The following is a 115,343-nucleotide window of genomic DNA, read 5'->3' on the forward strand; positions in this document are numbered from 1 at the left end:
CACCGTGCTTTCCCCGTTTCGCGCATCTTTGTACAGTTGGGTGAACTTTTTTCCGACCGCCTCGGGACGGGCATTGTCACGTAATTTGACAAAAGTGGTAAAAGAGTAACTGCCCATGTCTACATCGATGGTTTTCCACTGGCCATTGCCCCCATCGGCGGTAAATCGCTGCGCATAATAGGCCATGGGTAACAGGGCGTCAAATGCCAGGGACGAATTATCCGGAAAGTCGTGCAGCAATCCGGTAACGGTGAGGTTATCTCCCCTGAATTGGAGTACCTTGCCGATAGGGTCATCGGCTCCGAAGAATTTTTTTGCTGTCGATTCAGTCAGGACAATGCTATGCGGGTTGGGGAATAGCTGCGCGGGCTTTCCGTCGAGCAGCTCGAAGTTGAATAGCGTTAAAAAAGTACTGTCTACATAGGCGGTGGTAAAACCATCGAGCACGGTACTCCGGTCTTCGGTAGCCAGTACCTGGCCATTCCACTCGTTTACACGGACAATGCCCTCGACCTCGGGCAGAGACTGGGCATAAACGGCTAGTGGTCCGGGTACCCCTTCCCAAACGGTATTGGCATCCAAATGGGCGGTAAACCGATGGATACGGGAATAGTCCGTATGGAAGCGATCGTAACTTCGCTCATGTTGCACCCAAAGGAGCAGCAAAATAGCCGTAGCCAAGCCAAACGCTAAGCCACTGACGTTAACGAAGGTATGGAACTTGTGTTCCTTCAGGTTCCGCCACGCGGTTTTGAAATAGTTCTTGATCATTTTGTCAGTTTTCAGCAGTTTATCAGCTATCAGCCATCAGTTATCTTATGTCCCCGTCTTAAACGTCTTTTATGTTTGTCCTTTTATCCTTGTTCCTTTACCCTATCCCCGAAATCCACTGGCCGTAGGCCTTACAGTTTTATCCGATAGTCGACTGCCGATAGCCGCCACTCACTCATCGCGCAGCGAGTCCACCGGATTCGCCACCGCTGCCTTAATCGCCTGCCAACTTACCGTCAGCAAGGCGATTACGGCGGCTAACACCCCCGTCAGCACGAACACCGACCATTCGATGTCGATTCGGTAAGTATAGGTGCCCAGCCATTTATCCATGGCATACCAAGCTATGGGCGAAGCGATAAGGAAAGACAGCATCACCAGCTTCAGGAAGTCTTTCGACAGCAAATGGGTGACACTCCACACGGATGCGCCAAGTACCTTTCGTACCCCGATTTCCTTGGTCCGGCTTTCCGCCATGTATGCCGCCAATCCGAATAGGCCCAAGCAGGATATCAGGATAGTGAGCAGTGCAAAAAGACCTGCCAGTTTGCCCGACCGCTCGGCACTCTTGAACTTTTGGGCATAGTTTTCATCGGCAAACACATATTCGAACGGGTATTGCGGATTGTATGTCTTGAATATTTTTTCCATCCGGGCGAGGTTTTCCGCCGTAGTATGAGCAGGATTCAGCTTCACATGTAGTATATTCGGTGAATAGCCCGCTGGTCCATTAACCATCATTGGGTTAATCGTCTGTTCAAAAGGTGACTCAAGGATAAAATCTTTAATCACTCCCACGACGTGGAAGTACTCAGTCGCCCCTATCCATTTGATACGCGTGCCGATGGGGTTCTTGAGGCGCATGGCCTTCACAGCAGCTTCGTTCAGCAATAGCGCCATGCTATCGGTGGGATATTTATACACGTCGATATCGCGGCCCTCAACCAATTCGATGCCAAAGGTCTTGGTGAAATCGGCATCCGTACCCAACCGTACAAAGTCAATTTTTTCATCCGCCTTTGTGCTCCCTTCCCAATGGAAGCCCCAGCTGTCGCTCCAACGTTGCGTGATGGGGTTGGCCGAAAGGGAGACCGATGTCGCTGAGCCGTTGTCGAGCAATTCATGTCTAACGGAAGCATAATGCTTGTCCATATCTCCCTGATAAAAGAGGTATACGAGGTTATTTCGATTGTATCCGGAATCCCGATTTAGCCCATATTGGATTTGGTGGTAAACAATGATGGTGGCAATGATCAGGATAATGGCAAAGGTAAACTGTATGGTAACCAGTATCTTCCTCGGGGCAACCAATGCATTTTGTTTTTTGAATGTCCCTTTTAATACCGCTACCGGATTGAATGACGACAGGTAAAAGGCGGGATAGCTGCCCGCCACCACGCCGGTAATCAGAATAAACCCAAGGGCAAATAGCCAAAAGGAGAGATTTCCATAAGGGACGAACAGTTCTTTCCCCACCAATTGGTTGAAGCCACTGAGGCTCACCTGCACGATCAGCAGTGCCACGAGGAAAGAAAAGGCACTCAGCAGGACACTTTCCACTAAAAATTGCGTAATCAATAGGCTTTTGCTTACGCCGACCACTTTGCGGATACCTACTTCCTTGGCACGCCGTTCGCTTCGTGCCGTGCTCAGGTTCATAAAATTGATGCAAGCGATCAGGAGGATGAATGCTGCGAGGACCATGAATAATCGCACAGTGGTGATGTTGCCGGCCACCAATTTGCCGTCTTCTGACTTGCCATAGAGGTAGTAGCGGCTCAGCGGCTGCGTAAATACCTCCGTTGTAGAGGCATTTTTCGTATCTTTGGTATGGTCGATGGTGATGGTTCTGACCTTTTGGTCGAACGCCTGCTGACTGGCTCCCGGCTTCAGTAGCGTATATGTCCTAACCGAGTTGTTGCCCCACTGGGTGTCGTTCCAGCCCAATCGGTCCATGTGGTCCCAAGGAAGAAGGTAGTCGAATGCTAATAACGTATTGTTCGGCAGATCTTTCAAGATGCCGGTTACCGTGACATTGCGGTTGCTATCAATGCGGATGGTTTTGCCCATAGCTTCGGCATTGCCGAACAGTGTTTTGGCAAATTTTTCGGTCAATACAATGCTGTGTCCGTCTTTCAACGCTGTCGTCTCATCGCCATAAACGAGCGGAAAGTTGAAGAGATTGAAAAATCCACTATCCGTAAACGCGCCTCGGGAGTTCAGTCTTTTATCACCTATGGTGAATAGAAAGGTAATATTGTTGAACCGCACAGCGTCTTCTACCTCGGGGTAGTCGGCCTTCAATGTCGGCGCGAGTATCTTGGGCGTGTTGTTCCATGCCCAGCGGTTTCCCTCAGGATCCGAATCGTGGTTATGCATCACGTAGATACGGTCTTCCTTTTCATGGAAACGATCCATACTGAGCTCATTCTGGATCCAGCCGATAATCAACATGGCCGCCGCCATGCCAATGGACAGGCCTGTAATGTTTATCAATGAGTAGGCTTTGTTCTTGGCGAAATTCCGGAGTAGCGTTCTAAGGTAGTTCGTGATCATCTTCTTATGTTGATTCGCTGATTCGTTTCTCCCGATATCGCTTCACTCATCGGGACGTCACTTTGTTCCGTTTGCCGATTCGTTTATTCGCTGATTTGTTTTTTCGCACATAAGCGCATTTGCGAATCAGCCAAACGGTTATCCCACCGTCTCCATCAGCACTTGTCCATCCAACATACGGATGACACGGTCGGCATAGCGGGCATCGTGTTCGCTGTGGGTCACCATCACGATAGTGGTACCCTGCTCGTTTAGTTCAGTAAGCAACTGCATCACTTCATTACCATTGTTGGAGTCGAGGTTACCAGTAGGCTCATCCGCGAGGATCAATTTAGGGTTGTTTACCACGGCACGGGCTACTGCCACACGCTGCTGCTGACCACCGGAAAGCTGCTGCGGGAAGTGATTGCGGCGGTGCATGATCTGCACCTTTTCCAATACCTCTTCGACACGTCTCTTGCGTTCAGCGGCGGGTACTTTGGTATAAATAAGCGGCAGTTCGACGTTTTCGAATACGGTAAGCTCATCGATGAGGTTGAAGCTCTGAAACACGAAGCCGATGTTGTGCTTACGCAAATCTGAGCGTTTGCGCTCATTATACTTGGCCACCTCAATGTTGTTGAAGAGGTAACTTCCTTCATCAAGGTCGTCCAACAGCCCAACAATGTTGAGTAGGGTGGATTTGCCACAGCCTGATGGACCCATCACGGCAACAAACTCGCCTCCCTTTACGTGGATACTCAAGTCATTGAGCGCTACCGTTTCCACTTCCTCGGTACGGTAAAATTTTTGAAGTTTTGAGATATTGATCATATTGTTAGCAGTTAGCTTTTAGCTATTGGCCGTCAGCCTTAGAAGGTTGATGCCATTAGCTATTGTGGTTCACTATTTGTTTTCTTTTATTTTTAGCCTACCGGCTTTTTATTTTAAATGTTATACGCTATACCCATGCCCTTACCCTACACATTATCGTTCCAAAATTTTAATTATCTGTTTATCAATAGCTTGTTTGTTGGTTGTATTTCGAAACTGTTCGATATCGAACACCTGTTGTTCGATTGCGGACAATGGAGGGTTAGCCATTTAGTGCATCATAAGGTTGCACGAAATAGAAACGGCGAAGCAACTGCTTTGGTTGTATGGGATAGGGAGCGTAGTCTGCTAATCTGCTGCAGGGAGGTGGATATGCTTGCTGTTGGAGACCAATGTGCCTCCGAATGACATGAATACAAAGAATACCCTGAACTGGGTCGTTCTTCATCTAGCGGAAAAATGCAATTCAGCCTACCATTAGTTGAAACTAATGCCATTTATGCTATTGCTTTATAAGAAGTTGCGTATATTCGGGAGTTAAGTGTAAATTAAAGAACGAACCTGAATGACGAAAAAGACCTTAATCTTGATAGCCTTTATTATGCTGAAATTCTTGTTACAGTATATCTTGATAAGCCCAGTATACGATTTGCAACGAGATGAATACCTTCATCTTGACCAGGCAAACCATTTGGCTTGGGGCTATTTATCTGTTCCCCCTGTTACCTCTTGGATTTCCTTCGTTATAAAACTACTGGGCAACACCGTATTTTGGGTTAAGTTCTTTCCAGCGCTCTTTGGTGCGTTGACAATTGCAGTTGTTTGGAAAATCATCGAAGAACTGGATGGAAATTTATTTGCACAAATATTGGGTGCTACCTGTATTTTGTTCTCCGTTCTTTTAAGGCTAAATACGCTTTATCAACCAAATTCATTGGATGTTTTGTGTTGGACAACTTTTTATCTCATCGTAATCAAATATCTCAAAACTGAGAAACCAAAATGGCTCTTTATTGGGGCGCTGGTATTTGCAATTGGCTTTCTCAACAAGTACAATATTGTTTTTCTACTTATTGGGCTATTCCCTGCCATTTTAATCACACAACAACGTAAGATATTTGCAAAAAAGCCCCTTTACATGGCTATTTTGTTTGGATCGTTACTTGTGCTCCCCAACTTGGTATGGCAATACCAAAACAACTTTCCCATCATACATCACCTTAAGGAATTGTCGGAAACTCAATTAGTAAACGTAGATAGATGGGGATTTTTGAAGACGCAATTGCTCTTTTTTACAGGCTCACTGACCGCCATTGTTTCAGGTTTATTTGCTTTATTGCGCTACGGCCGGTTTAAAAAGTACCAGCTTTTCTTTTGGGCATTTTTTCTCACCATGATTGTTTTCGTCTATTTTAAGGCTAAAGATTATTATGCTATTGGGTTGTATCCGGTTTATATCGCATTTGGTGCTGTTTATCTTGCTAATATTTTAGAATCACGTTGGAGCGTATATTTAAAACCGATATTCATTCTTATCCCCATTTCATTTTTCATTCCGATGTACAACGTTGCTTTTCCTAATAAACACCCCGAGTATATATTAAGAAATCAGGAAAAATACAAGGCTTTAGGCTTACTCCGATGGGAGGACGGCAAAGACCATCCATTACCCCAGGATTTCGCGGACATGTTGGGTTGGAAGGAATTGGCTTATAAAGTTGATAAAGTTTATTCGGAAATTCCCGCTCCGGAGAAGACGCTTGTATTGTGTGATAATTATGGACAGGCTGGAGCCATAAATCATTACACAAAAAAAGGGATAAGAGCGGTGTCTTTCAATGGGGATTATATTAATTGGTTTAATCTTGACCAACAATATACCAATCTCATTCGGGTAAAAAACTACTCGGAAAAGGAAAACGAATTGGGAGAAACAAGCCCTTATTTTCATTCTGCGTTGGCTGTAGATTCAATAACAAATCAATTTGCGCGGGAATATGGGACAACGATTTTCTCATTTGTCGGTGCCAAAGTGGATATTAATGAAAGGTTAAAAGATGAAATAAAAGAGAGGAGCATAGCCGTGCCTGCTTTCTTGTTTCTACGGTGATGATTGCGTATTCATGAAATAAAATGGACATGCTCTCGCTATATGTCCATTTTTTCGAAAAAAATGAACGCATTGTGGATTCATGTCCAACCTTTCATGTCCAACGCGGTGAAATATCTTCCTTAATCGCGTGCTTGTTCTTCCAACGAGGTAGCCCTGCCGGGGAGTTTAACCGCCACACTGGGTGAAAACGAAATGGACAAGGTGTTGACAAAATAACATATTGACCTTGGCTAAACTCGAAAAGACACGACACCTCGGTATGACCGCAAGGCGGCTCAGCTGGCGTGGAAGCGTACGGTGGATTTTTTTAGCAAAACCTGAAGTGATCTTTCTTTCGCTATCGTATTTTTTACTATAATTGGGAATGCTTAACTATACCCGTTTTTTCCTCGTTATATCCCTATTCCTATCCGTTGCATGGAATGGCCATGTACAAGGCAAGCCAGACACGCTACGGATACTAGCTATTGGCAATAGTTTTTCGCAAGATGCCGTGGAACAGTACCTGCACGAACTGGCCGAAGCAACTGGCAAGCCCATGATCATCGGCAACATGTACATCGGCGGTGCACCGCTATCGTTGCATTTGGAAAATGTGCAGGGTAATAAGGCTGTATACAGCTACCGCAAAATTGATGTGGACGGCACGAAAACGACCCAAAAGGAGATCAGTATCCTGACGGCGCTGAGGGATGAACCGTGGGACTATGTTTCATTGCAGCAGGTGAGCTCGTTGTCTGGCCGAATGGAAAGTTTTCTGGAACCACTGCCTATCGTGCACCGATATATCGACAGTGTAATGGCCGGAAATGCCAAATTTATCTGGCACCAAACGTGGGCCTATCAAGCCAACTCTACACACAAGCGATTTATAAACTACAACAAAGACCAGCAGACGATGTACCAAGCCATTGCGAGCGCCTCTTCGAAAGTGTCGGACGTGGTGCAGATTGATTTGCTCGTGCCCTGCGGTACGGCTATCCAGAATGCCCGCACGAGTTTCCTTGGCGACAACCTGACACGCGACGGCTTCCATCTTGATCTGCAGATTGGGCGGTTTATTGCCGCGTGTACCTGGTATGAGTCGTTGTTTGGCCGTGTGGCTCCGGTGGATCAATACCGTCCGGAGCAGGTGACCGAAGCACAGGCCGAAGTGGCCAGGCAAGCAGCGCATGCGGCTGTCGGGGCACCTTTTTCGGTAACGGAGATCGCCGTGGAAGAAGCTGAGGCAGTACCGAACTAAATAAGATTCGATTGAATATAGCCGACCATTGCTAATGGCCCCTGAATACCCCTGTTAAATTATTTAGCTGCTTTCTAGTCCGCAGAATACATTGGAGAAATCTCCTTTTGCAAGGTCGCTTTTGTGAATAACAAAGTAGATTTCACCGGCATCCCAAAAGGAGAAGCCAGTATTGTTGTCCGAGCTGACGCGCAGCAGCACCACGAAATCCTCCGGGTTGCCCTTCAATTTGTTGGCGGCCTCGATCTGGGGCGAGTCGTGCTGCTTGAAGACGTAGCCGTTGATGCCGTGGACAGGCCGTTGTCCGGAAGCCTGTTCGAATGCCGCACGCAGCTCCTCGGCCGCTTCATAATTTTCTTCCAGATCGGCCAGTTTCTCCGCCGCACCCGCATAAAAATGATCGTCATTGTAAAAGTGAGGGATGCAGGCGTATGGGGATGCTGCTGCCTTGTGAGGTTCATAGATGCCGAAATCGTCATGGATGTCTTCTTCTTTGATGCCGAGAGAAGTCCCTGGGACTAGTGTTTCGGCACCCCATGGGTGGTAAATGACCCTTGCACCCAAGTCTTCCTGGTCGGTGATGAAGAAATATAGCATTCCTTCGCGTGGCAGGTACGATTGATATGGCGCCAGTTCCTCACAATTGAGCTGGGCGATGAACTGGTAGCCTGACAAATCCCCCTTGTGGCTGGTAAAAGTGGGGTAGGCAATGCCTTTCGGTAGATCCGGGAGTCCGCCGAAGCGCGTGTTGCCCTTGGTATCGTAGTCATCGGGTCCGGTGGTCTCCAAGGCCACCGCCCATAACGCCACGGCATTCAAACCTTCCCGGTAATCGGCCCACTTGTCGTCGGCCAGCACCTTGTCCAGCATCTGGGCGAGTGCGGTATCGTTGCGGGCATAGAAGATCGAATCGTCGAAAGCCACCGAACCCTTGCCATCAGCACCCTTGTAGGCATAGTCCAGCAGTGCCTGTTTCTTCTCGATTTCAAGTTCAAGGTTTTCGATGCGTTCCAATCCCGGCGGAAGGGACTTCAACGGATTTTTATTGATATCCAGCCGGGTCAGGTTCGGTAGGGCCACCAGGGATTTGGGGAGTGTTTTCAGTTGGTTTCCTTCGAGGGCGAGAGATTTGATCGACGACGAAAAACGATCGGGCAGGGTGGTCAAGCGGTTGTTGGAGAGGACGCAGTATTCCAGGTTCGGGAGTGCTGCGACGCTTTCCGGCACCGAGGTGGCTTGGCTTCCGGTGATGTATAGGTTACGCAGCTCGTGCAGATCGCCAATCGTTTGGGGAATAACCGTTGCCCGCTGCATCCTGGTTAACGCCAGCTGCTTCAATTTAGTAAACCGGTTGATGGTCTGCGGGATTTCCCGCAATCCGTAACTGGCCGGTACACCGTAGTCATAATACAGCGTCAATGATTCAAGTTCGGTGTACACGTACAGTTCTTCGGGCAGGGTTTCTGCATCGATGTTGTCGAGTTGGATGTGGCGTGGCACATTTGCGGGCGCGGTGCGGAGTTCTTCGAGTGAAGTAAAGCGGTAATGCTGCCAGGCGAGTCCCTCTATCGGCAGCTGCTTAGCAAACTGCACGGCGTAGCGTTTGGTTCCCATCATGTTATGGAAGTAACCATCGAATCTGACCCAGCCATCGGCGAGTGTCAGCTCCTCAGAGAGCTCCAGGTCATACTTGAAGCCCCCTTTCCACATCACGTGGCCAGAGGTGTCGCGTTCTTTTTCATAGCGGATCCGACCGGTGGGTATGCCGTTGCGGTAGATCTGTTTCAACGAGAACGTGAAATAAACCTCGCCCTCCTCATAGTCATTGAGGATATGGGCGTGCAGCTTTTCGTTGTAGTTGTCTGCCCGTGCCTTCAGCGTCATAGAGAGGTCATTGCCGGTATCGCTAAAGGCCGGAATGAGGATTTCGGATGAATCGAGATAGGTAAACGGACGCCCGTCTACGCGGAAAAATTCCTCGCTATCGGTTGTCGGGGCGATGTGTGTCGTCATCATGGTGATTATGAGGTTTACGAATGTGATTAATAGCGTGACTAACATGGCATGAGATTAATAGGCGAGGCCATAGTTATGGCCGCCGGATGTTGACGATCCGTTGGTCGTCTAGCAATTCCTTCAGTTCGTCTTTTGCATAGAACCATACTTCGTCGCTAAAGTCGTCTCCATGATCCCGGCGGATGCTGCTCAACTGTGAAGAAAGGTCTACTTCGTAGTTATTTACGCGGAAGCCGAGGGAGTCGCCATGCAATTGCATCAACTGGAATAACGTATAGCGTCCGTTTTCCTGCTTGACCCCGTACACGTCGCCTACCTTGGGATCTTTCAGGTAGTTATGGGTTTCGTTCCGCTCATTGATGACAGCGGCGGCAATCAGCAGTGCGAAAAAGATACCGACGAAAATCCCGCTGAAGTATTTTAGAGGCGGTCTTGGTTTTTCAACCTTGGCCTCGGCAAGCAATTGGGGCGAGAGCTCGTTTCCCTCGCGTATCTGGCGGCAGTGCATGCATTGGCTGCCCGTGATGGTTCGGTAAGGGAACACGGGGATCCAGAAGATATGGAAATAGCGTACCTGATAATAGAAGCCAACGGAGGCCTGCTGGCCGCAGTAGCTGCAATCGTGCCGGGTAGGTGTCTGCCCGACGACTTTCCTTCCTGTTCCGAAAATAATCATGGCCTTCGCGCTTACAGGTTAAACTTGTTTTCCACGAGTTTGCCGATGACGGGCACGGGCCGCTGCGCCTCATTGGACGCGGTGACGATGCCCAGTAGCATCAGGACCACGGGGATGAACGAAATGATGTAAAACACGGTAGACAACGCCGGAATGATACTGACCGCTATCGCAGACGCGATACCGAGGACCACCGAAAGGAGGATGATGCCGAGGGATTGGCGGAGGTGATAGCGGACAAAAGTGTCTTTCGGTTCCGCTTTGCTGTACGAGAGGTAGGCGATGATCCATCCGATGATGGTGATGTAGCCGATGATGGCGGTGGTTTTGTGATTCATGATGTGTTTAATTAAGTATAACCATAATGTGTTGAAGCCTGTGCTTCACTGGGGACAAACATCGGGAGTATGTTCCAAACGGCCATGGTTTTGGGGACTACAACGCAACTACAGGCTTGCGGCTGAGGTGTCTACAAGGTGTCTACAAAAGTTTATTAACTGTTTGTTTGTTAGTATTTTGTGTTTTTTAATGTGTTTGGATGTTCCATTCTTTTTCCTATTTTTGGGTCGATGCAAACCAAGAACCGATACATCATTACGCTGTTGCTGCTGTGCGGTTATGTAGCATGCGTATGCGCGCAGGAGCGGTATGCCGACTCGCTGGAGCAGCGATTGCAGCACGGTGCCGTATCGGCCTACGAGCAGGTGATAATCCGATGTAAGCTGGCAAGGGCGTGTTTTGAGGCCGACCTGGATGAGGCGTTCCGGCATACGGAAAAGGCGTTGGCCGTGGCGCAGTCCCTGCGCGATGGGAGCGGAAAGGCATGGGTATACGCCACACAGATACACCTGTATGTGCAACGGAAAGACATGCCAGCCGCTTACGGGGCGCTGGATAGTGCACTGTTTTACCAGCACCGGTCGGCCGATTCCGTCGCCAGGGGGATGGTGTGGCTGCGCAATGGCTGGCTAGACGTGGTCGAGAACGAAAACGATCTGGCCGTACCGAAACTGCTGAAGGCTGTGGAGTGTTTCCGGGCTGGCGGCAATGAAGAATATGCATCCCTCGCTTACCATTACCTGGCCAGTATCTACAGCTATGGCACCGATGTGAAGCGGCAGGCAGACTATGCGCAGGAATGTTACGCACATGCGGTACGCAGCGGGGAGGTGGATGCCCTGAATACCGCATACTACACCATGGGCCAGCATTTTTACGATGAATATAAGGTAAATGATACACAACGCACGTTGTTGGACTTTGCCCTGCGCTACTACGCCAGGTCCGTCGCGTTGAGCGCGCGTGAAGGCGGACGGTTGCTGGTGCGGAGCAATACCGCAGCGGTGGCCCTGAATACGGCCAACATTTATTTCCAGCATTTCCCTTCGGCGTATCGCGACAGCGTAGACCGTTACCTCGGGATTGCCGAACGCATCGCCACCGACACCAAGCTTACCGAAATTCTGGTCAACTGCCATGGCATGCGCAGCGAATATGCCTTGCGTGCGGGAGACACGAAGGAGGCGGAGCGGCAGTTGCTGGAAGCGTTGGCGCGGGTGGGGGACAGTGTGGTGGAGATGCCCCTGACGGAAGCCCGAATCTACCAGGCACTGGCCCGGGTGGCCGAAGCACGGGGCGATAAGGAAGCGGCGCTCGGTTACCTCAAAAGTTTCGTGGCAAGTAACCAGAAAGCGTTCAACCAGGAGCGCATCGCCAGTGCCCAGCGGATCGATGCGCGGTACCGGGCCGCGCAGCAGGAGCAGAAGATCGCCCTGTTGGAGCAGGAGGCGGCTTTCCGCGAAAAACGTGCACTGCTGTATTTCGGCTTGGGGATTGTGGGTTTCGTTGCCTTGGTGCTCCTGTTGGTGTCGTATAACTACCGGTTGAAGGCATCGCTGCGGAAACAGGAGCTGGCCGATAAGGAAAAAGGAGAAGCCGAACTGACGGCTAGGCTGAAAGAGGCGGAAACCAATCAGCTTTTGGCCGAACAGGCCCTGCTGCAGGAGCGGCAGGAGCGCCTTGAAAAAGAACTGCTGGCCGAGCAGCTCCGCAAAGAGGAAAAAAGCCAGCTGATGGAATTGCTCGCCGGAAAGAGAAATGCAGCCAACAGCACGCTCATCGACGAGCAGGTCAGGCGCATGGCGCGGCAGCAACAGAAACTCGACCGCGATTACGAGGGACACAAGGCCGATTTTCTGGAAATAAACCAGGCGTTCTTTGAGCGCCTGCAACGGCGGGCCGGCGATTCGCTCACCCGCTTGGACTTGAAATACTGTTCGTATATCCTCATGGGGCTGCCGAATAAGGAAATCTCGGCTCGGCTCGGCATCGAGCCCAAGAGCATCCGCATGGCACGCTACCGCATCAAACAGAAACTTGGCCTTGGCAGGAATGAGGGGCTGGACCAGTTCATCTTATCCCAGGCTTAAAAATTTGATCAGTTCACTTCGTGGCTGCCTTCGAGATGCAGCGGCGGGTATACAATATGTTTGTGATGTCCTATCGGCTATATCAGAAAGGGAGGAGCTTCGACTGCGATACCCCCACACCGGAGAAACTCAGCACGATTGCCGCGGGTAACCCGAATACCGGCTAACAGGTCATTGAAGTGCTCGACTGATATCTTCTGCATAAATCTGCCAAGGCATTTCCACATAGGGATCCTGAGCATGGTATCCTTCGCCATTAAATAGCACTTTCGCTCTTTGGAGGCTTGCGTTGGCTTGCTCCTTTTTACCCAATCGGGCAAGTAGTAACCCTTTATAGTAATGTCCATCGGCCAGCTTTTCATAGTGGTTTATTTGCCGATCGAAATCGGCCAATGCGCCTTTGTAGTCTTTCAGCTCCAGTTTCAGGATACCCCGGTAGAGGTAATCGTAGTTTCCAACCCATTCCGGCCCAAGGGCCGCGACGGCTTCATCGATGGTTTTATCAAAATAGGCCATTGCGGCTACGGAGTCCTGCAATCCCAACTTGGCGAAGGCCATCCATGTGTAAATATTGAAATCGCCCACCATCTTGGGTGAACCGGCTATCAATGTATCGTAACGCTGGAGATCAGCCAAGCCCCCTTCGTAGTCATGGAGGAATTTGACCTTGCACCAGCCGCGAATATCCAAGTAGGTTTCGGGTTCCAGCTCAACCGCTTTGTTGAGGTGCTTCATCCAAGTGGCATAATCCCCTCGTTTGAGGTAGGGAACTCCCTTTTCCCGCCATCCCTTGGCAAAGGTAGGGCATAGGGCGATAGCGCTATCGAGGTAATGTTGGGAGCGGGCACTTCCCTGACTCCCCATTTCAGTGTACAGTCGCTCGGCCAATTCGCAGTCCAGTAGCAGCTCGGCCTCCTGCTGTGTTTGCTGCCCACATGTGCCAAATAGGAAGCTTAGGCTAAGGCAATAGATCAACCACTTTTCCATCGGTGAGCTTGAAAGTCAGGTATTGGTAATAATCATACGTATTCCCTTGATGTTGCCCCGGACGCCAATCGTCTAGCTCCTCGACGAAGGCGACAATATCTGCGACGAACGGCTGGGGGAATGATGTGGTTTCATAATTGCCATCCACCTGCAATACGCGGAAGCGGCCGGTTTGCCCGTCGCGGTTCACGATGAAGCGTACCGTAATGTATCCGTTTTTTGCCACAGTCAACGTTTGCCCGGATAGTGGATGGGTTTTCAGCAGCTGGATTAGGCGCTTACGCCCGCCCCGATAGCCGCCATCTACGGCATAATACTGCTGGACGACACCATTACAGCATTTGAAATCCGGACTGTCCAAGGCTGGGTCGTAAGGGATAGCCCCCACTTCATGCCCCTGCCGCGGCTGGAGATCGGTCAATGTTTGAGCAAAACTGGGGAAAGCCAGGGCAGTCAGATAGACCCAAAGCGTTATGATGGGATAATATGGCAGGTGAGTCAGTTCATTCATCTTTCAGGATATCAGCGGGATTCGTCTTTGCGGTACGTAAAGATTGGTACGTCACGGTCAATAATATAATAACTACCATACATACTCCGGTTACCGCAAACATCCACCATTGAATGTCGATACGGTAAGCAAATGTAGACAGCCATTGATTTATCAACAAGTAAGCCAGTGGGAAAGCAATCAAGCCCGCCAGTACAAACAACCGGAAAAATGGTCTGTTGAGCTGCAGAAATAACTGACTAATGGAGGCGCCCAGCACCTTACGGATGCTCATTTCCTTCTGTCGGATGCTGATGCTGTAGGCAGACATGCTGAATAACCCCATCATGGCTATAACGATGGAAAGAATCGTAAAGCCACCCAATGCGGATTGGAGCCGGTTTTGTTGGGCATGAAGTGCTGCGTATTGTTGATCCAGAAATTCATAGGAGAAAGGAATCCCCTCTGCCATTTTATTACGTTCCCATTCGCGCTTCAGAATCTCCAGCGCCCGCCGTGTCGTGCCTGGAACCGTCTTGACCATCACCGCATGCCGATAGCGAGCATCGCCACACTCATTTTGCTGGGTATATACTGTAGGGCGTACGATGCTCTCAAATCCATTTATTTTACTGTCCTTTACAACCCCGACAATGGTAAAGTCCACGCCACAGCCGCTTATTTTGCTTCCCAAAGGTTGGGTAAAGTCCAGTGCCTTCAACGCGCTTTCGTTGATTATCGCCAGGTTTGACGTATCCCGTGATGAAATAGCAGCGAATGCGTTTCCCTCCACGACGGCGATTCCCAATGTTTCAAAATACTCACCGTCCACGCCAATGTGTTGCATTTCCTTGGCGGCATCGCCATGCATGAATGTTTTCATCGGAGGGGGTGTTGGACTACCCGGAGGATCTGTTGTTGCGGCGACATATTGGATTTCAGGGAACTGCGTCAAACGAGCCCGCAAATCCCGAGTGGGTTCGTGAACAGACAAATACTGCCCCCATATTGGCGCGTTGATTACCTGTGCCGGTTCAAAACCTTTATCGGAAGTCTGTATGTAGTCTAGTTGCCTACTCAAGACCAACAGCGAGGTCAGGAAAATCACGGCAATGGTAAACTGGAAAGTAAGCAGGCCATTCCTGAGTCCCTGCATCCGATGGCTGGTTTGAAAGTTGCCCTTCAGCACCTGCACGGACCGGAATCCAGACAGTATAATCGCTGGGTAAGCTCCTGAAACTACAGTTGTCACCACGGTCGCCGCCAGCAACTGCCAAAGCATCAACCTATTGGAAATAGAATCACCTAGTTCATAGTCGAACCACTTCTGCAAGCCATTGTGAGCCAACACGACCAACCACCATGCGATAATCGCCGACAATAGGCACTGTATGAAAACTTCCGAGAAGAACTGTAGCGCCAGGCGTTTCCGGCTGACACCAAATATTTTTTTGATGCCCACTTCCTTCGCCCGCTTGTTCGCGAGTGCAACCATCAGGTTGGCGAAATTGAAAGCGGCCAAAGCGAGGATGACGGCTGATAATACACCGAGTATCCAAATAGCTAGGTAGCCAGCATTTGACCCATGTTTGGGACGTAAATGCAGGTTAGCCAGTGGATCCAAATAGATTTCGCCTGCGGCAAACGCGGAGGAGATGGTAAACTGGTGGGGCGCGACATCCCTTTTGTAAAGCTGGTTGATTTTTTCCGACACCTGTTGGACATCGGCTTGAGGGTGGAGTTGGATATAGGTTTGGTAAAGGCGGGGATTGTCCAATTCGGCGCCTTGCTCTTCCCCAACTTCACCCTCTACAAACATGAAGTCGGAATCCACCAACGATAATTTACGTTTCTTGGCCACACCGTGTATGGTCTCGTATTGACCGGCATGCGCTCCCATAATTGCCACATTCCGCGGCTCGAAAATCGTCCTGTCTTCATTTGGGAATAGAGTTTGGAATGTTTTGGCGTCTACCAAGCGGATGTTACCGAACGCCGTGTCTGCCATATCCAGGTTTGTTGCCTCAATGGCCATGATTCTTGCCAAACCCTTGTCCACGACCTTGCCGTTGTTGATGACGGCAACTTCGTCGCCGAATAGGGGCAGGGTGCCCCAGCCCCAGGTGCTCATGTTCAGCATCCTACCTGCATCCACCGCCTCTGGCAGTTGCACCTTGATCCGGTTGGCCAAAGAGGGGGGCGTTTGGTCGGTAAATTGCCCTTGGTAGGTCAGGCCCACCAAGTAGATGTGGTCGTAATTCGGATTCCATTTGTCATAACCGGTTTCCCGATTGATGTATTGGTAAGACAGGATGAATCCTGCGAAGCCAAGGGCCAGGCCTGTGATATTCAGTACCGTGAACACCTTTGAGCGCAGTAATCCGCGCCAGGCGATTTTGAAATGGTTCATTAGCATTTTTTTAGACGACAGTTAGACATGAGATAGGCCTATCCTTGCGCTTTGTTCCTTTCATCCTTGCTCTTTTTTATTTTACTATTCATCCCTCAAACTATCCACCGGATTGGCCCATGCTGCCTTGATGACTTGCAATCCTACTGTTGATAGCGCAATCGCTATCGCCAATTGGATAAATGCGAATGACAAGCATAAGGCCACTAAGGTGATGAGTATCGATTCGATCAAAAACTGAATAAACAACTGTTTTCCAGATTCGCCAAGTACTTTTCGTGTGCCTATTTCTACGCTACGGCGCGCTTGTTGTGCGATCGATAGGTTGATGTAATTGATGCTGGCAACCACCATGATGCACCCACCCACGATGGCCAAAACAACCAACAGTGATTTTTTGGCGGTGCCGCCGTAATTCATATCGAAGTGCACTTCTTCAAGTGGAAGCAGTTTGAAATTGTAGACATTTGTAACACTTGGATCCAGATTCTTGGCAGCCAGTTGCATCAATTTTTGCTCAACAGCCTCTTTTTGCAATGGATGCTGCAAGGAGACGAACACATTGTTTGACGAATTGATAAACCTCCAATAACTGAAAAACGCATCCATGATGTCCGGTTGCAATGACCGGATGGAGTTCAACGATAGATACAACTCAGCTTTTAAGCTGGTGTTGCTCCGAGAGTCGTCAATAACGCCCACGACCTTGAAGGGATGCTTGTTATCTACCAGAATGATTTGTCCCATGGGATCCGCATTGCCGAAATACGTTTCCGCCGACTTCGCGGTTAAGGCAATGGAATTCACCTCGTCTAAATCCTTGGGGTTGCCTTTCAACCAGTCAAAATCAAACAGCTCAAACCAATTGGAGGAGGCTAAGGCAGCTTGTTGTCCTGTTTTATAGAGCCTCTCCCCGATTTTCAGCGTAAATTCCTGATTGCCCAGTAAAAAGGTGGCGTCCTCCACTTCGGGCATTTCTGTTTGGGGGGCTTTGTACATCGCATAGGAAGCTCCCTTACTATACTCGGTTTTTTGCAGGTGCAGTTCACTGACCAGCCGGAATGTCCGATCCGCTTTGGGATGGAAACGATCAAAGCTATGGTGGAAGGCGATATAGGTATACAAGAAAAGACACGTTGCCAGCCCAAGGCCTAATCCCAAAATATGCAGTAGGGTATATAGCTTGTTTTTGATGATGTTACGCCAGGCGATTTTGATGATGTTTGTTATCACGGCTTTCAGATATCAGCTTTTGGCCATCAGCTTCAAGCGCAGTTTGCAAAGATTGTATACAGTTTCTGGCGTCTGAAAGTCAGCTGATTGTTGATAGCCAACTGCTGATAGCTTATAATTACTCATCCCGCAAACTCTTCGTCGGATTCGTCAATGCCGCTTTGATGGCCTGCGAGCTCACGGTAAACAAGGCGATGACCAATGCCCCAAGGCCAGCCAACGCAAACACCCACCAATGCAGGTTGGTGTGATATTGGTAGTTGCTCAGCCAGTCGCTCATGATCCACCATGCAATGGGAAAGGCAACGGCACAGGATACCAGTACAAGCACCACAAATTCGCGGTTGAGTAGGCCGACCAACGACGACACCGAGGCGCCCAGCACTTTCCGGATGCCCATTTCCTTGGTACGCCGCTCGGCGGTGAATGCCGCTAGGCCAAACAAACCGAGGCAGGAGATGATGATGGAGAGTACGGCAAACACACCTGCAAGTTGCTGAATAAGCATCTCAGACTGGAATTTTTCGTTAAACACGTCATCCAAAAACTGGTATTCAAACGGATAGTCTGGATTATTGGCTTTGATGACCTGTTCGATTTGGGCTACGGTTTTGGACAGGTCCACGCCAGCTTTTGTCTTGATGTTAAGTACGCCCGACGTCGATTCGAATGGGTAGAAAAAAACGGGGTCTGCCGGAGTATAAACGTTGTTGTATACGAAATCCTTCACCACGCCGACAACCGTGTAGGGCGCCTCTCCCCAGCGGACTGTCTGCCCGGCAACATTGCCTTCGGGCTTAATGAGTTTGGCAAAGGCCTCATTGATGACAATGCTGCTGCTGTCGCCCAACATATGGGGCCGAAAGTTACGGCCGTCTACCAGTTGCATGCCCATGGTAGGGATGAAGTCTGCATCGGTATGCAGGATGCCCACAAGCGCTTGTTTGTTGGGGTCTTTGCCTTCCCAATTCATGCCCCACGTATTCGAGCCGATGTTCAGCACACGCATGTTACTGATTCCTGCGTTTTCCCCTCCACCGGTTGCGATCAGTTGCTGTTTAATTACGTCGATATGTTCCAGCATTTTTCCGCGTAGCTGGGTGGTGAGTACCTGGCCGCGGTCGAAGCCCATGTCGCGGCCCTTTACATGCTGTATTTGCTGGAAAATGATGATGGTGCAAACAATAAGGGTGACGGAGGCCGCGTATTGCAGCACCACGAGCCCTCGACGGATGAATCCGGCAGCCCCAGCCTTTTGCCGGGCACCTTTCAGCGTGGTAATTGGATTGAAGGACGACAAATAGAAGGCCGGATAGCTACCTGAAATAACTCCGCAAACCATCACAATCGCTACAAGGAAGGCGATATGAAGCGGTTTAAAAATCTCCACGGACAGTTCTTTGCCGACCAAGCCATTAAAGGATCCAATGAATAGGAAGATAAGCCCGATGGCCAGTAAGGCAGATAGTGAAGCAAGGATAATCGATTCACCCAAAAACTGACGGATGAGGGATGTTTTGGTAGCACCTACTACCTTACGCATACCCACCTCCTTCGCACGCTTCTCCGAGCGGGCGGTGGCGAGGTTCATGAAATTGATGCAGGCGATGAGGAGCACCACCCAGGCGATGATGCTGAACAGCCGGACATATGTTATACGGCCTTCCTGTTCGTTGCCGTCCTTGTCAAAGCTGTTATATAAACGCCACCGCTCCATGGGATAAAGGAAGTTTTTGTAGAATAAATCGTTTCCGACTTTTTGTTCGGCAAAATCATAAAGCTTTTTGTTGACATCGGCGAGATTGGCCGAAGGCTCCAACTGTACATAGGTCAGGAGGCTGTTGTTGCCCCAACTCTCAAATCCTCCTTCATTCAACCGTTCGAGTTTCGCAAAGGGGATGATCCAATCAAATTGTAAACTGCTGTTCTTGGGAAAATCTTTTACCACGCCTGTTACGGTATAGCTTTCGTCATTATTGATACGTACCAGCTTACCCATTGCAAGTTCGTCGCCAAAGAGCCGTTTCGCCGCAGTCTGTGTGATCACCATATCATTGACGTTGTTCATGGCGGACGCCCGGTTGCCCTCCGTGAATTCAAGCGAGAAGATATCCATGAAATCCGGGTCGGCATAAAACCCGGTTTGATAGAGGTTGTCGTTTCCTATGTTGAACAGCAAGGGCATTGGCCAGTTTACTCGTGCTGCATATTTGATGCCCGGTAGTTCGGCTTTGATGGCGGGTGCCAATGGCCCCGGGTTGGCTTCAAACACAAACGTCCCGTTGTCATGGGGCTGCTTGGACTTGGAGATATAGATGTTTTCCTTGTTGGGGAAGTGCTCATTGTAGCTCACTTCGTCTTCCACCCACAGGAAGATCAGCGAAGCAGCAGTAATGCCTACTGCCAGTCCAAAAATATTCAGGGAACTATACCCTTTGGTCTTCCAGAGGTTGCGGAAGGTGGTTTTGAAATAGTTCTTTATCATGGCTATCGGATTTCAGCTATTGGCATTCAGCTTTGTTTCTCATATTTGTGTAAAGGGTGATTTTTTCGTTCTGAAAAGTTCCAGCGGATATCGCGCCATTTTTTTAAGGTTTTGTGGTTTAGTATGTTATGTGTGTGTTGGTTTGGGAAAGTGTTCGATATCGAACACTTTTTTGTACGATATCGGACAGTTGGTGGGCTGCGTTTGTTGTCGGAATTGGAATTTGGAATTTCATAATGCTTGTAGAAATTAGTACATTTGTAGTATGGCAAATCGGGTAAACATTGAGCAAGGTTTCATTGTCGATCGGCTCACGAACTCCATTTTGAACACAATTTCCGGAGATAGTTTTCCAACCGAGGTATCGCATGTGGGTAAAGATGACTTGACAGCCATAACAAAACGGAATGGATGGAATTTTGATTGGAAGATTGAGTTTAAGAACATAAAGAAGGAGGTATATAAACTGACCATTGTTAATAACTTTTCCATCATTCAGGGGCTGCTGAGTTTGACGATTGAAGGAGACCATGTATTCATGAATTTATTGGAAAGTGCACCATTCAACATTGGTAAGAATAAGTTGTACGAAGGGGTTGCGGGTAATCTGGTTGCATATGCCTGTAAGGTGTCGTTTCAAAAAGGGTTTGACGGATTTGTAGCGTTTACAGCTAAAACGCAATTAATAAAGCACTACGAAGAGACGCTTGGGGCATATCACTTTAAAAGCCAGCGGATGATAATCAATAGTGAACCAGCGAGATTTTTGGTTGAAAAATACTTCAAAACATAAGATCATGAGTTTGATAAAAGAGCCGAAAGGCGTGGATTTTATTATCCAAAGTAAGCCGCTAACGGATGTTGAGCGGAAGGAAATCAGTGCGTATATTCAGCAGCAAAAGCTAAAAAAAAAACGTACTGGTACGATGGCCAAAGTTGGAAAGAAAGCAAGCCAGCAACAGGTTTAATGCGTACGCACTATAGTACTACTCCGTCCGAATCGCCTTGATCGGATTCTCCTGCGCCGCCTTGAGCGACTTGCCACACACCGTGATGGCAGCAATGGCGAAAGCCGCGAGGCCAGCTATGGCGAATACCCACCACTCGATCGCTGTGCGGTACACATAATTCTCCAGCCACCTGCTCATCATCCACCAAGCGAGTGGGAAGGCTACCACAAAGGAGATACCTACTAATTTCAGAAAATCTTTTGATATCAGGACGATGATATTAGCCACACTAGCACCTAAGGTTTTGCGGATGCCGATTTCCTTTACTTTAGTTTCTGCCGTAAACGTGACGAGTCCAAACAGACCCAAGCAAGAAATCAGGATGGCAATGCCCGCAAATACATTAAATAGCTTTCCGGCCTGAATATCGCTTTTATAAAGTTTGTCAAACGACTCGTCCATGAATTGATATTCAAACTCAAATTCACTATTGTATTGCTGCCACTGCTTATTCACGGCCGCGATAGCTTGGGAGGCTTCATTGCCCGTGGTTTTCACATACATTCCGCCCAAGGGCATGCCGCTATCCGAAAACAATACACATGGGCCAATGGCGATTTTTAGGTTATTGAAGTGGAAATCTTTTACGACGCCGACAACGGTCCTGGGCTGATCACGGAAGGTGATGGGTTTGCCAACGATGGGTTCTTCCAGTCCCATTTGCTTCACGGCAGTCTCATTGAGGATGATATAGCTGGAGTCTGCGGGTGTATCCGTAAACCCACGGCCATCAGCTAGCTGCAATCCGATAACTTCTAAGAATTTGTGATCCACCGACATGAAGTTGACCATAAAGTTGGCCATACTAGCTGGTTTGCCTTCCCATGCTATGTCGCCTGTGCCGCTACCGATATTGCTGATATTGCCGCTGGCCGCTGTGACACCTGCAATACCTGGGTGGTTTTCCAGTTCGGCACGTACGGCATCAAACCGGCCTGAAAAATTTCGTTGATTGAAGAAAAAGACGTTTTCCTTGTTGTAGCCTAACTCCTTCTTGCGGATAAAATCCAGCTGACGGCTGATGATGATGGTAGCAATGATGAGTACCACCGAGCAACTGAACTGTATCACCACCAACGCCTTACGGAAGCCGTTGTTTCTGCCGATGCCCGGCAATATCCCTTTCAGGGCTTGGGCGGGCTTAAAGGTGGAAAGCAGCAGCGCGGGATATATACCGGCTAAGAGCACAACGGCGGCTAAACTACCCGCGAAGAGCATCCATATGCGAATATCGAGCAGGCTAAAGACCATCTCCTTGCCGGAAAGGCCGTTGTAGAGCGGCATCGCAGCGTAGGAAAGCCCGATGGCTAATAGCATGGCAATAACGAATATAACAACCGATTCGGTGATGAATTGCCAGAATAGATGGAAGCGGTTGGCGCCAATGACTTTCCGCACGCCGACTTCTTTGCTACGCCGTGTGGAGCGTGCGGTTACCAGATTGACGTAATTGATACAGGCAATCAGCAGGATGATACCGGCGACGAGCGCAAAAATCCGCACCTGTTGCATACCGTTGTCCTCACCCTTGGCATTGTAGAGGTGTACGTTTTCGAGCGGCTGCAGGAAGTAGACCAGGGTCTTGAAAATTTCCGCCTCATTATTTTTGCGATGCAGGTCGGCAAGCTGCTGGCCCACGTTGCTTGGGTTTACTCTTTCATTCAGTAGAAAGAACGTACGGTAACCGAAGTTGCCCCACTCCCCGTTGATGCCATCCCCATTTTCATTGAGCAAATCAAAGGGCAGGAGGAAATCTGCCTCAATGGATGAATTGGTGGGAAAATCTTCAAGTATCCCGGTCACGCGGAAGCTCCGTTTACCTTCAGTAGCCCCCTCATCCATGTTGATGAGTACCGTTTGCCCCATAGCATCTTCACTGCCAAAATATTTCTTGGCCAACGTCTTGGTGAGCACAATGGAGTTGTTGTCGATAAAGGGATTCCGCAAATCACCTTCCAATAATGTAAAATCAAAGATATCGAAGAACGATGGATCGACATATTGGCCGTTCTCGTCAAACTTACGATCACTATTGGCCATGGTGAGCACGGCATCGCTGTTACTTGATCGACATGCATCGGCTATGCCGGGTATTTCTGCTTTCCCGAATAATGCCAGGGGTGGAGGTCCTACCGGCCAGACGTTCTCCGATGTGACATCAAATGTCGTGGAGACCTGATAAATCCGGTCGCCTTTGCTGTGCATCCGGTCGAAGCTCAGTTCATCCCACACCCACAACAGGATGAGGATGGCCGCAGAAAGGCTCACTGCCAGCCCTGCGATGTTAATGGTGGAGTACGACCGGTTCTTGGTGAGCGTACGGAAGGCGGTTTTGATGTAGTTCTTAATCATGGCTTTTTGGCATTTAGCAGTTGGCTTTCGGCTATCAGCGGTCAGCAATCAGCTTTATTTACGTTTATACGTTTGTATTTTGTTTCGTATTCCTTCGTTTAGTTAAGAACCTTAAACTCATCGGTCCGAACCTATCCGATATCCGCCAGTTGGCGGACGAAAGCTAACAATCCTACTCCGTCCTTATTGCCTTAATCGGGTTTTCCCGTGCCGCCTTCAGTGATTTACCGCATACCGTAATGGCCGCGATGGCAAAGGCAGCGAGACCTGCTGCAGCGAATACCCACCACTCAACACCGGTATGGTATACGTAGTTTTCCAACCAGCTGTTCATCATCCACCAACCCAGCGGGAAAGCCACCACAAACGAGATAGCCACCAGCTTGAGGAAATCTTTTGAGATTAAAAGGATAATGTTGGATATACTGGCCCCCAAGGTCTTGCGGATACCGATTTCCTTCACCTTGGTTTCAGCGGTGTAGGTGACTAGTCCGAATAGCCCGAGACAGGAAAGCAGGATGGCGATACCGGCAAAAATATTGAACAGCATTCCTGTACGGATATCTTCACGATACTGCCGGTCAAACGTTTCATCCATGAATGTGTAGTCAAACTCGTAGTCGGCATTGTACTGCTTCCACAGTTTTTCTATAGCTTCGACTGCTTGCTTGGCATCCTTGGCGGTGGTACGTACATAGATGTTATCCCACCCCCAAGTGGTGAACAACACAACAGGGCCGATAGCATTTTTCATGTCTCGGAAATGAAAATCCTTGACAATGCCTACGATGGTACCCGGTTTTCCCTGGTGGGTAAGCGGTTTGCCAATTGGGTCTTCGATGCCGATTTGCTTTAAGGCGGTTTCATTGAGGATATAATGGGCACTGTCTGCCGGAGTACCGGTGAAGCCTTTACCCGTCACCAGTTCCATGCCCATGACATCGATGAAATCATGATCGACCGACAATTGGTTGATCGTATATTGATTCATACTGGCAGGTTTTCCCTCCCAATCGATGGACGTGGTGAAGCTTTGTGCATCATCCAACCGGAGTGATGAGGCAGTTACCCCTAAAATGCCGGGTTGATTTTTCAGTTCACTCTTGATGGTTTCGAGATTTCCGAAATTGTGTCGCTTAAACATCATCGTATTCTCCTTATCATAACCCAGATTCAATTGACGAATATAGGCGAGTTGTTTGCCGATGACGATGGTGGAGACAATGAGCACGACGGAGCAGGTAAACTGTACCACGACTAGTGCCTTGCGGAAGCCATTGTTTTTGCCTAAGCCAGGGATGATTCCTTTAAGGGCTAAAGCGGGTTTAAAGGTGGAAAGTATGAGTGCTGGATACACTCCCGCCATGAGGAGCACCACCAGCATGGAAGCACCAAATAGTATCCATACCTTGCTATCGAGTAAGGAAAACAGCATCTCCTTGCCTGATAGTTCATTGTATAACGGCATGGTTAGGTAAATAAGGCCAATAGCAATAACCATTGCTATCAAGAATACTACTACGGATTCGCTGATAAACTGCCAGAAAAGATGCGTCTTGTTGGCGCCCACTACCTTTCGGATACTTACTTCTTTGCTCCGGCGTGTGGAGCGGGCAGTCACTAGGTTGACATAGTTTATGCAAGCGATGAGTAGGATTACTAAAGCTACTATCATGAATATTCGCACTTGCTGATGGCGTTGCGAGTCTCCTTTTAAGTGAATGTCAAGAAATGGAAACAAGCCGTAACGGAATTCTTTGAGTATATCCGCATATTCCGAATTATTGTCCACATGGATTTTGGTCAATTGCTGGCTCACTGATAATGGGTCACTTTCTGGCTTCAACAGTAGATAGGTTTCGTAGTTAAAGTCGCTCCAATTGCTATTGAGGTCGCGTCTCCCATTTTCACCCAGTAGCTCGAAGGGGAACAAGATATCGTATTGGAGACTGGAATTGTTGGGCATATCTTCGATGACCGCTGATACCTCATAGCTTTCCGTTTTGCCGATTTGGATGATTTTGCCGACGGGGTCTGTGTCTCCGAAATATTTTTTTGCAATGCTTTTACTGATGACCACGGAATGCAGGTTTGCAAAGGGGTGTTCACGGTTGCCTGCGATAAAGGGGAAGTCGAAGATTTGGAAAAATTCAGGGTCTACATGTCGCACAGATTCTTGGAAATGTCTCCCTTGGTATTCTACCAACTTAGTGCTACCGTCGTTGATACGTGCAGCGGCTTCAATCGCAGGAATTTCGTTTTTTCCGAACACCGCTATGGTAGAGGGTGTATTGTACCATATATCCCCGCCGTTGGGATCCAGCGTGGCTGTCATGACATATGTGCGATCGCCCTTGTTATGCATACGATCGTAACTTAGCTCATCCCACACCCACAGGAGAATGAGGATGGCCGCCGAAAGGCTCAGGGCCAATCCGAAGATGTTAATGGCTGAGTACGACCTGTTTTTTGTCAACGTGCGGAAAGCGGTTTTTATGTAGTTCTTTATCATGGCTATTGAATCTCAGCTATCGGCCGTCGGTTTTATTTACGTTTATTCTGTCTGTATTTCATTTTGTATTCCTTAATTTATTAAAACCTAAAACTCCCTTGGGCGAAGGCCTTACGCAATCAGGCCGACAGCCGGTTGCTGATAGCCGACCGCTAGTTACTAATACTCAACTCCTGCACCCGATCGTACGTCTCATAACTCGATGTCACCACTTTATCTCCCGGTTCTAGTCCACTGATTACTTCATAATAATCGGGGTTTTGGCGACCAAGCTGCACATCCACCCGGTAAGCGGTCTTGCCGTCTTCTGTGAGCTTGAATACCCAGTTGCCTCCGGTTTGCTGATAGAAGCCACCTTTGGCCAGCAAAATAGCTTTGGTTTCATCGCTGAGTGCTAGGCGGATTTGCAGGGTCTGCCCACGGCGAATACCTTCAGGCACTTCGTTCACAAATACCATATCCACTTGGAAGCGGCCATTGGTTACCTGTGTATAGACTTTCTTGATCACCAACTTGTAAGCTTTGCCGGCGAAGGTGAATTCGCCTTCCAAATCGGGATAGATGCGCGAAATGTAATGCTCATCAATGTCAGCGCGGACCTTGAAGCCAGTGAGCACATCGATTTGACCGAGGCGCTCACCGGGGCTTTTGCTTTGGCCGATTTCCGCATCGAACGAAGTGAGCTGCCCGTCCACGGGTGAGCGAAGGATGAGGTCACCTACTTTTTGCCGCATCAATCCCAATGCAGACATGCCGCTGGAATACAGTTGCTTATTCTGTTCAAGTGATTGGACACTGCGGATGGAGTCCTGGACGATGTTTTCACGGGTCAGCTTTATCCGTTGCAGCTGGTAATCGTAGTTGTTTTTCGCCTGCTGGTATTCCTGGAGCCCTACGGCTTTCTGTTCATATAGGGTTTTGTTGAGGTCATAAAGCCGCTTCGCTTCCTTGAGTGCATTTTCCGCATCGGCCATCTGGTTGCGGTTGGCAATGGAAGTTTGCTGTGCATTGGTTTGTGCAATCTGCATTTGGGTCAGGTTGTTATATACCTGCGTCTCTTGGGTTACCAAGCTCAGTTCCAAATCCGTATTTGAAAGCCGCATGATGGGATCGCCCTTTTTGAGGTGTGCCCCGTCTTCTACAAACTTCTCTTCCACACGGCCACCTACGGAAGCATCGAGGAAAATACTGCTGATGGGTAAAACAGAGCCATTGACGGGGATAAATTCCCGGAAAGAGTCTTCTTTCACTTCGGATATGGTGATGCGTTCGGCGTTCACGTTGAGCCGTGAATTGCCGGAGGTAAAGTAGTAACTGGCAAAAATCAAGGCTAGTATGCCTACGATGCCCGCAACCATCGCGATGCGTTTACTGTTCCATCTCTTTTTCGGTAATGCTCTGTCCATTGTTTTTCGCTATCAGCTACCGGCTATCAGCCATCAGCTATCATTTTTTTGTTATTAACTGTTTGTTCGACTGCTCCTGCCTGGGGCAGGACCAACTGCTAATTAACTATACAAGGTCGTGCCAAAAATATAACTTATTTGAATACAGTATATTGTGGTTTTTAATAGAATAAAACTGTTCGATATCGAACACCTATTGTGCGGTAGCGGACAGCGGGTTTGATGGATGAGTGGAATGGTGAAAAATGAGCTGCGGCGCGAGATCATTACTATTTTGGTGCCAGCCTGAAGGACCTCGATCGCTTGTTGGATGCGTTACAGGCGATTTCAAGGTCGGCTTAATGATCGGAATATTATTTTACGTGTTCAAGCAACTTAAGCAACTCCTTGTCGCTTATAGATGATTGATTTGACTTATCGTAGATTGATAACAGGAAAACGGTGGAATCCTTAATCGTAACGTACGTGATTGCACGTGCTCCGCCTGATTTGCCTTTACCTTTGGAGGCGATGGCTATTCTTATCTTATAGCAATCGTTTCCTATAGGAGTGCCGGTTGTCGGATTATTTTTGAGTGTATCGACAAGTGATAAAAATTCAACTTTTAGAGAGGGGTACTTCTTGGTTAGGCGTTTAAATTGCTTATCGAAGTAAGCAATCGTATGAATATTAAACTTCATTCATCAAGTCTTCGATAGGTCGTGTTTTTAGTTTGCCCGCTTTTACCGAAGTAGCGTTTTTATAAGCAGTCTTGATTTCCTTTATTTCGTTGAATAATTCAATATCTGACTCAGAGAGTGCTTCTGCGTTCACAAATGAAAAGTCTTTCAACACTTCCATAAGTGCCGCAAATTTGTTGTCCTTAACTTCTAATAAGACCTTCATATTGAAATGATTTAATACAAACTTAGATAAAGTTGCTTTAATATGCAACTATAATTGCGTGAAATAAAAAGCAACTTTATTCGCAGTCGTCTACTTTCACCTGAGCTCATGAATGCTACACAGTTATCGGTCTACTCAGCTGCCATTGAGAACGGCGAAGCCCTCTTGAACACCTTTGAAATAAAATTACGTAAGTGAAAAAACAACTTTTATAGAGGAAAAATACTTAAATAATCGTATGTAACCAAGCGTTTTTTCCTTATCACCCCAATGAGGATTACAACACGTCTATCAGTTTCTCGAAAGCCATGCCCCGTGAAGCCTTGAGCAAGACCAATGCCCCTTCGATGGGGAACCGATCCAAGGCTTCCCTTGCCTCCTCGGTGGTTTCATAGCATTCAGCATCTGGGTGGCGGTGCTGCCGGAAAGCTTTGCCTACGAAGATGGTGCGGGCGGCGTGAAGCGCAGTAGCTTGCTGCATCACCTTGCCATGTTCTTCATGCGAGTCGTCGCCCATTTCAAACATATCGCCAAGGATGATGGCTTTCTTATCGGCCTCCAGCATGCGGAGGTTTTCCAAGGCCGCGGCCATACTGCTGGCATTGGCATTATAGTAGTCGCAAATGAGGGTATTGCGTGCCGTCTGCATAAGTTGTGAGCGGTTGTTGGCGGGTGTATAACCAGCAATGCCTTGGTTGATTTTTTGGGGTGCCAAGCCGAAGTGCCTGCCGATGCAAGCCGCGGCCAGGATATTTTCCGTATTGTATGAGCCCGTCAGCTGGGTGCGTACCGTATGACCGGTTTCGTTGCCTTTCTCTCGCCACCGCACTTCTAGCAAGGGATTGGCACCAATCAATTCGCCGATCAGGTCATTCTCACCGGAAAAGCCGTAGCGCACCACGTTACCGATAGGCCGCCCTTCGGCCATTTCGCGGAGCAAAGGATTGTCTTGCTGCAGAAATAACGTTCCATGGTTAGCGGCCAAATAATCGTATAATTCTCCCTTTGCCTTTTTGACGCCTTCAAAGCTGCCAAAACCTTCGAGATGAGCCTTGCCTACGTTGGTGATAAGTCCATGGGTGGGTTGTGCAATTCCGCAGAGGAATGCGATTTCACCGATATGGTTGGCTCCCATCTCCACAATAGCCAGTTGCGTTTCTTCCATGATGGATAGGACAGTCAGCGGTACGCCGATATGGTTGTTGAGGTTGCCCTTCGTAGCATACGTATTGAATTTTCGCGATAGCACAGCATGGATCAATTCTTTGGTCGTCGTTTTACCATTGGTACCTGTAATGCCAATAATAGGAATCCGTAGTTGCGCGCGGTGATGACGAGCCAATTCCTGCAAGGCGGTCAGCACATCTGCAACCAATAGAAACCGCTCGTCCTTTTGGTAAGGTGCTTCATCGATGATCGCATACCGTGCGCCTTTGTCAAGGGCCTCGACTGCAAAGGCATTCCCGTTGAAATTTGCTCCTTTAAGGGCGAAGAACAGGCTATCGGGCTGAATATTGCGGGTATCCGTACTGATAGCAGGGTATTTGAGGAAATAAGAGTACAATGCCGAAGGTTCCATGATGCAAGTTTAGTTAAAAGTCGGGAAGTCTGAAAGCCCGAAAGTCCGGTTTGCCATACGCATTGATGCAACATTTTTATTCATATACGCATAAACAAGCAAAATATTCCAGATTATTTCCTTATTCTTGCATAAGCGTACCTTTAACCAATTGGTAGCCTTCCAAGATTTAATTGCAGGGATGGGATAAGCCACTATTGGTTTGCTGTAAGATTTTATTTAAATGAATATGATTTTAAACTTAGATAACTTCACTTTTATATGCAAAATAATCGCGTTGCATATAAAGGTGAAGTTATCGGTCTCTCCTCTGCCATTGGGAAGCAACTATTATAGAGGAAATACCCCTAAATCTCTCTTCTTTGCCGTATTTATGGCTGTAACCATGGTGCTAAGTAGTTCCTTTGTATCCATGGGACAACAGCATCCGAGGCTGAAGATCGTATCCCCAGCAGCGGATAGCAGCATGATTGACACGTCCATAGCCTATTTCAGGGGAGTAGCCGACCCCTCCGGTATGTTGTTCCTCAATGGGACGGAAGTGAAGATATACCGTACAGGGGTGTTTGCGGCGCCTTTGTACCTACAAAACGGCATAAACGAATTGGAGATATGCCACGTCGTTGATACCGATACCTTGCGTAAGCGAATGGTGATGGTGCATGAAAAGCCCGCACCACCGCAGCCTACGGCTGGATTTGCCATTGAATATGCGCGGATATTACCTGGGGGCGAGTTGTGGTTGCAACCGGGCGACCACCTGCAAGTGGAGATGAAGGCCACGCCGGGCATGCAAGCTTATTTCTACAAGGATATTCCGCTATATGAAGTGGATGCATCTGAGGCGGGGGTTGCGGGTATTTACCGGGGTGAATATACCGTACAACCGTCAGACACATTGGCGAATAAACGCATCCCGTTTTATCTTCGCGATAACGCAACCAAAAAGAACGTGACGCTTGATAGCCGGGAGCAGGTTACCTTCCTCACCCAACACCACACACTGACCGGCCTCACCACGGGAGACCAGGCGCCGTTGTTCTATGGTTTAGGCACCGATCGACTGGGGGGTGCACGGATGGGGCACCTCGATAACGGGGTGAAGCTGGAGGTAACCGGAAAATGGCAAGACATGTACCGGGTAAGACTATCCGAGCAGATGCAGGCCTATATCCCCGCAAATAACCTGCGTTTGCAAAAAGGAGTGCACTTCCGTCCCCATTCCATTACCGGCAGTTGGGCTGTGTATACCGATACCGTGAATGACTATGTGGCGATAGGTCTCAACGAGCGATTACCGTATACATCCATCCAACAGCAAGATCCGACGCGTATCGTGGTGGATGTTTATGGAGCCGTATCCAATAGCAACTGGATTACCCAAAAAGACGGGCTTTTGGCCATTCAAAACGTTTGGTACGAACAGGTGAGCAAAGATATTTTCAGGATATATATCGAACTGAAAGAAAAACAATTGTGGGGGTATGAAATTGGTTATGAAGGCAGTAGATTGGTTATCCGTGTGAAACCGCAACCTCCTGTACTCGATCTGCGTCAACTCACCGTTGCTGTGGATGCCGGACATGGGGGTAGCAACCGAGGCGCCATGGGGATGACCGGCGTGCTGGAGAAAGACCTTAACCTATCCATGGCATTGAAGCTGAAGAAGGCATTGGACAGGGCTGGTGCCTCCGTAATCATGACTCGGGAGACCGACAAACCCTTCAATAATGGTGAACGGTTGAAATGGATCAAGCAGCAAAACCCGGATATCTTGGTAAGCATCCATTGTAACGCATCGGGCAACCCCATGGTGCAGGGGGCTTCTACCTATTATCGTCACCAACCTTACCGTCCGGTGTCGCAACATATCTATGCGGAGATGCGCAAATTGGGCCTGGCTGATTTCGGCAATGTAGGTGGCTTCAATTTCACGCTCAATTCGCCTACAGAATTTCCTTCGGTATTGGTGGAAGTAGCGTTTCTCTCCAATCCGGAAGACGAGGAACGGTTGCTGGATACGAAATTCCATGATGAGGTGGCTGGAAGTATTGTAGCCGGATTGCAGCGTTTTTTGAGGGAGGTGGATCAGTTGTCGGCTGTCAGCTATCGGAAATCAGCTATCGGAAATTAGCCGTTGAGAAATAGTATAAAAAATGATGAAACAAACTTTTCAAATACTGTTCGGATTGTATCTATTGGCGTCTTGCAGCTCCAAAAGACCTGTGATGATGGATCGTACCGCTATGCAACCTCCATCAGCCATGCGCGAGTTCCGGGCAGCATGGGTAGCCACCGTAGCAAACATCAACTGGCCGAGCAAACCCGGTCTGAGTACGGCCGAACAACAACTGGAGGCACTTGCCTTGCTCAACTTCCTGAAAGACCACCATTTTAATGCGGTTATCTTCCAAGTGCGGCCACAGGCGGATGCATTGTACCAAAGTAACTTGGAACCTTGGTCATATTACCTTACCGGGAAGCAGGGCATGGCGCCCAGTCCTTATTATGACCCCTTGGCCTTTTGGGTAGATGAGGCCCATAAGCGAGGGTTGGAATTGCATGTATGGCTCAACCCTTATCGGGCACATCACATAGAAGGGGGTGAGGTAGCCGCTGAATCCATTGTCAACAAAATGCCTGGATCGGTCGTGAGGCTCAAGGAGGGATATTGGTGGTTTGATCCGGCCAAGCAAAGCACGCAAGACCACTCCGCCGCCGTGGTGATGGACATCGTGAAACGGTACGATATCGATGGCGTGCACTTCGATGATTATTTCTACCCTTATGAATCCTACAATGGAGGTGCCGACTTCCCGGATGACGACAGTTGGGCGGCCTACCAACAACAGGGAGGGGCGCTTTCAAGAGCAGATTGGCGTAGGGGCCACGTCAACCGATTTATCGAACGTATTTACAGGGAAATCAAGGCAGAAAAGAAGGGCGTAAAATTTGGGCTAAGCCCTTTCGGTATTTGGCGTCCGGGCTATCCGGAGGGTATCGCGGGGATGGATCAGTACAACAGCTTGTATGCCGATGCCAAATTGTGGCTGAATGCGGGTTGGATAGATTACTTTGCACCACAACTGTACTGGCCCATTTCCCAAATGCCGCAGAGTTTCCCGGTATTGCTGGGCTGGTGGCAGCAGGAAAATATCCATGGGCGACACCTGTGGCCGGGTATGAACGTAGGCCGTGGAGGAGATGAAGCCAACTTGAAAGAAGTGACCAACCAAATCATGATTACACGGGGGATGCTACCTGCTAGCAAAGGGGCCATCCACTGGAGCATATCATCGCTCACCCGCCACCCCGCACTTGCCAAAGGGTTGTTAGATGGCCCTTACAAACAACAGGCTCTGGTGCCAGCTAGTCCTTGGTTAAGCAATGATGCCCCCGAGATTCCAACGGTGACCGTGGCGGATCTGGGTAGGGAAGTGGATGTAAGCTGGGAACACCCCGACGTTGGCGGTGTATTCAAGTGGGTGGTGTATTTCCGCTTCGGTGCCACGTGGGACTATGAAATTTTACAAGGCGATGCCACCTATCTGAAGTTGCCGCGCTATGCCGCTGACGAAGAGACGAAACTTGCGGAAGTGATCGTGACGGCTGTAGATTGCTTGGGGAATGAATCCGACATGAATAAAATAATCATTAAACCCACAGGGGAATGATTATTTTTATTCATCAAAGGTTCCATGAGACCTTTAAAGAACAGTTATGTACGAATGAATCCGACATGAATAAAATAATCATTAAGCAAACCGTGCAATGATTATTTTATTCATCAAAGGTTCCATGAGGCCTTTAAAGGACAATTATGTACGAATGAACGTGAAAAAATGACAAACGTAATACGATAAGCCATGAGATTTTTAATGATATTCCTATGTTTGGGATGCTCCGGCAGCTTCTCGCTAGCCCAGCAACCCACCATGGAACAATTTACGGCCTACCCCTTTCCATCAGAGCTGAGCACGGCAGCCACAGGAAGTCGAATGGCGGTGGCGATCAACGAACAGGGCCGCCGTAACCTGTATGTGGCTGAGGGGCCCGCTTTCGAACTGCGGAAACTGACTGCTTATGATGAAGACTTGGGCGATGAGATAACCGGTGTGCAGCTCTCGCCGGATGGGCAATGGATCGTGTATGTGAAGGGCGGCGACCATGGGGGGTCAAACGCAAGCACTCCCCGCAACCCAGCTTCGTTATCAATGGCTACGAAAGTACAAGTATGGAGCATCCCCTTTGCCGGCGGTAAACCCATCCTGTTGGGTGATGGTGATCAGCCCGAGATTTCGCCTGCAGGAAACCAAGTGGCATTCCTGCGGCAAGGGCAGGTTTGGACGTGCGCAATAGATGGGTCGGCCAAACCTGAGCAATTGTTCTATGCGCGTGGTGCTAACGGCTCGGTCCAATGGTCGCCCGACGGAAAGGCATTGGCATTTGTCTCCTCACGCGGGAGCCATTCGATGGTTGGTGTATTCCGTGATAAGGATACGCCCATCCAATGGATTGCTCCAGCTTATGCTCGGGATGCGTCGCCACGGTGGTCGCCAAACGGCAAGCGGATCGCCTTTGTGCGAAGGGACGCTTCAGGTGGTGCGCCAGACTCCCTATTGGCTCCTACAAAGAATCCATGGGCAATCTGGGTGGCCGATATCGAAGACAGCACCGAAAACCTTATTTGGCACTCCCCCAATACCCCTGAGGGCGCCATGCCTACTACCCATGGGGGGACCAACCTCCATTGGGTAGCCAAGAACCGCATCACGTTCCTGTCTTACCACGATAGCTGGCCCCATTTGTATTCGGTGCCAGATACCGGAGGGGAAGCATTGTTGCTTACTCCTGGCGATTTCATGGTGGAACATGTTAAACCCTCACCGGATGGCAATTGGCTGTTGGCCAGTGCCAATACTGGGTCGGATGCCGATGACATCGACCGGCGTCACCTGATTCGTGTGCCTGTGGATGCGCCCGATATGCAGGTCATTACCCCGGGTACGGGTATCGAAACGTTTCCAATGGTAACAGGGGATGGCAAGCAGGTGGTATTCCTGAGCGCTACGGCCACCCGCCCAGCGGTACCCGCCATACTTCCTTGGCCGGATTCCAAGGGACATATCCGCCTTATCGGCGAACACCTTATTCCAGCTGCTTTAGCGACGACTCCATTGGTTATGCCCAAGCGCGTGGAGTTCAAGGCACCTGATGGCATGACCGTCTACGGACAGCTCTTCGAGCCGGAAGGAGGCGCAGCTGAAAAACCAGCCATCGTGTTCATCCATGGCGGTCCACAGCGGCAGATGCTCCTAGGTTGGCATTATGGCGACTATTACGCCAATACATATGCCTTGAACCAATACCTTGCAAGCCGCGGGTTTATCGTGCTTTCGGTCAACTACCGTCTGGGCATCGGCTATGGCTATGCTTTCCATAAACCGCCTTTTGCCGGTCGATATGGAGCATCCGAATACCAAGATATCAAGGCGGCTGGGGAGTGGTTAGCCGCTTTGCCACAGGTCGATGCCACTCGGATTGGGGTATACGGAGGGTCGTACGGAGGCTACCTTACGGCGCTTGCATTGGGCAAGGATTCAGACCTGTTTGCCGTAGGGGTGGATATCCACGGGGTGCATAATTACATTGGCCGGATTCCACCGGTCAGTGCCGAGCCTGCTCCTGATGCCGCAAGGGCCATTGAACTGGCCAAAGAATCTTCTCCGGTATCGTATGTGGATACTTGGAAATCACCCGTGCTGCTCATCCATGGCGACGACGATGCGAATGTGGACTTCGACCAGACCACCGATCTCTTGCTGCGGCTTCAGCAAAAGGGAGTTCCCCATGAAGCCATCATGGTGCCCGATGAGACCCATCACTGGATGTTGTATAGAAACCAAGTACGGGTAGACCAGGCCGTGGCTGATTTTTTGATAAAGCATTTGAAGCCGTAGACGGGAGACATGAGATGTGAGATATTGAGATGTGAGACGATAGTTATTGGACGAAATACTAGATACTGAATATGAATAAATTGATAAAATGCGGATTGCTGTTGGTGATATGCTGCCTTTATTGGTTGCGGTCAGCTGTTGCCCAGCAGGCGGACCTCCCTCCAAATCTCGATGCCTACATCGAGCGCGTACTTGCCGAATTTGAAGTGCCCGGCGTAGGTGTGGGCATCGTGAAGGATGGCAAGGTGATCTTAGCCAAAGGATATGGGATAAAGCGTTTGGGACACCCCGAACGAGTGGACGAGCATACCTTGTTCAGTATCGCTTCCAATAGCAAGGCTTTCACCGCTACGGCCCTGGCCATACTGGTGGATGAAGGTAAGCTGAAATGGGAAGATCGGGTAACGGATTACCTGCCTTGGTTTGCATTATCCGATGATTACGTAACCATGCATCTTACCATACGCGATCTCTTGGTGCATCATAGTGGCTTGCCAGCCTACGTAAATGACATGCTCCTGTTTCCCCCGGCGAGCCTTAGCCGCAAGGAATTGCTCCTCAAGCTGAAAGATGTGCCATTGCAGCACGATTTTCGCTCGGTATATGCCTATGACAATGTCTTATATTTGGCTGCAGCCGAAGTGATTGCAGCGGTATCGGGCATGGAATGGGAAGATTTCGTCCAAAAGCGGATATTTGATAAAGTGGGCATGCCCAATACCATCAGCCAGTTTTCTACATTGCGGCAACAGCCTAATGTAGCTTACTCCCATGCCCGACGTGATGGGGAGGTGAAGGTGATCGCGCATTTCTTTGATTCCAACATTGGCGACCCAGGCAACCCAGCGGGAGGTATCGCTGCTTCCGCAGCGGATATGGCAAACTGGCTCATTACGCACCTGGATTCAGGACAAACACCCGAAAGGGGCCGTTTATTTAGCGCAAAAACCACGAAAGAACTATGGAACATTGTGCGCCCTATGCCCGTGAGTAAGGAACCCGAATGGCTCAAACCAGCCCAGAAACATTTTTATGGTTACGCCTTGGGTTTCCGCACCTATGATTACCGAGGGGAACAGGTGGTGGGACACGGAGGGGCGCTCACCGGCTTCGTATCGCAGCTAGCCATGGTGCCCGAGAAGCGACTCGGCGTGGTGGTACTTACCAATCAGTCGGTCTCGGGAGCCTATTGGGCCATCATCCATCACATCCTGGACCACTACTTAGGCGCCGAACCGTTCGACTGGATTGCCGGATATAAGAAAGGGCTCGATCGCTCATTGGCTAGGCAGGATTCCAGTAGGCAGCGGCTTAACCCCATTTTGCCCGATAGTACGCTAAAACGTTCACTACCACTGGAGGCCTATGCTGGTGTCTACCAGGACGAGTTCATCGGCCGGATGGTGGTACGCCTGGTAGGCGATACGGCACTGCGACTGGATTTCACTAAGTCACCCCAATTTAGCGGTCGGCTTTCCCATTTCCATGGTGATATGTTCCGCTTGGTGGCGGACAATCCGGAGCGGGATGGCGGCGTGTTGTTGACGTTTTTGCTCAATGCCGATAAAACCATCCGCGAGGGTCGGTTCATTCCCGCACGTCCATCCGGAGGATCCTCGCTGGAGCGCCTCGTACTTCGCCCCGATAAGCAGGCGATATTGGATACCACGGAGTTGAGGGCGCGCATCAAAAAGGAGCTGGATAAGCATCCCGAGGGGCGCTTTGCGTATGCTTTCCTCGACATCGGTACAGGTGAGCGGGTTCTTTTCAACGAAAGGGAAACGTTCCATGCGGCCAGTACGATGAAAACCCCCGTGATGATGGAGGCGTTCAGGCAGGCGGCCGATGGAAAAATGGCGCTGACGGACTCCATTACGGTGTATAACACGTTTAAAAGTATTGTAGACCGTAGTCGCTATTCCCTGTCGCCCGATGAGGATAGCGAGCAGGCGCTTTATGCGCAGGTAGGGGAGAACGTCACTTGGGAAGACCTGATTTACCGGATGATTACAGCGAGCAGCAATCTGGCTACCAACATCGTGATCGACCAAGTGGGTGCCAAGCAGGTCATGAAAACGATGAATCGTATCGGCGCCAATGATATTCAAGTGCTACGCGGTGTGGAAGACACCAAGGCCTACCAAAAAGGCCTCAACAATACCACGACAGCGTATGACCTCATGCTTATTTTTGAGGAGTTGGCCAAAGGCAAAGGTAGTGTGGTAAGCGGTGAAGCCCGTGAGCAAATGGTGAAGATCCTGATGGACCAGCACCATCGCGGTATCATTCCGGCCAAGCTGCCCGATGGAGTGAAGGTGGCTAACAAAACGGGCTGGATCAGTAGTGTACAGCATGATTCGGGCATTATATTCCTGCCAGATGGACGCCAGTATGTGCTGGTGTTGCTGTCGGGTAATGTGGATGGTCCGGCTGCGAAAGCGACACTTGCTACGGTTTCACGATTGTTTTATGATTATGTTGCTGGGAAATAAATGGACTATGCTCCTTTGCATGGTGACCGCATGGATACCCATCTCTCAGGCGCAGGATTCGTCAACAGGTCTCGCAGGAAAGGTGATTTGCCTCGATCCGGGACATGGTGGAACAGCCGATAGCGACCAATACCGAGTGGGTATAGGTGGTGAACGTGAAGAGTGGATAAACCTGCGGGTAGGATTATACCTGCGGGAGTTACTGGAAGATGCTGGGGCCACCGTGTTGATGACCCGTAAGGAAGATGTAGCCATACCCCTGCAAGATAGGGCACAGCTGGCGGTTGATCATGCGGCTGACCTGTTTCTTTCCATCCACCACAACGCCACGGCAGATACGGCGGTCAATTTTCCGGTTATCTATTTCCATGGCCACGTGACGGAAAATAAAGCCAGCATTGCGTTGGCAAAACACATGGCCAAGGCGTTGGTGGACGGGCTGTATCGCGATCGCCAATCGGAAACGCCGGTGGGCATTATGTCAGATCATACCATCTTTCCGCAAGCTGGGACTGCGGTACTGCGGCACAGCTATGGCATTCCGGCACTCATTGTGGAAGCCTCCTTCTTCACCAATCCCGCAGAAGAACAGCGATTGAAACATGAGGCATACAATCGGCGGGAAGCATTGGCATATTTGCGGGCTATTAAATGCTTTTTCGAACAGCCCGTAGATACCATTTATCCCAAAAACTCGCTTGTCGCACCCTTGCAGCCTTTTGCTGTATTGCAGGAAGCTGACCGGATGAGCGAAATGGCATTGGCTTGGCGTGATAATTATCGAGAAGCAAAAAGAATTTTCCATGATAAGGATACCGCACGGTATGAGGAAGCCTGTGCCTTATTGCTGCAATCTGTTATCGCTTTCCCGGATTCCCATTTGGCAGGTGATTGCTTGGATTTATATGCTGCCTTACTGCGGCGGATGGGTATGGAAGTCGAAGCCGATGAAATGCAACGGAGGCGCCATGAGCATTACTTGGAAAATTGACCGTATGGATTCAAGAATCCAGGTTAAAGGAAGGGCGTTTTCATTACGTTAACAAAAAAACACGCAAAAACACGCAAGTTTTAAAAAATAGTTTTTATACTTGTCTTGCGATTAATTATAAACCAAACCAAATTGGTGGAGTATATTTTAGGCAATTGCGCTTGAGATTCGTCTGCGCGCTTAAGCGCTTGCCTCAAGGGTAACCTCGCCAACTGGCAGGTTCTTGAACGTCACTGAAATAAAATAATTCCAATGAAAAGAACACTTCTCTTGCTATTTATGGGGCTGATGTGCCTTTCAACCTATGTATTGGCACAACAAAAGACAATAACCGGAACGGTAACTTCGGCGGCTGATGATGCCCCATTGGAGGGGGTATCCGTGCGTGTGAAAGGCACTGCCATGGAAACGTTGACGGACGAAAATGGCAATTTCACCATTTCAGGTAATGAAGGACAAACATTGACGTTTAGCTTCATCGGGATGGCTCCTGCGGAGGTCGTGATAGGCACCCAATCGAGCATTACCGTAATGCTCGATACTGAAGCAACCAGCTTGGAAGAAGTAGCCGTAACGGCATTTGGCATTCGGCAGCAAACCCGGTCATTGGGCTTTGCGACACAGAACGTGAAGGCACAGGAAATCACCGATTCCCGACAATCGAATGTGGTGAATGCGTTGCAAGGAAAGGTGGCCGGGGTACAGATTACCAACTCCGGCGGATCGCCAGGGGCTTCGTCCAGTATTTACCTGCGGGGCGGCACCTCGCTGAGCGGTAATAACCAGCCTTTGTTTGTGGTAGATGGTATCCCCATAGATAACACCACCCCCATCGCTCAGGGGGGGTTGAATCCGGCAGATGCACCCGCAACAAACCGCGGATTCGACATTAACCCTGAAGACATCGAGAGCATGACCGTTTTGAAAGGTCCGGCGGCAGCCGCGCTCTATGGTATCCGGGCTGCTTCGGGCGCCATTGTCATCACCACCAAGAAAGGTTCCGGTGGGGCGGCAAGGGTGCAATATGGCAACCTATTCTCGCTGGACCAGGTAAGCCAAACACCCACCTTGCAATCCGTTTACAAACAGGGGGAAAATGGGGTGTTCACCCCACAGACGCAATTGTCTTGGGGGCCAACATTTGATGCGGGTGAAACGGTATACGACAATTTTGGGGATTTTTTTACCACCGGTTTTTCCCATAACCATGACCTTACGGTGTCAGGTAGTAGTGAGCGCTCCTCCATCTACGCCTCGGCTTCGATATTCAATCAGGATGGCATTGTTAAAAATACTGATTTCGGGAAGAAATCATTCCGGTTAACAGCCGAAACCAAGGTGGGGGACAAGCTCAGCATTGGCGGCACGGCAAACTATGTGAACACCGACCGGACGTATTTTTCCCAAGGGGGAGGTGATGGTGTGATGGGAGCCATCACTTGGCCGCGCAACGACAACATGGAGGATTACCTCAATCCCGACGGTTCCCAGCGGGAATTGGATCCGAGCGGCACGGACAACCCCTATTGGACGATCAATAAAAAACCAATCAACAATGATGTGCACCGCATCATCGCTGCAGGGAACGTTTCCTATGACCCGTTGGAATGGCTTAACCTAACCTACCGTTTGGGAACCGACTATTACACGGAGAAGTTCCAAAGTATTTTTATGCCCGGCACCCTGGTGGAAAACCGTAGAGACGGATACATCACCGAGGCAACTACCGGAAACCAGCTCACAACCTCCACGTTTTTGGCTACCGCAAAGAAGAGCTTCGATGAGAAGTTTAACCTGAGCCTCACCGTTGGCCATAACCTGGAAAGCTCCTATCGGGAAACCGTAAATGCCAATGCCGTTGGATTCATAGATCCCGATTTTCCCAGTATCAATAATACCAATCCGATAAATAGGCAGACATCGAAACGGATCGATAGGCGTCGCATCGTTGGGGTATTCGGGGATTTAAATTTAGATTACAGGGGGATGGTATTTTTGAATTTCCGAGCAAGAAATGATTGGACTTCCACACTCATTAAAGATAATTCATTTTTCTACCCATCAATCAGCACGTCGATTATCGTAACCGACCTGCTGGAGGATTTCGGCGTAGCGCTGAATCCAGATGTTGTTTCGTTCGGGAAAATCCGTGCAGCATGGGCCCAAGTGGGTAAGGATGCCCTTCCTCATGTAACGGCGACGCGGCTTGGTACCTACATCAACGACTTTACCATAAATCCAAGGGGATTTATCACATTGGTTAACGAACATTACGGGAATCCGGATCTGGTGCCGGAGTTTACCAACTCCTATGAAATCGGTGCCGATGTCCGCTTTTGGCGGAATAGGCTCGGACTCGACGTCACGTGGTACTTAACGCGCTCGGACAACCAGATTTTGGGTACACGGGTTCCTCCATCGGCCGGAGCCTTTCTTGCTTACCTCAACGGTGGTGAGATACAGAACAAAGGGGTGGAGGCCATCTTGAATATCGAGGCTATCCGTAAACAGGATTTCTCATGGAATGCGGATATCAACTTCAGTGCGAACCGCGCCACGGTGCGCGACCTACCGGGTGATCTGGATCGTGTGGAACTTTCCGACTCATGGGCAGGCCTAGCGCAAGGGGCTGCATTCCTCGATGGCTCCTTGTTCGGTATCAATGGCCCTACTTGGCGGAGGAATGAAGCTGGGGAATTGTTGTTGGACAACAACGGTCGTCCGCAGGGGAACACTGTTTTAACGCAGATTGGCGACCGGAATCCCGACTGGATCGCGGGTATCACCAATACCTTCCGCTATAAGCAATTCGGCCTGTCCTTCATGTGGGATTTCCGCGTTGGCGGCGATATCTACAATTCCACAGCGAATGCATTGGTAGCCAGTGGGCTGAGTATGAAAACACTGGATAGGGGCTCCATGGTATTTGATGGCATCATCGAATCTACCGGTGAGCGTAACACGCAAGCGGTTGAACTCAATCAGAATTTCTACCAAACAGTATACGCGACCAATGGCCCCGAGTTCGTGGAAGATGGAAGTTGGGCCAGATTGCGGTATGTCACCTTGACGTATGACCTGCCAAGCGCGTTACTGAACCGGTGGGGTGTCCGCAACCTGCAGCTTACGGCGAGTGGACGCAACCTGCTGCTGTTTACAAGCTATTCCGGTGTAGACCCGGAAGTTTCCGGCAGCGGTGCGGGTGTAGGTGGTACAGGTTCTTTTGGATTTGATAACCTGGGAGTGCCGGCAACCAAAAGCGTTGATCTAGGGTTGAAATTTAGTTTCTAATTAGCGGCATCGTCTATAAACTCGGATATACACAGCTATAATGACAACACATAAAAGATTTTAGGGATGAAGAAAAACACGATAAAAACAGGGCTATTAGTCCTAATGGTGATGGTTGCCGTTTCTTGCTCCAACTACTTAGACATCAATGACGACCCCAATAACCCAACCAAGGTGTCAGCTGCCAACCGGATTGCGGGGGCTATCAGTACCTCCAACGGTGCTGCCCAATGGCGGGGTACACGGGAAATTGCAGGGGTGACCCAATATGGGCTTACGGCCATTACCGCGTCGGGCACAAACCGCAATGCGGAGACTTGGCGTTTTACAGCTTCCTACTTCCTATGGCAGAATGCGTACGTGAATACCATGCCCAATTGTGCGGACCTGATTGTGCTCGGCGAAGATGAGGGGAACATACACTTTGTGGGTGTAGGGAAAACCTTGCTAGCACTCAATTTTGGCTTGTTAACTGATCAATATGGGCCAATTGTGGTAGACGATTACTACGATGGACGTTCGCAACTGGTATTGACACCGTCGTTCCAAGATCAGCAGACCGTTTACCAGCGGATACAAGCATTACTGGATGAGGCTTTGGAAGCCTTCAACAGCACGCAAAATACGGTTGGCCTGAACGCAAAAGGCGGCGATATCCTGTACGCCGGGGATATCGATAAATGGAAGCGGTTTGCTTGGGCACTGAAGGCACGGTACATGAATCACCTGAGCAAGAAAAGCAGTTTGTATGACCCGCAAGCCACCATTGCTGCCTGTGCCAATGCCTTCAATGCTGATGGTATGGATGCCGAATTCGCCTATTTGGGAGATGGCATGATGGAAGATGAGAATCCCTGGTCGAGCTGGGGCGGTTTTGCTGAGGGGGCCAATCACCGGTACTTTACCTGGTCGCAGTTTTTTGTCAATATGCTCTCTTCGTTTCCCGTTACCAATAATTCGTATGTGGACCCCCGGATTGTCATCATCATGACACCCGCCGAAGATGGGGAATTCCGTGGTTTCAAACCCGGCGGTGGATTAGCGGGTGGGCAGGGTTTGCTGGCCAACGGTACGCCGGGTGATGCCAGCAAAACCGACTCAGCAGATTACGGGCGATTCAGCCAAAGCGGATTTTATACCAACACCGAATCGCCTTTCCCATTCATCACCTATTCAGAGGTGAAATTTATTGAGGCGGAAGCCCGGCTGAGGAATGGCGATGCGGCAGGAGCGTTGGCTGCATATGAAGAAGGAGTGAAAGCCCATATGCGCAAGCTAGGGGTTCCCGTGGCGGCCATCAATAGCTACTGGCAAGCGCAGCTAGCCGATGGGGTGGTGAGTAATTTCAATACACTTATGAGCGGACTGAGCCATATCATGCGTCAGAAATACATCGCCCTGTGCCTCAATCCCGAAACCTGGGTGGATATGCGGCGGATGGATTACAGTAAGGAAATTTATGGCCCCTCGTTGACGCGCCCCATTAACCTGAATGATGTGGTGTTTGACGTGGGCAATGAAAATCAATGGATACAGGCCATGTGCTACGAAACCAATGAGCAAAACCGCAATCCGGATGCCGTTGGTGACAATTCCGAACGAACTAGGTTACTAACCCCATTATGGTGGAATGTGGAAGATTAAAATGGTGAAGCGGTATAACCTGCACCAGTTTGTTTGGAAACTGGTTGTTTTTCTGGTCCCATGCCTTTGGATTTCCTGTGCGCGGCCTACATTCAGGATATTTGAGAAACCCGTGATCTTCGACGAACAGCGCAGGGCGCTTTCGCTATCATACTTGGAAGAACGGCATGGTATCGAGCAAGAGTCACCTGGTATTACGCCACGCATGGTGGTACTGCATTGGACGTCTGTACCCTCCGTGGAGAAGACCACGGATGTCTTCATGTCGCCAATACTGCCCCCGGCCCGGGCGGCCATTGCTGGTGCGAGCAACCTGAACGTCTCCGCCCAGTTCGTAGTAGATCGGGATGGTACGATTTTCCGGCTGCTTCCAGATACCGTATTCGCCCGGCATTGCATCGGCCTGAACCATTGTGCCATTGGCGTGGAGAATGTCGGAGGTGAATCCATGCCATTAACCAATGCGCAGGTTAAGGCCAATGTGGCACTGATCAGGTACCTGCATTCGAAATACCCCATTGAATATGTAATCGGCCATCATGAATATAAGGATTACATCGGTCACCCCTTATGGAAAGAGACAGACCCCCATTATTTGACGGAGAAGATTGATCCGGGGAAACGGTTTATGCGCAAAGTGAGAAGGCGGATTCAGGATTTGAGGTTGAAGGGGAGCGATTGAATTTACTCTTCGGGCTCGATTTATTTTTAACCTTGGTCTTATTCAAAAATCTTCAATGGCCAGCAATGTAGCTTCACTTTTGATTTTCAATGGGTTTACCTTTTGTTAACAGACCGGCTTTGGTTAGTTCAGTGATATGCTTGCGTTGGTGTGTTAGGATTTTAACTCAAAATGTTTCCAGAAAATCCCCGGCCTTTAGAATCGGTATGCCCCGCTAGGGGTGTAGAATAAGAAGGTCGAGGTCACCCGTAACTATTGCATGCGCCTTTGCAGAAACAGCTAATTCCAAAAACTTATTATCCTTCGGATCCCTGCAATCGGTAAGTGTATGGCGGGGAATAACATAATTCGCGAGCGCATCAAAGTTTTCCACGATTTCTAAACGGATGTCGAGCGGGAGGTAGCAGTAGATTTTGAAAGCATCAGACGACCTGTTTCCCGGGCCTTATCCAACGCTTGCCGAGCAACTGACTGCGGCAATAAAAATGCACTGACTAAGGTATTGGTATCAAACACAAAGCGCTTAGTCTTCTTCACTCAGCAATTGGTTGAGTTTACTCTCAGTCAAACCGTTCTTTTCGGCGATCTTTCCCGTCTTGTTCAAAAGGTTACTGAATTCAGCTTCCTTTAGCTCTAAAAGCATCTCCGAAATCTTACGTTCATATTTTGCTCTCAAAGAAGGAGTTACATTCCTCCAAACACGAGCAAGACCATTATCCACTTCCAATACGATCCTATCCATACCAATCTCATTTCGTTATTTAACCTTTATTTTTCTCACGTTTCCATCCGTTGCCGAAGCTTCGGCAACGGATGGAAACCAAGGGTACATACAAAAATACGAAATCTATTGGAAAGGTTTAGGTGGTATCGTTATTTCCTTTTGCCCGATAGCGATTTGGACGAAAATGGCAATTTCACCATTTCGGCTAATGAAGGACAAACATTAACGTTTAGCTTCATCGGGATGGCTCCTGTGGAGGCCGTGGTAGGCACCCAATCGAGCATTACGGTAATGCTCGACACTGAAAGCAACCAGCTTGGAAGAAGTAGCCGTCACGGCTTTCAGCGCGTGGAACACCGAAACTTCCGTGACCGCACGGTGTTCAGGCGGATATTCAACATCGCAGAGATTGCAAATTTCACGGAGGAAGAAATCATGGCATACAACGCAAGCATACAGGCAAACCGACCAAAGGGAGCTCATGAGCACAACTAAAAACAGACAAGTAGCGAATAACTGGGATCGGGAAAATGCGGTGGCATTGGCCGAGGAAAGAGCTGTAGAAAAAGCGCTCAAAAGAGAACGGGCTAAAGCAGAACAGCTACTCTCGAAGGAACGTCTCAAAGCCGAAGCTGAAAAATTGGACACAGCCCGTTCTATCAAAGAGATGGGCGTGCTGACTGACCAGCATATCGCTGAGAAGTTTAAACTTCCTTTGGAAGTGGTTGAGCGGCTTTAATATTAGAAATGACATTAACGTATCCATATCCATCCGGATATGGCTTTTTTGTGTCGTTTAATTCTTCTTCTTCGGTGCTTTCGGCCCCATTATCCGTAATCTGGGGTATCGCGAAAGGGACTACAGATTGGAGATTATGTCAAATAGAATGAACCCGCTGGAAGGTTATCCTTACCATGCCTTGTTCAGCTATCGATATGCCGGGCTTAATGAATCGGGCGACGCAATGGGTTCCCCAAGCGGATAACCAAGTACGAGGTTTATACGGGCACGAGAGAAGGGCGAGACATGTCTGGAAAAATCCGGTCGACGCCTTTATTCAAACAATTCGGTTTTGTCTAGTCCACGAATCGATTTTCTCCTTGCCAACCGGAACAGAATAAAATGGATCAATACAAATATCCCCCAGTACAGGGCAGTTAAATGTACGGTCTGTGCCGATTCAAGAGATGAATTCATTTTGGCCAGAAACCACAGTTCAGATATCACAATGTGCACGAGATAAGTCATCAGATGAAACCGGAAGCCCACGTCAAGAATAGGCAGGTGCCTGGCGTCATTCCTTCCAAAATACCATCCTACAGTAAAAAGGGCAACACCATACAGGGTAGCTGCAAAAATGATCACCTCGGCCGAATTATTTTCAATCCCGTAACTCAGAAAGTATCTGAAAGCAACCGTTGAAACCGCGGCTACAATAGAAAATCTTATTAAATAAGGCGTTAAATCTTTCATGATGCTAGTAATTTAAAAGGTTCTTAATTTCTTCATTATAAAAAAGATGTATGTTTCTTTTTACAAAACGCTCGAACAACTCCTGTCCAATTTCAGTCATATAGTAATATTTCCTATCCGGCCCTTTATTTCCTTTGCGTAATTCATAGGCCAGGATACCTACATGTTCAAATTTCCTGAAGACCCGATAAAGGCTTTGTTCCTCACAGGTCATCGTATTTTCCGATTTCTCTTCAACAAATCTTTTTATTTCATCGACATACTTTTTCCCTTCCCGGAGCGCTAGAAAAATCCATAAAGTGAGTTGTCCCTTTTTGTAGGTGTCTTCCCATGCTGTCAATAATTCCATCAATTTTTCTTTTTCAGTCATATATGTTAACTTGTATTAATCAAATTGAATAATACAAATATAGTAATATTTGCAGATTTTAATAATATTTTTTGATTTTTTGTTTGTTCGACCGACTTTCTCCGCTTCCTTTACCGGAACGCCGATGAGTTGTTTGACTTCTCCCGTGGAATCACCAGTATGGATAAGGAGCTGCTCGATATCATTTCGGACAGGGAGCGGAAAAAGGGTAAGTGTGTCGCAGATCTGCTGGTAAAGGTGTTTTTAAAAGATGGTACGGGGCGGTGGATCCTTATGCACACTGAAATCGACGGTGGCAATCAGGAAGATTTCGCTTATCGTTTATATCAATATCATTACCGATTGCTTGACCGTTATCGCATTCCGGTTGAGACCATTGCCGTTTTCACGGGTGAGAAAAAGCAACGTAGACCGTCAGAATATTGGTGTCAGGAAATCCGGACATCCGTTCATTTCCGTTACCTGACCTATCAGATTTTTGATCATGCGGAAGAGGAATTACTGGCTATGGAAAACGCCTTCGCCCTGATTGTACTCGCTTGCCAGAAAGCGCTATTGGAGGATAAGGTTCCGGATGAGGAATTGGGAGCCGACAGACTTACCATCGCCAAGGCGTTGCTCCGGCATAATTACGATGGGGACCGGATCATCAGTTTCTTTGTTTTCCTTAAAAATTTCCTATTCATTGATGATAAAGATATTAATCGTATGTTTCATCGAAGCTTCTGTTTTCATCGGCAGTGACAGCGTCAGCAGGTATAATATTGCATCGTCTAACGAAGTTACTTATCTGAGAAAGATGCTTTGATGTATTTGATGACCGGTATGCCCCCAGTAACAATTCTCCAAGTACCACACCACGTGTGGAATATCGATGATTTGCTGATTACCCAAGCGGGATAATATATTGGTATTACCCTTAAAAAGCTCAATGACAACATTGGTATCCAAAAGTATCTTATTTCCAGTCATCGGGGTTTCTGGTTTCGCAGGATTCAGCAATGGCTTTCTCGATTTCCGCTGCTTCTTCCTTACTCCATATACCGACAAACTCCTGAAACGGTGATTCCGAATGCACTTCTTTTTTTGATTTTTTCAGTGTCCGGCTAACAAAATCCTCGATAGCAGCTAATTTCTCTTCGCTTTTTATCTTTAACACCTGCTCAATAACGTGCAGTTTCCTTGCTTCGGTTACCATGATGTCTCCTTTCTGCTGTGAAATACAAATTTAAAAAATTATCCTCAACCATTCACCACTCCGCCGCGCTCGCTTTTCAATTATCCCTCACCTTTACCTTTGCTTGCAACTTGGCAGCCCGCGACTTGCTCTTGTCCAACTGCTCTTCCAGGTTTTTTATTTGGTCAGCAGAGGAACCTTGATACATAATATTGATGCCATTGTTCCCGTCGTAGTTGTCGAAGTGGTTCGTCAATATTTCCTTTCAAGTCACGGCGAAAACCTTAAGAAAATCAGCTGCACTTAGAATCGGGATATTTTCAAAGGGGTTCAATATCAGCAAATCCTTGTCCCCTGTGATGATACATGATGCACCAACTGAAACAGCTAATTCCAAGTATTGATTGTCCTTTGGGTCCCGGCATTCTTTTATTGTTAAATTGGGCGTCGGCAACTCAATAAGTTGGGCTTCAAGGAAGCCCAAGATGGAAACACGTTCATTCAAAGATGCATATTTATCGAATTTTTCACGGAGGAATACATCGCTCAATTCCCGTTTGATGCCATAAGTGCAAACGACTTTTCCAATCACCAATGCGTCACGGAAAGCGCGGTTGTTCGTGTGGCTGCCAATCAAAAACGCACTAACAAGCGTATTAACATCGAATAGAAATATGTTATTCTTCATCTAGGAGCTTTTCCAACTTTTCTTGGGTAAGCCCCCTCTTACCTGCTTTCTCCTGTACCTTATCAAGCAAGGCAAAGAAATGATCACGTTCCACAGCAGCTATTTCCTCGGCAATGCGTTTCTCCAGTTCCCTTTCAAGGGATTGCCTAACGGTGGCAGGAGCCTTTCGCCAAGATTTGGCCAATTCACTGTTTACTTCCAATACTATCCTATCCATATCGCTCTCCTTTCTTAATGTAATGTAGGTGTTTACAAGATATTCCTCATCCGTTCACCACTCCGCCGCGCTCGCTTTTCAATTATCCCTCACCTTTACCCTTGCTTGCAACTTGGCAGCCTGCGACTTGCTCTTGTCCAACTGCTCTTCCAGGTTTTTTATTTGGTCAGCATGGCAGCCTTGTTACCCATTCTTTGAATGCACGCTGGGTAAATTCTATTTCCATAGTTCGTCCAGTGTCATTTTCACTGTACGGCCCGCCTTGATATCCTCTTCACCCTCCTGCATTTTTGCAACAAAATCAGCATTATAGGCTGTTTTGCTTTCCTCAAAATCAACCTTCAGGGCTTTTAGTACGGCCTTGATTGCCGTTAGCTTTTCACTGCTGTCCGGATGTACGATTAAATATCCCATATCACAAAATTACTAAATATTTCTAAGGAAGGATTGTCCAAGGCAAAAAACACTTGTTTCAGTCTTCTGTGTAACACACATATGGACCCGAACCGCCTTGCTTGTATCGCTGTAGCTGATTTGTCTTTATATGCTTTGGACAATTTCTCGGCATCTTCATAGCCAGGTTCTATCATACCTGAGAAAATAGACTTATAGTGGTCTAATTCTATGCTTGCTTTTTATGGCAAGTATGGCTAAGTTTGCTGCCATGCCTAAGAAAAGAAACAAAACCAACAACAAACCGCCCAAGCAGAGTGACGAGTTTTTGAAAGGCGCCTTTGAGGAAAACTTTCCCGACTTTCTCCGCTTCCTTTACCCCAATGCCGATGAACTGTTCGATTTTGGCCGTGGATTGGAATTTATGGATAAGGAGTTGCTAGAAATCATTCCCGATAGGGAGCGAAAGCAGGGCAGGCGTGTGGCAGACCTGCTGGTGAAGGTATATTTAAAAGACGGCAGCGAAAAGTACATCTTGCTTAATACAGAGATAGAGGGCGGTAATGATGCCGAGTTTGCGGAGCGCATTTATGAGTATAACTATCGAATTTGGGACAGGTATCGCATTGCGGTAGCCACCATCGCAGTTTTCACGGGTGGGCATAGCCAGCCGAAACCTGATGAATACAGGAGGGAAGTGCTGGACACCACCATCAGTTTCCGCTACCGCACCTACCACATCTTCGACCACACCGAGGAAGAATTGTTGACGAAGGACAATGCATTTGCTCTCATTGTTTTGGCATGCCAAAAGGCATTATTGGAGGGCAAGGTGCCGGAAAGCGAACTTGGCGAAGGCCGTAGCACCATAGCGAGGGCATTGATAGCCAGTGGACAATACGACAAAGACCGCATTGTCAGTTTCTTGGTATTCCTGAAAAATTTTATTTATGTGGATAATGACGACCATCATGCGCTATTAATGAGCGCGTGATAGCTCTATCGCCTTTGAAAACAAATACGTTGATAGAAAATAAATCGTAACTTTGATAAGTTGATATCTGATGTTACAGGAGGTATTATTGATATGAGTGTAATAGAAGTACTGAAAAAACAAGAACGGCAACAAGGCTTGCAACAAGGCTTGCAACAAGGTGCTGAACAAAAAAGCTATGAGTTCGTTAAGAACTTAATCCAGGACACGAAATTTGACGATGCCAAGATTGCGTCACTGGCGGTTGTTTCGGTGCCCTTCGTCCGTAAGGTCCGCGCCGATTTGGCTAAGAAGAAGAAATAGGTTTTTATATCGAACTAAAACAGCAAAGCCACCTTTTGGTGGCTTTTTGCTTATGGCCAATACCTGCTGAATCAACAATAAATTCGCTTTGCTTTATTGGCTTTCTTACCTTCCTCTATCTGTTCTTTGCTCTATATTGCCTTTTGCCTGTGAGTGACTTTATCTCAATTTTTCTTTAGATTCTCAATTTCTTCATGTAGCTTGTTATTTTCTTTTAACAGGCGACCATATTCATCACGCCAAAAGTCACGGTCCTTTTTCATTCCCTCGAAGGTGTCAATCGGGAAATCAGTTTCAGGAAACTCGTTAAGCATCTCCGGGAGATCTTTAGCAAAATTATAGGGCATTTTATCGCCGTAAGCCTTTAAAATACTAAAATCAAGATTAGGTTGTTTGATGTGGTAATAATAGGTGGTTCTATCGAAACCGGCACTTTTGGCCAGCTTCGTTTTATTGAGATTCATCCTAATAACAACGGTAGGTAAAAACTCACCTCTATATGGACCAAGGTAGGCCGCAATTACCGGAATGCATCGTTACGGGATTTTATCGGGGACATGGCCGATGGTATGGCGTCCGCTTTAAAAACCTCCACTGTATACCGGAATCAAAGCGGGTGAGCGCATCCATCTGCTACCGGGCACCCCTGACCGATGTTTTGGCGGCGATCAACAAAGCGGGTGTTAGGGTGTACCAAAGCAACGGCGAATATAGCTTCTGTGAGCCGGATAGTAGACAACATACCCCTAAGGTGCTGGCGCACCATGGACGGGAAGCCTGTGATTACTGCGGTCAACCACATTAATGCAGCAGGGATTATCCGGTTATCAAGCACTGATTCTGTACGGACAACATACACATACAACACCAATAAAAATGTGGCTAATACGTGGCTAATACGTGGATAAGGGGTGGGTATACCGTGGCTTGAGGTGCTGTGAAGTTGCCCCATGAGGTGGAATGGGTTAAGCCGCTCTCCACATTTGCATTATAGATTCAAACTTGCATCGTTGTATACTAACCTCAACGTTGTTCGCGTAATAATGTATAATGATGCGTTTTCTTGAATGATTTATAATCATTTATGCTTGTTTTAACGCGTATAAAAGCTGTTTTGTTAAAAAAATTAAAAAATCATGCAAAAACATGCATATAATTAAAAATTTGTTTTTATACTTGTGGAGCCAATTAGTGTTGACCTGTTGCGAATTGATGTAGGATAGATTTTTGAGTTAAAAACTGCTTGGGAGCTGTTGTTACTTATCGATTTTATAGTTAATCTGCTTTTTACCTAAAACTAAACAATATGAAGCAATAAAACCTCTACGATCAATCAAAAATTGCAGACGGCAATTTAATCAATCACAAAATCATTAATTAAATCATTCAAACATGAATAGAATGTTACTTCTGTTATTCATGGGGCTAATGTGTATTTCCCCCTATGCAATGGCACAACAAAAGACGGTGACTGGTAGGGTGACCAGTGCTGAGAACAGGGATCCCTTGGCCAATGTGACGGTATTGGTAAAGGGCACAAACACGCAAACGCAAACCAATGCGCAGGGCGGCTATTCCATTCAAGCAAGTGAAGGGCAGACGCTGGTTTTCCGCTCTGTGGGATTCACCACCGTTGAGCGTGTGGTGGGGAGTGCCAGTACCATTAACCTATCGCTTGCGGAAAGCGCCTCGAGTTTGGATGAGGTTGTTGTAACCGCCGAATTCGGTATGAAGCGTATCGCGCGGGCAGTGGGTTCTTCGGTACAGCAGATCGATGGTTCTACGATCAGCGAGTCGGGCAGGGAGAACTTTATCTCGGCACTTGCCGGACGGGTTCCGGGTCTAAATGTCACATCGACAAGCGGAACCCCCGGAGCCTCCACTACGGTTGTACTACGGAATATTACGTCCATATCCGGCAATAACCAGCCGCTCTACGTGGTGGACGGTATTCCAATGAATAATTCCTCTTTTGATCCCTTGGGCGGTATGGCCGGTGGTGGTGGAGGTACCTACTCCGTGCGCAACCTGGATTTTTCTTCCCGGGGGAATGACTTCAACCCGGAGGATGTGGAGTCGATCACCGTACTAAAAGGTGCGGCAGCAGCAGCACTATATGGATCGGATGCCTCAAATGGCGCGATCATCATCACCACAAAAAAGGGTCGTGCTGGAAAAGGCAGGGTCAATTACAGCAATTATTTCAAATGGGACGAGGCATATGGCTATCCCGATATGCAAACCAAGTATGCGAATGGAGCCTATGGTACGACAAACTACTATTACACATCAAAGTTTGGCGGATTGTACCCCGAAGGAATGCAGCTTTATGATAACATCGCTGCAATACTTCAGACGGGCTATCAGCAACGGCATAATGCTTCTGTTGAAGCAGGCTCGGATAAAGCGACGATACGGGCTGGATTTTCTTCATTAGGCCAGAAGGGTGTGTTAAAGACTACAGATTATGATCGGACCAATTTAAGTTTGTCCGGGCAGGCCCAAGTAACGGATTGGCTGAAATTTGAGGGTTCCCTACAATATACCAAAACCGGAAACAACAAGGGATTGAGAGGTACGGATGGACCGCTGTATCGTGCGATGCTATGGCCAATGGTGGATAATATGGCGAATTATCTAGCCGCCGATGGCAGTCATATGAAAGTTCCGGATTATTACATTGACGAAGATCTTTTGAATCCGCTTTTTGCTATGAACAGGAATAAGTTCTATGACAAATCGGATCGGTTCCTCAGTAATGTGGCCCTTAACCTTATCCCGGTGAAAAATACATTTGTCCGAGCGCAAGTGGGCTGGGATGTGGGGATGCAGACATTCGAGACCTCTCACCACCCTTATTATGCGAACAGGAATGCGGGCGATGGCCAGTACAACCTGGTACAGTCCAATTTTTCTGATCCGACCATTAACATACTTGCCGGATATAATAATAAATTTCTTGATGACAAGTTCTCATTTTCCGGGCAAGTGGGCTATCACCAATTAGAAAACGCCATCACCAGATCGGCTTCCAACGGCACCCGGTTTATCGTGCCCGATTTCCAATCGATCAACAACACCGATCCAGCGAGCCAAACGGCTATTCAAAGAAATACCAAGAGAAGGATACAAGCACTTTCCGGTCAGTTTGAGTTTGGATACAACAACCTGGCTTTTATTACCCTGCGTGCGAGGAATGACTGGTCTTCTACGTTGCCAGTAAATAATAACAGGTATTTCTATCCGGCTATTGAAGGCTCGTTCATCTTATCCGATTTGAATTTTATGAAATCCATAAGTGCCATCAACTACGTCAAGCTACGTGGATCGCTGGCCCAGGTTGGTAAAGATGCTGGTCCGCTGCAAATTGACCCGCAATTGGGGGGTACTGATTTGACCGGCGGAGGGTTTAAGTATGGATTTACGGGACCGAATCCGAACCTTCGTCCGGAAATAACAACCGCGCACGAGGCTGGTCTCGATTTAAGAATGCTGAATAATAGGGTTAACGCGAGCTTTACCTATTTTGGAACAAGAAATGCCGATCAGATTGTGAGTGGTTTCCGGTTAAGTTATGCTACAGGATTCGTCTTGAATACCATGAATGTTGGTTCGTTCAAGACCTGGGGCTGGGAAGCGTATATCGATGGGGATATTATCAAAAATCCCAACGGGCTGACATGGAACCTCGGGGTGAACGCCTCTAGGGGACGTTCTGAAGTGCTGTATCTGCCGGAGAATGTGACGGAATATTACAATCCTTACACTTGGAGTGCAGGGAATATCCGCAACGGCATAATGGTTGGCCACCCGATCACTACATTGACAGGGCAAGCGTATTCGCGGAACGACAACGGGGAAATCCTGATCAGCCCGACAACGGGGTTGCCCATAACCGACGATGTCTGGTCGGTTATCGGCGACAGGGAGCCCAAGCTTCGTTTTGGCATCACGTCCAGCCTCACTTATAGAAACCTCCGTCTCTCGGGGCTATTTGCCGGCCGCTTCGGCGCTACCGTGGTCAACGGTACCAAGCGGGAAATGATGATCAGAGGGACAAGCTGGGAGTCGGTTGACCTGCGTGAAAGCGGTCCTTGGGTCTTTGAAGGTGTCCTGCGGGATGGAAATGAGAATACCGACAATCCAACCCGCAATACCATTGCGCTGGATTACCGGGCCGTTGGGGCCAGCATATTCACGGGGAGCAATGAAGATTGGCTGGAAAAAGACGTGAACTACTTGCGCTTGCAGGAAATGCGCCTGTCTTACCGTCTGCCCGCACAGTTATTTAGCCGGTATAAGCTAATTTCCGGGCTGGACGTGTACGTTGTAGGCAACGATTTATTTACTTGGACCAACTACTCCGGCATTGATGCAGTGGGTAACACGGTTTCCGCTGCGGCAGGCGGTACCGGTGGCGAGGGGATCGACGTTTGGTCCATCCCGAACCCCCGTGGTTTTTCGGTAGGGGTGAGCTTAACGTTGAATTAAGAAAACAGAAAGTCATGAAGAAACTAATATATATCCTGTTGCCCATATTTTTCATCTTGGGTAGCTGCGAAAAATACCTGGATGTAAACAAGAACATTGATGCCCCCGACTATGTGGATGGGTATTTGTATCTAGCAAATATTACCCAGCAATACCAAGGGATCTACTGGGACATTCGTGCGATTGGACCGCTCACACAAATGATGGGTACGACAGTAGACCACTTTTCGGCGTTTGCTAACCATTATTACGCTCCAGGCAGGGATGAGGGGGGCGAGATCTGGAGGATGGTGTATTGGAACCAGGGTATGAACCTCGAAAACTTAATCAATCAATCCATGGAAGCGGAAGATTGGACACTCGCCGGAATCGGCTATGCCATCAAGGCTTTTAGCTGGGATATGATGGCAAAAGTCCACGGAGAATTACCCATGAAGGATGCGTTTGTGCCGGGTCTGCTTTCCCATAATTACGATTATCAAAAAGACATTTACACACAAGTAAGGGAGTGGGCGTACACAGCTATTGAGTTACTCGAACGGCCTGATGACCACAACTACGGAAGTAAAATAAGTGACAATGATTTTATCTACGCAGGAGATAAGGATAAATGGGTTAAATTTGCTTATGCTGTTATTGTCCGTAACCTGGTTTCCCTGACCAACAAAGCGGATTTCACAGGAACATATGCCGAGGAATTGATCACAGCCGCTGGAAGATCTTTCCAAAGCCCCGATGATGATGCAACCGTGAAAATTGCCGGCGGCTCCCAATCCGCACCGTATAGCGGCTATAATAATTTTTGGGGAACAGCACGCAATAACTTAAAATACGACTATTTTCAGCATGACTACGCAGTACAGGTGTTTACGGGTACTGTACCCGAGTATGACGAGGCCACCGGAGACAAAATCCGTTTAGATCAGAATACATATTACCCCTTTAAGCTTGCCGAGAAGCAAATCATAACAGATACCTTATTGGACGAGCCCGGGCACTTCGATCCAAGGGTTGCGGTTAAGTTGTCGACTACGAGTAATCCGACTTTTCTTAACTTAAATGATGCAGATCATGTAAAGTCGTATAAGTATTATGGAGGTACATTTACAGGGAAATCCGGTCCGATAGATGAAGCTCCTTCATACTACGGAAGGAACATTGCGTCTACCTTTAATGGAGCGGTCCATGATGGAATTGGTCGCTGGCTATACCGGGATGATGCCCCCTACATTTTGACCACTTATGCGGAGATCCAATTCTGTTTAGCGGAAGCCTATTGGAAGCTTGGCCGGGTTTCGGAAGCGTTCGAAGCATTTAAGAAAGGGATAGCGGCTGACATGACCACCACGGCGCGGTATATATACCCAGGCCGGGAAGAAAGTGCTACCGGTGGTGATAAAATTACGAAAGATCTTTTCAACACATTTTCCTCCCAATACGTAGACGGTCCATTCGTCAATGGCTTGACGGACTTTACACTATCCCATATTATGATGCAGAAATGGGTTGCTTTGTATCCTTGGGGAGCTCCCGAAGCATGGGTAGACATGCGTAAATACCATTACGACATCGACTACACGGGCGAATATCCCAGCAATGGAAACGGGTGGATTCAGGCATTATTAGACCAGAAATGGGATTCAAATCCGTCCAAAGTATATAAAGGGCTTTATTTGAACCCCGCCCAAGTTCAGGGAAGAAAAGGAGCTTACAATGTCCGAAACGAGGGTTCTCCAAGCTATCGGCTAAGACCTCGATTCAATTCGGAATATATGTGGAACCTTCCGGCACTGGAAACACTGAAACCTATACCTGGGACGGCAGATAACTACCAAACATCGATTCCGTGGTTTGCTTACCCGGGAGAAATGCCACAATAATGGACTTTGTTGTTAAAAAATTACGAGATGAAGACACTAGATAAATTAATATTAGCGCTTATCTGTACATGTCTATGTACAGCCTGTGAAAAGAACGTTATAGAGTACGCGGCTACTCCAATTAGTGATGAGACAACGGCACAATTCCAACTTCACTATATGGTGCCCGTTACTACGGGAGCGGTCAACAATATCAATAAGGTTGAACTGAATGGGGAGCTGCTGACCAATGAAACCGCACCGTTGGCTGCATACAATTTTATACCAAGTGGTGCGGTTGGCAAGTTCTTTTCTACAGAAGCGGGAACTGTGAACTTGAAATTATACAGGGGAGCCGTATCCGATCTATCTTTGGTGTATGACCATGATTTTAATTTGCCGGCTGGAAAGCATAATATAGTTGTCCATGACTTTGATAAACCTCCGATTATTGTTAAAAACGAGGTGCCTTATCCGACAGTTACTACTGAATATACCGGAACCACGGCATGGGTAAAGTTCTATAACGTTCTTTATGAAACCTCAGGTGTGCCGACCACATTAAAACTCCAATACCAGTTTCAGTATACCGTAGATAATGATACCGGGGAAAAAAGTGAATGGATGAACTTGGGAAACCCTGTTTCATTTGGAGAGGCGACGGGATGGGAGCCAGTAACCGTAAATAAAACCGTGGAAATATCTTCCGGCTCGGCGCGGATCGATTACCGCATCAGGATAATTGGAGAAGATGGCTCAGACCAAGGTAGTTTGGAAGTGCGAAACGCCGCTGGAAATATAGTCAATTACGCAGATTGGTGGAATGCATTCATAGGTCGCGTATATCATCATATGTTTGCTGGTTTCCGGACTGCAACGCCAACTTCCGGTGTCAGGGTAGCTACGGCTTTATAAATTTAAGCCGAAGGAATGATAAATTTCTAAAATGAAACCAGCGGTAGTGGGTACGAGCCTGATGCTAGTTGTGTCTGCGTTGCTTGGTTGTTCTTCGCACTCCAAGGTGATATTACGACCGGAAACTTACCAACCAAAAACGGAACTGGCCAACTTAGTATGCCAGGTGGATGCATTGGGAGACGTATCCAGGGAAGCACTATTAAAAGAAAGGCTGTTAGCTGGGTATGTTCCGAAATTCCTCCGACGGTTTTCAAGAATTGATGTAAGCATCAAAGCAGACAATGGAAAGTTAATTAAGGCCCAATACTACGTTTCTCCAGATTACCTATCCATAAGCTGAATTTCGTCACCGTAACTTAATACGTTTAGTAATCGCTTACCCCAATCTAGTTTTTCCCTACAAAGATTACGCTTTACATATAGAAAACAACAAATGCTATTAAATTGAATCTAAAGTTGTTGATTAATTGCGAGTTTTTCGCTATCTTTGAATATGGGAAAACCGCCTGAAACCGGAATAGATGTAATAATCGATAAACTCACCAACAGCATCTTAAATACCATTTCAGGCGATAGTTTTAAGACCGAAGTGGCTTTGGTTAACTCAAAAGAGTTGCGTAAGGTTACCATGAAGAAAGGTTGGAAATTCAACTGGAGGAAAGAATTTAATTGTGTGGATCGGGAAGTGTATAAACTGACTATAGTTGAAAGCAACCAAGTGATTCAGGGGCTTGCAAGCATATCGGATTTTGGAGATCATTTTTATCTTCACCTGGTTGAGAGCGCACCATTTAATTTTGGAAGGTCTAAACTTTACGAGGGCGTGCCCGGCAATCTTTTTGCATATGCTTGCAAGCGTTCATGGGATGCAGGGTATCAAGGTTTCGTAGCCTTTCAATCAAAGACGAGTTTGATTAATCACTACGAAGCAACATTGGGCGCGGTTCATGTGGGAAATCACAAGTTGGTTATTTTTCCGCATGAATCATTAAGATTGATAAAACGGTATTTTCAGGAAGAAACGAAAGGATAGTTATGGGTATGATTAGAGAACCGAAAGGAGTAGATTTATTGGTGGGTCCGTCTACGTTGACGAAGTCCGACAGAGAACGCATTAGCCTTGTTATAGAGGAGTACAAACGTACGGGCAAAAAACCTCGATTAAAGCTAAGTAACTCAAAGGCTGATGAACACGGGCGCGCTGTAAGACCGCGCTGATCTGAAAAAGAAATAGCGGTAGCTTAATCTGTCATTAAAAATATCGGAGCCGTCCGCCGATCGGCGGATGGCTTTTTCATGCCCGTTACTTTTGCCTGAATGTGAAAAATATATTCGCCGTCATCGGTTTCTGTGAGTATTCCTGCCAAGAGGTCTCTATAGTAAATGGCTGCGTGTCTCATCGTTTTTACTTGGTGATTTTGGATAGTTCTCTCGCACTTACCGGAGCTAGGGTATGCCCAAACATGTTGAGTACCTGGTTTACCTTTTCCAGATTGAGATTTTCCTTACCCTGTTCTATCTTCCGGATTACGGTAAGCGCCACTCCCGCACGTTCTGCAAAAGCCTCTTGCGTGAGGTTTACCGCTTTCCTTTTCTGTTTTACAAAATCTGCCAGTGCCATCATAATTATATGCTTTTGAAACGAATTTAAGCAAATATAGTGTTTTATATGCAAAAGCATATAGAAATGAAAAATACAGTAAAATTATATGTTTTTGCATATATATCCTTTAAAATTCATTTCTTATGACAACAGGCCGGAAAGCAAATGATGGTCGACTAAAGTCGGTAAATACGGTGATAAAATAACGGATTTCAGGGGTTTTCCGGGAGCTAAGAAGTCTCGATCTTTGTCGGGTATGCATACATTACTGATAAACGGGTTTATTTGCACCGGGACAAATTGAAAGAACGATGTTAAGGCTTGGCGGACATGTAAATATTTTGATTACACTTTTCAAATACCTAATGTCATAACTGAAAACAACGGAGCGATGCAAATTTTTGATAAACAGGTTGTAACCACCATATGTATGCTGTTGTGCATAAACACCTTTGGGCAATCCCCGGCCAACCCGTACAACGAAAATCTGGTACCCTACCGGAATGTGGAAGGGAAATGGGGCTACCTTGATGCCGGAACGGGGAAAGTGGTCATCCCGGCCCGCTACTACCGGGTGGAGCTCTTTAAGGGAAATACGGCATTGGTGGTGAATGAGAAGATGCCGCCGCACGCACGGGCTGTAGAACTATATGGGCTGATCGATACTTCCGGTAAAGAATTGATTCCCGTGACCCACGACTATGTGCACCCTGTAAAAGCCCGTTCGGGTGATGAACTCGACGACCTTTATCATTTTTCGGGCGAAGAAGGCTGGGGCATTGCCAAAGCCGATGGCCAATGGCTCATCGCACCGGGCGAATACAGCGACGACAACAACGGCTATCCCAATTATGAGTTTTACGACCGGGACAGGTATTTGGTCAATAACCGGTTTTATTTTGAAAACGGGCAAAAATACCAGCCCCCCACCGGCCACCGGATAGAACGGGTGGATAGGGACAACCGGTTTTTCCACATCACTCCCGGGGATAGCCCCTATCAAAAGGGCCTGAGCGACTGGCGGGGGAACATCCTCCTGCCGGCAACCTATATGGAAATCCGGGTGTATGCCGAAGACAACCGAATCATAGCTTCCGGGGACGATACGTTTTCGGACGACGATTTGGCATTTATCGCCCGGGTGGATGAGATAGGCGAGAAAAACCTAAATGAAGCCGATGCTGCTACCTTGCAGGCGCTGATAGAGAAAGTGGAAAAACGTGAGGCAGCAGGCCGTCTGGTGGAAAATCACTTGTTTGATCTGAATGGAAAGGAAATTGCCCGGTTTCACACCCAATACCTCCCGATAGCCTTCGACGGGGTCATCGTCGCCGAAAGGCGCTCGCCCACCGGAAACGATTATTTCAGCTTTGTGGACGGCAGCCCGATGCCCCCACACCAAGCCGGGAAGGGCAATTGGCGCGTTTTCAAGGACGAACAGGGGTTGTGTGGACTGGCCGACCCGGCAGGAAAGATCGTCCTGCCCGCCCGGTACAGGTCACTGAGTTTTTATGATAAGGATCGTATCGTGGCACATAATCCGGCTGCACAAGGGGAGGATTACTGGCACCAGCACCTCGGGGTTATCAATACAAAGGGTGAAGTCATCGTGCCCTTCGAGTACCGCCAGCTCTGGCCAATGGAAGATGCCCAGAGCTTCATCGCCCTCCACAAAGACCATATGGGCTATGGGGTCATCGATGCAAGGGGAAATATCGTTATCCCTTTTTTGTACGAAGGTCATCTCAGCTTTTCCGACGGTTTGGCCATTGTACAGGACAGTGTATACAACCAAGGGGTTATTGACACCTTGGGCCGGGAAGTCATCCCGCTGGCATACAGCAAAATCTACCGGACGCTGGATGTGGAGCCCCTCAACAACAGGGATCCCGGCCGGCTTCTCAACGTGGACAGGTACTTCAAGGTGGAGCGAGACGGCCTGTGGGGGATGCTGGACCGACACGGCCGGGAGGTCATCCCCATGGCCTATGGTCTTATATTTACCGCAGGGGAATCCTTTGAAAGAAGATGGGTAGAGGTTAGTGACCCGACTATGGCCCGAAAAGGCCTTGTGAACATCCTGACAGGTGTCACCATCGCCCCGCAATACAAGGACATATTCCCGCTGGGGAATGTCATCAAGGTCACACTTCCCGAAAGCCACTTTTACGAATTGTTGGACACAGAAGGGAACCTCCTGCCGGGTGGGCCATACACGAAAATGGAATACGAGCGCAAAGGTCACGGCTGTTTTATAGCAGAAAAGGAAGGTAAATTCGGCGGATTGGATATCGATGGGAAGACCCTGCTCCCCTTTGTGTATGACCGTCTGCACTACGCCAGCCCCGGGCTGTTCCAGGCTCAAAAGGAAGGAAGATATTTCTTTGTCAACCGGGAAGGGCGGGAGTATATCGCTCATCATCGTTCTCACTGACAGTTTTCAAAGCGTACAACATCGCTTTCAGGTAGGTTTGGCACAGGGCGGGCCGTTTACTTTCGAGTTCCTGTTTTTGCTGCTTTGCAATTCAGTAGTTCCTTGGCGGTGGGTAAGCTCCTCATAATACTTCTTAATCACCAACGGATCTGGGCCGCAAATTCAGACCATCCCTACACAAAGTTTTAAAGACTCCCCACAAAAAAAGCCCTTTCCCCGGACTGGCCGGGCGCTTCCCCGGAGTAGCCTACCATTTCCCCGGGGTAGCCCGCCACTTCCCCGTAGGAACCAGCCCTTTCCCCGGACGGGGAAGCGGCAACGTCGTATGGGGACATCCTTTCCCCATAGCGGGAAGCCGTAAAGGCATGCGGGGGAACGCTCGTCCCATATGGGGAAGCGGTTCCGTCATACGGAGACAAGGCTCCGAAGTACGGGGAGGAGACTTCCCGGGGGGTAGCCCACCACTTCCCCGTAGGAACCGGCCCTTTCCCCGGACGGGGAAGTGGCAACATCGTATGGGGACATCCTTTCCCCATGGCGGGAAACCGTAAAGACATACGGGGAAACCCGCGATCCTACCGCCGAAGCCGGCATTCCCTCCGGGGAAACCCGTTCCTACAGCACCGAGCAGATCGAAGGTGTTAAATAAGGTAGTTTGCCGATATGTTCCGGTTTGAGCAGCTTTGCTTCATGATGTGATTGGTTATTATCAGCTTTTTGGGAATTTTTTATAGTATGACTTGCTATATCAACTAGCGTGTTTTTGTATTAAATAAAAAAAACATGCATAAAAACGCATGATTTCAAAAAATTGTTTTTATACTTGTATGACCAATTGAATGTAAACCTTGGTAACTGGCGGATGGAAATTATTGTAACGATGAGAAAGACAATACACTTGCGATTTATGGGATTATTGTGGGGTTGTTTGGGCCTGATTGTTTTCTATGCATGTGGGCAGTCCGCAAAGACAAATGGTCAAGAAGTCGCCGAAGCTAACGATTCAACGCTACTCACCGGGGCCGAGCGGCTCGATCTCTACCTTCCTTTATTAGCAGGCAAAAAAGTAGGCCTAATGGGCAACCAAACTTCCATCGTGGGCGATGAACACCTCGTGGATGTGCTTCTTCGTGAAGGCGTTGATCTGAAGTTCGCTTTTGCTCCAGAGCACGGTTTCCGTGGAGATATTGAACGGGGTGAGAAAGTGGATAATACAACGGATACGAAAACCGGCCTGCCGCTGCATACCTTGTATGGGGAGAATGAAAAGGCCGATTCCATTGTGGGTTCCGTGGATGTGATGCTGTTTGACTTGCAGGATGTAGGTGCACGGTTTTATACCTATGTAGCTTCTATGCACCGGGTAATGCAACTTTGCGCGAACCAGGGTAAGAAGATAATTGTGTTGGACAGGCCGAATCCAAATGGCGATCAGGTGGATGGCCCGGTGCGAAAAGACGATAAGTTTAAAGCGAACATCAGTTACCATAAGATTGCCATGATACATGGCCTCACGGTGGGCGAATTGGCACAAATGATCAACGGTGAGGGCTGGCTAGACGATGGTGTGCAATCTGACTTGGAAGTGATTCCGGTTAAGAACTGGGATCATAGCACGCCTTACGAGCTGCCCGTGATACCGTCGCCTAGCTTGCCTAACTATACGTCAGTAAGGCTATATATGTCGCTTTGTTTATTTGAAGCGACCGATTTCAGCATTGGTCGAGGGACCGATTGGCCATTTCAGGTTATAGGATATCCTGATCCTGTATTCGGCGATTTTACGTTTACACCGGGCACGCGGCCGGGCATGGCAGCGCATGTGGAGCAGCAGGGTAATTTGTGCTATGGGCTTGACCTACGTAATGTGGATGCTGCCAAGGAGAAGTTTACATTGAAATACCTGCTCGATTTTTATGAGAAGGCTCCATTTAAAGATAAATTCTTTTCCCGCCCCGAGTTTTTCGACAAGCTGGCGGGGACTGACAAATTTCGGAAACAAATCGTATCGGGAATGACAGAAGCTGAAATAAGGGCCTCATGGGAAGATGAGCTGGCCGCATACAAAAGCATGCGTGAGAAGTATCTGTTGTATCCGGATTTCCAGTGATTAATTCATATCCTAGTATATAGCATTCATTTACATGAAATAAATCAAACGCTTTAAATAATGAGGAAATTCGTAAGATTCTCGATGATTGCGCTAAGTATTCCCTTTATGGCTTCAGGCTACGTGGAAAAGGAAGGGATACTCACCCGTTCAGGAACAACGGGCGCAATGCTGGAAAGCTTGCCCGCTGCTGCAGTCCAGCAGACGGTTAGCGGAAAAGTAACTGATTCAGATGGTGCGCCCTTACTCGGGGTAAGCGTATCGGCGGTGGGTGGTCAAGCTTCCACAAGTACCGACGATAATGGTAACTTTACCATTTCGGCAGCCATGGGGAGTACCCTACGCTTTACCATGATTGGGTATACTCCGAAAGATGTCGCGGTAAATGCTGTCAATTTAAATGTGATTTTGGAACCCAGCGACCAAAGTCTGGATGAGGTGGTGGTGGTAGGCTATGGTACCCAACGTAGAGGTAACCTTACTGGAGCCGTTTCAACCATTAATGTTAAGGAAAATCTGGAAGCAAGACCCATTGCCGATGTGGGTAGAGCGATTCAGGGTACGACACCGGGTTTAAGCGTCATGATTCCAAGCGGGGAGGTTGGTTCAGATCCTGTCATGCGGATTAGGGGGCAGATTTCTTCCATACAAGGACTGAAAGAGGGTGGTACGCAAACGCAGCCGTTGATTTTATTGGATAACGTGGAGATTCCGAGCATCCAACTGGTTAATCCGCAGGATATCGAATCCATCACGGTGCTGAAAGACGCGGCTTCTTCATCCATTTATGGAGCGAAGGCGGCTTTTGGCGTTATCTTGATTACCACCAAACAGGGCACAAGTAGCGAGCGGATAGATGTTACCTATTCTAACAATTTTTCCTTCCAAAATCCCTGGAAGGAATTGAAAATGGCTGATGTGAACGCGCTAAAGTATACAGTAGACGCATTTGAGCGCATAGGAAGCCCAAGGGCAGGGGCCTTTTATATCGTAAGTAGGGAAAGCTATGAAAAGGCTGTGGAATGGAAAGAAAAATATGGAGGTACCATAGGTCCAAATGATCCGACCGTGTATGGCAGGGATTGGTATTTCGATCCTGCTGGGCCATATAAGATGGGCGTTCGTACGTATGACCCATATGATTACATGGTCAAAGAATGGGCGCCTACCCAGCAGCATAACCTGAGCATCGGAGGCACTTCCGGGAAAACTTCGTACAACCTCGGATTGGGTTTGCTGGACCAAAGCGGTATGATGAAACCAGCTAAGACTGATCAGTTCTCTCGGTATAATGCTTCCTTGCGTGTAACAAGCGAGATAAATAAATACATCACGGCGAGGGCTGGTGCGCTGTATTCCCGGCGGAATAAGGAATATCCCTATATTACTAGCTCTACTACAGCTGACCCATGGCTATATCTTTATCGCTGGAGTCCATTGTATCCGTTTGGCAATGACGAAAACGGTGATCCCATCCGGAGTCCGGTAAGTGAAGCCGCGGCTGCCAACACGGCCAGTTTGTTGTATAATTACATGAACCTGAATTTAGGTGCAACAGTGAATGTCATGGATAACTGGACAGTCGATTTTGATTATACATTTTCCAACCAGGAGCATATTTGGGATCGGCCGGGTACGCAATATACTGCACGTAATTCATGGATAGCTCCTATCGCGAGAACCGATGCCGGCGGCAACCCGGTGTACGTAAATGATGAAGGGCAAATGGTACCTAGTACCGATCCGAATGCGATGCCGGCCTATGACCTGAATTATCAAACGTACACGGCTCCCGGTGCGGCTCCCGACCATATTTATAAATTAAGTGAAAATAGGTATAAGCATACCATTAATGCATTTACAACATATAACCTAGCCCTTGACGAGGATAACCAATTCAAGTTCATATTAGGTTTGAACCGTGTAACGGATAATTGGGCAAATCATTTTACGCAGGTGACGCGGTTAACGGATATCGACAATCCACAATTTCCGTTTAGTAACGGCACATGGACAGGCGGTGGTGGTGAATTTTGGGAGGCACAGCTCGGCTATTTTGGACGGGTAAACTATGCCTATCGGAATAAGTACTTGCTGGAGGCGAATTTGCGGTATGATGGATCGTCTAAGTTTCCGACCGACTTGAAGTGGCGCTGGTTTCCATCATTCTCCGCTGGTTGGGTGTTGAGCGAGGAAAACTTTATGGAGTGGTCGCGCAATGCGGTCGATCAATTGAAAATCCGCGGCTCTTGGGGACGTATTGGTGACCAGTCAGTGCCGAATAATCTATATGTCCCGACGATGGAAACCGGCCAGTCGACTTGGATCGGCAGCGATGGTGTGCGCGTGAATTATGTGGGTACCCCCAATGCGGTGATATCAGCAATTACATGGCAAGATGTCATTGACCTGAACCTAGGGATAGATGCCCGGTTCTTCAACAATAAATTTGGCTTCTCCTTCGATTGGTATCAGCGAGACACAGAGAACATGATCGTCCCGGCCGAAGGTGTCCCCCCTACATTTGGTGCCAATGCTCCGCAAGGTAACTTTGGATCACTCCGGACCAAGGGATGGGATTTTGCCGTTGATTTCAATCATCGGTTTGATAATGGATTGGGAATCAATGTGCGAGCAAATATATCCGACGCTAAATCGGTCATCACGGCTTACGGCAGTACACAAAACATTGATAGCTATTATGTGGGTAAAACCTACGGCGAAATCTGGGGTTACCGGACTGACCGTCTTTACCAAGAAAGCGATTTCGAGCTGGGAGCCGACGGCACACCGCAATTGATTACCCTTACGGAGGCCGAAAGTGCCCAGTATGCGGGTAGGCAGACATATAAGTTAAAGCCCGGACCCAATGGTGAAAAACCAGTTTATCAGCCGTACCTGCAGAATAGTGCCAACTTCTTCTTTGGCCCAGGCGATGTGAAATTTATCGACGTCAATGGTGATGGCGAACTTAATGATGGTAGCAGGTTGGTTGGTGACCACGGTGACCTGGAAATGATCGGTAATTTTACCCCACGGTATCAGTATGGGTTCCGTTTGGGTGCAGACTATAAAGGATTTGATTTCTCGGCATTTTTCCAAGGAGTGGGCAGCCGCGAAGTATGGGGCCAAGGCTTTTTAGCCATTCCGGGCTTCAATTCCGCTGACGGTGCTATGCCTGCAGCAATAGCTGACAATTATTGGACGCCTGAAAACACCAACGCGTTCTATCCAGCTGCTTACAATAATGCGGGCAGTAACACCAACAACAATATGCAGCGGCAAGATCGGTATCTGTTGGATATGTCTTATCTGCGGCTCAAAAACCTGACGCTTGGCTATTCGCTGCCAACTGTCGTGTTAAACCGTGTAGGCGTGAATACTGCGCGGATCTATGTGGCGCTTGAGAATTTCCTGACTTGGGACAAACTCAACGATTTGCCAATTGATCCGGAAAATGTAGACGGATTTTCAATGTTCAATAATACAAACTACAATTCCAGCCGTACGGGTGTGGGCACCCCTGCATTCAAAAGTGTATCCTTCGGTGTGCAGTTGAACTTTTAACTATTAAGACCATGAGATTTCCAAATAAAATTATATATAGCGTTTGTGTGGCATCTTTGCTGATTACCGGATGTAATAAAAATGTGTTGGATCGCCCGCCGCTGACCGATCCCATAGATGATAATTTTTGGCGAAATGAAACGGATGTCCGCCTGTTTGCCAACGATTTCTATCCTCAGTACTTTGTAGGATACAACAGTACTTGGGGGGTTGATTACGCACCGGTACGTGGCTATACGTTTTCCGATGATGTGACTAGCCGCAACGTGCAAACCCATTTTGAGAACAGTGTGCCAGCAAGCCGTGCGCAAACCGCCGAAACCGGAGCGGCCGCGCTGTGGCTAACCCAATATGCAGGTCCGTCCTGGAATTTCTCCTGGGTGCGCAAAGCCAATGTTTTCATTGATCGGCTGGAGAACCTCGCGCAACCGAATCTAGAGCCGGCGGCCTATAGCCACTGGATGGCTGTAGCTCGCTTCTTCCGTGGATTCGAGTATAGCCGCTTGGTCAGTGTGTTCGGCGACGTGCCTTACTATGATCACGTATTGACAGAGGACGAGTGGGATCAATTGTATAAGGATCGGGATAACCGTGGAGTCGTAATGGATGGTGTCTACGACGACTTTAAATTCGTGATGGAGAACATCCGAGAGAATGATGGAGCGAATGTATTGAATAAATACATTGCGGCGGCGTTTATCTCCCGTTTGATGCTTTTTGAAGGCACGTTCCAGCACTATCACAGCCTTGATGCTGCGCGCGCTCAAAAGTACTTGGAGTTTGCAGTAGAGGCGGCAGAATTTGCTATGACAGGACCGTATACATTCGCCAGCGATTTCAAAAGCCTGTTTGCGTCCGAAGACTTGAGTAGCAACCGCGAAGTGATTATGTTTCGGGTATACAACTCGAATTTGGGGGTTACCCATCATATCGGATCGTATAACAATGGGACAGAAAGCCAGCCAGTCGGAGCAAATCTTGAATTGGTCAAATCGTTTATCTGCAACGATGGAAACGTCTGGCAAAATTCTTCGATATCTGATGCATCGAGCTTTTCGTTGGCTGATTTAGCTGTAACGCGTGATCCCCGTTTTGAGGCCACGTTTTTTGAACGGCCGCTTTCGGCGTCTGCCTCATTGTTTTATACGTTCAAGTTTGCATCCCGTGAGGCAATGACATACATAGGAGGTAGCTATCCCCCAGCTTGGGGAAGCAATTCAAATACGAGCGACGCGCCGGTGATGCGTTTGGCCGAAGTCGCGCTCAATTGGATCGAGGCGAAAGCGGTATTGGCGGGGTATTTCGGCGGTCCGGCGGTCACGCAAGCTGACTTGGACGCTTCCATCAACGCCATCCGTGACCGGCCGCTTGATGCGGCGGCAACTGCGAAGGGAGTGCAAAAGACGGCGCCTTTGTCGCTGGCTGCCTTGCCGAATGATCCTGACCGCGACGCAGACGTGCCCGCATTAATTTGGGAGATCCGCCGCGAACGGCGTATGGAGTTTTTCTTCGAACATAGCCGTTTACTGGACATCAAACGGTGGAAGAAAATCGAGTATATGGATTTCAGTACTGATCCGGATTACTTCATGGGACCATGGGTGAATATCCAGGAAGAGGTTCCTGCTTACCTAGGCTCAAGTTATGTGGGGAAATTGAAAGTAAAGAAGACAGACGGCACAATCGTAACCTACAACGGCTCCAATGCCGCTGATATGGTAGGGTACTTCATGATTGAAAATGCATCTAATCGCAGTGCTTTTGATGCTCGGGTGTACATGGCACCGTTAGGTCGAGCTCAAATCATTCAATACCAGGAAAGGGGTTATACCTTGACACAAACGACCGGATGGGGTAACTAAAAAATGTTGATTTCCACAGGAGCGTTTTTTTATCCGCTCATATGAAAGTTTAGTATACCATATTTATTTATTTATTAAAAACGTAATAGCCTTATGAAAAGATTAATGTTTTTGACTTGTTTAATGCTGACCGCAGTATTAAGCATCAACATGCTCCATGTGCATGCACAAGAAGCGGTAAGTACTGATCAGTATGATTTAGCCGAGAGGGTAGCCACAACAGCAAATGCTGCCGCATTACCAGTAATCGAGCCAGACCATTACACCACCGGTGAAGGAGGACCCTATCCCATTTTGGAGTATTTTACGGTGCCCAATAACCCGGTTTATCAAACACCCGGATTTGCTAACGCTACGTTTAATATATCCGGTGCGACCAATGTGAACTTTGAGCTCATTGATTATAATAGTAATTACACATTCCCGACGTACAGCGGGTCTACCGGCCCTACCATAGCGATGATCTACGTTGACATCTATGACGAAAACCAATATGCAGTTTTCAGGATTACGGCTGTAAACGGAAATGGGACGAGCACGTTTGATGTGGCATTTCGTGGAGGGAATTAGCGGTGAACCATCCATATGGCCGGTTATTATCAAACCTTGTTTAATATGATCGATAAGATGGGACACGGTGGCTTGTTGAGGCGGCTAGGGTTATTTCATGTGTTGGTGCTATTTACCATCGTAACTAGCTATGCACAACCCTTCCAATTCGCCCATGTGACGGATGTCCATGTGGGCGGAGCCTCAGGCGAGGAGGATTTACGGAGAACCGTAGCGGATATCAATGCCAACCCGGACCTCGACTTTGTTATCCTATCTGGTGACATTACCGAATTTGGTTCGGATGAGGAATTGGTGTTGGCCAAACGCATGTTGGACAGCATCCGCATCCCTTGGTATGTCATTCCCGGCAACCACGATACCAATTGGTCAGAAAGCGGGGGTAATAGTTTCCGAAAGATATTTCGCGGGGAAACCTTCGCCTTTGAGCACAATGGCTATTTCTTTGTGGGCACCAACTCGGGGCCTAACATGCGGATGAGCCCGGGGCAGGTACCCCGCGAAAACCTCGTATGGATGGATTCCTTGTTTGCAGCGCACCCCAATACGGAGCAGCCTCTTATCTATGTGAATCACTATCCGCAGGATTCTTCGCTCAACAATTGGTTTGAAGCGCTCGATCGGGTGAAAACCCGCAATGTGCAATTGGTTGCCTGTGGCCACGGCCACCAAAACAAACAGTACGACTTTGAAGGAATCCCCAGCATCATGGGCCGCTCCAACTTGCGTGCCAAGGATACCGTGGGTGGCTATAACATCGTGACCATAGCAGATGGCCAAGCCGTATACCAAGAACGAAACCCGGGAGTGGGTACCCAGGATCCGTGGGCCATTATCCCGTTGGTCAACCATCGGTTCGCCGAAGAAGAACGTGATTATCCACGGCCTGATTATTCGGTAAACGATAACTATCCGCAACTGGATACCCTATGGACATTTCAAGACGAAAGCGATGTAGGAGCGGGATTGGCTGCTTACAAAGAACTGGTCATCACCGCCAATACCGCCGGACAAGTATATGCATTGGATGCCCGTACAGGTCGGAAAACGTGGACCTTCCAAACCGGAGGGAAAGTGTATTCCACGCCAGCTGTTTGGAAAAACTATGTGGTGGTGGGATCCACGGATCATTTCATTTATTGCCTGGATGCGAAAACAGGCAAGCTACTGTGGAAGTTTGAAGCCGAAAAAGCGGTGTTGGGTTCGCCATTGGTGCACAAAGGGATGGCCTATATCGGTGCCTCCGATGGTAAATTCAGGGCGTTTGCTATCAAATCCGGCAAATTGCTTTGGTCGTTTGATGAGGTGAAGGGATACGTATCGGCTAAACCGTTACTGTATGAAAATACGCTCTACTTCGGCTCATGGGGCAATGGATTTTACGCCCTTGATCCAGCCACGGGTGCGTTGAAATGGGAATGGTCAAACGGTGCTTCTAGCCGGATGCTGTCGCCCGCAGCATGCTATCCCGTTGGTGCTAACGGACGGGTGTTCATCGTGGCACCGGATCGGTACATGACCGCATTGGACGCCTATAATGGAACGGAAATCTGGCGCAAGAAAATAGATAGCATACGAGTACGCGAATCCATGGGGCTATCTGAAGACGGCAAACTGGCCTATGTGAAAACGATGGATGGACAGGTGTTGGGTATATCCACGGAAGCGGATAGCATGCAGATTGCCTGGCAATCCAAGTTACAACTGCCTTATGAACTCACGCCCTCTGCTATTTCGGCCCAGAATGGATTGGTATTTGTACCTAGCCATGCGGGGTTGCTCAGTAGTATAGATGCGGCGACCGGCAACGTGGCTTGGCAATATAAGATATCCAATGCCATGATTAACCCGTTGCTCCCCCTGAAACGGAAACGGCTTGTGGCTAGTACGATGGATGGGAAAGTGGTTTGTTTGAAGTATAGGTAATTGTATAAATGATGAAGACGCAGGTTTTTAGGGAGGCCCCATCTCATGCTGAGCATAGTCGAAGCATAATGGGATGGCTATTCGTCGCCTTACTTTTCCTTTCTTCCTGTCAAAAAAACGAAGATTCATGGATACGCATCAACCAGCTAGGCTATACACCACAGGGCATCAAAGTAGCCGTGTGGGCCAGCAAATCGCAGCTAGCATTGGAGGGTTTCAGCGTGGTGGAAGCCAAAAGCAACAAGGAGGTTTTTCATGGAGAAGCGGGAACACCTTTTGGAGCCTACGGACCCTTTGCGGAATCGTATCGGTTGGATTTTTCTGGGTTCACGGATACAGGGAGCTACTACATCAACGTAGGAGGGGTTCGGTCGCCCGAATTCCGCATCGCGCAAGACGTATATCAAGGTACTGCCGATTTCGCGTTGCGCTACATGCGGCAGCAACGGACACTGTTCAATCCATTTTTGAAAGACAGCTGCCATACGCATGATGGTTTTACCTTGTATGCGGCCAAAGCAGGGTTGCCCGATAGTACCCAAATAGATGTCGGGGGCGGTTGGCATGATGCCTCGGACTACCTGCAATATTCGACCACTTCGGCGAACGCCACGTATCACCTCCTTGCGGCATACCGCGATTTTCCGGGTATTTTTGAAGATCATAAACAAGCCAATGGCTTGGATGGAAACAATGGAATTGCCGATGTATTGGATGAAGCAAAATGGGGGCTGGATTGGTTGTTGAAAATGCATCCCGAACCGCACTTGCTATTCAACCAAATCGCCGATGATAGGGACCATGCAGGCATGCGCTTGCCCGGGGAGGACTCTTTGTATGGTCGTGGGTTTGAGCGGCCGGTGTACTTTATTGATGGTGAGCCGCAACAAAGGGGGAAGTTTTTGAACAATACAACGGGAACAAGCTCCACCGCCGCAAAATTTACGAGCGCGTTTAACCTTGGAAGCCTTTTGTTCGAAGATACCGATGCATCCTATGCCAATATGCTGCGCAAGAAGGCAATAACGGCCTATGATTTTGCGAACATAAAGCCCGGTGTGACACAGACCGTTTCCGTAAAGTCGCCCTACATCTATGCGGAAGATAATTGGGTAGACGACATGGAATTGGCTGCGGCAACGAATGGGTTGGTAACAGGTGATTCCAAGTTTGTACAAGCGGCATTACATTATGCCCGGCAGGAGGAAATAACACCCTGGTTGGAAAACGATACCGCTGCGCACTACCAATGGTATCCCTTTATCAACCTGGGGCACCATGCATTAGCGAAGCAGCTGAAGGATGAAGATCGGGAGGAAATCATTTCATATTACCGGGAGGGGATTGAGCATGTTTGGGCGCGGGCAAAGCAGAATGCCTTTTACAGGGGCGTGCCCTTTATTTGGTGCAGCAATAACCTGACCGTATCCTTTGCCATCCAATGTTTATGGTACAGGGATTTGACGGGAGATGATGCCTATGCCGAGTTGGAACAGGCCAATATGGACTGGCTGTTCGGTTGCAATCCATGGGGCACCAGCATGGTATATGGATTGCCTGCATGGGGCGATACGCCTATTGATCCCCATTCGGCCTTTACGCATTTAGGGAACTATCCAATCGATGGCGGTTTGGTTGATGGGCCTGTATATGGGAATATATTCAACAGCTTGATTGGCATCCAACTCTCCAAGCCTGATGAATATGCGCCATTCCAATCGGATTTGGCGGTGTACCACGATGACTATGGCGATTACAGTACCAACGAGCCTACCATGGATGGCACCGCCTCGTTGGTATACCTATTGGCTGCCAAGGAACAGGAGTCGCGGGAGGTGGCTAGGCCAAAAAAGTAGTGACCGATAAGTACGGTTGTATCATTAGGGGCGATACGACACAGCGTAAAATCGCGTTTGTATTTACAGCAGACGAATATGGGGAGGGCGCTTCATTTATATTAAATGCATTGAACAACTACCAGATCAAAGGATCTTTTTTCCTGACAGGGAATTATTACCGCAATCCAGAGAATGGGGAGCATATCAAGCGATTGGTTGCTGACGGGCACTATATCGGTCCGCATTCAGACCAACATCTGCTCTATTGCGATTGGAGCAACCGGGACAGTCTATTGGTCAGCAAGGCAATTTTTGGCAAGGATTTGGAAGCGAATTATGTCCAGATGGCACAATGGGGTGTCGATAAGCGCCAAGCCCGGTTTTTTATGCCGCCGTATGAATGGTATAATAGGAGCATTGTGGAGTGGGCAGCCGAGCTAGGGGTTCACTTGGTGAATTTTACACCGGGGTTGCGTACCGCAGCGGATTACACCTATCCCGAAATGGGACAGCGTTATGTAGCTTCGGATAAGTTGTATGAAGAGGTGCTTGCTTATGAAGCGCACCATCCAAATGGACTAAATGGATTTATGATACTGGTGCATTTGGGTACGGACCCGAGGAGGAAAGATAAGTTTTATCACAGATTGCCCGAATTAATTGAGGTATTGATAGCGAAGGGATATGAATTTAAACGGATAGATAAATTAGTTGACTAAACTCTATCGGTTTTTTCTTTACTTTATCGACATAATAATAAGCGGTGGTCACAGTACACCGACCACAAGACACAAATTTTAAATTGAAGTATACAACACGAGTGAGATGACAAACACTACTGAGAAAGAATCAAATTATCAGGATTTGGACAAGATGTCTGTCGGAGAGATATTGACGAACATCAATAAAGAAGACCAGACCGTTGCTGCCGCCGTGCAAAAGGCCATTCCGCAGATTGAGCTGCTTATACAAGCCACGGTGGCTTCCATGAAAGAAGGCGGGCGGTTGTTTTATATCGGCGCGGGCACCAGTGGCCGATTAGGGATCCTGGATGCTTCGGAATGTCCTCCTACCTTCGGCGTGCCTTATGACTGGATTATCGGGCTCATCGCGGGGGGCGATATCGCTATCCGTAAGGCAGTGGAGTTTGCAGAAGATGATGAAGAGCAGGCCTGGATTGATTTGCAGGAACATAGTGTCAATAGTAAGGATGTGGTGGTAGGCATTGCCGCCTCAGGGGGTACCCCATATGTAAAGGGAGCGCTTAAGGCCGCCAATGCTGCGGGCTTAGTAACGGGCTGCATCGTATGCAATTCGAGGTCCGCTATCGCAGCTGAGTCAACCTATCCCATAGAGGTGATTGTAGGTCCCGAGTTTGTCACGGGCTCCACGAGGATGAAGGCTGGGACGGCCCAAAAATTGGTGCTCAATATGATCAGCACCACGGTAATGATCCAATTGGGACGTGTAAAGGGTAATAAAATGGTGGATATGCAGCTGACCAACAACAAGCTGTTCAGCCGGGGCATCCGAATTATTATGGAAGAAACAGGTATAGACGCGCAGTTAGCCTCTGATTTGCTGGAAAAACACGGCAGCGTACGCAAGGCCATCGAGCATTCTCGCGTAGCAGACCATTGAATACGTTAAGCCCATAAACACAGATACCACATGACTCCAACTGTCCTGCTCCTTTTTTTGGTCGTTTATTTCTGCATCTTGTTAGGTGTCGCCTACTACACTTCACGGAAATCGGCGGATAATTCCACTTTCTTTGTGGCCAATAGGAGTGCCAAATGGTACATGGTGGCTTTTGGTATGATTGGTACCACGCTATCGGGTGTTACCTTTATATCGGTTCCCGGGGCGGTGGGCAAAAGCGATTTCGGTTATTTCCAGTTCGTATTGGGCAATGCTGTGGGCTTTATCATCATTGCTTATGTGCTGCTGCCATTGTATTACCGGATGCAACTGACATCCATCTATACCTACTTGGAGGAGCGCCTGGGGCATAGGAGCTATAAGACCGGAGCGATGATCTTCCTGATCTCGCGCACCATCGGCTCGGCATTCCGCCTCTATTTGGTGGCTATCATCCTGCAGCGGTTTATCTTCGATGCCTGGAATATCCCCTTTGCCGTTACGATCATTCTGTGCTTAGTCCTGATTTGGTTATACACCAATAAAGGCGGTCTCAAAACGATTATCATCACGGATATGCTGCAGACATTCTTTTTGGTGCTGGCAGTGATTTTGTCCATCTATTTCATGGCCGATAGCCTTGGGCTTGGCCTTGTCCAAGCCATCGAAACGGTCAAGGAAAGCAGCTATTCCAAGATATTCTTTTGGGAGGATGCCCTGGGCAACCGTGCCCATTTCTGGAAGCATTTCCTAGGTGGTATCTTCGTCACCATCGGCATGACGGGGCTCGACCAAGATCTCATGCAGAAGAACCTGAGCATGAAGACTATCGGCGAAGCCCAGAAGAACATGCTCACATTTACGGGCATTTTTGTCATCACCAATATCTTTTTTCTTTCGGTGGGGGCATTGCTGTATGTGTATGCCGGACAACACGGGATTGATGCGGCTGCCCTGGCTACACCGGACTACCTGTACCCCGAGATAGCCCTTAATCACCTGGCTATCCTGCCGGGTATCGTTTTCATGATGGGCCTTACAGCAGCCACATTCGCCACCACCGACTCCGCACTAACGGCACTGACGACATCGTTTTGCGTGGATTTTCTCAATTTCAACAAAAAGATCGACCCGAATGACCGGGCATTGGTTAAAACACGGAATAAAGTGCATTTTGCTTTTTCGGCGCTTATGCTGCTTGTGGTATTGGTTTTCAGGGTTATCAACGACGATTCGGTGGTGAATGCCATCTTCACGGCGGCCAGCTATACCTACGGCCCTTTGTTGGGGCTCTTTGCATTCGGTATCCTCACCAAGCGGCAGGTAACCGATAGGCTTGTGCCCTATATATGCCTGCTATCGCCGGTACTCTGTTATTTGGTCAACACGTATATCTTAGTGCCTCACACAGCCTATGCAGTAGGGTTTGAATTGATCATTTACAATGCCGCGCTCACCTACTTGATGCTTTGGGTTACTTCGGGTCGTCGGCAATTGGTGAATGACGGTCGCTGATCTTGAAGGATGGAGAAGCAGTCTTTTTTATTATCCCATTTATTCTTATCTTTACCGATAATTAAGATTGGTGAAATTATTGACAATGAAAACGTTAATTGTGCAACCTCAAAATGCCGAACAACTAAACGCTGTTGAAGCAGTACTCAGGCTGCTAAAGATTAGTTTTATTAAGGAAGATGATGAACTTCCAGCTCATGTTATAAAGGGCGCCACAGCATCTCTTCAAGAGGCAGCGGAAGGACAATTGTCCCCTTTTACTACGATTAATGACATGATTGATGCTGAATGAAGTTGACCATTCATTATACGCCGAAAGCCAGAAAATCCCTAAACCAACCGTCAAGAGCCCTTTTACCTTAGTTGATTAGTTGGTTCAACTTCAGGTCTTCTGAGCATCCATACCCGATAGGCAGGCCAATAGTAAGGGTTATTCTTTCGAAGGGTAAAACAACCGACGGAGGATACGATTTATTATCTTTGCGAGACTTCAATTATTTTATTAACATGACTCAAAGAAGACATTGGTTGGGGATAGGCGTACTTTTGGCAATTGTGTTTATTGCAGTTTCAGGGTTTAGTTACGGGCAATCCTTTGCAGAGCGCGTTTTGGCTTCACGCCAAGCCAAATTGGAAAGCTTTGCTAAAAATCCGACGGGGCCATTGACCACAGCAGATACCCAATACCTGCATCATTATCATCCGGACAGCAGTTTCCTTGTAGTGGCTACCGTAGCACACCTGCACAACGAGCAACCCTTCCGGATGCCCACTTCCGATGGTACCAGCAAGGAATATATCCGGTATGCCAAAGCACGGTTCAGCGTCGGCAAGGACACGGCTGAACTAACCCTTTACCGCAGCATGGATTTGTTTGCCAATCCCATGTATCGCGATCACCTCTTTCTGCCGTTCACTGATTTGACCAATGGCGATGAAACCTATGGTGGAGGAAGGTATATCGACTTGTCCGTTGGCGATATTCAGAACGGGCATATCGTGATTGACTTCAACCACGCATATAATCCCTATTGCGCGTATAGTGGCGGCTACCGTTGCCCCGTGCCACCCGCCGAAAACAACCTGAATATGGCCATCCGTGCGGGAGAGCGGAAATACACGGGTCCAATGAAGCAGCGGCCACAGCCCACCACTCCCCCCAAACCTATTAGCGCCGAAGAGCAAAGCCTTATTTTGTCTGGCGATACAACCAAACTAATGCGCGTAATCCAAGACACCGTGCCCGATGAACTTCATATCTTAAAATCCGTGTCGGCAGACATTGACTCAAAAGAAGCGTTGCTGCCGCTTTTGGCGAAGCGGATGCACCTCGCCGTAACGGACTCTCTTCATCCCGGTGTGGGTATCGCCGCCCCACAGGTAGGTATAAACCGCAACCTCATTTGGGTGCAACGGTTCGATAAGGCAGGGGAACCGTTGGAATTGTACCTCAATCCAAAAATCACATGGCGCGCCAAGCTCCTGCGTAAGGGTGTAGAGGGCTGCCTTTCCATTGCCGATACGATGGGGCAGGTGCTGCGGAATTATACCATACGGTTGGAATATGACGATATCGACGGTAAACACCATGAAGAAATGGTGGAGGGTTTTACAGCCGTCATTTTCCAGCATGAAACCGACCACCTGTATGGTATCCTCTTCACGGATCGATTAGCCGAGCAGGAATCCAATACCTATCACCGTATCAACGAGGAAGTAGAATTATACCTGGAGCAACGGCTACGGAGACAGTAGGGCTCCATAGGAATATTGACTACCCTGTTTTCCTTACGCCAGTAGTGGCTCCTCCCTCCAAGGTGAGATCCACCGGCTTGTTGGTCTGCCAAGCGCCACGGGTAAAATCAGGCACATCCAGGGAGCGCGAGCGCTTGGCTACGGACCGCTCACTCAATGGGAAGATACTGCTCCATAAGGCACCATCATACACATCCTGATCGAGTGGTAGTCCATTGCGCAGGCAGTCAATCAACCGCCAGTCCATGATGAAATCCATGCCGCCATGGCCACCTACCTGCTTGGCTACCTCACCCACATGCTTGATTAATGGAGGGGTATACTTCGCTTCCAGTTCCTTCATTTCTGCGTCTTTGACCCATTCGTGGCCAAAAGCGATACGTTCTGGCGATGGATACTTGGAAGCTACGCCTTTGGTGCCGCTAATGAGGTGGATGCGTGAATACGGGCGGGGAGAAGTCACATCGTGTTGCACCATCATTGTCTTTCCCTTGGCGGTATGGATCATGGTGGTATTCATATTGCCCCGATAAGGCCTACCCACAAAGGGTTGGAAAAACGCATCTTCCTTTGCCTTTTCTATGGCCGTATCGCCCATCATAAAATCATTGGTCGACATCGATACCAGATAATCCATCTTGTCGCCCCTGTTGATGTCGAGGCATTGAGCAATGGGACCAAGGCCATGGGTGGGGTATAGGTTGCCGTTGCGTGACGCATTCTGTTCCAATCGCCACATATCCGTATAGCCCGTTTTAGAAAAGTTGAGGTCGCGCAGGTCATGGATATACGCCCCCTCGGCATGGACAATCTCCCCAAACATTCCATTGCGTGCCATGTTGAGGGTGAGCATCTCAAAAAAGTCATAGCAGCAGTTTTCCAACATCATGCAATGCTTTTTGGTTTTTTCGGATGTTTCCACAAGATCCCAACATTCATCCAGCGTAACGGCTATAGGTACTTCACAGGCCACATGCTTACCATGTTCCATGGCAAAGAGCGACATGGGCGTATGCAGGTGCCATGGTGTGCAGATATAGACCAGGTCGAGCTCCTCATTGGCCACCATGTCTTTCCAGCCTTCTTCTCCTGAATATTCCTTGGCTTTGGGAAGACCGCTTTTTGCCAATATGTCCTGCGCTTTGGTTGCGCGGGCGGGATCCTTATCGCATAGGGCCTTTATCTCCACCCCCTCAATGCGCGACATCCGGTTTACCGCTCCCGGGCCGCGCTGGCCCAGGCCGATGAAGCCGATGCGCACCTGATCGATTTTCGGGGCGGCGTATCCGCTCATATTAAATCGTTGTGGGCGCGAAGGCTGGGTATCGCGCATCCAGGACTCGCTATTGCTACGTGCCTCACGCGCCATGGCCGGCAATGTGGCCACGGCTCCGGACAGGAGGGTGGCGCTTCTCAAGAAATTTCTGCGATTGTATTTCATACATCAGTATTTTAGGGTAGTCAGCAACCACATATCACACGTTGTTCGTTTAACAAGTATCGGATAGTTTGCCGAGTTATCAAAATATCAGAACAACGCAACCGTTTGTTTGATTTTTCCCAGGCACTCAATCACTCAGTTTGCTGATGTCGACCGTTGGTTTTGGTAAATTCATTGCTTTGATCTCAGCCTTGCACGTATCCACCATTTCCTGGGTCATGCTGTAACTATAATTTCCATAATCATTATAATCAAAATCGCCGACATAGAAGAAACCGTATTGATCAAAAAATTCCGTTAAATCTACTTTACCTATTTTGCAGGCGGTCTTGACAAAAGTGAGTTGGTATTGGGCAGGATTACTCCCTCGGTCTCCCCATCCTCCGGTCCTTCGTGATCTCCTGCCACTGGCATGGTCACCAGTGCCTTCAGTGCGGAATGCTTCAAATAGGTCGGGATAGAAATCGGGATTGCCACCAGCGCCTGAAAAGTAAAGCTGCAGTTGCCAAAACGGCACCAGCCGGTTGAACACGTCATCATCTTGCAGGTAGCTGATCTTGCGGTTGATGATGCTATCGCGCGCTTTTTGGTAGTTATCCTGTCCCCATAGCCGACTTTCAACGCCAAAAGATGTCGTTACATACATGGTAAACACATTATTGCTCACCTCGCCCAAGCCGCCCCAGTTGAAAGCGGGGCGCAACTGATGCACGTGTCCCACTTCATGGCTAAAGCCCCAACAGGGGTCGCCTGATATTACCCGGTCCGGGTCGACCACCAAAGGCATCGCATTGCCCGGCTCTGTACCCATATAGGCTACGCCATCGCCATCACGAAACATGTAGTAATTGTAGTTGACACGTGCCAGTATGTGGTTGTTGGGCACTTTGTTATATTTCACCAACCCCATGACGCGGTGTTGGCGGTAAACCAATGAGTCGTAATTGCTGATTAATTCAACACCTCGATTGTAAGCATATGTCTTGCAATCAGCAGCAGGGTATGCGATTTGGATATGTTTGCCTTTTGCGTCAATGATGGGATATACAGCATTGTTAATCAGGTTATTCCAATCGGTATTGTTATGCATGGCGATATCGAAATACCCATTTATTAAGGATGCTGGAAAGTGCACCTGCACCGGTTTTGCTTCTTCAGGAGTGTCCGTGAAGTAATCAAGATAAGCTAGTCCGTCAAAATCTTTTACTTCGATTATATTTACGCCATTATGCAAGCTGAATTGTTGTTTTACAATGCCCCATCCTGCCGGATCTTTGGTAGGCTCAATCCCTTCCGGAGCTCGCCGGTTCCAATTGGGTATAACAAGGTTTACTTCTTTATCCTGCGCGATATGATCAACCAATACAATATGCTTACCTATAGGTAAATAAATACCTGTAATATTTTCATATTTACTATAGCCATCGCCAATCATTAATTGCTGGCCTAATGTACTGGGCGTAAGATAAGCCTCATAACTGGCCATGCGGTATTTGGTGTTATACTGCTTAGTAAACAGCAGGCGGGCTGTTTCCCTTAACTGGTCATTCTTTATTTTTTCGATGTCACCCTTTTTTATTCCCTTCTTCAAGGATAGCGCCATCGGTGTCTCAAATAGTGAAAGGTCGGCATAAGCAGCAGCCAGTTCTTTAGCGGATTGTGCTTGCGCGACAGGCAAAGTACAAGCAAGATAAATTAGTAGAAGCAAGTTTTTTCTCATGAGTTATTATCGTTTGGTTATACCGTCAACAATAACCCTTATCTCGTATGTTCCGGGTAAAAATGCTCTAAAAGAGAATCGGGCATTACAAGAATAGGTGTCGTTGGGTAACTCCAGGCCCTCGTCAAATTGCACATATTGAGTGGGAATTCGGTAATAATAGTTGAAGCCATTTCCCAACGAATTCAGTGGAAACGGCACCACTGCATAGTCAAATTCCATTCGATCCTCAAAAACTTCGTAGCTCAACGCATAGTCCTGCATGGTTTGCAGCCAGCCCCCGCCAGTACCTGAAGCGGGTCTGCGGGCTATTTCCCCTGCTGCTGGATTGAACGGCACACCATTTTTGTCTACGATACGCACAATGATCTTGTCTTCATCATCTCCGATACGATTTACTTCAATTCCGCCGGCGGGGAGGAGCTTGGTGGTCGACTCCTCGCCAACCTTCATAGCCACCGTGCTGCGTACAGCAGGAACTTCAAAAAAGGGCGCTTCGTTCAAGTTAAATTCACCGATTAGGGGGTAATGTTTCGTACCCGCAGAGTTCGTGACTTCCAAGTCGAACTCATAGGAACCTAATGGCAGATTCACTGTTCCGCGATTGGCTTCCAGCTGCCCACTGGCTTCATTGATGCTGATCGGATAAACCAAGGAATCTTTTCGTTTGGCATCGATGAGTTCCAATGTCGTGTCGACCTTCGGATCGTAATACCCCGTCCATACCGGAAGTTCATATTTTTGCATAAAGAGGTCGGTTACGTCATCGCCCGAGACTTTGTCATAAATATGGAGCAATTTGATTTTTGCCGGTTTGTTTGAACCATCGGGATTGAGTGCATAGCTGACGTACGCACGACCCTGCGGCACATTAATAGGAAGCTCTTCGTATCGTATGTAATCGCTTAGAAAGCCATCGGGGACTTTTTTGCAAGCTGCAACCATCACGACGAGGGATGCGGCTATCAGAATATTCAGTCTTATATTGCGTTTCATGTTCTTATGAATTTGAAATGTACGTATCTATATATTATTACGTTATAGGTTTTGCCTAAAGAAAAACAACTGATGGCCATTTTCCAGTACATTGACTCTCCCTGTCGTACTGATCACTCCAGACGTCTGTACCCGTGTACGAATGAAAGAAAGGGAAGAGCCGGGGCTAAGATCCGGTGTTGTACCACTAGGAATTTTTAAGTAGTTGTAGTACATGATCCGTGGGAAATGGGAACTGTTGGGATTATATCCTAATGCGGGGTCATTGGTCTCTTCGTAGGTAACAGCCACGTAGTCGTTGTTTAGCGTCTGGTAGAGTATGCCTTCGCCATTTAGATTCAGATCTTCATACGTAATCGGCTCGGGGATGATGTACATGCGTAGGGAATCCGCGAATTGCGGTAACTCGTACTTCATGATGGAGTCGACGGTCCACATCCGAAAAGGATCGATGTTTTGCTCGATTGCTGTGCGGGCTGCAACGTAATTCTTGATGGAGTAATCCGTGGGGGCAAAGAATGTGATACCCGATTGGTTAATCTCTTCCTGCATACCGGCGGCGTCGACGAGCATCAATAGCGTGTCAAACAACCCACGGTCATTATTTTTCAGGAAGTCATACGTGTTATGCGGTACATTCGGGTTATGGAGGTCTCCGCCCACAAAGTAGTCATCTTGCTTACAGGAGGCTACAGCAAACGTCAGTGCTGCAGCAAATACAATATAATTGATGGCTATTTTCATTGTTGTTTGATTTTATGTTGGTCATTAGTTTGCACTCCACCACTCGTTTTGGGTCAGTTCTGGGTTTTGGGGAAGCAGTTCACGCATGTTTAAAGGCCAATAATATCCCTGTTTCGCAATCCGCTCGTTGGTATACTGTGAAGGGTAGAGCCGTTGCAGTTGCTCCATGCGGATCATGTCAAATTGCGTATGGCCTTCGCCAATGAGTTCCCGTCGCCGCTCGTCAAAGATTTCGTTGAAGAGCGCATCGCCCGAACCGGTGAAGTCAGCTAATTTAGCTCGTTGGCGGATAAAGTTAAGGTCGGCCAGTGCACCGGCTTCGTTGCCGTTTTTGAAGCGAGCTTCTGCGCGAAGCAAGTAGAGGTCGGCCAGCCGATATAGCACAAGGTTGTTGCTTACCACATATTCATTGGGATTATTGGCATCATAATAGTCGACTCCTCTATACTTATTCAACAGCATTGTCGAACTTGCTCCGGCGGTGGTGATGGTGTCAAACCGGGCTTCCTCTTGGTGGAACAGCAACTGGGAAACTTCGTCGCCGATTGTCCAAGATGACGCGGCTGATTTGTTTCGGATGAAGGGGTCAGTCAAAAAGATATTGAAAAATCCCGCTGTGGCTTCGTTGCCTACCGCATCAAACAGCATGTTCAGCTCGAAGATGCTTTCCTGCGAGTTGCCCTTCCAGATATCGATATAGTTTTCGATGGATTCTAACCCATATGGACCTGCAATAACGTCATCCGCATAGGATTCGGCTTGCTGGTAATCGTGTTTCCAAGCGTAGATGTGGGCGAGCAACGCTTGGGCCGCCCCTTTGCTGGCCAGTGTTTTATCGCTGGTATTATCCAGCAAGGTGATGCTTTTTTCCAGATCCTCAATACAGAAGGCCAATGTTTCTTCTTCCGGGATGCGCGGTATGATAGGAATATTCTGGGGGTCGCGGAATGATTCTTTGGTTAATACTACATCGCCCCAAACGCGCTGCATATAGAAATAGGTAAAAGCGCGTAGGAAGAGAGCTTCGCCTTCGAGCTGCCGTTGCTGGGCCTCGCCACCGCTGAATTTGGAGACGTCGATGGCAGCGGTATTTTCAACGATGAGGTGGCACTGGTTGATGATGCCATAAAACCGGCTCCAGTTCCATACCGAGGCTTCTAGGTAAGGGGCATAGCCGAATCGGAAATTGCCGCTTTCGACAAATGTATTATAGTTCCAGAAATCACCTCCCAATACAAAATTATTGGCAGCTACATCTCCGAATATAAAATAACTCCGGTCTTGTCGTAAAGCACTTCGAAGCATGCTATAGGCACCAGAAAGTGCTTTTTGCACGTTGGCACCATTAACCCAGAACACGCCATCATAGGTTGAGTTTTTCGGCTCCAGGTTGATGTATTTTTCGCATCCTACAAGTGCATTACCAGTAATGGCTATGGCCATCAGGTATATGGATAGTTTATAAAGTCGTTTTTTCATGATTCTTCTCATTTCAACGTTATCAATTAAAAGGTAATCTCCAAGCCGAACGTGAATTTACGTGGGAGGGGATAAGCACCGCCGTCATATTCTCCTTGGGGGGTAATAAGTTCGGCATCAGGAACCGTGGCCGACTGGAAGGTTAGGATATTATCCATGATAGAATACAAGCGTATACCTTGGATTCCCATTCCAGTTCGGCTCAGCAGCCGTGGGGAAAAGTTATATCCTACTGTCACGGTCTTGATTTTGAAATAATTGCCATTTTCGTTCCACATCGTACTGAACGGAAGAAACTGGTAGTAATTCGGTCCATACGGGCTGAGCGATGGGAATTCCGCCTGGTAGTTGGGGTCTTGGGCCTTACTGGGCGTCCAGTAGTCGACTTCGCTATAATCGGGGAGCCGCTGGTTGGCGAAATCGCTGATGCCATTGCTGGCGAAATTCCAAACGCCACTGTATTGGTCGGCCAAAAAGGTATTGATGATGTCTCGTTTGAAAGTGAATACACCGAGTACCCCAAGGGACACACTTTTCCAAGTAAATTCGTTATACAATCCACCGGTAAAGTGTGGATTAGGGTCGCCCGTGGGGGTCAAGTCACCATCGGCCGCACCGCGGTCTTCGTCACTCCACACATCCCAATCGCCGTTGATATCTTGCCAATTGGGAAAACCGGGTTGCACGGCATAGTTGCCCTTGAAATAGGTGAGCCTGCTACCCGTCACCGGATTGACCGGGATTTCGTCGGCATGGGTATAAACGCCTTGATAGATCATCTGCGCCCATTGGTAAATGGGCGAGCCCACCGAAAATAGTAGCTGCTGTCCACCGCGGGCGTCTTGGTAAAACGAGCGATCGCCATTCGGCAGCGAGCCCAACCTGTTTTTGTTATAGCTCAGATTGAGAGTGGTAGACCACTGCAACGGGCTAGAAGTTTTCAGATTGCGTGAGGTGAGCTGTACATCGACCCCTTCATTGAGTATATTCATCGGTACATTATACGACAGGCTAGTGTATCCTGTATAGAAAGGAAAGTCGAAAGACATGATGGGGTCCTTGGTCTCTTTGCGGTACACATCAACCATACCGTTCAACCGCCCTTGGAAAAGCGAGAAATCCGTCCCGATGTTCGTTTGTACTGATTTGTTCCACGTCAGGATATCGAGCGTCAATGGCCGGTTAAACGATGGGACGGCAATGGTATTGCCACCATAGGTCGTAGATGGTAAATCCCAGACGTTGAATGGTGCGTAGAAGTCGCGCGGCAAGGTGCCGGATTCTCCCCAGCTTGCACGGAGCTTCAACGAGCTCAGCCATGCGACGTCCTGTAAGAATGGCTCATCAGAAACATTCCACGCCATTGATACTGCCGGAAAATAGCCCCATTTGGTATTCGTACCGAACCGCGAGGAAGCATCGGCTCGCCAAGAGGCATTTAAGATATACTTTGATTTGTAGTCATAAGCAAATTGTCCCATAAAGGACAGCAATCCTGCCTCGCGGATGTCGGAAAAACCCGAGAGGTCTCGCTGTGCGATGCCGGTTACGACCTCGATGTCGTCGGTGGGTACGTTATACCCGATGAGGTATGATCTTTTGTGCTGGGTATAGTCAAAAGATTGCATCCCGGTGAGGATGAATGTGTGGTCATTACCAATGGTTTGTGTATAATTCAGTACATTGGCAATGTTGTACACATAGTTGTCATTCTTTTCAGATGAGGCGAACGATTCGCCTTCGGTCGCGATGGTGGTAGGCATGAACCGGTCGCGGCGGTCCAATGTGCCCTGTATAGATCCTTGAAAACTGTAGGTGAGATTCTTTAGGAGGTCGATATCTGTTTGGGAAAATAAGCTGAGCGCATCGGTGATGTTGTCGTCCCGTAACTGGTCATATTGCCCGTAGTAAAAGTCGTAATCGGCATCTTCCAACCGGACAAACGATGCCGGGAGGGAGGTGGCATTTATCGGCGTAATTTCGTCGATGGGATTTCGCCCCAGCCCCCGTTTACGGTTCATCCGCGAAGCGGCAACGATGAGGCTGGTCCGTGCGATGGGAAAAAGGTTAAAGTTAAAGTTACCGCGTAGGGAATAACGGGTAAAGCCGGTATTTCGAACAATACCCTCCTCATCGTAATAGTTCAACCCAAGTCGGTAGTTCAATTGCTCGGTGCCACCCGAGAAATTGACATCCATGTTCTGGAGCATTCCGGTATTGTAGAACAACTCTTGCCAGTCCGTGGCATTATTGAAACTCGGATTGAGACTGTCGGTCAGGACCTGCGGAATATTGGCAAGTTGCTGGTGCGTACCGTATTCTTTGATGAGTCCCATTTTTTGCCGGCGTTCCTGCAGACCGGCGATAGTTCGTTGGAGTTCGGGGGTTTGTGTCATGCCCGCATAGTAGCCCACACGGACACTGGGCTTGCCGGTTTTTCCTTTTTTGGTGTTAATGAGAATCACACCATTTGCTCCCCGCGACCCCCATACCGCGGTAGCAGCGGCGTCTTTCTGTACGGTAATCATCGCGATATCGTTCACATTGATGCCGGCAATGTAGTTGGTTCCGGTGGCCATCGATCCGGCGAGGTCATTGGTCGATACCGGCATACCATCGATGATGAAAAGCGGCGAACTTAAGGTGTTTGCGAGATCGATCTCGGAGCTAAGGTCTTGTGATATAGTGGTATTACCGCGCACCGTGAATGTGTTGCGCGCACCCGGTGCCCCCGAGAAGTTCTGGATGTTTACCCCCGATACGCGACCTTGAAGTAAGGATTCGAAACTTGGCGCAGGTAAATTCTCGATTTCTTCACCACCAACAATCTGCATCGCGCCGGTCGTTTTTTTCCGCGACTGACGTTGATAGCCGACAATCACGATTTCATCCAGTGATGAAACGTCTTCCACTAACGTAACATCTAAGAGCGTACGCGATCCGACAGTCAGCTCTTGAGGCCGATAGCCTACGTAGGTAAAGATAAGGCTACTCTTGCTGCCATCTACAGTAATCGAAAATTGACCATCGTCGTTGGTCTGCACTTGGTTGGCGGATACATTCTTCTCAAATACAGTAACACCGGGCAACGCGGAGCCATCGCTATCGCGCACGACACCAGTTACCGTTTTTTGTTGTGCATTGGCGATACATATCGCAAGCCAAAACACTGTCATAGTAAAACATTGCTTCATAAACAATAAGATTAGTCGTCAATTTATCGGGGCTTAAAATTATTTCTAGAATGAGATACTCCATCGTCTGTTGTTCAACGTGCTTATCCCTTCCTCAAATAATCTTTCTTTAAAAATTAGTTAGCATGGGAGGCAACAATTTTCTGTGCAGCTGCCTCAATTGTTAAACAATGTTAAAGTATATTTATGACAAAAAAAAGACATTGCGCAACGCAACCGTTTGTTTAATTTACGCAATCGGTTGTGTTAAATCGACAAGATTTAGTCAATCGTTTGCCATGTCTCCAACGCCTCGTATTCTATACTATTAGTATTCAATCGCGCCAACAGTCAACTATTTTGTGTGCTTTTGGCGCAAATGAATCTTATCAAATGGAACAACAAGTAATTGGCAGAGTCGAGGAAATCGCTATGCCTTTGATTACTTTTGGAATGCTTGGTGTACCAAACGAACTGATATCATCGTCGTTATATGCGGATCCGCTGCATCGTGGATGATCGAAAAAATACTGTTCAACAAGGACGGTCTCCACAACCGCATCACCCGTCAGATCCGGTTATTGCCATTTACGCTCCGGGAGACTAAAGAATTTTTCCACTACAAAAGGGTTAAACTGAATGACTACCAGATTGCCGAGTTGTACATGACTATTGGCGGGATACCCCACTACCTAGACCTGATCAGATCCGGCAAAAGTGCCACACATAATATCGACGATCTTTGCTTTTCGCCGCAAGGCATGCTACGCAAATAGTTTATTACCAACTACTTGCCCATCAATCGCAAATCAAAAGACGCCATTATCCGGCTCACCGATGAATACTCGTTATTCTACCTAAAGTTTATAGGAAAATCCCGCCCACAACAAAAAGCTACACCACAAAACGCTGGCCTACAAAAATGCGTTAAAGTCCAAAAAGACTACGTTCACCACGTTCATTACTACCTACGGTATTGCTAAGAATGAATACAAAGATCAATATGTGGATAACGAGGTGACGCTTGCACAGTTATTTTGAAAATTAGCGCACACGATTGCATCTCACGTTTTGGAAGAAAATTGAAAAAGTGATGCCATCTTTTGCTATTTTTTTCAAATAACTGTGTATTTTTGCGTCTCACCTTATACGTAATTCCTTACAATGGCAAGATTAAATTTACTGGAAGAGACACGCTTCGAGAAGGTACCTGTAAGCGTTTACTCCGACCCCACCACAGCTTCCATTGCTGTGGCCCAGCGTATCGCCGACCTGATCCGCAGCAAACAAGAAAAAGGTGAGCAGGCCATCCTTGGCCTTGCTACAGGTGCAACCCCTGTAAATGTGTATGCAGAGCTGGTGCGCCTGCATAAGGAAGAAGGACTGAGTTTCAAAAACGTGATTACCTTCAACCTGGATGAGTACTACCCCATGCAACCCGATTCAGAGCAGAGCTATGTGACGTTCATGAATAGGAACCTCTTTAACCATGTGGATATCGAAAGGGGCAATGTGCACATACCCGATGGGACATTGCCCATGGAAGAAATCCACGACTATTGCCTGGCCTATGAGCAAAAAATCACGGCTTTAGGCGGGCTCGATCTACAAGTACTGGGCATTGGCCGTACAGGCCACATCGGGTTCAACGAACCGGGCTCGGCACCCAACTCGGGGACACGGCTGGTTACCTTGGATGATTTGACCCGCCGGGATGCCTCACGTGACTTTGGAGGTAAGGAGAACGTACCGACCAAAGCCATCACCATGGGTATCGGTACCATCTTCAAGGCCCGCGAAATCATCCTGATGGCATGGAATGAGAAAAAGGCTGAAATCGTGAAGAAAGCGATAGAGGGCGAGATCTCCTCGGATGTTCCGGCCACCTATCTCCAGCTTTCGGAAAACGTGGAATTTGTGCTCGACGTGGACGCGGCTTCACAGCTGACCCGCTTCGATACGCCTTGGCTCGTGAAGGATTGTGTATGGGATCGCCGGACCATCAAGAAGGCCGTCGTATGGCTCTCGCACACGCTTAAGAAACCTGTGCTCAAGCTTACCGAAGATGATTATAACAACAACGGTATGGCCCAGCTTGCTACGGAGAAAGGCCCCGTATACCATATCAATATCGATATTTTTAACCAACTGCAGCATACCATCACTGGGTGGCCAGGAGGTAAGCCCAATGCAGACGATAGTCAGCGCCCGGAACGGCGCGAACCAAGCAAGAAGCGCTCCGTCATCTTTTCCCCGCATCCCGATGATGACGTGATATCAATGGGTGGCACGTTTATCCGCTTGGCAGACCAGGGCCATGAGGTGCATGTTGCCTACCAGACGTCGGGTAATACGGCCGTATGGGATGACGATGCGCTGCGATTCGTCGAATTTGCCACTGATTTTGTCAAATCGCAGGGAATCGACACACAAAAATTGGAAGCGCTCTATAAGGATGCCCGTCGGTTTCTTGTCGACAAGAAGCCCAACCAAGTTGATACGCCGGAGCTGCTCACCGTCAAAGGACTTATCCGCAAGGGGGAGGCCATAGCAGGTGCCCGTTTTGCGGGCCTACCGGACGAAAACATCCACTTCCAAAACCTGCCCTTCTATGACCACGGCAAATACAGCAAGGAACAGGATTACGAAGATGACATCCAGCAGACCATGGAGCTCCTGCAACGTATTAAGCCCCATCAAATCTTTGCCGCGGGCGACTTTGCTGACCCGCATGGCACGCATAAGGTGTGTTTTGATATCATTCACAATGCCATGAAACGCCTCCGTGAAACGGAAGCGTGGACCCAAGACTGCTGGGTATGGCTTTACCGTGGGGCTTGGCATGAGTTTGAAATCCATGAGATTGAGATGGCGGTACCGCTCTCCCCACAGGAAGTGTTGCGCAAGCGTCACGCGATCTTCAAACACCAGTCGCAGAAAGATGTGCCGGTATTTCCCGGCGATGATGCCCGCGAATTCTGGGTGCGTGCAGAGGAACGTACACGTGAAACCGCCCGGTTATATGACGGACTGGGTATGGCTGAATATGAGGCCATCGAAGCGTTCGTGCGCTGGAAGTTTGAAGAGGAATGAAGGCCATTTTAAAGATTCTTGGTATTCATCATACGAAGAAATTCATCTTTCTTTTTTGGCGATATAATCACCGGGAAATCATCACTCATGACTGCATAACCTCCGTCTGTTTTGAGCATTCGTTTAATTTTATTGAGGTTGATGATATGGGAGTTATGTATGCGCATAAATTGATGGCCCATCAGCAGTAATTCATATTCTTTGAGGTTTTTGCTCACCATGATATTCCGGCCATCTGCCAAATGGAAGGTAGAGTAAGCCCCGGCGGCTTCAATCCTGACAATGTCTTGCAAAGGAATAAACTCAAGTTCATTGGCTAGGGAGAGGGTAAGGGTGGGTTGGCGATTACGCTGCAGTTGTTCCAAATTGTGCATCAGGGAAGTCATCATTTGCTGATGGCTTTCCTTATTCCGCTCCAATACCTTAGCCACCGCTTCCTTCAATTCGTCGATATCAATCGGCTTGAGCAGGTAGTCGGCTGCGCTGAACTTGATGGCTCTGATGGCATAATGGTCGTACGCCGTGGTGAATATGACTGCCGGGCTCAGGTCAGATATTTGCTGGAGAATTTCAAATCCGGTTCCGGTTTGAAGTTCAATATCCAAAAATAACAAATCTGGTTTATGTGCCCTGATGAGCGTGACCGCTTCATCAATGGTGCCCGCCAAGGCTACAACCTCGATTTCCGGGCAATTCATTTTTACGAGATCATGTAATAATTCCCTGCCACGGGCCTCATCTTCGATGATTATTGCTTTTTGCATTGCCGCTATTAGTAATCAAGTATAACTGGATCTTGAACGCGTGAGCTGACGACGATATGTAGTACCACACTGGTGCCTGCGGGCTTTCCATCGGGCGTCACTAGGTCTCGGACATCGACGGTTATTCGATTGGACAGCTCATCATTCAAAATATGAATTCGATCCTGAAGGAGTCGTTTATAAGGTGTTGTATCATTCGAATCGCGTTTTTGGTTCCGCTCTTTGGCCGCTTTCCTTCCACATCCATTGTCGGTGATGGTACAAACTAAATGAGGAGCCTGGTAGCTGAAGGATATGTTGATTTCTCCTTTACCATCCAGATTAAGGATACCATGGTATAATGCGTTTTCTACATAATGGTAGATAATGAGCGGGGGCAGACCTGATAAATCCGCAGGCGTATCCTCATCCGTTTCAATGCTATAGTCAAACTTTCCAGCATACCTCATTTTTTCGAGATTTAGATAAAGCGCTAGAAATTTCTCCTCTTGCATCAAGGTAATCTCGGGCACATTTGCTTGGGTAAGTAGTTCACGGATAAAACGGGAAAAGCGCGAGACATAACTTAACGAAATTTGGGTATCACCCTTGTTAATGTAGTATTGTAAATCATTGAGTGAATTAAATACAAAGTGGGGATTTACTTGGGCTTGCAGCACACGCATATGCAGTTTTCGGTTGATGCGTTCGATGTCCCGATTTTGTTTCCCAATTACCGCATTGCGCTGCGTCAATAATTTAGTCAGATGCGTTTTCATCCGGTATCTATTGTACATCAACACCGCTATCACAATCACGATGATGATGAACAGAATACTCACATTGCGCAGTATTTTATCGCGTTCGGCCGCCAGCAACGTGCTTACCAATCGCTGCGATACAATTTCTCGTTCTTTGGTGAGTAGTTCAAGTTCAGCGTCACGCTGCCCTTCAGCGCTGGCGCCGGGACCTTCCATGATGATTTCCCCAATTTCACTACCTAGATACTTTGATAGTAGATCACTCACCAGTCGTTTGCATTCGAAACTCTGAAAGTATTCATTCACCACGGGTTGCCAATCGCTGTTTATCGGGAATATACCGGACAGTCCGTCCCGTTCCTTTGCAAACAGGTGCTGTCTTTTCACTTTAATCCCTTTTTGCAGACTCACTACATACACGGTAAGAGGGACGTACCCGAACGCATTTTTTTCTGCTGCAATTTTTCTCAATATTTCATAGTCATCGTATTGGCGTGAGATTGGAATACGATGTCCATGTGTAAGGGTGTCCATATCCTGCTCCATGGCGGTATGTCGCATCGTATATCCATGCAGATGGGGTATGGTATCCAAAAATGCAGATTCATTGCCAAACAAAGGCATAAAGTCATTAGTTACCAATACATTGATGTCCGGCATATACGGGGGGGTAAACCGGACTTCTTTTTGCCTTTCTGGTGTGATGGAGAAAAAAGACCATCCAAACACCCCATTTTCTTGGGTCTCCCGAACTTGGTCATAAATGCCATCAAAACTCCCCGCGTCTTTCCATTGGACGGTAACTTCATAACCATATTTCTTCTTGATCCATTCGACAAAAGACTCCATCAATTCATATTCGACACCTTGAAGGGTGCCGTTGTGATCTTCAAATATAAAGGGGTCTATATCATACCACAGGGCGGTAATGGTCCCCCCTTTGTTGTGTTGTACCTGTGCCCAACTGTCCGTTTCCTGAGCTGAAATAATACCTATACCCATCATAACCAATGTGATAGATAGCACAAGTATATATTTCTTAAAACGAATCATTAGCCAATTACTTCACTGCTAAGGTAGTAAAAAAGGCACTAAAACACTTTTGATTTTCCTGAAAGCATTTTTTTATAGTCTTTTGGATTGATAGGCTTGAAAAATTCATAGATAAAATTTTGGGAGGCTCGGGTACGGAATCCCAAATCGTTCATCAATTCATCTAAATGCTGGTAATTAAACGGGGCCACGCATAAGCCACTAAATTCTGAAGCAATGGGTCTTCCTTCGCATCGCCACTTCTCCATGCGTTTCATTTCACGTAGCATTTCTTCGGCGGGGGGAAGGATAAGGTCTCCCGACAAGGCGGCTACCAACCAATGGGCTGCCACTTCGGAAGTAAGCGTGGTGAATAAGCTCGAATTGAATCCAACAAATCCCATTTGCGGGAGGTCCGGATGTAGAATGTTCCGGTAGAGGGTGTACATGCCATTTGCGTTGGTAATCATTTCTTGGTAATGCACTTGAAGGAATGGCAAGCGTTGCGTGAAACCTGTACCAAATACCACAAGATCTGGCCGTATGACCTGCCCGTTTTTCAATACCACATCTCGACCTTCGAAACGTTCAATTTCGGAACAAATAGATTGTATCTGCCGTGTGGCGACTTTCTTGTAGAAATCTACTGGTTCAACCCCCAAGCTACAGCTAATCTGGTCTTCAATGCGATGCGCTGGCAACATATCACATTTCTTCAGTCCAAATTGTTTTTTCAACAAAAGTTCGAGCATTCGCCAGTGTATCCATACCATAGGTTTACCCACAGAATGCAGGACACGTTGAAATATTGTTTTTTTACGGGCGTCGAAAAATGCTTCGGAAAAACGAGAAAACAGCAGGTATTTCATGTTGATGCTATTGCCAAAATAGCGAGGTATCTTCCACTGGGCACGGCGGTAAATCAACGTACAGCTTTTGCTGATTTCGGAAGCTGTGGCTGCAATATCGGTAGCCGATTTGGCAAAACCTATAATGGCCACGTCTTTATCGACCAACTGTTCGGCAGATGAAATGCTGGATGAATGCAACAGCGTTCCACCTGCCTCTTTATAAGAGGCTATGCCTGGTATTTCAGGAATATAAGGTTCATGGAATGTGCCTGTGCAGACTACTACATAAGAAAAGGAGAGCGTCTCGTTGCCATTGAGCTTCACAATCCAATTGAAGCCGTCGTAATACATGTTTTTTACGACAACACCAAAGCGGATGTGGGGCATGACGCCAAAATGCACGGCATAATTTTCTAGGTATTCCTGCATCTGATTACCTGTAGGCCACATGGGATAATTCTTTGGCATTGGAAAATCAGAAAAGGAATATTCATCGCGGGTGGTCTGCGTAGTCACCCCCGCATAGGAGCGGCTCTTATGCCATACACCGCCCACTCCATCAGACTTTTCCAATACGGTTACTAGATAGCCTTTTTGTAAGAAGGCTTTTGCTGTGGTGAGGCCACTAATTCCGGCCCCAATTATTCCTATATGCTTCATTTGTTTGTTAAATTGAAACTTTGTTTTTATTTTGTTATGATAGCTGCCTTAAATTCACTTACTTTACTTAGCCTATCAACATATGCATGACTAGCTATTTTCTCATCGCAGCAGCTTCTTCATTCGTTACAGCGTGCTGTTGCTTATGGTACCTCCGAATAAAAACAACACGTATGTACACGGTTTATCAACGGCGGACAGACGAGTTGGAGGATATTGCTTGGCGTTCGCAGATGAACCCCCACTTCCTGAATAATTGCCTAAATAGTATTAATAGCATGATTCACCAGCATGATGGGCAATTAGCAGCGAGCTATTTGGTTGGCCTTTCCCGGCTTACGCGTAAGGTATTGGAAAATGCCGAGGCTCCTACCATCACGCTCGCCGAAGAACTGGATATGGTGAACCAATATATCCACCTTGAGCAGCTCCGTTTCGGCGACCATGTTTCCATGAGCATTGTGCTCCCCCCTGATATCGACCCCACAAAAATTTGGGTACCCCCGCTATTCATACAACCCTTTGTTGAAAATGCCCTTATCCATGGGTTGCTTCCCAAGCAGGCGTGTGGAACCATCACGATCCAGTTTCTGATATCCGAAGGTGGTAAGTTATGCTGTTCCATTACCGATGATGGTGTCGGTCGAGCAGTTCCCGTAAAAGCCGATAGCAATTTATCCATCTCCACCAAGTCACTCGGTATTGCCATTACCCGCAAACGCATTGCAGCATTCAATAAAGCGGCAGGCCGTGTGTTATCCTTTATCATCAGAGACCTTGTCGACTTCGAAGGCAAGGGAACAGGTACCTCGGTGGAGATACAGCTTGCTTTGGTCCATGTGGAATAACCGGTTGTCATCATTTTACATTGACGAACACCTGGATCTTTCCCACGTCCACACCATCATAGGGCTGCAACGCTTTGCCTATCACCTGTCCAATGCCGACTTTGCTTTTTTCGGCTTTCATCGCCACTCCGGGCATTGATGAGGTAACCAGTAAATCTCCCCGCTTAATGGGGCCGCCTTCCAGGCATACTTTGGTAGGGATTACCCCTACCACGCCCATGGGTACCATGTGGGAGATGTCATCATCGATGCCTTCCTCGGTGAGCAGTACACCCGGCTTCGTGGCGTATACGCCAATTACGACATCCGAGTAGGGCTCGGCTGATTTCATTACGGTCCGGTCTTCATCCATGGAAATGACCAGCACATCGCCCGGTTCGTATTGTTCAATCGATCCCATTACATCAAATGCTTCGGCGATGTCGGCGCCTCCATTAATCGTTCCTCCATTGAAAAAACCAACACCGGCTGCATTGATCCGGGCACGGTTAGCGCCATTACTGTGGAACACGGCCAGGTTGCCGCTGCCGACTGAATTCACGAGGAATACATCAGTGAGACTCGCTGCGTTTGTTCGGGTTAACGCCAGCAAACTTCCTGTTCCAGTTCCACTGTCTGTACTTTGCATAACGGTAGAGTTGTTTATACTGTTGGCCATGAACGCTGCCCCCAAGGTACTCATCTGCTGTGCGCGCAGCGCCGGTTGGCTACCACCATTGTCATTGCTAGCAATAAACTCGCCGGCACCGCCATCACCATTGTTTCTCGCTCTTATTGTCGGTCCTGTGCTGTTACTTAAGAAATAAGCGGCCATGCCCAAATTGCTCTTGGTTTCGACCTCCAAGGCGGTGCTGCCATTGGTTGGGCGGGTATTTGTTACTTTGACGACGTGTCCGGTAGCGCCTACGCCGTTAGCTATCTCGACAACAGGAAGGGCGCCCTGTGCCTCGGCGCGGATTGCTGTGCCTGTTCCTGTATTGTTAGCATAAAACGTGGTTCCGCTACCCTGATGTGAGGCACGTAGCGCAAAGCTTGTATTAGCGGGATTGACGTTCCAGAAAAAACCACTACCCCCACTTGTGCCATCTGATCTGGCATCAACGAGCGGCCCAGTACCGCTACCCCTGAAACGAGCAGCTGGGGCACCGGTACTAGCGGTTTCGACATGCAGCGCAGGATTTAAATTTCCAGGGTTTGTATTTCTGATATCCGCGGAGATGCCTGATCCGGCATTTTCGGAATAGATGGCAGAACCAGTAGTGCTCTGGGTATGGACATACAGGGCGGGATTTGTATTATCAGCGGTAATGTTTCTGATTTCGGCCGCATGGCCTGTCCCCGAATTCGCGGCATAAACGGCATTGCCGCTGCCTAAGGCCAGGGCAGTCAACGCATTTCCTCCTTTTTCCGTCCTTGTATTGATGGCGCTGCCTTCGCCGTTGGTTTCGACCAACAGCGCCGTTTTATTGTTAGACGCATTTTGAATACCGAAAAAACCGGCCCCTCCACCTGCTCCATTTGCTACGGCATTGATGGCGTAACCCCCGGATCCCACATTGGAATTGTTCTCTGCCCTCAGCGCATGACCGGTGCCATTTGCGTTGTTATATGTGAAATAACCGCCATAGCCAATCAGGCTATTGCTTTGAACGGTCAGTGTCGGCAGCGAATTGTCGCTGTTTCCGTTAATAAAATATGCGGCTCTTCCCTGGCCGTCGGTAGGTACATGCCCATAAACAGCGGTGCCTCCACCCGTTACCGTAGCATCCAGTGCATTTCCTTCTTTTTTGGAAGATGCGACAAGGGCATGTCCATTGCCCTCAACCAAGGCTACTAATCCATGGCCGTTGCCATTTGGGTTGGAGGATTGGAAAACTCCACCAAATCCACCCGTGCCTGTTGCCTCACCATACACGCCGGCCGCAGGCTGGTCGCCCACCTGGGAGTTGACCACGCCCATTAATGCTGGTTTGGTTCCATTGGTATTGTTGAGCTCGAAGTTACCCGCTGTACCATCGCCTTCATTGGTGATGGAAAATAAGGTGTTTGGCATATTTTCCGTAGCAATAAATGGAAGCGTAAACCCTCCTCCTCCCATGGGTGACGGAATCCATTGGGCACCGTCATATTTCAACACGTCATTCAGTATAGGAGCAGCAGCTGAAACAGGGTGTTCTTGTATCTTGGCTACTACGGGATTTGGGTAATTGCCGGTTAAATCGCCTCCGGCCTCACCTGTAAGCACGCCATCAGCTCCCGCGGGGCCCTGCTCACCTGCATCGCCCTTTTCACCTTGGGGGCCTTGCGGTCCTTCGGGTCCCTGTGGCCCGGCAACACCTTGCAGTCCTTGTTCACCGGTATCACCCTTTTCACCTTGAGGGCCTTGCAGTCCCTCGGGTCCCTGTGGCCCGGCAATACCCGGTAGCCCTTGCTCACCCGTATCGCCCTTTTCACCTTGGGCCCCTTGCGATCCTTCGGATCCCTGTGGCCCGGCAACACCTTGCAGTCCTTGCTCACCCGCATCGCCCTTTTCGCCCTGGGGGCCTTGTGGTCCTTCGGATCCCTGTGGCCCGGCAATACCCGGTAGCCCTTGCTCACCTGTATCGCCCTTTTCACCTTGAGGACCTTGCGGCCCAGCCGGACCATTCGGATCCCCTTTTTCGCCTTTTTCACCCTGTGGACCCTGCGGTCCCTGCGAACCTGCAGGGCCTTGTGGTCCCGTCTCTCCTGGTGAGCCTCCACCCGATGCAGCATACAATGCGAAAGGGACACTCATCAATTGGGTGGTGCCCAATTCCGTGAATGTACCGCCGTTGAGGGCAAGCTCCACTTTCAGGAACTGGTTGGCGTTTTGCCAAGGAATGGCATTGAACGTGCCCAGGCCAGGCTGCCCCTTGCCGATTTGCAAGGTGAATAAGCCCAACTTATTCGTTATCAATTGGTGTTCTTCCCGGTATTGGACTTCGCCTGCGGCGTTTTCGCCAATTACGGAAATCCGTACCCTGATGGGCTTTTCGGCGAGTACCGTACCATCGATGTTTCGTGCTACTGCTTGGTAGTTGATGCCGTCAAAGCCGGTTTGGGCGCTGACATTTGCTGAAAACAACAGCAGCGTAATTGCAGTGATTAGTATACTTTTCATCATTATTCGTTTTTTGGATTGCATAGTTATGTTGATTTTTTCTTGTTATTGGCTGCTTGTGTCACCTAAGTTAAAGCTCAAGGTTGCCTTGAATTCGTTGCGTACCGTATAACGCTTGGCCATAGGCATGGTATAGCTCATATCCAATTGGAAGGCACTTACTCGGAGTCCTAGTCCCGTGGATAGATGCTGCCTATTACCTTTATCCGGTGCCTCGTGAAAGTATCCGGCACGGAGGAAAAACTGCCGGTAATAGCTGAATTCGAACCCGCCTGAGACGGTGAATTCCGATAGTTCTTCCTTGAATCCCCCGGGGGCGTCAAATAGTGAAGAAAAAAGTGCCGAAGGGACACTCCTGTCGGGATCCTTTCCCTTTTCTATTTCATTCGTGATGTTTCCCTGCTCATCCTGTTTGTAGATAGGCATGGTAGGCACCATGAGTTTGTTAACATCCATCAACAGGGTCAGCCTATTATTGGGGTCGTTGTATAATGCATAGCCCGCGCCAAGTCTCAGGTTCATGGGCAGGAAACTCTCCTTGGACTTGGTGTAGTTTATTTTGGTGCCTACATTGCTGAGATTCACTCCCCAGGCGAAGCGCCTGCCAAATTGGTGGTTACGGAAAAAAGTACGCTCCGAATAGATGCTTACATCAACAGCAAAAGCATGCGCCTTATCCATTTGCAAACCGTTGTAGTTGCCTACACCCAGGTCACTATTGATATAACGAGCGGTCAATGCCATGGCAAAATTCTCGCCCAGCTTGCGTGCATAGCTTGCATCGAAGGCAAACTCGGCGGGCTTGTATTTGGTCAGCATATTCCCCATCTCATCCCGAAAATTGGCCTCGCCCAGATCCAGGTACTTGATGGATAAACCCAGGGTCTCCCGATCAGTCAATCGGAAGAACCCAGTAAGGTAGCTAAGGTGTTCGTCCTCGACCAACTGGCGCATCCATGGCGTATAGGACATGCTGATGCCCATTTTGTCGGCAAAGGCCAACTTGGCGGGGTTGACAAACAGGGTGTTGGCGTCTGCCTCCAAGCCCGTACCTGCTTCTCCTACGCCAGCGTTTCGTGCATCTGGGCTTAGCAGCAGGAAAGATGCTCCGGTGGTCACCGTGCGATGGTTTGTTTGGGCACTTGCCGGAGCCAATCCCTCGACCATCCACCATACAAGCACCATGAGTGTAATTGAGATAATCTTTCTATTCATGTCTTTATGATTATAATTTCAGTTTGCTTACTGAATGATTAGTTTTTCCGTATATTTTCGTGACGAACCGATAGATAATACGAGGTAGTACATACCAGAGGCATAGTTTTGGAGCGGTATGGTATATTCCAATAGTCCTGCTTCTACATCCATCGTTTTTGAATGGACGACTTGACCAGCATTATTCACCAGCATGGCCACCATATTGCCAGGCGCAAATACATTGAATCGAATTGTGGTGTAATCGGAGGCCGGATTGGGAAATACGATAAAGTCGGTTATATAAGGTATTTGAGGAATATGTTGGAGTACCGTTACTTCCGGTTGCTGGAAGCCTTGGGTTAATAAGATCGTACCCTGAGCCAACGTTATTACGGCCGCTTCACCAACCGTGTATTGGTATATGGTGTTTCCCCATTCCTTACTAAATCCTGTACTGCCTACTACTTGTCGTTCAAGGATGACATCCTGTGAAAAAGCGGTGACTACCCACATGATTAAAAAGATAGTGGAGCCTAAGCACTTGCTGAATAGCCTATTTGTGTCCGATTGTGTTAAATGTTCCATCTGTCGTGTATATGTTGACGAACCAAAACTAGGGACTAATGGAGTCTGTTTTTAGGGGCACTTGACGAAATGGGGCTGCGGATTGACGGATGCAAGGTTTGAGTTTCTAAAGCGTAAAAGATTGCATCATTTGGTTGGCCTGCTTCATTATGAATACAGGGATTTCTTCGTCTTTGCTGCCTGTCCCGAACTTGCTTCGGGAAGGCTGCGTTGGGCTGTGTGAGCTGAAGCAATCTATATAGGACGAAGATTGGTTTCCTTCGGAGCTGCTTCGCGGTCGCTCCATTTCACTTTCAAACGCTCTTGCTCGCAATGACGCTGGATAGTTTTATTTTAAAGCGAAATCCCTGATCATGAACAGCGATCTTTAGTGACGAAACGCCGTGGCAGTTTCTTTGAAGCAACAAACATGTTACATTCAGGTGAAATAATCTAAAATCAGTCTACCGATTGAAAAGGGTCAAAAACACAATTTATGGCCACCATAAATTTTAGTTATTCATGGATATGGATGTGTTGTATACGTTGAGCATCAGTTTAAGCTATCTTTGAGGTACAGATACGATGACCAATTAGGTAACCACAAAACAATAAGTAAGATTGATTCCATACCCAAGAATAGGTGGAGTAGGGTATGATTGAAACTGTGTCGCGGTTTCGCTACTAACCATTGCCATTTAAACACACAAAAGGAGGATAAATTATGATTTACATGTACCTGCGATGCTTGCGCCTAGGCAAGGCGAAGCATCTGGCGTTGCTCATGGTAACGCTGTCTTTAACATTTCCAATTCTATTACTGGCACAGCAGACCATTGACGTACGAGGGAAGGTCACCGAAACGGGCGATGGTACCTTCGGTATTTCGGGTGTGACCGTGTTGGAAAAAGGCACCACGAATGGAGTCACCACAAACGCCGACGGGAATTACATGTTGCGAAACGTGGCGCCCGATGCCATTCTCGTGTTTTCGTCTCTCGGTTATACAACGATGGAGATCTCCGTCCAAAATCGGCAGGAGATTAATGTGGCGCTTAGCTCCACAGTATCCGATTTGGATGAAGTGGTGGTAGTTGGGTATGGTACCATGCGTAAACGGGATCTTACTGGTGCGGTATCTTCGCTCAGTGCAACAAAAATTCAGAATGAAGCTCCCACCCAGCTCACTGATGCCTTGCGGGGTAATATAGCCGGGCTGAACGTAGGTTTCAACTCGGGGGCCAAGGGTGGCGGAGATTTGCAGATCCGGGGTAGAACGTCCCTGAATGCAGGCACCAGTCCGCTGATCGTGCTTGACGGTGCAATCTATTACGGGGCTTGGGAAGACATCAACCCATCGGACATCGAATCGGTGGATGTGTTGAAAGACGCCAGTTCGGCGGCTGTTTTCGGCGCCAAGGCGGCATCAGGCGTTATACTGATCACCACCAAAAAAGGCAAGGAAGGTAAGCCGCTGATCAACTACAATACGACCATGGGCTTGGCCACGATGTCGTTAAATCAGCGCGTACATGAAGGACAGGATTTTGTTAACTGGCGATCTGACGTATTCAAAAGCATCAATGCCAATGCCCAGCCCTACCGATTCGATGATCCACGGAACTTACCTTCGGACATCAGTATCGAAACCTGGCTGGCTTACGACGGCTCTACAGGCGATCCGGTGCGCACCTGGTTAAGGCGGCTCAACATGCAGCCGAACGAAATCGATAACTACCTGGAAGGGCGTAGTGTCAATTGGTATGACCAGGTGTTTCAAAACGGCTTCCGCCAAGACCACAACCTAAGTGTGTCGGGCAAGAACAAGGATATCGCCTATTATTTAGGGGCTGGTTATTTGGATAACGAGGGCATCATCACGGACGACCGGTTCAAAACCTTGCGCACACGCGCCAACATCGAGGCGAACATTACCGATTTCTTGTCGGTGGGCATGAACACGCAGTTTATCTCACGCAATGAAAGTGCCATTCCGCACAGCTGGAGGCAAATTACCAACCTTTCGCCCTGGGGGACGCAGTATGACGAAGACGGCAACTTGATTTGGCGCCCGAATCAAGAGGTCTCAGGAGGGGTGAATCCGGGCTACGATGCGTTCCACACTGATCGGTTGCAACGTATCACGTCACTCAACAGCACGATATTCGCCAAGGTGAAACTACCCTTGGGCTTTTCCTTCCAAACCAATTTCACCCCGCAATTGGAGCTGTATGAGCGTTACAACCATGAAAAATCAAGCCACGAGTCTTGGGCAACTTTCGGGGGGCGTGCCTCACGACAGCAGCGCCAAACCTATTATTGGCAGATTGACAACATCCTGAAATGGGAAAAGGAGGTTGCCGGAGGGCATCGGTTTGACGTGACCATGCTGGCCAATGCGGAGAAATACCAGCGATGGGACAATACCATGACCAACGATAATTTCGCCCCGAATGACGACCGTGGTTATCATGGTATCGACGGGGGTATTAACCCCATCCTGGCAAGCAATGACCAATACAGTACTGGAGACGCCCTAATGGCAAGGTTGGTTTATTCATTGAAAGACCGCTACATACTCACAGGTACTTTCCGGCGCGACGGGTATTCTGCATTCGGGCAGCGCAATCCTCGGGCCAATTTCGGTTCGGTTGCCCTGGGTTGGGTGTTCACCGACGAGCAATTCTTCAATAGCGACTGGTTCGATTATGGAAAACTGCGGCTGTCTTGGGGTAGCAATGGTAACCGTGATGTGGGCACTGGCCGGGATATGTACGTAGCCTTATCAGATCTTACTACGGGTAAATACCTTTATGTGCAGCCCGATGGTACGGTTGTCCAGGCTAGCCAGCTTTGGGTAAACCGGATGGCCAATCCGAATTTCAAATGGGAGCGCAATACCTCCTATAATGTAGGGCTCGACTTTGCCTTGTTCAACAACCGATTGGATGGAAGTTTGGAATTGTACCAAATGAACTCCACGGATTTGTTGGTGCAGCGCACATTGCCCGAAGTAGTAGGGTTTGATTGGGTGATGGATAACCTTGGAGAAGTGCGTAACCGTGGATTTGAAATAACACTCAATTCGCTCAACATCAACCGGGATAATTTCTCGTGGCGCACCACCGCATTGTTCCAATTGAACCGCAATAGCATTCAGCATATCTACCGCAATTATGGCCCAGATGGCAGGGAGTTGGATGATGTACAAAACCGCTGGTTTATCGGACAGCCGATTGACGCTGTTTGGGATTGGAGGGCGCTGGGCATTTACCAATTGGGAGAGGAAGAAACGGCGGCCCGATATGGCTTGCGTCCCGGCGACTATAAGTTGGAGGATGTGAATAACGATGGCCTGTTTACCAATGCCGACCGGCAGTTCCTCGGATTTTCCGAGCCACGTTTCCGCTGGTCACTACGGAATGATTTCCAATTCCTGCAGAACTTCAGCGCTTCCATTTCCATGTACTCCTTGTGGGGGCATCAATCCAGCTTCAACTCGCTGAAGAGCAGAAGTGGCTTCCCTGACCGGCAAAACAGCTATCAATTCCCGTATTGGACACCGGAAAACCCTTCCAATGAGTGGGCGCGGATCAACTCCAATGAAGGCAGTGCCACAGGTTTCAACGTGTATCGTAAACGCTCGTTTATTCGGATAGACAATGTTTCACTCGCGTATAACGTGCCAAGCAAATTTCTGAGCAAGTACCGTATCCAAGGGCTCCGGCTGTTTGTCAATGTACGGAATGTGGCCATGTGGGCACCCGAATGGAGCTTCTGGGATCCGGAGTGGAAACCAAATGATGATATCGACAGCGACATATTAGAGGATCCTGGCCCTACGCCGCGGATTTTTAACTTCGGTTTGGACCTGACGTTGTAATACGTTCATCGTAAATTTTAAAAAGAAACAACATGAAGACAATAGCAAATAAAAAAAGATACGTGTTTGGCCTGTTTTTGTTGGTGATGGCCATCGGATGCAAACGTGAGTTCTTGGAACCTAAGCCCTTATCCATCTATATACCCGATGAAACATTCCGGTCAGCAGAGGCTTTGTGGGCAGCCGTCGTTGCCTGCGAAAGAAATTTGCGTCTGGAATATGTGGGCGATGCCGCACCGCTCATCACGGAGCTAATTTTTTCGGAAGTGGCGGTGGAGGGAACAACGGATAAACCCGGTCCGGCGCAGGATTTGAATCTGGCCATCACACCGGATGCACAGTTGAACCATACGGACTACACCAAAGTAGGCTGGTATTTCAGAGAAGGATACCGAGCGATACGCTACGCCAACACCGCAATCAAATACATCGATGTGCCCGAGGATTATGCCTCCGAGGAGGAAAGGAACCACCTGCTGGGAGCGGCATATTTCCACCGGGCGCTGCGCTATTACCGATTGGTTCACCAATTCGGTGATATTCCGGTTACCTTGACTGTTGCTGAAGGTCCCAAACTGGACTTTTATAGCACCAAGCGCGAAGTGATTTTACAACGGATGAAACAGGATCTGGAGTTTGCACAGGAGTGGGTGCCGGATAATGTGAACAAGGGACAGGTAACCAAAGGTGCGGTAAGCCATTTGCTCACGAAAGTAAACCTTGCCTTGGGGTTATTTGACGATGCCATCCAGTCGGCCAATAATGTGATTAATGGAAGCATCTATCGCCTGATGACCGATCGGTTCGGTGCCGAGCAAAGCGACCCTGACCGTAACGTGGTGTGGGATTTGCACCGGCCGGAGAATAAATCACTATCGGGCAACCGGGAGGCCCTGATGTTGGTCATTGACCGTATCAATATCGATGGCAATCACGATGGAGGGATCCAGTTGATGCGGAATGCCCTGCCTTTTTGGGGTAGTGCAGGGATCATTACACCCAACGGGAACCGCGGGATGTCTGACCAACCTACTGTTGCAAACCCACAGGTCCTGCAATACGGCCGGGGTATTGGTCGCCTTAGGCCAACCTGGTACAGCCAACAGGCCGTGTGGGATGATGAAAATGACCTGCGCCATGCCCCGGGCAACTGGATGACCATGGAAGACCTTGTTTACAACGACCCGGGGCTAATAGGAAAGGATTCTTACTACGGGAAACCTTTGCAATTCAGGAATGCGCAAGGGACTGTACTTTCCAATGACACCATCCGGCAGTGGTTTCAGTGGCCGCACTACAAGCTCTTCATTGAAGATCCCCAGCGCGTGCAACCAGCGGGGGGGCATACCGACTGGTACGTGTTCCGTTTGGCAGAAACCTACTTGTTACGTGCGGAAGCATACGTTTGGAAAGGCGATTTGGCGAATGCGGCGGCCGACATCAATGCGGTACGTGTGCGGGCCAATGCAGCACCCATTGCGGCATCGGCTGTCAACATCGGTACGGTGCTTGACGAGCGAGCCCGTGAGCTGTACTATGAAGAGCCACGCAAAACGGAGCTGACGCGCATTTCCTACATCTTTGCGCAAACGGGTATCGCCGCATACAACGGCAAGTCATACAGCCTGGCGAATTTTTCCGATGATAATTTTCTCTATGACCGGGTCATGGAGAAAGGTAATTTTTATAATAAAAACGTGGCCACAAATTTCGGTGTAACCTACCGGATGAGTCCGTACCATGTGTTGTGGCCTATCCCGGTTGATGCCATCAACGCTAATACATTAGGGGTAATTAACCAGAATAAAGGCTACTCCGGATACGAAAACAATGTTCCTCCCCTTGAGGAGATCATTGAAGAAGAATAATAATAGTTGGTTTGGTTGAGTTTGTTGCGAGGTGCCTGAGGAATCGGGCACCTTTTTTATGATCGTATTGCTGGGAATGTCCGGCCAGTACGCTGAAAATATTCCTTTTCAATGTCGAAAAAATTCGATACCTTTGTTTGAAGTCACGAAAGCAATTATGGCACTTACAAAATCTTCAATCGGCAAGCGATTCAAATCATTAGACGTTGGCAATGATGCCGCCATTTTCTTTGCTGCCCGTAGCGGTATAAAGCCCATTGTTTTTTATCATTTTGCTGAAGCGGCCCAATTGGCCGAAAAAGAATTGGCCCGCCTGATCAATCTTTCGGCACGTACCATCAGTAACTATAAGGACCAAAAGAAGCCGCTGGCGCGAGTGGAGAGCGAACACTTGCTTAAACTCATTGCCCTTTATGAAAAGGGAGAAGAAATTTTGGGAGGTGTGGAGGAATTCAACCACTGGCTACGCAAGCCGTTCTGGGATCGGGTTGACTGTCCGATTGATTGGCTGGATACTCCCTCGGGCGTAGATTTGGTAACGGCTGAGTTGGACCGGTTGGCGCACGGATATGCATTATAACAATACCCATGTTGTTATACCGCATCACCCATAAAGCATTTAGTCATTCCTTATTTGCCCCGGGATTCAGTGGCCGGTGGAACAGTGATGGAAAAAAGGTCATTTATACAGCTGAATCTATTGCATTGGCCTTTGTGGAGAGTATGTTGCGAAGGCAGGGTAGTGGTTTCAATAGGGATTTTAATACGATGGTTATTGAAGTGCCCGATACGTTGTTGGTTACGCATGTTGAGCTGAATGCGTTACCTAGCCAATGGCGAAGTGCCCATGACTATCGCCCTTGTCAGCAAATTGGTGACAAATGGTATGACCGAATGGTTTCTCCGATGCTTAAGGTGCCGTCCGCTGTATTGCCGGAGGCCTATAATTATGTGATCAATACCCTTCATCCTGACTTTGCAAAAATCAAACTTCTGCACGTAACCGGACTGATACCTGACGACCGCATTGAACAAATGCTGAAGAAGTAGGGTAATTGGGGAGTTCAACGGTTTGGTAAAGATAGGAAAAAAGTACGTTTACTGATACACCACCGTATCCGAGGACAAGATCGGCAATTGATAATTCCCGGTATCGATTTCCAGCTTTGGCATTGCTTGGGCCAATGTGGCTATCCCTTGGGTGGTAACACCGGTTTGGTAGAGGTATACAGCATGCAACGTGGGGAGATGAGCCAGGGCTTGAAGCCCTTTGTCGGTCACCTTAGTGTTTACCAGGTTGATGTACCGGAGTTGTTTACAGCCATTGAGTAGATCGAGCCCTTTATCGCTTACCGCCGTATTTTCCAGGTGTAGCCGTTGCAGTCCACGCAATTGCCCAATGTGTCGTAGGGCACTATCCGTGATTTGCGTATCCCCGAGTTTGAGCTGGGTGATGTTAGCACCTAGCCCCGATAGGAGTCGACTGTCTTCATCATTAAATTGGGGGCAATTGACGGCATTCACTAGCAGTTGATTTTTGGCTGCGGCCAAGGGAATGACCTTTACCCCCTTGGCGACCAGTTTTTCAACAGCCTCGGTATCGGCAGCGGGAATATCTTCGGAAGCAGCAGGAGAAGCCAGCGCGAGCAATACAGGTTGGATTTCCTCAGGCTGTTCCAGCTCCATTACTTTTTTATCAGTAGGCGCACCGGCATCAATCCACCAGGCAATCAATTTGATTTGACCCTCGCTGATGGGCGTACGCCCCTTGGGTGGCATGCGCTCTTCATGCCCTTCGGGCAGTATCAAGCGTCGATAGAGTTCACTTTCGCCTGCATTGCCCGCCGCGATTACCTGTCCACCCTCGCCTCCCTGCGCGAGCGCTTCCATGGTATGCACGGCCAACCCATTTTCCTGTTTCTTGGCCCCATGGCAACTTTGGCAACGCTGCTTTAGGATGGGTTGGATAATATCCGCATATACAGCCGCTTCCTGCACATTTTCGATAACCACCTGCTCGGGCTGCCACCCCGTTAGGCGACGTACCCGTTCCGGTAAAGCTTCCACCAAGTACCCATCGCCATGGGTGAGTGTGCCACCGAAATGCCCGGCGACGCAAAGCAGCACCAGCATGAATGTGAGCAAAGCAAAGCGTAGTTTTCGGAGGGGGTGGAGAACATCTTTTTCGCTAATGGGTCTCCGATATAGCAGCCAGCATAATGTGCTTACAAGCGCCACGGTGATGCCCAACCATTGGTGGAGTGATAAAGTGCGGGCATCGTATCCGCCATTGAGCGATAGTAAATATCCGGATACGGCAGCGATCAACGCTGATGCCGAGCCAAACAGCAACGAGATGGATACGGCAGGAGTAAAAACCTCCTTGTTTTTTTTCCGGCTGAGCAAGGCGAAGGCAAATGCCATTATTAACATCCCGATGGGAAGGTGTACCAACAGCGGATGCCATCGGCCTAAAAAAAGAAGGATATCGCCATCACTTTCCATCAATTGCTGTAACGGTTTTTCAACAGGTTGAACATGTATTTATTGATTTCCCACTGGTCGGCCACGGGTTGCCTAGTATAAGGCAGGGTGGGTAAGTAATCAGGCGGGCCAAATTCCATGGTGATGGTTAACGGTTTATGCTGGTCGCGATGAGTGGCCACAATAGTGTCCCACCAATCCAAATGACGTTGTACCTTTTCTTCCCATTCCGGCGCGCGTGGGTCATTTACCTGAGGGCCCTCCGGGTGGCCTATGCGCGCATGGATATGGCCCGTGCGTTGCAGGGCTAGGGATACGGCTTCGGGTTGGTCGTCTAACATGGATTCATGCACGGCACACCAATGGGAAATATCCAATGTGAGCTGAAGGTTGGGTAATCGTTCCAAGTAGCGGCGTGTCACATGGGCGGCGAAACTAAAGCGCCCGCGGTGGGTTTCATGCATGATGGAGATTTGGTGCGCCCGGCTTATCGAATCGGCAGCATTGATGAGTGCCTCATTTTGTGCAACGCTGAAATGATCCTTTCCGGTATGGCTGTTGATGAGTACTGGGCTAAGGGCGACCGCCCGTTCCAATTGATGCTTGTAAGCTGTCAGGTATGTATTGAAATCAGGCCCTGAACCCCTGCACAGGAAGATATAGGCTAGGTTGTAGTGGCGGAATGCATCCATCATTTCTTGCAGCGTGGCGCTATCAGCGGGTACCCAGGTCTCCACGCCATCGAATCCAGCATCGGCTATCCGTTTGCAAAAATCATCCCAGGAGACATCCCGACCCCAATCCGTGCAGAAATAGGTGATGCCTGCGGAGCGTTTTTGTTGCTGGGCCTTTGCGGAGGAGCTTACCAGCGCAGATAGGATAAGTAGCAAAGTAATAGCGATGTAACTTTTCATGGATGGGATTTGGAAAGATTAAATGATTGCTTGGATAAGGTGCCCTTCCACATCGGTGAGTCTGAACGGGCGCCCTTGGAATTCGTAAGTCAGTTTTTCATGGTCGAAACCCAGCAGATGGAGCATGGTGGCGTGTACATCATGCACGGCGGTACGGCCACTCACGGCAGAGAAACCGATTTCATCCGTTTCACCCCATACCACTCCTTTTTTTATGCCGCCTCCCGCCATCCAGATGGTGTAGGCATCGGGATGATGGTCGCGCCCAGCAAAGGGCATATCGCTATTGTTGCGGTTTTCCTGCATGGGTGTACGGCCAAATTCCCCGCCCCATACCACCAGTGTTTCATCCAGGAGCCCCCGTTGCTTAAGGTCGAGCAGGAGGGCGGTCATTGGGCGGTCTATTTCCCGGCATTTATTGCGGAATCCGATGTCGAGGGAATCACCAGCATTGGTGCCGTGGCTGTCCCATCCCCAATCAAACAGCTGTACGAAGCGCACACCCTGTTCGACCAGTTTGCGGGCTAACAAGCAATTGTTGGCAAAGGATTCCTTACCCGGCTGGGTACCGTATAATGCATGGATAGCCTCTGGCTCATTGCTGATGTCCATCACCTCAGGTACAGCTACCTGCATCTTATAGGCCATCTCATACTGGGCAATACGGGCAAGGATTTCGGGATCCTTGTACGTATTGTGCTCTTCCATATTCACGGTGTTGATGGCGTCGATAACCTGTCGTTTCAAGCCTCGGTTCATTCCTTCCGGATCGCTGATGTACAATACAGGGTCTCCTTTTGAGCGGCATTGTACGCCTTGGTATACCGAGGGTAGGAAACCGCTGCCCCATACGCTTTTTCCGGCATCAGGTGTATTGCCGCCGGAAGTAAGGACGACAAAACCGGGTAGGTTACTGTTTTCGGTACCCAGGCCATACGTCACCCATGATCCAATACTTGGCCTTCCCAATCGGGCATGCCCGGTATGCATGAAAAGCTGGGCCGGGCCATGGTTGAACTGGTCGGTATGTACGGCTTTGAGGAAACTCACCTCATCTACCACCTTGGAAAAATGGGGAAGCAGTTCCGATACCCAAGCTCCGCTTTCTCCGTATTGGCGGAACGAGGTCTGTGGACCCAGCATTTTGGGGACACCCCGGATGAAAGCAAATTTTTTGCCTTCGAGCAGTGACTGTGGACAGGGCTTGTTATGGAGTTTGTGGAGTTCGGGTTTATAGTCAAACAGCTCCAATTGCGATGGCGCACCAGCCATATGGAGGTAAATGACGTTTTTGGCACGACCGGCAAAATGCGGCAACTTGGGGGCAAGAGGGTTCATGGTATCGGCAAATAGACCGCTATCATGGAGTCCGTTGCTGCGGGACCCTAAACATCCGCCCAACATCGACCCCAGGGCCAGGCTACCTACACCGGCTACGCAGTCCATGAGGAAGTGCCTCCGTGTGACGGCTTTCAATGTTACTTCTTGTGCTTCTTTCAGTAGCTTTTCCATAATCAAGATTTGGTGAGGAATTCATCCAAGTTGAGCAAGGCATTGGCCACCACGGTGTAGGCGGCGGTGGCGGTGTCCTTTTCTTTTGAGCCAGCTATTGTTCCAAGCAGTTTAGCCGCTTCTTCCGGTTGTTGGCGATAATACTGGTACGCCTCCCGATAAAGTTTTTCAAGTGCCACCAACCTATCGGGTAACAGCTGCTTCTGCACCGTGAGATGATATCCCGTCTTGATGGATTGTGGAACATCTCCCTTTCCAGCAGCTTCCATCCGCTTGGCCAAGTGAACGGCAGCTTCCAAATACACGGGGTCATTGAGTGTGGTGAGCGCTTGTAAAGGGGTGTTGGTGGTTATACGGTCTATCAGGCATACCTCCCGGCTGGATGCATCAAAGGTGACATAGGAAGGATAAGGACTAGTGCGTTTGATGAAGGTATAGACTCCCCGGCGGTATTGATCTTCGCCCTCGCTTTTTGTCCAACGCTCACCACTATATACACTCATCCATACCCCTTCAGGCTGATAAGGCATCACGCTTGGGCCATGCATCTTGGTGCTCAGTAGACCACTCACGGCAAGTGTCTGGTCGCGTATTTGCTCGGCCGAAAGCCTAAACCTTGGGCCCCGGGCATAATAGTGGTTGTTGGGATCTTTTTCAGCCAATTCAGTAGTTAACACCGCCGATTGACGGTAGGTCGTGGACGTGACCAGTTCCTTAAGCAAGCGCTTGACACTCCAGTCCATCTCGTGCATAAGCTGCAAAGCAAGCCAGTCCAGTAGTTCGGGGTGCGTGGGTGGGTCGCTTTGTGTGCCCATATCGCCCAATGGTTCCACAATGCCGTGGCCAAACAGCTGTGCCCATAACCGGTTTACCAAGGTACGGGCAGTGAGTGGATTTTCCTCGCTCACCAGCCATTGGGCAAAGCCCAAGCGGTTTCGGGGTGCATCTGTGGGGAAATCGTGAAGCGACTGAGGTACGTCGGGCTCCACAGCTTGCCCATGCACCAACCAGTTGCCCCGCTCGAATACGTGGGTTTCCCTTGCCATCTCCGGTGGGTTTTCAATCAATATGGGCACAGACGGAGTTTGTTTGTTTACCAGTTGTAAAAATGTTTCATGTACTGCTGGATACCCCGGTTGATCGCGGCCCGGCAATGCCTTCCGAAATGCCATCCATTCTGCCAGACATACTGCTTGACTAGGGGGTATGGAGGGGTTCTTGAAAAGCAAGTAGATGTCGTGTTTACCCTTCAACGCAGTTATGGGAATGGTAATGGTTTCCATGCCTTGGGTGGCGGGCAACGTGACCTTGGCCAATAGCGGGCCGGAAAGCCCTCCCACGCGCATTTCCAACAATCCTCCAGACGTACCTGTTGTGTAGTTCATGTAGAACAGCTCGTCTTCGCCCAGGGTGATGCCAGGTAACCGAGCGCTTCCGCCATTGCGGATACCCAGCCATTTGGTATCTACCAGCGCGCCATTGACCAATTGGTCGCATGCATGCGCATGTATTTTGGGCTCAAGTGTATACAAGAAGCGATCGGTAGATGCTGCCATTTCCGGATTCGAATACGTTGCCACCCATTGTTTGATGCGTGCGGCTTGTACGCTATCTTCCTTATTATAGAAACGGAGTTTAGGATAATCGCCGGGTGTATCTTCGTCGCGCGTATTGTTGAAAAACGCCATGGACTTGTAATATTCCTCGAACTTGATAGGGTCGTAAGTATGGCTATGGCATTGCACGCATTCAAAGGTGGTGGATAACCATGCCTGATAGGTGGTATTGACACGATCGATGACCGCGGCTACACGGAATTCCTCATCATCGGTACCGCCTTCGTCGTTTGCCATGGTGTTGCGATGAAAAGCTGTAGCGATAAGCTGGTCTTTTGAGGCGTTAGGCAATAGGTCTCCGGCCAACTGTTCAATCGTAAATGTATTAAAAGGCATATCGCGGTTAAAGGCCTTAATTACCCAATCGCGATAGGCCCATATTTCCCTTGATGAATCCTTTTCATATCCCTTGGTATCCGCATAGCGGGCTATATCCAGCCACCATGAAGCCCAGCGTTCACCAAAGCGGGGCGAGGCCAGCAAACTATCCACCCGCCGTTCGTAAGCATCGGTTTGCTTATCGTTTATAAATGCCGCTACTTGTTCTGGTGAGGGGGGTAGGCCTATAAGGTCCAATGACAACCGACGGAGCAAGGTGGCTCGATCCGCTTCGGGCGAAAAGGACAACCCTTGCTCTTTGTGTTTAGCGTTGATGAAATAATCGATATCGCTATGCAACGGGGTACTGTTCCAAAAACTGAACAAGGAAGCCATGGCCAGGCGGCTTCGGGGAACCTTTACTTCCTTGGGCAAGGAGTAAGCCCAATGCTCACCCCACTTCGCTCCTTGTTCTATCCAGCGTGTGAGTAGATTGATTTCCTTTTTACTCAACGGAGGCGCATTGTAGGGCATGCGTTCCTCGGGATCCTCTGCTGTAAGCCTGCGGATGAATTCGCTGTGTTTGGCATCACCGCGGATGATGGCGGGATTGCCCGACTCCGTTGCGGCAAAGGCTTCCTCCTCAAATAAGAGGCTGAATCCGCCATTCTTTTTCACCCCACCATGGCAAGTGATGCAATGCTTATTGATAATGGGTTTTACCTCCGCGCTGAAATCAACCGGCTCCTCCTTCCCTTGTAGCAAGGCTATTGCTACCACGACTACAGCAATGCCGATACATAATTTCAGCTTATTACTGTGCCAATGAATTGGATAACTTGTCATGTA

At 48.5% G+C, this 115,343-nt stretch carries 91 protein-coding genes (1 of these 91 running past the window's edge); 44 read left to right on the forward strand and 47 right to left on the reverse strand.

Going from position 1 to position 115,343, the window contains the following annotated elements; translation table 11 throughout:
* From NF543_RS03550 to NF543_RS03560, 3 genes are all read right to left on the reverse strand, one after another.
* Nucleotides 1-771, reverse strand: the 5' portion of a protein-coding gene (locus NF543_RS03550) for an ABC transporter permease (protein ID WP_257666728.1). 1,602 nt of this gene lie to the left of the window's left edge; the window shows 771 of its 2,373 coding nt (coding positions 1-771); its start codon is at nt 769-771; the stop codon falls past the left edge of the window.
* A gap of 171 nt (nt 772-942) precedes the next feature.
* Entirely contained in the window at nt 943-3,327 is a 2,385-nt protein-coding gene (locus tag NF543_RS03555; protein ID WP_257666729.1) for an ABC transporter permease, read from the reverse strand.
* A gap of 138 nt (nt 3,328-3,465) precedes the next feature.
* Complete coding sequence (locus NF543_RS03560; RefSeq protein ID WP_257666730.1) at nt 3,466-4,140, reverse strand: ABC transporter ATP-binding protein; 675 nt, start codon at nt 4,138-4,140, stop codon at nt 3,466-3,468.
* A gap of 565 nt (nt 4,141-4,705) precedes the next feature.
* Here NF543_RS03560 and NF543_RS03565 point away from each other — a divergent pair.
* Complete coding sequence (locus NF543_RS03565) at nt 4,706-6,250, forward strand: glycosyltransferase family 39 protein (protein WP_257957430.1); 1,545 nt, start codon at nt 4,706-4,708, stop codon at nt 6,248-6,250.
* A gap of 367 nt (nt 6,251-6,617) precedes the next feature.
* Complete coding sequence (locus NF543_RS03570) at nt 6,618-7,496, forward strand: DUF4886 domain-containing protein (RefSeq protein WP_257666732.1); 879 nt, start codon at nt 6,618-6,620, stop codon at nt 7,494-7,496.
* Nucleotides 7,497-7,559: 63 nt separating this feature from the next.
* Here the strand turns inward: NF543_RS03570 and NF543_RS03575 are convergent, their stop codons facing one another.
* The 3 genes from NF543_RS03575 to NF543_RS03585 form a co-directional block, all read right to left on the reverse strand.
* A complete protein-coding gene (locus NF543_RS03575) occupies nt 7,560-9,512 on the reverse strand; it encodes a DUF1963 domain-containing protein (RefSeq protein WP_257666733.1) in 1,953 nt (650 codons plus the stop codon).
* A 73-nt stretch (nt 9,513-9,585) separates the two neighbouring features.
* A complete protein-coding gene (locus tag NF543_RS03580) occupies nt 9,586-10,188 on the reverse strand; it encodes a zinc ribbon domain-containing protein (protein WP_257666734.1) in 603 nt (200 codons plus the stop codon).
* 11 nt (nt 10,189-10,199) lie between these two features.
* Nucleotides 10,200-10,526 (reverse strand): magnetosome magnetite crystal formation protein family, encoded by a 327-nt coding sequence (locus NF543_RS03585; RefSeq protein WP_257666735.1) that lies wholly within the window; start codon nt 10,524-10,526, stop codon nt 10,200-10,202.
* A gap of 192 nt (nt 10,527-10,718) precedes the next feature.
* On the opposite strand from NF543_RS03585, the gene NF543_RS03590 reads away from it, so the two are divergent.
* Together NF543_RS03590 and NF543_RS03595 are read left to right on the forward strand one after the other, a co-directional pair.
* A complete protein-coding gene (locus tag NF543_RS03590; RefSeq protein ID WP_257666736.1) occupies nt 10,719-12,617 on the forward strand; it encodes a LuxR C-terminal-related transcriptional regulator in 1,899 nt (632 codons plus the stop codon).
* Nucleotides 12,618-12,637: 20 nt separating this feature from the next.
* The gene (locus tag NF543_RS03595) at nt 12,638-12,784 is read left to right on the forward strand and encodes a hypothetical protein (RefSeq protein ID WP_257666737.1); all 147 of its coding nucleotides are present in this window, start codon (nt 12,638-12,640) and stop codon (nt 12,782-12,784) included.
* Nucleotides 12,785-12,788: 4 nt separating this feature from the next.
* Here NF543_RS03595 and NF543_RS03600 read toward each other — a convergent pair whose 3' ends face one another.
* From NF543_RS03600 to NF543_RS03620, 5 genes are all read right to left on the reverse strand, one after another.
* Nucleotides 12,789-13,604 carry a tetratricopeptide repeat protein gene (locus NF543_RS03600; RefSeq protein WP_257666738.1) on the reverse strand — a complete coding sequence of 272 codons (816 nt, stop codon included), beginning with the start codon at nt 13,602-13,604 and terminating at the stop codon, nt 12,789-12,791.
* Complete coding sequence (locus NF543_RS03605; RefSeq protein WP_257666739.1) at nt 13,576-14,115, reverse strand: hypothetical protein; 540 nt, start codon at nt 14,113-14,115, stop codon at nt 13,576-13,578. The genes NF543_RS03600 and NF543_RS03605 overlap by 29 nt, the downstream gene beginning before the upstream one ends.
* The gene (locus NF543_RS03610) at nt 14,108-16,504 is read right to left on the reverse strand and encodes an ABC transporter permease (protein ID WP_257666740.1); all 2,397 of its coding nucleotides are present in this window, start codon (nt 16,502-16,504) and stop codon (nt 14,108-14,110) included. The genes NF543_RS03605 and NF543_RS03610 overlap by 8 nt, the downstream gene beginning before the upstream one ends.
* A gap of 84 nt (nt 16,505-16,588) precedes the next feature.
* On the reverse strand, nt 16,589-17,737 hold the full coding sequence (locus NF543_RS03615) for an ABC transporter permease (protein WP_257666741.1): 1,149 nt from the start codon (nt 17,735-17,737) through the stop codon (nt 16,589-16,591).
* A gap of 118 nt (nt 17,738-17,855) precedes the next feature.
* A complete protein-coding gene (locus NF543_RS03620; protein WP_257666742.1) occupies nt 17,856-20,222 on the reverse strand; it encodes an ABC transporter permease in 2,367 nt (788 codons plus the stop codon).
* Between the two features lie 265 nt (nt 20,223-20,487).
* On the opposite strand from NF543_RS03620, the gene NF543_RS03625 reads away from it, so the two are divergent.
* Nucleotides 20,488-21,015 carry a hypothetical protein gene (locus NF543_RS03625; RefSeq protein WP_257666743.1) on the forward strand — a complete coding sequence of 176 codons (528 nt, stop codon included), beginning with the start codon at nt 20,488-20,490 and terminating at the stop codon, nt 21,013-21,015.
* Nucleotides 21,016-21,019: 4 nt separating this feature from the next.
* On the forward strand, nt 21,020-21,190 hold the full coding sequence (locus NF543_RS03630) for a hypothetical protein (protein ID WP_257666744.1): 171 nt from the start codon (nt 21,020-21,022) through the stop codon (nt 21,188-21,190).
* Nucleotides 21,191-21,208: 18 nt separating this feature from the next.
* Here NF543_RS03630 and NF543_RS03635 read toward each other — a convergent pair whose 3' ends face one another.
* The 6 genes from NF543_RS03635 to NF543_RS03660 form a co-directional block, all read right to left on the reverse strand.
* A complete protein-coding gene (locus NF543_RS03635) occupies nt 21,209-23,584 on the reverse strand; it encodes an ABC transporter permease (RefSeq protein WP_257666745.1) in 2,376 nt (791 codons plus the stop codon).
* Between the two features lie 172 nt (nt 23,585-23,756).
* Nucleotides 23,757-26,096, reverse strand: a complete 2,340-nt coding sequence (locus tag NF543_RS03640) for an ABC transporter permease (protein WP_257666746.1) — start codon at nt 26,094-26,096, stop codon at nt 23,757-23,759.
* 152 nt (nt 26,097-26,248) lie between these two features.
* Nucleotides 26,249-27,502, reverse strand: coding sequence for an efflux RND transporter periplasmic adaptor subunit (locus tag NF543_RS03645; protein WP_257666747.1), 1,254 nt, complete (start codon nt 27,500-27,502; stop codon nt 26,249-26,251).
* Between the two features lie 353 nt (nt 27,503-27,855).
* A complete protein-coding gene (locus NF543_RS03650) occupies nt 27,856-28,182 on the reverse strand; it encodes a type II toxin-antitoxin system RelE/ParE family toxin (protein WP_257666748.1) in 327 nt (108 codons plus the stop codon).
* Nucleotides 28,172-28,387: a hypothetical protein gene (locus NF543_RS03655; protein WP_257666749.1), complete on the reverse strand. Its 216-nt coding sequence runs from the start codon at nt 28,385-28,387 to the stop codon at nt 28,172-28,174. Before NF543_RS03655 ends, NF543_RS03650 begins: the two co-directional genes overlap by 11 nt.
* Nucleotides 28,388-28,664: 277 nt before the next feature.
* Entirely contained in the window at nt 28,665-29,966 is a 1,302-nt protein-coding gene (locus NF543_RS03660; RefSeq protein ID WP_257666750.1) for a UDP-N-acetylmuramoyl-tripeptide--D-alanyl-D-alanine ligase, read from the reverse strand.
* Nucleotides 29,967-30,255: 289 nt separating this feature from the next.
* Here NF543_RS03660 and NF543_RS03665 point away from each other — a divergent pair, with 289 nt between their 5' ends.
* From NF543_RS03665 to NF543_RS03700, 8 genes are all read left to right on the forward strand, one after another.
* Nucleotides 30,256-32,100: an N-acetylmuramoyl-L-alanine amidase gene (locus tag NF543_RS03665; protein WP_257666751.1), complete on the forward strand. Its 1,845-nt coding sequence runs from the start codon at nt 30,256-30,258 to the stop codon at nt 32,098-32,100.
* 22 nt (nt 32,101-32,122) lie between these two features.
* Complete coding sequence (locus NF543_RS03670; protein ID WP_257666752.1) at nt 32,123-33,640, forward strand: glycoside hydrolase family 10-like protein; 1,518 nt, start codon at nt 32,123-32,125, stop codon at nt 33,638-33,640.
* A gap of 192 nt (nt 33,641-33,832) precedes the next feature.
* Nucleotides 33,833-35,926: a prolyl oligopeptidase family serine peptidase gene (locus NF543_RS03675; protein WP_257666753.1), complete on the forward strand. Its 2,094-nt coding sequence runs from the start codon at nt 33,833-33,835 to the stop codon at nt 35,924-35,926.
* A 71-nt stretch (nt 35,927-35,997) separates the two neighbouring features.
* Nucleotides 35,998-38,418, forward strand: a complete 2,421-nt coding sequence (locus NF543_RS03680) for a serine hydrolase (RefSeq protein WP_257666754.1) — start codon at nt 35,998-36,000, stop codon at nt 38,416-38,418.
* Nucleotides 38,402-39,409 (forward strand): N-acetylmuramoyl-L-alanine amidase family protein, encoded by a 1,008-nt coding sequence (locus NF543_RS03685; RefSeq protein ID WP_257666755.1) that lies wholly within the window; start codon nt 38,402-38,404, stop codon nt 39,407-39,409. Before NF543_RS03680 ends, NF543_RS03685 begins: the two co-directional genes overlap by 17 nt.
* Nucleotides 39,410-39,661: 252 nt before the next feature.
* On the forward strand, nt 39,662-42,700 hold the full coding sequence (locus NF543_RS03690) for a SusC/RagA family TonB-linked outer membrane protein (protein ID WP_257666756.1): 3,039 nt from the start codon (nt 39,662-39,664) through the stop codon (nt 42,698-42,700).
* A 66-nt stretch (nt 42,701-42,766) separates the two neighbouring features.
* Nucleotides 42,767-44,344 carry a SusD/RagB family nutrient-binding outer membrane lipoprotein gene (locus NF543_RS03695; RefSeq protein ID WP_257666757.1) on the forward strand — a complete coding sequence of 526 codons (1,578 nt, stop codon included), beginning with the start codon at nt 42,767-42,769 and terminating at the stop codon, nt 44,342-44,344.
* Entirely contained in the window at nt 44,331-45,026 is a 696-nt protein-coding gene (locus tag NF543_RS03700; protein WP_257666758.1) for an N-acetylmuramoyl-L-alanine amidase, read from the forward strand. Before NF543_RS03695 ends, NF543_RS03700 begins: the two co-directional genes overlap by 14 nt.
* Before the next feature lie 214 nt (nt 45,027-45,240).
* On the opposite strand, the gene NF543_RS25455 is transcribed toward NF543_RS03700, so the two are convergent.
* From NF543_RS25455 to NF543_RS03710, 3 genes are read right to left on the reverse strand one after another with little or no spacing between them, the layout of a single operon-like run.
* A complete protein-coding gene (locus NF543_RS25455; RefSeq protein WP_373274988.1) occupies nt 45,241-45,399 on the reverse strand; it encodes a putative toxin-antitoxin system toxin component, PIN family in 159 nt (52 codons plus the stop codon).
* 5 nt (nt 45,400-45,404) lie between these two features.
* On the reverse strand, nt 45,405-45,563 hold the full coding sequence (locus tag NF543_RS03705) for a PIN domain-containing protein (RefSeq protein WP_257666759.1): 159 nt from the start codon (nt 45,561-45,563) through the stop codon (nt 45,405-45,407).
* Nucleotides 45,550-45,768, reverse strand: a complete 219-nt coding sequence (locus NF543_RS03710; RefSeq protein ID WP_257666760.1) for a hypothetical protein — start codon at nt 45,766-45,768, stop codon at nt 45,550-45,552. The genes NF543_RS03705 and NF543_RS03710 overlap by 14 nt, the downstream gene beginning before the upstream one ends.
* Nucleotides 45,769-45,876: 108 nt before the next feature.
* Here NF543_RS03710 and NF543_RS03715 point away from each other — a divergent pair, with 108 nt between their 5' ends.
* Together NF543_RS03715 and NF543_RS03720 are read left to right on the forward strand one after the other, a co-directional pair.
* Nucleotides 45,877-46,245, forward strand: coding sequence for a hypothetical protein (locus NF543_RS03715; RefSeq protein ID WP_257666761.1), 369 nt, complete (start codon nt 45,877-45,879; stop codon nt 46,243-46,245).
* Entirely contained in the window at nt 46,232-46,489 is a 258-nt protein-coding gene (locus tag NF543_RS03720; RefSeq protein WP_257666762.1) for a hypothetical protein, read from the forward strand. The genes NF543_RS03715 and NF543_RS03720 overlap by 14 nt, the downstream gene beginning before the upstream one ends.
* Nucleotides 46,490-46,804: 315 nt before the next feature.
* Here NF543_RS03720 and NF543_RS03725 read toward each other — a convergent pair whose 3' ends face one another.
* Both NF543_RS03725 and NF543_RS03730 read right to left on the reverse strand, forming a co-directional pair.
* The gene (locus tag NF543_RS03725; protein WP_257666763.1) at nt 46,805-47,224 is read right to left on the reverse strand and encodes a hypothetical protein; all 420 of its coding nucleotides are present in this window, start codon (nt 47,222-47,224) and stop codon (nt 46,805-46,807) included.
* A gap of 4 nt (nt 47,225-47,228) precedes the next feature.
* Nucleotides 47,229-47,594: a PadR family transcriptional regulator gene (locus NF543_RS03730; RefSeq protein WP_257666764.1), complete on the reverse strand. Its 366-nt coding sequence runs from the start codon at nt 47,592-47,594 to the stop codon at nt 47,229-47,231.
* 159 nt (nt 47,595-47,753) lie between these two features.
* On the opposite strand from NF543_RS03730, the gene NF543_RS03735 reads away from it, so the two are divergent.
* The gene (locus tag NF543_RS03735; protein ID WP_257666765.1) at nt 47,754-48,338 is read left to right on the forward strand and encodes an RpnC/YadD family protein; all 585 of its coding nucleotides are present in this window, start codon (nt 47,754-47,756) and stop codon (nt 48,336-48,338) included.
* Between the two features lie 214 nt (nt 48,339-48,552).
* Here the strand turns inward: NF543_RS03735 and NF543_RS03740 are convergent, their stop codons facing one another.
* The 5 genes from NF543_RS03740 to NF543_RS03760 form a co-directional block, all read right to left on the reverse strand.
* Nucleotides 48,553-48,792: a hypothetical protein gene (locus tag NF543_RS03740; protein ID WP_257666766.1), complete on the reverse strand. Its 240-nt coding sequence runs from the start codon at nt 48,790-48,792 to the stop codon at nt 48,553-48,555.
* 76 nt (nt 48,793-48,868) lie between these two features.
* A complete protein-coding gene (locus tag NF543_RS03745; RefSeq protein ID WP_257666767.1) occupies nt 48,869-49,027 on the reverse strand; it encodes a hypothetical protein in 159 nt (52 codons plus the stop codon).
* A gap of 9 nt (nt 49,028-49,036) precedes the next feature.
* Nucleotides 49,037-49,459: a putative toxin-antitoxin system toxin component, PIN family gene (locus tag NF543_RS03750; protein WP_257666768.1), complete on the reverse strand. Its 423-nt coding sequence runs from the start codon at nt 49,457-49,459 to the stop codon at nt 49,037-49,039.
* A complete protein-coding gene (locus tag NF543_RS03755; protein WP_257666769.1) occupies nt 49,449-49,676 on the reverse strand; it encodes a hypothetical protein in 228 nt (75 codons plus the stop codon). Before NF543_RS03755 ends, NF543_RS03750 begins: the two co-directional genes overlap by 11 nt.
* A gap of 216 nt (nt 49,677-49,892) precedes the next feature.
* Nucleotides 49,893-50,090, reverse strand: coding sequence for a DUF2683 family protein (locus NF543_RS03760; protein WP_257666770.1), 198 nt, complete (start codon nt 50,088-50,090; stop codon nt 49,893-49,895).
* Between the two features lie 250 nt (nt 50,091-50,340).
* Between NF543_RS03760 and NF543_RS03765 the strand changes: the two genes are divergently transcribed.
* On the forward strand, nt 50,341-51,063 hold the full coding sequence (locus NF543_RS03765; RefSeq protein ID WP_257666771.1) for an RpnC/YadD family protein: 723 nt from the start codon (nt 50,341-50,343) through the stop codon (nt 51,061-51,063).
* A gap of 93 nt (nt 51,064-51,156) precedes the next feature.
* Nucleotides 51,157-51,366: a hypothetical protein gene (locus tag NF543_RS03770; RefSeq protein WP_257666772.1), complete on the forward strand. Its 210-nt coding sequence runs from the start codon at nt 51,157-51,159 to the stop codon at nt 51,364-51,366.
* A 164-nt stretch (nt 51,367-51,530) separates the two neighbouring features.
* Here NF543_RS03770 and NF543_RS03775 read toward each other — a convergent pair whose 3' ends face one another.
* Nucleotides 51,531-51,830, reverse strand: coding sequence for a hypothetical protein (locus tag NF543_RS03775; RefSeq protein WP_257666773.1), 300 nt, complete (start codon nt 51,828-51,830; stop codon nt 51,531-51,533).
* Between the two features lie 35 nt (nt 51,831-51,865).
* Between NF543_RS03775 and NF543_RS03780 the strand changes: the two genes are divergently transcribed.
* From NF543_RS03780 to NF543_RS03805, 6 genes are all read left to right on the forward strand, one after another.
* A complete protein-coding gene (locus tag NF543_RS03780) occupies nt 51,866-52,171 on the forward strand; it encodes a hypothetical protein (protein WP_257666774.1) in 306 nt (101 codons plus the stop codon).
* 587 nt (nt 52,172-52,758) lie between these two features.
* Nucleotides 52,759-55,857, forward strand: coding sequence for a SusC/RagA family TonB-linked outer membrane protein (locus tag NF543_RS03785; RefSeq protein WP_257666775.1), 3,099 nt, complete (start codon nt 52,759-52,761; stop codon nt 55,855-55,857).
* Between the two features lie 14 nt (nt 55,858-55,871).
* Nucleotides 55,872-57,737 carry a SusD/RagB family nutrient-binding outer membrane lipoprotein gene (locus NF543_RS03790; RefSeq protein WP_257666776.1) on the forward strand — a complete coding sequence of 622 codons (1,866 nt, stop codon included), beginning with the start codon at nt 55,872-55,874 and terminating at the stop codon, nt 57,735-57,737.
* Between the two features lie 27 nt (nt 57,738-57,764).
* The gene (locus tag NF543_RS03795; protein WP_257666777.1) at nt 57,765-58,631 is read left to right on the forward strand and encodes a hypothetical protein; all 867 of its coding nucleotides are present in this window, start codon (nt 57,765-57,767) and stop codon (nt 58,629-58,631) included.
* Nucleotides 58,632-58,662: 31 nt separating this feature from the next.
* A complete protein-coding gene (locus tag NF543_RS03800; protein ID WP_257666778.1) occupies nt 58,663-58,974 on the forward strand; it encodes a hypothetical protein in 312 nt (103 codons plus the stop codon).
* A 147-nt stretch (nt 58,975-59,121) separates the two neighbouring features.
* Nucleotides 59,122-59,667, forward strand: coding sequence for a hypothetical protein (locus NF543_RS03805; protein ID WP_257666779.1), 546 nt, complete (start codon nt 59,122-59,124; stop codon nt 59,665-59,667).
* Between the two features lie 208 nt (nt 59,668-59,875).
* Here the strand turns inward: NF543_RS03805 and NF543_RS03810 are convergent, their stop codons facing one another.
* Both NF543_RS03810 and NF543_RS03815 read right to left on the reverse strand, forming a co-directional pair.
* Complete coding sequence (locus NF543_RS03810) at nt 59,876-60,034, reverse strand: hypothetical protein (RefSeq protein ID WP_257666780.1); 159 nt, start codon at nt 60,032-60,034, stop codon at nt 59,876-59,878.
* 5 nt (nt 60,035-60,039) lie between these two features.
* Nucleotides 60,040-60,258: a type II toxin-antitoxin system Y4mF family antitoxin gene (locus NF543_RS03815; RefSeq protein WP_257666781.1), complete on the reverse strand. Its 219-nt coding sequence runs from the start codon at nt 60,256-60,258 to the stop codon at nt 60,040-60,042.
* A gap of 409 nt (nt 60,259-60,667) precedes the next feature.
* Here NF543_RS03815 and NF543_RS03820 point away from each other — a divergent pair, with 409 nt between their 5' ends.
* Nucleotides 60,668-62,671: a WG repeat-containing protein gene (locus NF543_RS03820; protein WP_257666782.1), complete on the forward strand. Its 2,004-nt coding sequence runs from the start codon at nt 60,668-60,670 to the stop codon at nt 62,669-62,671.
* A gap of 185 nt (nt 62,672-62,856) precedes the next feature.
* Here the strand turns inward: NF543_RS03820 and NF543_RS03825 are convergent, their stop codons facing one another.
* On the reverse strand, nt 62,857-63,228 hold the full coding sequence (locus NF543_RS03825) for a hypothetical protein (RefSeq protein WP_257666783.1): 372 nt from the start codon (nt 63,226-63,228) through the stop codon (nt 62,857-62,859).
* Nucleotides 63,229-63,551: 323 nt separating this feature from the next.
* On the opposite strand from NF543_RS03825, the gene NF543_RS03830 reads away from it, so the two are divergent.
* From NF543_RS03830 to NF543_RS03880, 11 genes are all read left to right on the forward strand, one after another.
* Nucleotides 63,552-64,781, forward strand: a complete 1,230-nt coding sequence (locus NF543_RS03830) for an exo-beta-N-acetylmuramidase NamZ family protein (protein ID WP_257666784.1) — start codon at nt 63,552-63,554, stop codon at nt 64,779-64,781.
* Nucleotides 64,782-64,841: 60 nt separating this feature from the next.
* Nucleotides 64,842-68,348: a SusC/RagA family TonB-linked outer membrane protein gene (locus NF543_RS03835; protein WP_257666785.1), complete on the forward strand. Its 3,507-nt coding sequence runs from the start codon at nt 64,842-64,844 to the stop codon at nt 68,346-68,348.
* Between the two features lie 11 nt (nt 68,349-68,359).
* The gene (locus tag NF543_RS03840) at nt 68,360-70,210 is read left to right on the forward strand and encodes a RagB/SusD family nutrient uptake outer membrane protein (RefSeq protein ID WP_257666786.1); all 1,851 of its coding nucleotides are present in this window, start codon (nt 68,360-68,362) and stop codon (nt 70,208-70,210) included.
* Nucleotides 70,211-70,303: 93 nt separating this feature from the next.
* Nucleotides 70,304-70,780, forward strand: coding sequence for a hypothetical protein (locus NF543_RS03845; protein ID WP_257666787.1), 477 nt, complete (start codon nt 70,304-70,306; stop codon nt 70,778-70,780).
* A gap of 45 nt (nt 70,781-70,825) precedes the next feature.
* Nucleotides 70,826-72,706: an outer membrane protein assembly factor BamB family protein gene (locus tag NF543_RS03850; RefSeq protein ID WP_257666788.1), complete on the forward strand. Its 1,881-nt coding sequence runs from the start codon at nt 70,826-70,828 to the stop codon at nt 72,704-72,706.
* Nucleotides 72,707-72,717: 11 nt separating this feature from the next.
* Entirely contained in the window at nt 72,718-74,562 is a 1,845-nt protein-coding gene (locus tag NF543_RS03855) for a glycoside hydrolase family 9 protein (RefSeq protein ID WP_257666789.1), read from the forward strand.
* Nucleotides 74,562-75,263: a polysaccharide deacetylase family protein gene (locus tag NF543_RS03860; protein ID WP_257666790.1), complete on the forward strand. Its 702-nt coding sequence runs from the start codon at nt 74,562-74,564 to the stop codon at nt 75,261-75,263. Before NF543_RS03855 ends, NF543_RS03860 begins: the two co-directional genes overlap by 1 nt.
* Nucleotides 75,264-75,369: 106 nt before the next feature.
* On the forward strand, nt 75,370-76,185 hold the full coding sequence (gene murQ, locus NF543_RS03865; RefSeq protein WP_257666791.1) for an N-acetylmuramic acid 6-phosphate etherase: 816 nt from the start codon (nt 75,370-75,372) through the stop codon (nt 76,183-76,185).
* A gap of 30 nt (nt 76,186-76,215) precedes the next feature.
* The gene (locus NF543_RS03870) at nt 76,216-77,700 is read left to right on the forward strand and encodes a sodium:solute symporter (protein ID WP_257666792.1); all 1,485 of its coding nucleotides are present in this window, start codon (nt 76,216-76,218) and stop codon (nt 77,698-77,700) included.
* A gap of 85 nt (nt 77,701-77,785) precedes the next feature.
* Complete coding sequence (locus NF543_RS03875) at nt 77,786-77,992, forward strand: DUF2683 family protein (RefSeq protein WP_257666793.1); 207 nt, start codon at nt 77,786-77,788, stop codon at nt 77,990-77,992.
* A 215-nt stretch (nt 77,993-78,207) separates the two neighbouring features.
* Entirely contained in the window at nt 78,208-79,455 is a 1,248-nt protein-coding gene (locus NF543_RS03880; RefSeq protein ID WP_257666794.1) for a DUF1684 domain-containing protein, read from the forward strand.
* Between the two features lie 19 nt (nt 79,456-79,474).
* Here the strand turns inward: NF543_RS03880 and NF543_RS03885 are convergent, their stop codons facing one another.
* The 6 genes from NF543_RS03885 to NF543_RS03910 all read right to left on the reverse strand — a co-directional run bounded on the left by NF543_RS03885 (nt 79,475) and on the right by NF543_RS03910 (nt 89,011).
* Nucleotides 79,475-80,896, reverse strand: coding sequence for a Gfo/Idh/MocA family protein (locus NF543_RS03885; RefSeq protein WP_257666795.1), 1,422 nt, complete (start codon nt 80,894-80,896; stop codon nt 79,475-79,477).
* 127 nt (nt 80,897-81,023) lie between these two features.
* Nucleotides 81,024-82,616: a M60 family metallopeptidase gene (locus NF543_RS03890; protein ID WP_257666796.1), complete on the reverse strand. Its 1,593-nt coding sequence runs from the start codon at nt 82,614-82,616 to the stop codon at nt 81,024-81,026.
* 6 nt (nt 82,617-82,622) lie between these two features.
* Complete coding sequence (locus NF543_RS03895; protein WP_257666797.1) at nt 82,623-83,612, reverse strand: DUF5007 domain-containing protein; 990 nt, start codon at nt 83,610-83,612, stop codon at nt 82,623-82,625.
* 42 nt (nt 83,613-83,654) lie between these two features.
* Nucleotides 83,655-84,356 carry a fasciclin domain-containing protein gene (locus tag NF543_RS03900; RefSeq protein WP_257666798.1) on the reverse strand — a complete coding sequence of 234 codons (702 nt, stop codon included), beginning with the start codon at nt 84,354-84,356 and terminating at the stop codon, nt 83,655-83,657.
* A 24-nt stretch (nt 84,357-84,380) separates the two neighbouring features.
* Nucleotides 84,381-85,835, reverse strand: coding sequence for a RagB/SusD family nutrient uptake outer membrane protein (locus tag NF543_RS03905; RefSeq protein ID WP_257666799.1), 1,455 nt, complete (start codon nt 85,833-85,835; stop codon nt 84,381-84,383).
* Nucleotides 85,836-85,861: 26 nt separating this feature from the next.
* A complete protein-coding gene (locus tag NF543_RS03910) occupies nt 85,862-89,011 on the reverse strand; it encodes a SusC/RagA family TonB-linked outer membrane protein (RefSeq protein ID WP_257666800.1) in 3,150 nt (1,049 codons plus the stop codon).
* Between the two features lie 512 nt (nt 89,012-89,523).
* Between NF543_RS03910 and NF543_RS03915 the strand changes: the two genes are divergently transcribed.
* Both NF543_RS03915 and nagB read left to right on the forward strand, forming a co-directional pair.
* Nucleotides 89,524-89,784, forward strand: a complete 261-nt coding sequence (locus NF543_RS03915) for an ATP-binding protein (RefSeq protein ID WP_257666801.1) — start codon at nt 89,524-89,526, stop codon at nt 89,782-89,784.
* A gap of 388 nt (nt 89,785-90,172) precedes the next feature.
* Nucleotides 90,173-92,101, forward strand: coding sequence for a glucosamine-6-phosphate deaminase (gene nagB, locus NF543_RS03920; protein ID WP_257666802.1), 1,929 nt, complete (start codon nt 90,173-90,175; stop codon nt 92,099-92,101).
* A gap of 8 nt (nt 92,102-92,109) precedes the next feature.
* Here nagB and NF543_RS03925 read toward each other — a convergent pair whose 3' ends face one another.
* The 3 genes from NF543_RS03925 to NF543_RS03935 all read right to left on the reverse strand — a co-directional run bounded on the left by NF543_RS03925 (nt 92,110) and on the right by NF543_RS03935 (nt 96,148).
* Nucleotides 92,110-92,865, reverse strand: coding sequence for a LytR/AlgR family response regulator transcription factor (locus NF543_RS03925; protein WP_257666803.1), 756 nt, complete (start codon nt 92,863-92,865; stop codon nt 92,110-92,112).
* Between the two features lie 8 nt (nt 92,866-92,873).
* Nucleotides 92,874-94,631, reverse strand: a complete 1,758-nt coding sequence (locus NF543_RS03930) for a histidine kinase (RefSeq protein ID WP_257666804.1) — start codon at nt 94,629-94,631, stop codon at nt 92,874-92,876.
* 65 nt (nt 94,632-94,696) lie between these two features.
* Nucleotides 94,697-96,148, reverse strand: a complete 1,452-nt coding sequence (locus tag NF543_RS03935; protein WP_257666805.1) for a flavin-containing monooxygenase — start codon at nt 96,146-96,148, stop codon at nt 94,697-94,699.
* Nucleotides 96,149-96,321: 173 nt separating this feature from the next.
* On the opposite strand from NF543_RS03935, the gene NF543_RS03940 reads away from it, so the two are divergent.
* Entirely contained in the window at nt 96,322-96,996 is a 675-nt protein-coding gene (locus NF543_RS03940; protein WP_257666806.1) for a sensor histidine kinase, read from the forward strand.
* Nucleotides 96,997-97,006: 10 nt separating this feature from the next.
* Here the strand turns inward: NF543_RS03940 and NF543_RS25400 are convergent, their stop codons facing one another.
* Genes NF543_RS25400 through NF543_RS03960 form a run of 3 tightly spaced genes read right to left on the reverse strand, consistent with a single transcriptional unit; the run spans nt 97,007 to nt 101,920 of the window.
* Nucleotides 97,007-100,138 carry a hypothetical protein gene (locus NF543_RS25400; protein WP_308378421.1) on the reverse strand — a complete coding sequence of 1,044 codons (3,132 nt, stop codon included), beginning with the start codon at nt 100,136-100,138 and terminating at the stop codon, nt 97,007-97,009.
* A gap of 45 nt (nt 100,139-100,183) precedes the next feature.
* Complete coding sequence (gene porV / locus NF543_RS03955; RefSeq protein WP_257666807.1) at nt 100,184-101,353, reverse strand: type IX secretion system outer membrane channel protein PorV; 1,170 nt, start codon at nt 101,351-101,353, stop codon at nt 100,184-100,186.
* Nucleotides 101,354-101,380: 27 nt separating this feature from the next.
* Nucleotides 101,381-101,920, reverse strand: coding sequence for a T9SS type A sorting domain-containing protein (locus tag NF543_RS03960; protein ID WP_257666808.1), 540 nt, complete (start codon nt 101,918-101,920; stop codon nt 101,381-101,383).
* A gap of 703 nt (nt 101,921-102,623) precedes the next feature.
* On the opposite strand from NF543_RS03960, the gene NF543_RS03965 reads away from it, so the two are divergent.
* The 4 genes from NF543_RS03965 (at nt 102,624) to NF543_RS03980 (ending at nt 108,700) form a co-directional block, all read left to right on the forward strand.
* Nucleotides 102,624-105,782 carry a SusC/RagA family TonB-linked outer membrane protein gene (locus tag NF543_RS03965; RefSeq protein WP_257666809.1) on the forward strand — a complete coding sequence of 1,053 codons (3,159 nt, stop codon included), beginning with the start codon at nt 102,624-102,626 and terminating at the stop codon, nt 105,780-105,782.
* Between the two features lie 32 nt (nt 105,783-105,814).
* Complete coding sequence (locus NF543_RS03970; protein WP_257666810.1) at nt 105,815-107,650, forward strand: RagB/SusD family nutrient uptake outer membrane protein; 1,836 nt, start codon at nt 105,815-105,817, stop codon at nt 107,648-107,650.
* A 157-nt stretch (nt 107,651-107,807) separates the two neighbouring features.
* On the forward strand, nt 107,808-108,230 hold the full coding sequence (locus NF543_RS03975) for an Xre family toxin-antitoxin system antitoxin (RefSeq protein ID WP_257666811.1): 423 nt from the start codon (nt 107,808-107,810) through the stop codon (nt 108,228-108,230).
* A gap of 8 nt (nt 108,231-108,238) precedes the next feature.
* Entirely contained in the window at nt 108,239-108,700 is a 462-nt protein-coding gene (locus NF543_RS03980; protein WP_257666812.1) for an RES family NAD+ phosphorylase, read from the forward strand.
* Between the two features lie 48 nt (nt 108,701-108,748).
* Here NF543_RS03980 and NF543_RS03985 read toward each other — a convergent pair whose 3' ends face one another.
* Genes NF543_RS03985 through NF543_RS04000 form a run of 4 tightly spaced genes read right to left on the reverse strand, consistent with a single transcriptional unit; the run spans nt 108,749 to nt 115,340 of the window.
* Nucleotides 108,749-110,155, reverse strand: coding sequence for a DUF2231 domain-containing protein (locus tag NF543_RS03985; RefSeq protein WP_257666813.1), 1,407 nt, complete (start codon nt 110,153-110,155; stop codon nt 108,749-108,751).
* Nucleotides 110,155-111,048, reverse strand: a complete 894-nt coding sequence (locus tag NF543_RS03990) for a sugar phosphate isomerase/epimerase family protein (RefSeq protein WP_257666814.1) — start codon at nt 111,046-111,048, stop codon at nt 110,155-110,157. The genes NF543_RS03985 and NF543_RS03990 overlap by 1 nt, the downstream gene beginning before the upstream one ends.
* Nucleotides 111,049-111,066: 18 nt before the next feature.
* Nucleotides 111,067-112,560 (reverse strand): DUF1501 domain-containing protein, encoded by a 1,494-nt coding sequence (locus NF543_RS03995; protein ID WP_257666815.1) that lies wholly within the window; start codon nt 112,558-112,560, stop codon nt 111,067-111,069.
* A gap of 2 nt (nt 112,561-112,562) precedes the next feature.
* Nucleotides 112,563-115,340: a DUF1553 domain-containing protein gene (locus NF543_RS04000; RefSeq protein ID WP_257666816.1), complete on the reverse strand. Its 2,778-nt coding sequence runs from the start codon at nt 115,338-115,340 to the stop codon at nt 112,563-112,565.
* Between the last annotated feature and the right edge of the window lie 3 nt (nt 115,341-115,343).

The sequence above is a fragment of the Parapedobacter tibetensis genome (assembly GCF_024704835.1).
GTDB lineage: Bacteria > Bacteroidota > Bacteroidia > Sphingobacteriales > Sphingobacteriaceae > Parapedobacter > Parapedobacter tibetensis.

What these genes read in the sequence shown, in the direction of transcription:
- NF543_RS03555 (WP_257666729.1), bottom strand. Translation starts at nt 3,327, where the DNA reads ATGATCACGAACTACCTTAGAACGCTACTCCGGAATTTCGCCAAGAAC.
- NF543_RS03560 (WP_257666730.1), bottom strand. Translation starts at nt 4,140, where the DNA reads ATGATCAATATCTCAAAACTTCAAAAATTTTACCGTACCGAGGAAGTG.
- NF543_RS03565 (WP_257957430.1), top strand. Translation starts at nt 4,706, where the DNA reads ATGACGAAAAAGACCTTAATCTTGATAGCCTTTATTATGCTGAAATTC.
- NF543_RS03570 (WP_257666732.1), top strand. Translation starts at nt 6,618, where the DNA reads ATGCTTAACTATACCCGTTTTTTCCTCGTTATATCCCTATTCCTATCC.
- NF543_RS03575 (WP_257666733.1), bottom strand. Translation starts at nt 9,512, where the DNA reads ATGATGACGACACACATCGCCCCGACAACCGATAGCGAGGAATTTTTC.
- NF543_RS03580 (WP_257666734.1), bottom strand. Translation starts at nt 10,188, where the DNA reads ATGATTATTTTCGGAACAGGAAGGAAAGTCGTCGGGCAGACACCTACC.
- NF543_RS03585 (WP_257666735.1), bottom strand. Translation starts at nt 10,526, where the DNA reads ATGAATCACAAAACCACCGCCATCATCGGCTACATCACCATCATCGGA.
- NF543_RS03600 (WP_257666738.1), bottom strand. Translation starts at nt 13,604, where the DNA reads ATGGAAAAGTGGTTGATCTATTGCCTTAGCCTAAGCTTCCTATTTGGC.
- NF543_RS03605 (WP_257666739.1), bottom strand. Translation starts at nt 14,115, where the DNA reads ATGAATGAACTGACTCACCTGCCATATTATCCCATCATAACGCTTTGG.
- NF543_RS03610 (WP_257666740.1), bottom strand. Translation starts at nt 16,504, where the DNA reads ATGAACCATTTCAAAATCGCCTGGCGCGGATTACTGCGCTCAAAGGTG.
- NF543_RS03620 (WP_257666742.1), bottom strand. Translation starts at nt 20,222, where the DNA reads ATGATAAAGAACTATTTCAAAACCACCTTCCGCAACCTCTGGAAGACC.
- NF543_RS03625 (WP_257666743.1), top strand. Translation starts at nt 20,488, where the DNA reads ATGGCAAATCGGGTAAACATTGAGCAAGGTTTCATTGTCGATCGGCTC.
- NF543_RS03630 (WP_257666744.1), top strand. Translation starts at nt 21,020, where the DNA reads ATGAGTTTGATAAAAGAGCCGAAAGGCGTGGATTTTATTATCCAAAGT.
- NF543_RS03635 (WP_257666745.1), bottom strand. Translation starts at nt 23,584, where the DNA reads ATGATTAAGAACTACATCAAAACCGCCTTCCGTACGCTCACCAAGAAC.
- NF543_RS03640 (WP_257666746.1), bottom strand. Translation starts at nt 26,096, where the DNA reads ATGATAAAGAACTACATAAAAACCGCTTTCCGCACGTTGACAAAAAAC.
- NF543_RS03645 (WP_257666747.1), bottom strand. Translation starts at nt 27,502, where the DNA reads ATGGACAGAGCATTACCGAAAAAGAGATGGAACAGTAAACGCATCGCG.
- NF543_RS03650 (WP_257666748.1), bottom strand. Translation starts at nt 28,182, where the DNA reads ATGAAGTTTAATATTCATACGATTGCTTACTTCGATAAGCAATTTAAA.
- NF543_RS03655 (WP_257666749.1), bottom strand. Translation starts at nt 28,387, where the DNA reads ATGAAGGTCTTATTAGAAGTTAAGGACAACAAATTTGCGGCACTTATG.
- NF543_RS03660 (WP_257666750.1), bottom strand. Translation starts at nt 29,966, where the DNA reads ATGGAACCTTCGGCATTGTACTCTTATTTCCTCAAATACCCTGCTATC.
- NF543_RS03670 (WP_257666752.1), top strand. Translation starts at nt 32,123, where the DNA reads ATGATGAAACAAACTTTTCAAATACTGTTCGGATTGTATCTATTGGCG.
- NF543_RS03675 (WP_257666753.1), top strand. Translation starts at nt 33,833, where the DNA reads ATGAGATTTTTAATGATATTCCTATGTTTGGGATGCTCCGGCAGCTTC.
- NF543_RS03680 (WP_257666754.1), top strand. Translation starts at nt 35,998, where the DNA reads ATGAATAAATTGATAAAATGCGGATTGCTGTTGGTGATATGCTGCCTT.
- NF543_RS03685 (WP_257666755.1), top strand. Translation starts at nt 38,402, where the DNA reads ATGTTGCTGGGAAATAAATGGACTATGCTCCTTTGCATGGTGACCGCA.
- NF543_RS03690 (WP_257666756.1), top strand. Translation starts at nt 39,662, where the DNA reads ATGAAAAGAACACTTCTCTTGCTATTTATGGGGCTGATGTGCCTTTCA.
- NF543_RS03695 (WP_257666757.1), top strand. Translation starts at nt 42,767, where the DNA reads ATGAAGAAAAACACGATAAAAACAGGGCTATTAGTCCTAATGGTGATG.
- NF543_RS03700 (WP_257666758.1), top strand. Translation starts at nt 44,331, where the DNA reads ATGTGGAAGATTAAAATGGTGAAGCGGTATAACCTGCACCAGTTTGTT.
- NF543_RS03710 (WP_257666760.1), bottom strand. Translation starts at nt 45,768, where the DNA reads ATGGATAGGATCGTATTGGAAGTGGATAATGGTCTTGCTCGTGTTTGG.
- NF543_RS03720 (WP_257666762.1), top strand. Translation starts at nt 46,232, where the DNA reads ATGAGCACAACTAAAAACAGACAAGTAGCGAATAACTGGGATCGGGAA.
- NF543_RS03725 (WP_257666763.1), bottom strand. Translation starts at nt 47,224, where the DNA reads ATGAAAGATTTAACGCCTTATTTAATAAGATTTTCTATTGTAGCCGCG.
- NF543_RS03730 (WP_257666764.1), bottom strand. Translation starts at nt 47,594, where the DNA reads ATGACTGAAAAAGAAAAATTGATGGAATTATTGACAGCATGGGAAGAC.
- NF543_RS03735 (WP_257666765.1), top strand. Translation starts at nt 47,754, where the DNA reads ATGGATAAGGAGCTGCTCGATATCATTTCGGACAGGGAGCGGAAAAAG.
- NF543_RS03740 (WP_257666766.1), bottom strand. Translation starts at nt 48,792, where the DNA reads ATGGTAACCGAAGCAAGGAAACTGCACGTTATTGAGCAGGTGTTAAAG.
- NF543_RS03750 (WP_257666768.1), bottom strand. Translation starts at nt 49,459, where the DNA reads ATGAAGAATAACATATTTCTATTCGATGTTAATACGCTTGTTAGTGCG.
- NF543_RS03755 (WP_257666769.1), bottom strand. Translation starts at nt 49,676, where the DNA reads ATGGATAGGATAGTATTGGAAGTAAACAGTGAATTGGCCAAATCTTGG.
- NF543_RS03760 (WP_257666770.1), bottom strand. Translation starts at nt 50,090, where the DNA reads ATGGGATATTTAATCGTACATCCGGACAGCAGTGAAAAGCTAACGGCA.
- NF543_RS03765 (WP_257666771.1), top strand. Translation starts at nt 50,341, where the DNA reads ATGCCTAAGAAAAGAAACAAAACCAACAACAAACCGCCCAAGCAGAGT.
- NF543_RS03770 (WP_257666772.1), top strand. Translation starts at nt 51,157, where the DNA reads ATGAGTGTAATAGAAGTACTGAAAAAACAAGAACGGCAACAAGGCTTG.
- NF543_RS03775 (WP_257666773.1), bottom strand. Translation starts at nt 51,830, where the DNA reads ATGAATCTCAATAAAACGAAGCTGGCCAAAAGTGCCGGTTTCGATAGA.
- NF543_RS03780 (WP_257666774.1), top strand. Translation starts at nt 51,866, where the DNA reads ATGGACCAAGGTAGGCCGCAATTACCGGAATGCATCGTTACGGGATTT.
- NF543_RS03785 (WP_257666775.1), top strand. Translation starts at nt 52,759, where the DNA reads ATGAATAGAATGTTACTTCTGTTATTCATGGGGCTAATGTGTATTTCC.
- NF543_RS03790 (WP_257666776.1), top strand. Translation starts at nt 55,872, where the DNA reads ATGAAGAAACTAATATATATCCTGTTGCCCATATTTTTCATCTTGGGT.
- NF543_RS03795 (WP_257666777.1), top strand. Translation starts at nt 57,765, where the DNA reads ATGAAGACACTAGATAAATTAATATTAGCGCTTATCTGTACATGTCTA.
- NF543_RS03800 (WP_257666778.1), top strand. Translation starts at nt 58,663, where the DNA reads ATGAAACCAGCGGTAGTGGGTACGAGCCTGATGCTAGTTGTGTCTGCG.
- NF543_RS03810 (WP_257666780.1), bottom strand. Translation starts at nt 60,034, where the DNA reads ATGAGACACGCAGCCATTTACTATAGAGACCTCTTGGCAGGAATACTC.
- NF543_RS03815 (WP_257666781.1), bottom strand. Translation starts at nt 60,258, where the DNA reads ATGATGGCACTGGCAGATTTTGTAAAACAGAAAAGGAAAGCGGTAAAC.
- NF543_RS03820 (WP_257666782.1), top strand. Translation starts at nt 60,668, where the DNA reads ATGCTGTTGTGCATAAACACCTTTGGGCAATCCCCGGCCAACCCGTAC.
- NF543_RS03825 (WP_257666783.1), bottom strand. Translation starts at nt 63,228, where the DNA reads ATGTCTTTACGGTTTCCCGCCATGGGGAAAGGATGTCCCCATACGATG.
- NF543_RS03830 (WP_257666784.1), top strand. Translation starts at nt 63,552, where the DNA reads ATGAGAAAGACAATACACTTGCGATTTATGGGATTATTGTGGGGTTGT.
- NF543_RS03835 (WP_257666785.1), top strand. Translation starts at nt 64,842, where the DNA reads ATGAGGAAATTCGTAAGATTCTCGATGATTGCGCTAAGTATTCCCTTT.
- NF543_RS03840 (WP_257666786.1), top strand. Translation starts at nt 68,360, where the DNA reads ATGAGATTTCCAAATAAAATTATATATAGCGTTTGTGTGGCATCTTTG.
- NF543_RS03845 (WP_257666787.1), top strand. Translation starts at nt 70,304, where the DNA reads ATGAAAAGATTAATGTTTTTGACTTGTTTAATGCTGACCGCAGTATTA.
- NF543_RS03850 (WP_257666788.1), top strand. Translation starts at nt 70,826, where the DNA reads ATGATCGATAAGATGGGACACGGTGGCTTGTTGAGGCGGCTAGGGTTA.
- NF543_RS03855 (WP_257666789.1), top strand. Translation starts at nt 72,718, where the DNA reads ATGAAGACGCAGGTTTTTAGGGAGGCCCCATCTCATGCTGAGCATAGT.
- murQ (WP_257666791.1), top strand. Translation starts at nt 75,370, where the DNA reads ATGACAAACACTACTGAGAAAGAATCAAATTATCAGGATTTGGACAAG.
- NF543_RS03870 (WP_257666792.1), top strand. Translation starts at nt 76,216, where the DNA reads ATGACTCCAACTGTCCTGCTCCTTTTTTTGGTCGTTTATTTCTGCATC.
- NF543_RS03875 (WP_257666793.1), top strand. Translation starts at nt 77,786, where the DNA reads ATGAAAACGTTAATTGTGCAACCTCAAAATGCCGAACAACTAAACGCT.
- NF543_RS03880 (WP_257666794.1), top strand. Translation starts at nt 78,208, where the DNA reads ATGACTCAAAGAAGACATTGGTTGGGGATAGGCGTACTTTTGGCAATT.
- NF543_RS03885 (WP_257666795.1), bottom strand. Translation starts at nt 80,896, where the DNA reads ATGAAATACAATCGCAGAAATTTCTTGAGAAGCGCCACCCTCCTGTCC.
- NF543_RS03890 (WP_257666796.1), bottom strand. Translation starts at nt 82,616, where the DNA reads ATGAGAAAAAACTTGCTTCTACTAATTTATCTTGCTTGTACTTTGCCT.
- NF543_RS03895 (WP_257666797.1), bottom strand. Translation starts at nt 83,612, where the DNA reads ATGAAACGCAATATAAGACTGAATATTCTGATAGCCGCATCCCTCGTC.
- NF543_RS03900 (WP_257666798.1), bottom strand. Translation starts at nt 84,356, where the DNA reads ATGAAAATAGCCATCAATTATATTGTATTTGCTGCAGCACTGACGTTT.
- NF543_RS03905 (WP_257666799.1), bottom strand. Translation starts at nt 85,835, where the DNA reads ATGAAAAAACGACTTTATAAACTATCCATATACCTGATGGCCATAGCC.
- NF543_RS03910 (WP_257666800.1), bottom strand. Translation starts at nt 89,011, where the DNA reads ATGACAGTGTTTTGGCTTGCGATATGTATCGCCAATGCACAACAAAAA.
- NF543_RS03915 (WP_257666801.1), top strand. Translation starts at nt 89,524, where the DNA reads ATGATCGAAAAAATACTGTTCAACAAGGACGGTCTCCACAACCGCATC.
- nagB (WP_257666802.1), top strand. Translation starts at nt 90,173, where the DNA reads ATGGCAAGATTAAATTTACTGGAAGAGACACGCTTCGAGAAGGTACCT.
- NF543_RS03925 (WP_257666803.1), bottom strand. Translation starts at nt 92,865, where the DNA reads ATGCAAAAAGCAATAATCATCGAAGATGAGGCCCGTGGCAGGGAATTA.
- NF543_RS03935 (WP_257666805.1), bottom strand. Translation starts at nt 96,148, where the DNA reads ATGAAGCATATAGGAATAATTGGGGCCGGAATTAGTGGCCTCACCACA.
- NF543_RS03940 (WP_257666806.1), top strand. Translation starts at nt 96,322, where the DNA reads ATGTACACGGTTTATCAACGGCGGACAGACGAGTTGGAGGATATTGCT.
- NF543_RS25400 (WP_308378421.1), bottom strand. Translation starts at nt 100,138, where the DNA reads ATGAAAAGTATACTAATCACTGCAATTACGCTGCTGTTGTTTTCAGCA.
- porV (WP_257666807.1), bottom strand. Translation starts at nt 101,353, where the DNA reads ATGAATAGAAAGATTATCTCAATTACACTCATGGTGCTTGTATGGTGG.
- NF543_RS03960 (WP_257666808.1), bottom strand. Translation starts at nt 101,920, where the DNA reads ATGGAACATTTAACACAATCGGACACAAATAGGCTATTCAGCAAGTGC.
- NF543_RS03965 (WP_257666809.1), top strand. Translation starts at nt 102,624, where the DNA reads ATGATTTACATGTACCTGCGATGCTTGCGCCTAGGCAAGGCGAAGCAT.
- NF543_RS03970 (WP_257666810.1), top strand. Translation starts at nt 105,815, where the DNA reads ATGAAGACAATAGCAAATAAAAAAAGATACGTGTTTGGCCTGTTTTTG.
- NF543_RS03975 (WP_257666811.1), top strand. Translation starts at nt 107,808, where the DNA reads ATGGCACTTACAAAATCTTCAATCGGCAAGCGATTCAAATCATTAGAC.
- NF543_RS03980 (WP_257666812.1), top strand. Translation starts at nt 108,239, where the DNA reads ATGTTGTTATACCGCATCACCCATAAAGCATTTAGTCATTCCTTATTT.
- NF543_RS03985 (WP_257666813.1), bottom strand. Translation starts at nt 110,155, where the DNA reads ATGGAAAGTGATGGCGATATCCTTCTTTTTTTAGGCCGATGGCATCCG.
- NF543_RS03990 (WP_257666814.1), bottom strand. Translation starts at nt 111,048, where the DNA reads ATGAAAAGTTACATCGCTATTACTTTGCTACTTATCCTATCTGCGCTG.
- NF543_RS03995 (WP_257666815.1), bottom strand. Translation starts at nt 112,560, where the DNA reads ATGGAAAAGCTACTGAAAGAAGCACAAGAAGTAACATTGAAAGCCGTC.
- NF543_RS04000 (WP_257666816.1), bottom strand. Translation starts at nt 115,340, where the DNA reads ATGACAAGTTATCCAATTCATTGGCACAGTAATAAGCTGAAATTATGT.